The organism is Sphaerothrix gracilis Ecp01 (assembly GCF_030405905.1).
Taxonomy (GTDB): Bacteria; Cyanobacteriota; Cyanobacteriia; order Phormidesmidales; family Phormidesmidaceae; genus Sphaerothrix; species Sphaerothrix gracilis.
The window spans coordinates 165289-280631 of record NZ_JASATW010000004.1; the positions used below are offsets into that span (position 1 = coordinate 165289).

Sequence of the window (115343 nt, forward strand, 5' to 3'; positions counted from 1 at the left end):
ACCAATCTGGGCCTCGGCGTTACGCATGTCGGTGAGGCGATCGCTTTCGAGCTGAGCGCGGGTAGCGGTGGCGCTATTGAGTTCTTCCTGCAGCCGATCTACCTCTGTTTGCTTTTGGTCGAGTTCTTGCCGGGCGATCGCCCCGCGCTGGTAGAGCTGCCGGAAACGGCTCAAGTCGGTGCGGGCTAAGGCCAAATCCGCTTCTAAACTTTTAATTTTGGCCGCCTGTGCCGCCACGGCATAGGTCTGGGGCTGATCAAGCTGCTGATAGCGAGTCTGGGCTTCCTGAATTTGGCTCTGGCCGGCATTGGTTTCGGCAGCGAGCAATGCTTGGGCTTCCGCCAGTTCGCTAGCGGCTAGATCGCGCTGAGCTAAACGCACCTCATACAGATCTAAATAGGCCAGCACCTGCTCTGCTCCTACCGTGTCACCTTCGGCTACCAGGACGCGGCTGATCCGCCCCCCTTCAGAAGCAGCTATATCCACCACCCGGCCCTGAGGTTCAATCCGCCCCAGCGCCGCCACCTTAACCTGCTGGGGCGGGGTCACCACTTCCTCTTCTAAAGCGGCCTGCCGCGATGTAATTAGCGATCGCGCTGTCCAAAACGTCACGCCGCCGACAAAAATTAGAGCGCCGATGAGCAGCCAAACCAGATTGTTTTTGAAGGGACCTTGCGACTGATTTACGTCCATACTGCCTGTATCAGTCAGTTATGTTGATAGCTAGTTACTACAGGGCTGGCGCTCTGTCACAGTTCATCTTAGATCAGTAAGCCTCAGGGCGATCTCACCAACTGCATTAGCGTCACCTCCCACACCAAACGCGGCTGCACAAAGCCCCGCAGGTGTCGTCGGGCCTGTTCTAGCTGCTGCAGCCAGGGAATAGCCTCAGCCGCGATCGCCCGCCAGTACTGATGCTGCAGATAGTCTATAAGCCAGAGCTGCGACTCTACATCTAGGGTTTTGGCAATCTGACGGCCTAACTCTAGCGCCTGTCGCAGGGTGGCCGGAGGCCGCTGCAAAGTCTGCAGCAGTTCTCTGGGAATTGTCTGCATTTGCTGCCAGCAGGCGATCGCCTGTCCGGGACTGCCCTGGGCGATCGCTAAAATCTCCGGTTGGGCCAGCACCTCGGTCTGATTTACCTGAGCCAGCACCTGCTGCATCTGACTGCTGCTGAGACGGTGGAAGGGAATTTGCTGACAGCGGGAGACTAAGGTTGGCAGCAACGTACTGCTATCTGGCGCTAGCAGAATTAGGGTTGCCCGCCCTGGCTCCTCTAGGGTTTTGAGTAAACCATTAGCGGCAGACTCTGCCATCGTCTCAGCCTGTTCAATCACCACGACCGCTCGCTCTGCCTCCAGCGGCGGTCGGCTCAAATAACGGGCAATCTCCCGGACTTGCTCTAAGCGAATCTGAGGCGGACTTTTGCGTTTCAGCCCCAGCGTCTCAGCTTCAGTCGCCGTTACCCGCTTGCCCTGATGCAGATAGGTTGGCTCCACCCACAGCAAATCAGGATGGCTGCGCTGCTGAATGCGGTGACGCACCGGCGCTCCGTTTCTAGGGGAAACCAGAAGCTGCTCGGCTAGAGCCGTCGCGGCCAAGCTGCGACCAACCCCTTCCGGCCCGGCAAACAAGTAGGCAGGGGCGATCTGCTGCTGGGCAATGGCCCGCTCTAGGAGTTCAACCGCTTGGGACTGGCCGATGAGGGCCGCGAAGGCAGAGGATACCACTGGCTCAGCTTCTCTTGCAAAATGGACTGAATCTGCTGGGCGATCGCCGCTGCTTCTCTATCGGCAGCAATGACCGCTGTGAGCGCATCCCTTTGAGCCAGTACCTCAAAGCCCTGCTGTACTCGGCGATGAAAGCTCAAATCAGCTTGCTCTATTCTATCGGCTAGCCCCCGCCGCTGGGTACGCGCCAAACCAACTTCCGCCTCTAGCTGTAGCCACAGCGTTAAATCACTGCTAATACCGCCAGTTGCGATCTGATTGAGCTGTTTCACTAGGGCCAGATCAAGGCCCCGGCCATATCCTTGATAGGCCAGAGTTGAACCGGTAAAGCGATCGCACAGGACTAAATAGCCTGCCTGGAGCCAAGGACGGATCTGTTCATCTACGTGCTGAGCGCGATCGGCAGCATAGAGCAATAATTCTGTCGTCGGCTGAATTTGGGCTTCATCCTGAGGCTGTAGCAAAATTTGCCGTAGCTGCAGTCCCAGCGCCGTTCCCCCCGGCTGCCGAGTTTTGACGACGCCCGCCACCAAGTTGGCTGCTTTTAGCGCCTGTAGCTCCGGGCTGTTCTGCAGCCAGTCAAATAAAAGATTGAGCTGCGTTGTTTTACCACAGCCTTCAATGCCTTCAAAAACAATTAATTTCCCCAAGATTTCTGCCCCAAAAGCTTTAAGCACGCTAGGATTCAACCGCTACTGGCAGTGAAAACAGTAAAATCATGAAGATTGCAATACCGTTAAAGGTCAGTAACTTTACAGGCAAAAGCGCTCCAGCCGCTTAGTTTAGCCTAAAATCAGTTTCAGAATTTCCTGAGGCGGTATCGTTTTTTGGAAAAATATGGGTAGATACAGGTTTGTTGTATCCAGTAATAAAGCGTTAGTGTTGAAGACGTAGAGTGGAGCATATTATCTCCTCTGCTGTCCGTCAAGCCCTCAAGGCTAGGTGACAGCCTGTTTCCTGAGTTAGATGATTTTGTTGATATTCCAGATTCTTATGGCTCGCTATACCAACCTGTTTACATCAGCCGGGTCTGTGCCGACGCTGCGGCAGTCTTTAGCCGAGACGCTCCGCGCCTGCAACCTCAACCTGATTTATGAAACTGCAGACTACTTGGTCGCTAAAGAAAAGCCTGGTCACGTCTCCTTTTCTAAGCTGACCACCGTTGAAGTTTTGATCAATCCACCTTTAGCCGGTCAGGATGAAGCCCGGGTCAACCTCGTTGTCAAGAACGAAGAACTGCCTTTACAGACCGATAATCACTGCCAGCAGGTTTTTGAAGCTATCAACCAGGCGATTGTACTGGCTCAAGTCTCTTAAAAATTTTAGGCGGCCCGGATAGTGAGGGCAGCTACAAGAGGAGCAAACTTTTACTTGCTGGCAGTTTCACCCCCTTCCTCGGACTCTTCAATCATGCCGGGGCTGATCAGCGTGATATCAAATTCATCTGGTGGCAAAGTAGAGCCAGAATCGCGTCTTAGCTGGTAGTAAATTGCGCGCGCCTGTGGCCCAAACACAATCTCGTCTTCATTTTTGAGATCGTGGGCCTGTATTTTACGGCCATTAATCATCATACCGTTGGCGCTGGGCTTACCTTTGAGGTTGCCGTCTACAATACGGTAATAAAACGTTTCGTCGTCTCTGGGTAACTGAACCAAAGTCGCATGGTGACGTGAGACAAACTGCGACGATAAGCGAATGTCACATTTTGGATCACGGCCAATCGAATAGACGGACCCATCCAAAATAATTTCACGCCGCCCTTTACTATCTTCAACAATCAAAATGCTGCTGAACTGAGATTCTGAAGCCATTACCCAATCCTTGATTCAGTCAGAGGAACGCAGTTACTAGACTAGCCTGCATAGTTGTAAATTGCTTAAGGAAATTACTATGCAGTTTCCAATTGTCTCTTACCCTAGCCAGCAAATGCAATCCCCGAAATTCTGTGCTAATAATACTCAAAAAAATTAGGGGAACTGATATTGACCTACAGGATAGTAACAGCTTACTGACACGGGGGCTAAGTTTCAATCTCACCGTCACGTAAACGCCTGAGCAGCCAGTCGAAACGAATGGCGGCTAGAGCCATATCGGCTGCCATATCTAAGTCGAGGGTTTCCCTAGAAAGATCGAGCGGCTGCCAGTGGTCAGCCTCGTGGATTTTTTGCACGGTACCTCTGAGCCGCGTTGACAACAGAATAGCCAATGCTCGGTAGAACCTAGCGGCAAACCAAACATCTTGGTTCAGCTTATCTACTAGATGATGTTTGGGAATTGTCAGCAACAGGCTGGGTTCGGCAGCCGTCACGGTGGCTGAAGGCAAGCGGGTATCGACAAAGGACATTTCGCCTACCACCTCGCCGCTAGAAAGCTGAGCAATGACCTGCTCTTTAAGCGCAGCTACCTGAACGATAAGTGTGCCATCCAATAGAAAGTAGATAGCATCAATAGGCTGTCCTTCGTGAATGAGAATGGTGCCCTGGGCAATTTCCTGACGCTTACCGATTGAAATTAACCAATCAATATCATCGTCATCCAACACACCGAGAATAAATAGAACTCTTTTCATCCGCGTTACCTAATGGGCCGTGCTGAATTCATTTACATTAGCTTAGTAGGGTCAATCCCTTTTTCCTGACGGTGTGACTAATTCTGCATGCAGATTTCCCGATTTTTTGAAATAGATACGCTTCAGGCTCGTGCCCTATTTTTAGGTCAAAGTATTGATTTAGAGCGGTTCAGCAGCATCAATTCCTTGGCTATGACGCCGCTGATGGTGGAAGCTGGTGACCAGGGGTGTGCGGTGCTGTTTGATTATGGAGCAGTAATCGTCATTGGCCTTTCTCCTTTAGAAGAGGTTAAGTTTCTAAGCGATCTGGAGGCTTTGGTAGCAGAGCCTTTCACAGAGCCTGAGACAGAAGAAATTACAGTTCATCTAGATACGGCTAAGTCTGGCAAAGCCGAAAACGATACGCTGTGGCTAGCGGAATTTGATATTCCCAGCCTGCAGATTGTGGCAGATGTTTTAGCTAAGAGCGTGGTGCTGGCTCACTACGAGAAGGGAGCGGCAGCGGTTTTTGATCGGATTGAGCCGTTTGCGGCTAGCCTGCAGCGGCTGAAAAATGATGGTAAGCAGGCCAATGAGCTGCTGCGACAGATTGGCAACACCCTGATGATTCAGCACAAAATGGTGGGCCGAGTCGAAATTATTGATAAACCGGAGCTGCTGTGGGAGTTTCCTGAACTGGATCGCCTCTATTTGCGCTTGGAAGATGAGTACGAAATTCGTGAGCGTCACTTGGCTCTAGAGCGCAAGCTAGATCTGGTGACACGAACGGCGGAGACGGCTTTAGAACTGCAGCATCAGAATACGGGACTCCGTTTGGAGTGGTACGTCGTGATCCTGATTGTGATAGAGGTGCTGCTGTCGCTCTATGACCTATTCTCAGAAAAGTTGCCGTTTTAGAGCTGAGCGCAGTGGCGATCGCCCCCATGTGTACATTTTCCCTCACTGATTACGGATTATTCATAGCCGTCGCGGTGTTGCTGCTGTCGCTCTATGGCATGACGGTATTTTTCCGTCGTCAGAATCGATCGCTAGATCGAGCCCCATCGCTGTCGCCAATTGGAGCAATGCCGCCACAGCTACCCCCCATTAGCGTTATCATTCCGGCCTATAACGAAGCGGTCAATATTCAAGCCTGCGTTGAGGCCGTGCTGAACAGCGAGCTGCCTCAAACCTGTCAGTTGCAGGTGATTGTGGCAGATGACGAGTCGAGTGACCAAACTTTAGCGATCGCCCAGTCTCTTGCCAGCACGCACGCAGCCGTACAGGTGGTCGCCGTGCCGCCTCGCCCGACTGCTGAAACCTGGCGCGGCAAAAACTGGGCCTGTGCTAACGCCGTGCAGCAGGCCACGGGGGATTACTGGCTGTTTATTGACGCCGATGTGCGCCTGGAGCCCAAGGCGATCGCCACGACGGTGCAAAAAGCTGAGCAGGAAAAAATTGATCTCCTGAGCTGTGCCCCAAATATCGTCTGTGGCTGTCTAGCAGAGTGGCTAGTGCAGCCCGTGATGATGAGCGTTTTAGCCATTGGTTTTAGCTTCGAGGGCGTCAATGATCCTGACCAGCCAGCGGAAGCGTTTGCGGCAGGGCCGTTCATGCTGTTTCGCCGTTCCGTTTACCAAGCTATTGGCGGCCACCGGGCCGTGGCTGATGACCTGGTAGAAGATGTTGCCCTGGCGCGTTTGATTAAAGCCAAAGGCCACAAGCTGCACTACACCCTGGCGCTGAAACTGCTAAAGGTGCGGATGTATCAAGACTTTGCGGGTCTTTGGGAAGGCTGGACTAAAAACTACTACGTCGGTATTGGTCGCGACTTATTTGCGACGCTGTACTCTGCCCTTGCTATCACGGTCGTGTTTGTCTTTCCCTGGTTGGGGCTGGCGATCGCGCTAGCCTGTAGCCTGACGGCTTGGACAAAGCCGACTGCTGTTGCTACCCCCTGGCTGATGGTAGGGTCACTGACTTTAGCGGCGATCGCCCTTGTCCGCCAGTACACCTATCGCCGCCAAACAGCCCAACGCTTCGGCCAGCCCCTGCGCTACGGCTGGCTGAGCTGGCTCAGCGGCCTGCTGGTGGCGGCGATCGCCCTCGGCTCTGCGATTAAAACTGAAACGGGCTGGGGCTGGACTTGGCGCGGGCGATCGCTAGCGGTCAAGGAATAGGCTTCAATGCAGCTTCAAACCATTCAGCTCGACACCTATCAGGCAGCTTATTGGGAGCAGGGACAGGGCACAGCGCTAATCTTTCTTCACGGCTTTCTGGGCAGTAGCGCCAACTGGCAGCGACTTATCCAGCAGCTTGCCCCTCACTATCGCTGCATAGCGCTAGATTTGCTCGGCTTCGGTCAGTCTGCTCAACCTGTGCTGCGCTACACCATTTGGCATCAAATCGCCTTTCTGCAGCAGTTCGCTGCTGCCCTTAACCTACAAAACTTTCACCTCATCGGCCATTCCTACGGCGGCTGGACGGCCACTGCCTACGCGATCGCCGCCGCTGGCTATACCTGGACGCCTGACTATAGCCGCTGGCTACCCCCTTCCTCTCCTGCAGTTTCACGCCTAGCTCAGCCTGGGGCTCAGGCAAAATCCAAAACTCAAAGCGCTGCTTTCCCGCCGCCGCAATCCCTCACCCTGATTGCCCCAGCCGGTATCCGCGATGACAGCTTTGTCGGTCGCTACAGTTACCTCAGACCCCTCCTTTGGGAAACACCTATAGTGGACTGGGTTTTGAACGCGATCGCTCCCCTAGCTGCTTGGCTGGGCCAGCAGGCCGCTTTTGAGCAAGTCTACCGCGCCCGCACTGAGCTGCTAAAACAGCCTGTCGCCAAATCTTTTCTAGTGGATCGCCTCACTCCGGCAGACGCCATCGACACCGTTGAGAAATATCTAGATATTCTCACTCTGCCAACGCAGGTGATTGCGGCTGAACTCGATAGCACAATTCCCCTCTGGCACTGTCAAACCTATGTCGAAGGAATCGCCAACGCTCAGCTCACCGTCTTGCCTGAGGCCGAACATGACTTAATTCAAACTCACTGCGAGGCGATCGCCCGGATTATCCGGCAGCGTATCTAAAGAGCCTCTGCGCCTTGTCCGAATTTTGATGTCTTTGCGTCTCCGCTTCTCCCGCTCCCCGCCCCTAACACTAAGCACTTATGAGGAAAGCCTCTCGGCCACCTGCTTTAGCCGCTGAAGCTGGGCCTGCATGTCTTGCTGTGTCCATTTAGCGGCAAATGTGTTGAAGCCAAAGGCAATGAGCGGATTTGGCACTTTGAACTCGAAGCGGTTTAGTAACTCAGTGCCCTGGTCTTTAGGCAAGCACTCCCAGCGATCGCGTCCTTGGAAAAACCCTTCAAACTGCCAAACCACCAGCCCTGGCCTGCGTTCGACGACTGTGCTTTTCAGCGTTGGCTGTAGCAGCGGCACCTGAATGATAAAGCGGCTTTGGCTACCTTCTGCAGAAGACCAGTCGCCCACTGGCTCACAGCGCAGGGCCGGATTCAGCCAGCGGTGCATTAGCTCTCGCTCGACAATGCAGCGCTCGACCGTCGTCGCAGCGGCCCGAATCCAGATGGATTGCTCAAACACTTGAGTGTCAGACATTTTTGACAAAATCAGGTCTATCGAAGGCTAGATGCTGGAAAAAACCAAAGAAATTACGCTTCTTTTCAGTAAAATTGCTTAATTTCTCTAAGTTGCTTGACGGCAGCCCCTAAAATTCCCACTATTAGTGTGAATTCTCAGTAAATTAAGAGCGATTCTTTTTGGGCATCTCCCTTAAGCCTAATCGATCACAGAAGTTTATCGGGGACTGGTGAAAATCGTCGTTTCACGTCAGTATTCTTTCGGAGGCACAACTTTCATATTTTGCTGAACCCTGCTTTCTTCGAGATGACTATAGAACAAAATTCATGATGATGACTCTTCAGACTGCAGCAGAGATATATTCTGCCTTGCCGATTCCGCCTATTCTGGCTCAGGAGGGTGACACCAACGTTTTTGTCACTCAGCTTGGCAATCGCTTTGGCAGCTTCATTCCTAATCTAGTAGCCGCTATTCTAATTTTGCTGGCAGGCTGGCTGATTGCAACGGTTGTTGCTTCAGTAACACGCGGCTTGCTCAATCGCACTAATCTAGACGATCGCATCGCCAACATGGTGATGGGACGCGATCGCGATCAGGATGTTCCGGTCGAAAACTGGATCGCAACAGCGGTGTACTGGATCATTTTGATCTTTACGCTGGTTGCTTTCCTCAAGGCTCTAAATCTGACCGAAGTGTCAGAGCCGCTTAACAATCTCCTACAGCAGATTTTCCTATATTTGCCCCGTATTGGCGGTGCAGCGCTGCTGTTGGGTCTGGCCTGGCTTATTGCCACCCTGGTCAAGCTTTTGGTGACGCGGGGCCTCTCTCGCTTCAACCTGGATGACCGCCTAGCTGAGCAAACCGGAGAAGGGGGCAGTCCTTTTCTGGTGAATGAAACCATTGGAGACGTGCTCTACTGGTTCATTTTTCTGCTGTTTTTACCCTTAATTCTAGATGCGCTGGACTTACAAGGTCTGCTAGAGCCGGTTCAAGATCTAATCGATCAGTTCCTCTCTGCCGTGCCGCAAATTCTGACAGCGCTGCTGGTTTTGGGCATTGGCTGGCTAGTAGCTCGCATTGTTCGCGGCATTGTCACCAACTTCCTGATGGCAACAGGCATCGACCGGCTGGGTGCCCGTTTTGGTCTAGCTGAAACTACTCGCGAAGGCGTAGCCTTATCCAATCTAATTGGCACCATCGTTTACGTGCTGATTTTGATCCCAGTCGCCATTGTGGCGCTGAACGAACTGGATTTAGAGGCTGTTTCGGCACCTGCTATCGTCATGCTGGAGCGTGCTTTAGCCGCAGTGCCTCAAATTTTGACGGCAGGCGTAATTATCATCCTCTCCTACGTGGTGGGTCGCTTTATTGCCGACTTGGTCACAAGCATTCTCGTCAGCGTTGGCTTCGATCGCATCTTTGGCGTTTTAGGACTGCCTGAGCTATCTGGCCCTACGGCTAGCCAGCCTCGCACCGTTCCCAATGCTGAAGGTCAGCCAGAGACAACCGTACAAACTCCGGGCAGTACGCCTTCTGAGATTGTCGGCATCATTGTTCTCGTCGGTATTGTTCTATTCGGCGTTATCACCGCTACTGAAACCCTCGGCTTTGACCAGCTTACAGACATCGTACGGGCGATCATGCGGGTTTCAGCTCGTGTCCTCAGCGGTGTCATTGTTTTTGCCATTGGCCTCTACTTTGCCAATCTGGCCTTTAGAGCCATCAACAGCATCAACAATCCCCAAGCGCGGACTCTAGCCCAGGCGGCTCGCATCATCACCATTGCCTTCGTCGGCGCGATGGCGCTGCAGCAGGCAGGGGTGGCCACAGATATTGTGAATCTGGCCTTTGGTTTACTGCTGGGGGCAGTGGCCGTGGCGATCGCGATCGCTTTTGGTCTAGGTGGACGCGATATTGCGGCTGAGCAAATGCGTGAATGGCTCAACAGCTTCAAGAACAACAACCGCCCCTACTAAAAGCTGCCTCAGAGTCAGGACTGACGCACTCAACAGGGTGCCAACGAATCATGAGATCCTCCCGGCTGTTGCCACCTCCCCTCATTTGAGGGGGGCGGGGGGATCCTTCGCACTCTCATTAGTGTCTCGAACTTTGAACTGCATCACTGCTAAACCCGCTAGGGTGGCATAGACGTGCGCCCCCTAAGCTCAGTTCTGAGCCAAGTTTTTTAAGGCCGTTCCCGTGACCCGGCAGAGTTGCCATTCGGGCTTGATTTCAGCTCCCATGCGCTGATAGAAGTCTATTGCTGGGGTGTTCCAGTCTAAAACGCTCCAGTCTAGCCGACCGCAGCTCCGCTCCACTGCCAACTGGGCTAAGTGGGTCAAGAAGGCTTTACCGATTCCCTGCCGCCGATAGGTAGGCAGTACGAACAAATCTTCTAGATAAATTCCCGGCTGCATCAGAAAGGTCGAGAAATTGTGAAAAAACAGGGCAAATCCAGCTGGATGGTTATCAACCCTGGCAATCAAGGCTTCGGCATAGGGGCGATCGCCAAAAAGATGCGCCTGCAAATCGGCGGCAGTGCCCGTCACTTCATGAGCTAGCTTTTCATACTCGGCCAGTGCCTTGACTAGGTCAAATAAAATCGGCACGTCTTCCGGGGTGGCGGCCTGAATAGTGAGGCTGGCGGCGTCAGGCAGAGCATTGCTTCTCATAGCGTTTTCTTGTCCTTAGCGAAAGATTTACCTACTGCAAAGACGGTTCAGCCTAGCGCATCCTAAAAAAATCGGCAAACCACTTTGCCCAAAATCAGAGCAGCGGGCACCGTGCCAAAAGCGCGGCTATCTTCGCTGGCAACGGTATTGTCTCCCTGGAGAAAACAGGCTCCCTCAGGACTAGCGGCAACGACCCGCTTGATGAGGCGCAAGTCAGGTCGTTGGGGATGCCTTGCCACCACAATGTCTCCAACCTGCGGCGGAGAGTGGCAATACGCCTGGGGATCTAGCAAGACTTCGTCCCCCGGCTGCAGCAGTGGCTGCATAGAATAATTCACCACGCGAAACCGCTGGCGTTTTCTTAAACACCAAAGCAGCAGATCTTGCCATCTGCTGCTCGGTAAGTCTGTTGCCATTGTGCTAACAGAATTGGCTGAACGGGCCGTCAATATTGCTGTCGCCAGCAGTAAGGGGGCATTCGCGAATGCCCCCTTACCGAATCGAGATATGTCTAGCTGGCGGTGTACCAGGAAACGTCACGATCTTTGGTGGCCCAGAACATGTTGTGGATCTTTTGCACAGCTTCCATCAGTTCCTGGGAATGCTGCAGGCTCACTTCTACCTTGCAGGCAGAGCAGAGCTTGGTGGCTTTCCAAAAGGTATCGTGCAGATCAGGATACTTATCGAGGTGAACCGGCTTGAAGTAGTCAGTCCAAAGAATCAAGATTTCATCTTTGGCTTTCTGAGCCTGCTCTTCCTTAATCGCAATGTAGCGAGACAGGGTGTTTTCGTAAGCTGTCCAGGCTGCTTTGTCACTGGTCGCCGGAATCTCTAGATCCATGATTTTCTTAGTCATGGAGAGAACCGCTTCAGCGTTGATCCGAGCCGCAGAGGGGTCGTAAACGCCACAAGGTCCGTCGCAATGAGCATGAACTGCGGGTGCGGGGAACCAGTCTTTTAGCGTAGAAATTGCTTTATTTAGCATAGTGAATTAAAATTCGCTCGCTTTAGGAGAATTTGGTATCAACAAACTGAGGGAAATGGGAACCGGGTGATTTGGCTAGCAAAGCCAGCTATCCCTAACCAGATCGGTAGGTCAGATCTGCGAGAAATCTTGGCGATCGCATCCCCCCCTTCCCCATTTTTATGGCAACTGGCCGATCGCGACAAGTCTCTAAGGGCACTAAACCCGATCTTGCGGTCTGTTTTCTATCAAAAGTAGTAGAGTCATCCCAGTGACTTAGTTAAAACGCAATGCCTCAATTTTCGCTGCCCTATCTCATCGGCGCTGTGCTGGTGTCCCACCTACTAGCAGGATGCAGTGGACTAGACGCACTGCTAACTGACACCTCAGCGTCAGAGGTTTTGCCTCCCTGCGTCCAGGACGAGTGCAACTGTGGTGACTTTCGCGATCAGGCTTTGGCGCAGCGGGTACTGGACGCTTTTGTCGGTGATCCCTACGGCTTGGACAAAGATAACAACGGGCGGGCCTGTGAGAGCTTACCGGCAATCAGCTCAGAGATGGACGCCATTGCCCCCAGCAGCCGCAATATTCATCTGGTTTTGGGCAACCCTAGCAACGCCAGCGATCGCAATCTCAACAACTATCTAATTGAGCGGCCCCAGTATGCGCTGTCTTACAACCGCGATCGCGGCACAGCCAACTGGGTGAGCTGGCAGCTTTCAGCCGACTGGCTCGGCGGCGTTGATCGGCAAAATGATTTTCGCCAAGATGGCGGCCTGCCCCAGGATGTTTATCAGGTAACACCGGATGACTATCGCGGCAGCGGTTTTGATCGCGGTCACTTAGTCCCTTCGGGCGATCGCACCGCCACCCGCGACGACAATTCCGCCACGTTTTTGATGACCAACATTGTGCCCCAGTCGCCGGCCAACAACCGTGGCCCTTGGCGAGAGCTAGAAGAATATTCTAGGGACTGGGTATATCAGCAAGACAAAGTGCTGTGGATTATCAGCGGTGTCTATGGTAGCCGGGAAGTTTTAGCCCAGGAGGTTGTGGTGCCCTCGCGCATTTGGAAAGTGATTGTGGTGCTAGATCCCTCTCAGGTCAGTAGTTCTGCGATCGAGGTGGATGAGGAGACGCCGGTAATTGCCGTAGATTTGCCCAATCGCAACGGGCTAACCGGAGACTGGCGGGCCTATCAGACCTCGGTAGACAGCATTGAAGCGGCAACGGGGTATGACTTGTTGGCTGAATTGCCCGATGATGTGGAAGCGGTACTCGAAGCTCAGGAGTAGCATGTGACCCAGTTTGTGCCGGAGCTGACGGCAGATGGCTCTTACACTTTCTACTCGGCAGCCTTTGGCGAGCATTTTCACAGCCGCGACGGTGCCTTTCAAGAAGCCCAGCAAACCTACATAACGGCGACTCAGCTAGCGCCAAAGGCGCAGCGGCAGCAGCTTTACCTGCTAGATATTTGTTACGGCTTGGGCTACAACACAGCGGCGGCACTAGAAACGATTTGGCGCGTCAATCCCCGCTGTCAGGTAACCTGGTTCGGCTTAGAACTAGACGTGACGGTGCCCCAAGCCGCGATCGCCCAGGGACTCACAAAATCCTGGAGCAAATCGGTTCAAGCCGTACTAGCGGCTTTGGCACAGCAGCAGGTGTTCAGCAGCGATCGCCTCCAGGCCCAGTTACGACTAGGCGACGCGCGACAGCAAATCTTATCGCTGGCATCAAGCGGATTCCAGGCCGACGCGATTTTTCTCGATCCGTTTTCGCCGCCCCGTTGCCCTCAGCTTTGGAGCCTGGAGTTTTTGCAGCAGGTTGCCAACTGCTTGCGGCCTGATGGCCGTTTAGCCACTTACTCAGCCGCCGCTGCCGTCAGAAAAGCCCTCCTGGCCGCTGGCTTGCATTTAGGAGAAAATCCGGTTGCGGGGCGTCGCTGGCCGGGGACGTTGGCCAGCTTTCAGCAAAGCGGCTTACAGCCCCTGTCACTTCAGGCTCAAGAACATTTGCAGACCCGCGCCGCTGTCCCCTACCGCGACCCGCAGCTAAGAGATGCCCCAGAGCAAATTCAGCAGCGCCGCCAGCTTGAACAGGTTCAGTCCGCTCTAGAACCCACAACCCGCTGGCGGCAAAGATGGTATTACTAAAATAAAAATGCGCACAAATCATCCGCACTATGGCTTAATTTTTATATTGACTTTGAGCAACTTCGCCGAAAAAACATTTCGATCCCTAGAGGGTCTTGGCACTATGTGAAAAAGAATCGCAGGGAACCATTCGCTATATTCCCCTAGCTTTTTGTCCTGACTCCCAGGTTTAAAAGCTGTTAATAGTAACTATGCAGACCAACTCTGTCATCTCTTCGTGAACTACTCTGACACACAGGCCGCTAAAGTTTTAGTCGTAGACGATCATGCAGCTAGCCGCCTGACGGCTGTTGCTCTACTGTCAGTAGAAGGCTATGAGGTCGTAGAGGCTGCCAGCGGGCCATCAGCCCTACAGTCGGTTACGGACTGTCTGCCAGATCTGCTCCTGTTAGACGTGATGATGCCGGGCATGGATGGATTTGAGGTCTGTCGTCACCTCAAGCAAAATGATCAGACGCGGCTAATTCCAATTGTGTTCGTGACGGCCTTAGATAATCGACAGGCCCGCCTCAGAGGAATCGAGGCCGGGGGGGATGACTTTTTAACCAAGCCTTTTGATCAGCTAGAACTCTCAGCCAGAGTGAAGTCTCTGATCCATCAAAAGCGCTTAAATGAAGATTTAGATCACGCCGAGCAGGTGTTGTTTTCCTTGGCGCGGACGATTGAAAGTCGAGATCCAAACACAGGGGATCACTGTGAGCGCTTGGCTCAGCTAGGGCAGGCTTTTGGAGAATTTCTGCAGCTCTCGCGATCGCAAATCCGTGACCTGATGTGGGGTGGTTACTTGCATGATATTGGCAAAGTGGGCATTCCCGATGCGGTGCTGCTGAAGACCAGCGGCTTCACCCAGGCTGAGCACAAAATCATGCGGGAACACGTCATTATCGGTGAGCGCATTTGCCAGCCCCTACGCACCCTGCGCGGCGTTTTGCCCATCATTCGCCATCATCACGAACGCTGGAACGGCTCTGGCTACCCCGATGGACTCGTTGGCAACGACATTCCCCTGCTGGCCCAGGTTTTTCAGATTTTAGACATCTACGATGCCCTGACCAGCGATCGCCCTTACAAGTCAGCCTATCCGCCAGAAAAGGCGCTGCAAATGCTCTGGCGGGAAGTCGGTCGCGGCTGGCGCAATCCTGAGCTGATGGCTCTGTTTGATACGTTTGTACGGCAGCAGATGTATCAGCGGCAACTGCCCGCTACAGCCCCGCTAGCTGAAGTGAACTGACTGCGAATCTCTCCGAGGCGTTTTTGCTCTAGGAAAGAAGCACGGTATACTCCGGGATGGCTAGCTTAAAGGAAAATTACAAACGATGTTAGCGGTAGCAGTTTTGGCCGCCGGACGCGGCACCCGGATGAAGGGAACTTTACCCAAGGTGCTGCACTCGCTGGGGGGGAAATCTTTAGTAGAGCGCGTTTTAGATAGCCTCAAAACGGCGGATCCCGCTCGCCGCTTTGTCATAGTGGGCTATGGCAGCCAGCAGGTGGAGCAAGCGCTGAGTCATCTCAGCGATTTAGAATTCGTGGAGCAGGCTCAGCAGCTAGGTACCGGCCACGCTGTCCAGCAGGTAATTCCTCACCTCGCAGATTTTCAAGGTGACCTGCTAGTGCTCAACGGCGACGTGCCCCTCCTGCGACCAGAAACGCTACAGAATCTAATTCAGCAGCACCAGACCCACCGAAACGCGGCTACTATCCTCACGGCCCAGATGGCCGATCCCAGCGGCTATGGCCGGGTCTTCTGCAATGAGCAGCACATCGTCACCGAAATCATAGAAGACCGGGACTGCAGCGCCACACAAAAGCAAAATCGCCGCATCAATGCCGGTGTCTACTGCTTTAACTGGCCGCAGCTAGCCCAAGCTCTGCCCCAGCTCAAGACCGACAACGACCAGCAGGAATATTACCTCACCGACGTGGTGAAGCTGCTCTCGCCGGTGATGGCGGTTGACGTGGCAGATGCGGCAGAGATTCAGGGCATCAACAACCGCAAACAGCTAGCCGCCGCCGCCACGCTGCTGCAGGAGCGGATTAAAGATTACTGGCTGGCGGCTGGGGTAACGCTGATTGATCCCGCCAGTATCACCATTGATGAAACCGTAGAGCTGGCTCCAGACGTAGTAATTGAGCCGCAAACCCATCTAAGAGGCCAGACCCGAATTGCGACTGGCAGCCGCATTGGCCCTGGCAGCCTGATTGAGAACAGCCAGCTTGCCGAAAACGTGACCGTTCTCTATTCAGTTGTCAGCGACAGCACCGTGGCTGCCCAAACCCGCATTGGCCCTTATGCTCATCTACGGGGACAGGCCGCCGTAGGGGCAGGATGCCGGGTGGGTAACTTCGTGGAGCTAAAGAAAGCTGAAGTGGGCGATCGCACTAATATTGCTCACCTCTCCTATATTGGCGATGCGACGCTGGGCAATCAGGTCAACGTTGGCGCTGGTACCATCACCGCCAATTACGACGGCTATCAAAAGCATCGCACCGTGATAGGCGATCGCACCAAAACCGGCTCTAACAGCGTCTTTGTAGCCCCTATCAACATTGGCGAATCCGTCACTGTGGGAGCCGGATCTGTCGTCACTAAAGACGTGCCCGATGATGCTCTGGTCGTCGCCCGCGCCAAGCAAACCGTCATTCCCGACTGGAAACCTAAGCATTTACGCAAAGAGTAATTATGCTGCAGGCCATTTTGTTTGATCTCGATGGCACCTTGGCCGATACCGACCCGATTCACTTTCGTATCTGGCAAGAGCTTCTGCGATCGCACCAGGTAGAAATCGATCATGCTGACTACCAGCAGCAAATCAGCGGTCGCCTCAACGCCGATATCATGGCAGACCTCTTACCCCAGCTTTCGGCAGCGGAAAGAGAACAGTTTGCCAGCGATAAAGAAGCCCGCTTCCGAGAACTGGCCGTCCATGAGCTGCAGCCTCTAGCCGGATTGCTCCCCCTCTTAGCCTGGATTGACCAAACCGGACTCAAAACGGCAGTCGTCACCAATGCCCCCCGCCAAAATGCCCACTTCATGCTCAAAACCCTGAATCTAGCCCAGCGCTTTGCCACCGTCATTCTGGCGGGTGAGTTGCCAAAGGGTAAGCCCGACCCGATGCCCTATCAGGAAGCGATGCGGCAGCTTCAAGTGCAGCCAGAGCAGACTTTAGCCTTTGAAGATTCCCCTTCCGGCTTGCGCTCAGCCGTGGCTGCCCAGGTGACAACCGTAGGCATGGCCACCACTCACACGGCTGACTCGCTCTACGAGCTAGGCGCTAATTTAGTGGTCGCTGACTTTACCGACGAGCGCCTGAAGCAGTTGGGCCTCTTGAGCTGAGGCAATAGAAAACCACCAACAAAAACTGCCTAGGGCATTGCACCCTAGGCAGCGCTCGATTTTAGCGAACGGCTTCAGTGAGAGAAGGTTGCATCAAGTACCTGACGCCAAGATGACGCTCAGGATGGCTTAAGCAGTCCGCTGACGACGACGGAGTCCTAAAAAGCCGCCTAGACCCACCAGGGCGATCGCTGCTGTTGCCCCCGGCTCTGGCGTAGAAGCCATATCGTCTACCGCCACAATTTCGCCTGCCGAAGCTGGCAGAACGGCAATATAGCCGCCTGTACCATCCACTTCGCCATCAGTGCCCGCGCCCACGCCCGCATCTACTGACAGGCCGTGATAAACAATCTCACGGAAGTCCAGCGGAAACAGATCAGCCGCCTCAAACGAATCGTCTGGATCTGGTGTCAAGATATTGCTGCCAAAAATACTGCTGTCAGTCAGGTCATAGGTCATTGTGTAGCTGGCATTGCCATCAGGCGTATTGATGGTTTCGATTGGCAGCACAATCGGGCCGTAAACGGTCGCACCTTCTAGCAGTTCAACAAAGCCATCACCATCTGTATCCTGGGCCAGCGTCGGTGTTTCAGAGTCAGCGGCATCGCCGCCGCTAAAGAGGCCATGAATGTGACCGACGTGAGGCTGATCCGGCTCGAAGCCTGTAGCCTCTAAGGTGACAGTCAGCGTCTCCATATCGTCAGATACATCCAGCAAGACAGTGCCTGTCACGCCGGAATTATTTAGGGCGCTCAGGTCTGCTGTAAAGCTGGCAGCTTGGGCAGATGCAGCAGAAACCCCCATGAGAGAAACACTGAGGAGGGCTATTTTTGCTAATTTCATAAACTCACAGTTACTTACACCACGGCCAACAGTTACTTAGACTCCGGCCCGGAAATCGTTGTCCAACGATGGTCTATCTCTAATACGAGAGAAGTATTCGTTTGGATGCCATTGAAGTAGATATTGCAATAGAAAATCTGCTTAGGCCGTCTATCGGTGGGAATAGCTCCGTATGTCTTTTGCGTAAAGTGTAAGTGAAGCTACTGTGAGGTTGCTGACTGCTGCAATCTTGGCGGCAAAGCTACTGAAACAGAAAGCCCGAAATTATGAGCGGTATCAGCAAGGTTAAAAAGACAATAAAAACGAGCGTCCCTGCATCGACTGTGATCAAATTGGGATCTGCCGAGTCCTTGTCAGGGGGACGCTTAGGTTGAGTTGATTCAGGATCTTCTGGCATGAGTTGGCGTTTGGCTAGCAGCTTGCGGTTTTAGTGCCCTTACCCATCTCTAGCGCATCTCCTATCTGATGTCCATTATGGTAAGCAGTCAGCAGGACTTCGCTGGTTTTGCCCCAGGCAATGCGGCCTGAGCGATCGATGCCAATTGCGCCAAACTCGCGCTGATTGCGATCGGCCTCAGCAAAAGATTTATCAAACGCCTGAGACAGGGCCATACCGTCGGTGACGCGCACGACAATGCGGGCCGCTAAGCACTCATCTATAATGTCTTCCCCAATACCCGTACAGCTAATTCCAGCATCGGCTGTCGCATAGTTACCCGCAGGCATAGCTGAATCGCTGACCCGGCCAATGCGCTCTAGCCCCTTGCCGCCCGTAGAGGTGCCAGCGGCAATCTGGCCCTGCGCGTCTAGCGCCACGACGCCGATGGTGCCGCGACGAGCACTGCTATTAGCCAAAGCGCTCTCCGCCACGACGCCAGCCATCTCGTGCTTGAATCCTTCCGATCGCTCCCGCATCCATTCCTGTAAACGCAGCTCGGTGAGCGGATCGTACAGAGGCGTTCCTAGTTCGCGCATCAAATCGGCAGAGCCATAGTCAGACAAGACGCGATCGCTAAAGTTTTGTAAATGCTCAGCCAGGTCAATAGGATGCTGCAGCCGCGAAGCGTTGATGACGCCGCTGAAGCGCTGGGCCGCGCCGTCCATTAGAGCTGCGCTCATGCGAATCTGGCCGTCGGACTGTAGAACTGAGCCAGTGCCGGCATTGAAGCGGGGGTTATCTTCTAGCAAACGACATCCTAGAACCACTGCCGATTTGGCCTCTGCCCCAGCGACCAGCTTTTGATAAACCGTTTCGACAATTTGATGCAGCTCATGTCTAACGGCTATCAGACTCTCCTTTGACTTAATTTCGCTACCGGCCCCACCGTGAATGATCAGCTTTGGTTCGATCCCGCCTGTCATGTAAATCGCTCCTTGGAATACCCTATGTTTGTTGCACAATCTTTACATTCTAGAGCAGATAAGTAAGGAGCCTGATTTTTTATAGGAGTGCGATCGCACTGGCGGATGTATCGAGCCGTCTGTCCCTTGCCGTCTGCGTCAGCCTGTTATGGCAACATGGCTGGGCCATGTACTTAAAAGCAGTTTGCTTATTCTTAAAAGTCAAGCTTAAAAAATGATTATGCAGTGCAACTTTACAGAGATTCGGCGGCTTCATCGGTAGTCAATGCTTCAATTAGCAAATCTACCTGCTGTTGCTGTTGCTGCAGAAAGCGTTTGCACTGCTGTAGCTGTTCTGCCGCCTGGGTAAACTGCTCGATGGTTTCCCCTAGGGGAAGTTCTCCGGCTTCAATTTGCTCAATGGTGGCCTCAATGTCGGCTATGGTCTGCTCGTACTGCCAGGTATCGGGTAGAGCATGGGACGGGCGCTTTTTTTTCACGGCGGAGTCTCCTAAAAGTCTGAAGCGTTTAGCTGGGTAATCTGGGCGGTAGCGGTTCCCTGGGCCAGCCGAATGTCAATCGTATCGCCCAAAGTCAAGTCGGTTGCGGTGCGGACAATTTGCCCTGAAGACTGGCGAATCAAAGCGTAGCCTCGCTGCAGTACCCGCTCCGGGTCAAGGGTAGAAAGCTTTTGCTCTAGCAGGTCGCTCTTACTGCTGGCCTGCTGTAGTCGCTGAGCGATCGCGGCTTTTAACCGCTGCTGCTGCCACTGTTGCTGCTGCATCTGCTGCCGCATTTGCTGACCTAGCTGGAGACGCCGTAGCTGATTGAGACTGGCGGCATAGTCATCCCAGGCAAGTGCTAGCTTGCTCTGCAGCGCCTGGGTCAGGGCCAAAGTGCGATCGCGGTGCGCAGCTAGCAGATCACTCAGACTGGGGACAGCCGCGGCGGCGGCGGCGGTAGGCGTGTGGGCGGCCCAGTCCGCCACTAGATCTGCTAAAGACTCATCTCGCTCGTGGCCGATGCCCGTTATCACCGGAACCGGACAGGTGGCGATCGCCCGCACGACTCGCTCGTCATTGAAGCAGGCCAGATCCTCGGCAGAACCGCCCCCTCGCGCCAAGATAATCACTTCTGCCCGGCCGTCCACCGATAGCTTTGCTAAAGCGCGGGCGATCGCTGTGGGGGCTGCTGTCCCCTGCACCAGAGTCGGTGAGAGCAGCACACGGAGGCCCGGATAGCGCTGGCGCAGCGTGCGCTGAATATCTCCCCAAGCCGCCGCCTGAGCTGACGTGACTACGCCAATCGTTTGGGGATGAGCCGGTAGGGGCCGCTTCCGCTCGGCGTCAAACAGGCCCTCTAGCTGCAGGCGATCGCGTAGCTGGCGGTAGCGTAGAGCATTGAGTCCCTCCCCCACCGGAATGCTCTGCCAGACCACAAGCTGATAGCTACCCCGCTGGGGATAGAGCCGGATTTGGCCCAGCAGCGTCATCAGCGTGCCCTCAGCGGGCAGTGCCGCCAGACGCGGTAGCTGCGATCGCCAGATGACACAGCGAATCGTCGCGGCAGCTTGAGGATCCTGCAGCGTCAAAAACAGGCCGCTAGCGTGATGACGCAGATTGGTGACTTCTCCCACTACCCAAATTTGCCGGAGCTGGTAGTCTTGCTCTAGCAGCGTCTGGATGTAGTCTGTCAGCCCAGCGACGCTGATAGCCGTCAATTCATTCTGAGAGTTGGCAGAGAAGGGCATAGGCTGTGGCTACTGCAGAGGCAACAAGGTCGCTTTGTCTAAGTTAGTACATTTGTATGTTCTTTTAGGCCATACTCTTACAATAGATAAGAGTTTCTAGCCGCGAAAGTGGATGAAAAGCAGCAATCGTCCGTTATCCTCTTCTAAGATTTTCTGAGCCGCTAGATATAGAAACTTCCGAGATGGGTGAAACAGCAATCTAGACTAACCCTTTACAATAACTCCTGATATTTTCTCTGACATTTCTACTTAACTGAGGCGAGCATGGCTAAATCAGCGGACAATTCCTCCGATAAGCAAAAAGCACTGGGTATGGTGCTCAACCAGATTGAGCGTAATTTCGGTAAAGGCACCATTATGCGGCTAGGTGATGCCAGCCGGATGCGGGTAGAGACTATTCCTACAGGGGCTCTGACCCTGGATTTGGCCCTAGGCGGCGGCTTGCCGAAAGGCCGCGTCATCGAAATCTATGGGCCGGAGAGTTCAGGTAAAACCACGCTGGCTCTGCACGCGATCGCTGAGGTGCAAAAAACTGGGGGGATTGCCGCCTTCGTAGACGCTGAACATGCCCTTGATCCTTATTATGCTTCGGTGTTGGGCGTAGACATTGAAAATCTGCTTGTCTCGCAGCCGGATACGGGCGAGGCCGCTTTAGAAATTGTCGATCAGCTCGTGCGGTCTTCAGCCATCGACTTAGTTGTAATTGACTCCGTCGCGGCTTTGGTCCCCCGCGCCGAAATCGAAGGAGAAATGGGAGATTCGCACATGGGCCTGCAGGCGCGGCTGATGAGCCAAGCCCTGCGCAAGATTACCGGCAATATCGGCAAATCCCAGTGTACGGTGATTTTCCTCAATCAGCTGCGGCAGAAAATTGGCGTAGTCTACGGCAACCCCGAAACCACCACTGGCGGTAATGCCCTTAAGTTTTATGCTTCCGTCCGCTTGGATATTCGCCGCATTCAAACCCTGAAAAAAGGCAGTGAAGAGTATGGCATTCGTGCCAAGGTCAAAGTCGCTAAAAATAAAGTGGCTCCGCCTTTTCGGATTGCCGAGTTTGATGTAATTTTCGGTCAGGGCATTTCTCGACTGGGCTGTCTGATTGACCTAGCTGAGCAAAACGATCTGATTGTTCGCAAGGGGGCCTGGTATAGCTACGAAGGCAATAATATCGGTCAGGGCAGAGACAACGCTATTCAATACCTAGCCGAAAATCCTGACGTTATCGATACGGTCGAGCAAAAGCTGCGGCAGTTGCTGAGTCCGCCTAAAGGCGAAGCGGTTGAAGCAGATACAGAAAAGACAGCCGAAAAAGAAGTTGCCGAGGCTTAGAAATATTCAGTATGTGAGCCTAATAAACACCAGCTCAGGTTAGCAGGCAGAACGTCTAAGACGGGCTTTGAGTTCAGCAGATATCACAGCGGCACTTGAACCCTCTCGCTTCTTCCCTGGCATCAGCGATTAGACTATCAGAAGGAATATCTATTCTGTAAGAGACCCTGTATGCTTGTAGGGAAGATCGGCATCTGGTAGGATTCACATTAGTACATAGTATTAATACTTAACTGATTCGCGCCATCCCCTTTAGGTTAAGGTGCTCATTCCTCATAGTCTGTAGCTGAGGAGAAAATGCTTAACCTGAAAGCTGAAACAACCGTATTTTTGCGGCGATGCAGCCTTAACAGAGAGTTCACCAGAAATTGCGGCTTAGCTTAGGTGACTGTCAGGTTTAGAGGCAGGGGTTTTGGTTTAAGCTAACACTGATTTGAAAACAAGCTGTCCTATTTGCAACATTTTTAGTTAGAGGGAACCTATGACCAGTAAGCCAGACCGCGTGGTTTTAATCGGCGTTGCCGGAGATTCTGGATGTGGCAAGTCCACCTTTTTGCGACGGCTTGCCGATCTGTTCGGCGATGAGTTCATGACTGTCATTTGCCTAGATGACTATCACAGCCTAGACCGCAAACAGCGTAAGGCAGCGGGCGTTACAGCTCTGAATCCGAAAGCCAATAACTTTGATCTGATGTATGAGCAGATCAAGGCCATCAAAGAAGGCAACCCGATTGATAAGCCGATTTATAACCACGAAACTGGTGAGCTTGATCCACCTGAGCGCGTAGAGCCTAACCGGGTCGTCGTCATTGAGGGACTGCACCCGATGTACGACGAGCGCGTTCGAGGACTGCTAGACTTCAGTGTTTATCTTGACATCAGCGACGAAGTCAAAATTTCCTGGAAGATTCAGCGCGATATGGCTGAGCGGGGACACCGCTATGAGGACGTCCTGGCTTCGATTAAGGCTCGCAAACCTGACTTCGACGCCTATATTGACGTGCAGAAGCAGTATGCCGACGTGGTGATTCAGGTTCTGCCTACCAATCTGATTCCCGATGACGAGGAGCGCAAGGTACTGCGGGTGCGGCTGATTCAGCGCGAGGGAATCGAAGGCTTTGAGCCGGTCTACCTGTTTGACGAAGGTTCCACTATTGACTGGATTCCCTGTGGCCGGAAGCTGACCTGCTCCTATCCCGGTATCCGGATGCACTATGGCCCCGATGCTTACTTTGGCAACGAGGTGTCGGTTTTAGAGGTAGACGGTCAGTTCGATCGCTTAGAAGAGATGATCTATCTCGAAAGTCACCTCAGTAAAACCTCAACCAAGCATTACGGTGAAATGACGGAGCTGTTGCTGAAGCACCGGGAGTATCCGGGGTCTAACAACGGCACGGGCCTATTCCAAGTGCTAGTAGGCTTGAAGATGCGCGCTGCTTACGAGCGCCTCACTGGGGAAGTTGCAGCGGCAACGGCTCAGGTTGGCTAGAAATCTTTAACCTCACGGCGATCGCTAGGTTAAATACCTGAAGATAGCGGGAGAGCGGCTGGCCGTCCTCCCGCTATTTGCCGTCAGTGGGGTTAACCGAACTGCTCAATACGCGCGATCGCCTCTTGCACTTAGCCGTAGATCTTTCAAAATAGGGGATTAGAGAACGCAACGCTAGAGGCAAAAACCGCAATGTCCACTGTTTTAGAGCAGGGAAATATCAGTATTCATACTGAAAATATTTTCCCGATTATTAAAAAATGGCTGTATTCCGACCATGAGATTTTTCTGCGAGAACTGGTTTCTAATGCCGTAGACGCCATTCAAAAGCTTTCAATGGTGGCTCGCTCTGGTGAATTCAGCGGTGACACGGGCAATCCTGAAATCAAAATCACGATTGACAAAGATGCTAAAACTCTGAGCATTTCAGATGACGGCATCGGCATGACCGCTGATGAAGTGAAAAAATACATCAACCAGGTCGCCTTTTCTAGCGCTGAAGAGTTTGTCAGCAAATACAAGGACAGCGCCGACCAGCAAATCATTGGTCACTTTGGTCTAGGTTTCTACTCTTCCTTTATGGTGGCTTCTAAAGTAGAAATCAATACGCTCTCCTACAAAGAGGGGGCACAGGCCGTTCACTGGTCTTGTGACGGATCGACTAGTTTTGAGCTAACCGAGTCTGAGCGCGACAGTCACGGAACCACCGTGACGCTGACGCTGATGGATGAGGAGCAGGAGTATTTAGAGGCGGCTCGCATCCAGCAGCTGATCAAAAAGTACTGCGACTTCATGCCTGTGCCCATCAAGCTAGAAGATGAGGCCGTTAACAAGCATGAGGCACTGTGGAAGAAATCCCCCAGCAGCATCACCGACGAAGAGTACTTAGAGTTTTACCGCTATCTCTATCCGTTCCAGGAAGATCCCCTGCTTTGGGTACATCTCAACACTGACTATCCCTTTGTGGTCAACGGCATTCTCTATTTCCCCAAGCTGCGCCCTGACGTTGATGTCACCCAAAGTCAGATCAAGCTGTTCTGCAATCAGGTCTTTGTCAGCGACAACTGCGAGGAAGTCATTCCCCGCTTCTTGCTGCCGCTGCGAGGCGTCATCGACAGCAGCGATATTCCGCTGAATGTGTCTCGCAGCTTCCTGCAGGCCGATCGCACCGTACGCCGCATTGCGGACTATATTGCTAAAAAAGTGGGCGATCGCCTGAAAGAGCTATACAGAAGCGATCGCGCTGAATATATCCGCTGCTGGCAAGACTTGGGCACCTTTGTCAAATTTGGCTCGCTCAACGACGACAAGTTCAAGAAACAGGTCGAGGATATCCTGGTTTTCCGCACAACGGCGAAGCTAGCCGAAACCGAGGGTGCCGCCGCCAAGGTGGAAGTCCAGTCGGGTGAAGGAGATGCCTGGGCAGAAGTGAGTGATGACGGTGCTAAGACTCCCACCGACGAGAAAGGCTACTTTTACACCACGCTCAAAGAATATCTAGAGCGCAACCAAGAACGGCACGAAAACCGCGTTTTCTATGCCACAGACGAAGTCGCTCAGGCCACCTACATTGAGCTGCACAAGAGTCAGGGCTTAGAAGTCCTCTACATGGACTCTTTCATTGATACTCATTTCATTAGCTTCCTAGAGCGGGAATATTCCGACATCAAGTTTTCCCGCGTCGATGCCGAAATGGATGAGACTCTGCTCAAAGACGATCAGGCCAGCGAGATTGTCGATCCCACTACCAACAAAACCCGGGGCGAGCAGATTAAGGAGCTGTTTGAAAAGTCTCTCAATCGGCCCAAGCTGACGATTCAAACCAAGTCTCTCAAGTCAGACGATCCGCAGGGGGCACCCCCGGCAATGGTGCTTTTGCCTGAGTCTCTGCGTCGTCTGCAGGAAATGACGGCACTGATGCAGCAGTCAGCAGCAGAGTTTCCCGAAGAGCACATTCTGATGGTGAATATCAATCACCCGCTGATTCAGAACTTGGCTTCTATGTCTCAGGGCACAATTGTCTCTGCTGGCGGCTCTGCCTCTCCCACTGAGCAAATGACCAACCTGATATGTCAGCAAGTCTATGACCTTGCCCTCATGGCCCAAAAAGGCTTTGACGCTGACGGCATGAAGTCGTTTGTCGATCGCTCGAACGTGCTGTTGACTCGCCTAACTGAAAAGTAGGCATAGCGTCATCAACGCTTGAGTAAAGGCTTTTGGAGGCTCTCTGAAAGCCTTTGCTTTAGGGCTGATGCAGCCGCTAAGTAGGCGGAGCTAATTACTTGTGGCATAGGTCAGCGACAGCGTAAATAGGTCAGCGACAGCGTAACCCAACACCCACATGCTTAACCGCGTCTGCCTACTTATTTGTAAGATTGCTGGAACCGCAAAGTAGTTCAATGGCAAAGAAATGCTGTTCAGCAGCAATGCCACCAAACCGCCAAACGCCTGAATTAACCATAGTCAAGACCGCTGGTAGAGTCTCAATATGCAAGACTCTACCAGCGGTATGCCAATACTGGGTTTCTACTGCTCTAATATCGGCAGTCAGTCCTGAGGAAGCAGGGCTAATAGACCATAGCGCCTAGTCCCATCACGGCTCTGGAAAGGAACTGCAGAGCAAAAATGGCCAAAATAGGCGAAAAATCGATCCCTCCCAGGGGCGGGATGATGGAGCGGAAAATGTTGAGGTAGGGGTCAGTTAACTGGCTCAAAATGGAGAAAGGTGGATTAAACCAGTCTACGTTGGGAAACCAGGTTAAAAGAATCCGCACAATTAGCAGAACAAAGTAAATTTGTAAAAACGTAGAGAGCGTGTCTGTTAGCAGGCCCAGTAAGGAAGAACTCATAGACAATTAAATTCCTAAAAACCGACGGCTACAATGGCGCAAGTTCGCTTTTCAGTGTAACCGATAACTTTTGCTCAGCGGTGCGGCCTGCACGATTCCTTAATGTCGCGATCGCCGTACCCAAGTTTAGTCACGACAGATATTTAGCCTCAGAATAGCGGTATAAAGGCTCTCCCTCAAAAGGCTCTCCTTTAAAATGTAGGAGGCCAAATTGCCGTCGCTGTTTTGCTAAACTCAGCTCCCAAGCCAAAGAACATCGCTTTTGATAACTTTGAAGGCAGTGCTTAAAACCTCCTATGCGAATACTGCTTGTTGACGATGACCAACCCCTGATGCAGACGCTCGCAGAAAGCCTAATTCAGCAGCGTTATGCCGTAGATATTGCCAATAATCGGGAAACAGCAGAGGAGTTTTTAGCCCTCTTCAGCTACGATTTGCTAGTTTTAGATGTCATCTTGCCGGATGGTGACGGCATTTCGTTCTGTCAGCGCTTACGCCAGCAGGACTTTGAGCAGCCTGTTTTAATGCTGACAGCCCGTGATGACAGCGGCAATAAAATCAACGCGCTTGATGCTGGGGCTGATGACTACGTAGTCAAGCCGTTTGATTTTGAGGAGCTTTGCGCTCGCATCCGGGCGCTGCTGCGGCGAGAAATCCACACGCTCCCCCCGGTGCTTCGCTGGCAAGCGCTGCAGCTCAATCCCAATACCTATGAAGTCACCTATGCCGATCAGCCTCTACCCTTAACCCCCAAAGAATATGCCCTGTTAGAGCTTTTTCTGCGCAATCCGAGCCGCGTATTCAGCCTCAACGCGATTATTGAAAGTCTCTGGTCTTTTGAAGATCCCCCCGGTGAAGACGCGGTTCGGACTCACATCAAGGGGGTACGCCAAAAGCTTAAGGCGACGGGCGCACCCAAAGACCTAATCGAAACAGTCTATGGTCTGGGCTATCGTCTCAAACCCTTGAACGCACCAGCACAATCGCCCACCCCGCTGCGTCCAACTGCCGCAGCAGCGGCTATGCCCAAGCAAGAAACACTCGCTGCCGTCATTAAGGCCTGGGAGCAGCATCGCTCAGTTATGCAAGAGCGCTTAGACTGTATTGAAGCAGCAGCGATCGCCCTCAAGCAGGGGCAGCTCACCCAAGAACTTCAGCAGGCAGGCTACTCAGATGCGCATAAGCTGGTAGGCTCTCTGGGCAGTTTTGGCTTTCCGGAAGGGTCGCGCCTAGCGAGGGAACTGGAACAGCTCTTGCTCAAGCAGCTCAGCGCTCAGGAAGCATTGCGCGTTTCTGCCTTGGTGCAGGATCTGCGCCAGGAAATGAAAAAGCCGTCAAAGTATCAGATGAAATCAGCGGCTATGGCTGCCTCGCCGCTGTTGCTGATTGTCAGCCACGAGCCTGAGTCGGTTCAGGACTGGCAGGTTGAAGCCTTAAAGCTGGGTATGCAAGCGGTTGTAGTGCCTGCCCTGACTCAGACCTGTCTCAGTTCGCTGCAGCGCTCCCCTGATCTAATCTTGCTCAATTTGATCGATCACCGAGCGGCTTTAGCGGCAGATGACTGGGATCAGCTAGCAGCGGCGCAGCCGTCTAACGTGCCCATACTGGTGCGGATGAATAGCGAAACATTTAGCGATCGCCTCAAGCTAGTGCAGCAGGGCGTTCAGAGCATTTTGCCGCAGACTGCCACCGCTTCTGAGATTATGGCTGCCGCCAGGCAGGCTCTCAAAGAGGCAAGCGGCAGCGCCAAAATCCTGATTGTTGATGACGATTCTCAGCAGCTTGACTGGTTGCAGACGACTCTCGCTCGCTGGGGATTTGAGATTTCCACCCTAGACGATCCCGATCGGCTTTTACAGACTCTAGCGGCGGACGGACCGGATTTGCTGGTGCTAGATGTCGAGATGCCGGAAATTAATGGCTTAGATTTATGCCAGGTGTTGCGGGCTGATGTGCGTTGGCAAACCCTACCAATCCTGTTTTTGACTGTACACGAAGATGCCCAAACCCAGGGACGCGCCTTTAGCGTAGGGGCTGACGATTTTGTTACCAAGCCGGTAATTGCCGCAGAACTGGCTAACCGCATCTTAAATCGTCTCAGGCGTTCCCACACCCACTAAACTGCCTGGCTAAACCAGATTCTGGGGGCAGTACCCCAAGCCGTCAATAAAGCGGCGGCGAAAGACTTCTAATTCTTCTGGTTGAGGAATCCCGTGCGAGACAATGACTAAGTGGTAGCGGTTCATCACCTCGGTCAAAGATCTGCCAGCGTCTAAGTGCGCCAAAGCTCTAGATTCGTGCAGGCTAGGCTGATAGGGCAGTCCGTTCTCGCTCAGAAAGGCTTTAAAGTCAAGGCAGGTTTTCGGCTCTAAAGGCGCTTCTAGCTGGATTCGCATCACCCAGCAGTCCACCAGATAAATCACGGTGACACAGGTAGTGTGAATGCCGGGCTGATTAAATAGATAGTGAATCATGCGCAGCGTCAAGCTGGCATTGGCAAAGCAGTAGAAATATTGCATCATTCCAGTCCATCTCTAATTCCTTAGCCTAGAGAAGAAATCTGAGGGACTTGTGAAGATTAGCAATAAATAGTTTGGTCTGAGATAGCGAAATCGATAGGATCAGGTTTTGCTGATTGCTTCGGTGCCACTGTCCTGGTTTTTCTTACGTTCAATATGTCGCCTTTTCATCAGACAGCGCTCTTAAGTCCAGCTCAGCTGATGAATCGTCAGCCGCTGATTGTCTCCCCTACAGAATCGGTAGCGGCTGTCATTGAACAGATGGCCTATGTGAGGGGTGTCAGCTGCGCGCTGACGGCAGAAAGGGAGCAGGCAGTTGATTTAGCGGCGATCGCGGCTGAAATTGATGTGGGCTATGCCCTCGTGATGACGGCAGGAGAGCTGACCGGCATCTTTACCGAGCGCGATTTGGTTGCGCTAGTGGCTCAAGAAGTGGATCTCAATCGGTTAGCGATCGCCGCTGTGATGTCGCAGCCCGTCATCACCATCAACCAAAGTGAGATCAAAAGCATTTTTTCAGTCACAGCCGCTTTTCAGCAGCATCAGGTGCGCCACCTGCCAGTTTTAGATGAGGCAGAGAAACTCCTAGGCGTCATCACCCTGACAACGCTGCGGCAGGCTCTACAGCCGCTTAATTTTCTAAAGCTGCGCCAGATCAGCGATGTCATGCTGACCCAGGTGATTCAGGCTGCGCCAACGACCTCAGTTTTGACCTTGGCGAATCTGATGTCAGCTCACCGGATTAGCTGCGTCGTGATTACGGAAGCCCGGTTTCACCTGGGCAGAACGGTTGCCATGCCAGTGGGCATTGTCACCGAGCGCGATATCATCCAGCTCAAAACTTTAGGACTCAATGCCAGTCGCCTGCAGGCGGCTCAGGTGATGAGTACGCCCCTCTTTTGCCTGTACCCCCATGATTCTCTGTGGCAGGCCCACCAGCAAATGCAGCAGCGCCGGATTCGTCGCTTAGGAGTACAGAACGAAGCCGGGGAACTGGTGGGCATTGTCACCCAAACCAGTCTGCTACAGGTCTTAGATCCCACAGAGCTATTGGGAGAGATTGAGCAGCTTCAGCAGCTCCTTCAAGATCGCAGCGATCGCTTAGAGCAAACTAACCATCAGCTCCGCCAAGAGGTTGATCAGCGCCAACGGCTAGAGTCGCAGCTACAGATAGCCAACGCGGCGCTAGAGAAACGGGTTTCGCTGCAGACCGCGCAGCTCATCCAGACCAACCAACAGCTCCGGCAGGAAGTTGCTGAGCGGCAGCAGTCAGAACAGGCTCTAGATCGAGTCTTTTCAATCACGCCTAGCATGTTGTGTACGGCAGGGTTAGACGGCTACTTTAAGCGACTAAACCCCTCTTTTAGCCAAACTTTAGGCTATAGCAACGAGGAGCTACAGGCGCATCCCCTGGTTAACTTCGTCCATCCCAGCGATCGCAGTGCCACCTTAGCAGAGCTGCAAAGGCTTGCTGCTGGCAAGCGCACCATTGCTTTTGAAAATCGCTATCGCTGCCGGGACGGCTCCTATCGCTGGCTGCTTTGGAACGCAGTCACCCATCCCGATGAACAGCTCATCTATGCTTCAGCTCGCGATATCACAGAGCGCAAGCAGGCAGAAGCGCTGCTGGAACAAGAGCGGGACTTTATTGCCGCGGTGCTAGATACGGTGGGCGCGCTGATTGTGGTACTCGATCGGCAGGGCCAAATTCTGCGCTTCAATCGCACCTGCGAGGCCATCACGGGCTACCAGACAGTCGAAGTCCGTGGCCGCTGTCCCTGGGACTTTTTGCTGCTGCCGGCTGAGCGGGCTGCGGTCAAGGCGGTTTTTCAGCAGCTTGTGCGCGGCCAGGCACCTAGCCAGTACGAAAACTACTGGGTCAGCAAAGACGACAGCAAGCATTTGATTAGCTGGTCTAACACGGTAATCACCAACGAGCAAGGACAGGTTGAATATGTCATTGCTACAGGGCTAGATGTGACCGAGCGCCGTAAGGCAGAGCGCCGCCTAGAGCGCCAGAGCCGACAAAATCAGCTCCTCACAGAGGTCACGCGCAAAATTTCTCATTCGCTGCGCTTAGAAGAGATTTTGCACACCATTGTGACAGAAGTGCAGGGGCTGCTCGCCTGCGATCGCGTTTTGGTAGTACAGCAGCAGGCCGATGGCAGCAGCCAGCTCGTAGACGAAGCAGTTCTGGCTCCCTGGCCTGCCATGCTAGCCCAGCCTGAGGCTATGACGCAGCTGCTGATGCAGTCGTTACGGCTGCAGGAAGCTTCTCAACAGGGACAGCGGGTGGCGATCGCCGATTCGGCCCATGCTTTGACGGCCGATGCTCAGGTACTGCTAGAGCGCTTTGCCGTTCAGTCTGAGCTGGTGGTGCCTGTGTTCTATCAGGCAGTGCTGTGGGGTTTTCTGCTAATCCACCAGTGCGATCGCCCGCGTCAGTGGGATCAGGCCGAAATTAGCCTGGTGCAGCAGCTAGCCGATCAGCTAGGACTAGCCGTGACCCAGGCGCAACTGCTCGATACCTTAGAAGAGCGTGTCAGCCAGCGTACCGCCGAACTGACCCAAATTAATCATCAGCTACAGCAGGAAATCCGCGATCGCCAACAAACTGAGGCCGCGCTGCGAGAAAGCCAGCAGAAACTAGCCGGGATTTTGGACACGGCTGATGAGGGCGTAATCTCCGTTGATGAGGTTCAAATTATCCAGTTATTCAATCAGGGGGCTGAGCGTATTTTTGGCTATCCCGCTGCTGAGGTTTTAGGCCAGCCGCTCAGTATCTTACTGCCAGGTCTGTTTCAGACCAGCGATCGCCGCTCCATGCAGGCGCTAGCCGAAACAGAGGTCAGCGCTCAGCCTATGGCCGAGCGCAGCCGTGGCGTTGTCGGTCGGCGGCGAAACGGCCAGGAATTTCCGGCAGAAGCCTCTATCTCCAAGCTGCAAACGGAGCAGGGCTTAGTCTTCACTATTATCCTCAAAGATGTCACTGAACGCCGTCAGGCCGAGGCAGCTCTGCGTCGCAGTGAAGAAAAGCTGCGCCTGACCACCGACGCGCTGCCGGTGTTGATTGCTTATGTCGATCGCCAGCAGTGCTATCAGTTTAATAATCTTGCTTATGAAAGCTGGTTTGGCCTATCGCGCGAAGCCATTCGCGGCTGCCGGGTGCGTGATGTCATTGGGGAAGCGGCTTATCGGCAAATTCAGGACTATCTAGCCCAGGGACTGGCGGGTGAAACAGTTAGTTATGAAATAGAAATGCCTTATCTAACGGGCGATCGCTGGATTAGCGCCAGCTATATTCCCGATGTACAGCAGGATGAGGTGAGGGGCTTATTCACGCTGGTCAGCGACATTAGCGATCGCAAAGCGACCGAGCGCCTCAGGGATGAATTTGTCTCTGTCGTTAGCCACGAACTGAGAACTCCTTTGACCTCAGTGCATGGCTCTCTCAAGCTATTAGCCACCGGACAGCTTGGAACCCTCTCAGTTCATGAGCAGGCCCTGATTGAGATTTCTTTAAAGAACACCGAGCGGCTGACGCGCTTAATCAACGATGTCTTGGACTTAGAACGGATTGAATCGGGTCAGATCAGCATGGTAATGCAGGTCTGCAATGCCGGCGATTTACTGTTGCAGGCCATTGCAACCATGCAGTCAATGGCGCATGAGGCTCAGATCGAGCTAACAGCGACTGCCAGCTCCGTTGAGATCTGGGCTGACCCTGACCATATTTTGCAAACACTGACCAATTTGCTCAGCAACGCCATCAAGTTTTCTCCCCCGCAGACAACGGTTCAGCTAGCTGTAACCGAGCAGGCCAGCACTGTGCTGTTCGCTGTCCAGGATCAAGGGCGCGGCATTCCTCCTGATAAGTTGGAAACTATTTTTGAGCGGTTTCAGCAGGTAGATGCCTCTGATTCGCGCAAGCGCGGCGGGACTGGCCTTGGGCTGGCTATCTGTCGTAATATCGTGCAGCAGCATCATGGACATATTTGGGCCGAAAACCGTCCTGAAGCAGGCAGCACCTTTTACTTCACTTTGCCAAAGCCGGTCTCTAAGCAGCCACTATGATTTCAAAGAGAATTTTGCTCATTGATGATGAACCTGATATTCACAAAATTGCTGAAATTGGTCTGATGCTGGAGTCAGGCTGGCAAATGTTTACTGCGACCTCTGGCAAAGCTGGCATCACACTGGCCGCAACCCAGCAGCCCGATGCCATTCTGTTGGACGTAATGATGCCCGACATGGATGGTTTAGCCACCCTTGAATCACTCCAGCATAATCGTCAGACCCAGGCTATCCCCGTTATTTTTTTGACAGCTAAAGCCCAATCCGCCGACCGCCGCCGTCTTTACAGTGCCGGCGCTAAAGGCGTCATCACCAAACCCTTCGACCCAACTACCCTAGCGAGCCAAATTGCTGGTTACTTAGGCTGGCCCCTGTAGCTGATTATTTCTATCCTCATAGGATCTCCATAATTGCTCTGTAGGCTACTTACATATCTCTTCCAATAGCCAACCTGTAGGCAAGCGGGCAATTACTATGAGTTCGTCAGTTTCTCGGCTAAGTTGTCAACCGCTGGACTTTTCTGCTAGTGCAGCCGCAGCCAAGCGCATTCTGCTGATTGATCGGGCAGAAGATTCTCGAACCATTATTCGGTTCAGTTTGGAGATGATTGCTGACTGGCAGGTTTTGACTGCAGCCTCTATTGGTGACGGTGTAATCCTAGCTGTAGAACATCTGCCTGACTTGATCCTGCTAGACACGGAAACTGCCGGATCGGTTTTAACCGAGCATTTGTGTCTTTATTCTGAGCTGCAGCATGTTCCTATCGTCCTGATAGTGCCTCGGATTCGGCTGGGCGATCGCCTCAGCAGCGAACAACAAGGAATTGCCGCGATTATCTCTAAGCCCTTCGATCCGGTGGCTTTAGTCCAGTGTTTGGTTGATCTGTTTGCGCAGAAACCTGTGGCTACAGCTCTCGGTTGAAACTTTTGTACTTATCTGAGCGAGTATTGACCGTCCTGAGCTTGAACTTGGGACTCATCAGCAGATAGAGAATGATTGTCGGTATGCAAAATAGGTAAAACGGATAGGCAAACAGCGCGATTGAAAACTGTTCAATGGCAAACAGATTTAGCAAGCTCGCCAGCCAGAAGAGGAACCAGGGCAGCACATCTTCGCTATCCGGGCGCAGATAGGTTTTGCGAATGGTCGGCAGCGCCCCCGAAAAGTCAATAGCCAAGTTAGTAAACAGGGCGATTAAGGGGGCATCAAAAGCCCACCAGAGAATCAGACTCAGGCCAGCAGCGGCTAGGCAAGCGCGATCGAAACGATTCCACCCCCCTTCGCCGTATTTGATGGAAGCCAAAGCAATGATGAGGTGGCAGACAGCCGCTGCCGCTGGCACCCACAGTGAACTAATAGAATCCGAGGAAGAGGATTCGTAGCTGAAAACCAGAATCAGCCCCACCACTGACCAAATCCACCAGCTTGCCCGATTCGGACGGGTTTTGCCTTGATAAATTGTGATTAGATAGGGGACAAATCCCAAAAAGTAGATACAGCCTGCTACCAGACCTAGCCCTAGCCGCCAGTCAGTCATTTGCTTGTTTATTCCTCATGTTTAGAGTGAAATCAACTGTCATACTCAGTTGCTAAGTCTCAGATCGCTATCAATACGATGACTAATAGAGCGTAATAAAAGAAACATCAACCGCTCCATAAAACTGGTTAAAGCTGTGTCTGTTCTCCCCTTTAGCGACATCTCCTTGTCCCAGTAGTAAGCGCTTGACGCGAAATTGGTGGTAGTTTACCAGTTGGTCAGTCAGCGAAATATAGTTAAACATATCGCTGGTCGCTAGCGCCCGGTCTACCTGGGGCAGATCGTGCCAGGGACAGGTCATATCGGCATGGTGGGCGCTGTGATAGCCGAAGTTTAGCAGCAGCAGGTTGAGCCAGGCATAGCGGTGAGAAATCAGGTTGGAAAAAGTGTGGGCTTGCTCATAGCTAGCTGCCCGGTAAGGCAGGACCGAGCCGACTGGAAATCCTTCATAGGTATGTTGGAAAGCATCTGCCCAGCGCAGCACCGTAATCATGCTGCTATAGGCCACAAAGTAGAGCAGCAGTGCTTTTAAAGATAGGTAGCCTAGGCCGATAAAAAAGAGCAGTCTCAAACCCAGCACGACAGCAATTCGCTGCCGGGCTTTGGCGTAGGGCGCATTTCGCCATAGCAGGTAAATACTGCGCCAGCGCGCCCAAAAAGCCACCACTGGCAAATAGCACCATTCCAGCAGCAAAACGGTGTGTTTGAGCAAAGGCGGGAGCTGTCTGACCGCTGCCGGAATATCAAAGCGATAAAAATCAGCTTGGTCGGTATGGTGTTGAATATGCTGAACTGTGAGGGCTTTGAAACCGAAATAGCAAGCTCCATTGAGCCAGCCCATCAGCCGTCCGCAGCGAGCATTACGACGGCGCGATCGAAAGATGTTGCCGTGCATAAATTCGTGGGTTAAATAGGCTGAGTAAATCAGACTGTGGGTGAGTAATAGCACGCCGAGTCCGTTCAGCCAGCCATTAGCGAGAAATAGTAGGGCAATGCCGATGACGTAGCCGCTGAGCGTATAAGCGATCGCAGCCGTGTTTAACAGAACATGAGGTGAATGCCGAACGACTCTGGCGGTGGTAAGCGTTGTGGCCATAATCTTAGCTGGGACAATAGCGATAGAAGCTCTGACTCTAAACTGAAACTACCGTCTTTGCTTCGCGCTGTTGGCGTAGTTCAAGACATTCCCGGTAAATTTCTTGAAACAGCTTTTGCTGGAGATTGGCAAATTCGCTAAAGCCCTGAGCGGCCCAATCCCAAATCTGCTCTTGAGATTCAGGGCGGTACTGCGTTGCTAGCTCTAAAGCCGTCAACGCGTAGTCAGCATGTTCCACCTCGATGCCTTCGCCTTCATGACGGCTGTGAATCACAATCCAGCACCAGGGATGAAACTGATGCTCGCCAATTTTGCCATTGCTGGCCTGCTGCTTCAGGAACTGATCGAAGCGAACATCGGCGTAGTCATGGCGAATCACTTTATCAATCAGAGCATATTCGCGATCGCCCAAAATTTCGGAAGCAATGTGCAAGCCAATCCCTCGGATCAAAGACTCAATGTTGCCGGGAATACCCTGATAGCTAGTAATTAGATCTTGAACGAGTCTTTCTAACCAAATCGGGGCTGCAAATTGATTACGCTGCGCTGCGGAAAGATTGGCGTAGTTGCCCACCGTTTTCAACGTTAGCTGAGCTAAAGCGCGATGAGAAGGATTTTCATAAGTCCCTTCATCTGCCGCCGCTGTTAGAATTTTGGCCGCAATTTCCATCCCGCGATCGGCTTCTTCGGTGACGGCTGCTTCAGGATGAACAAAGAGATAGCGTGACAGACCAATTGAGCTAGCTAACCGCGCAATCATGGCTGAGGCGTAGCCATTGAAGTAGGTATAGCGATGAAAGAAAAGATAGAGAAAATAAGGATCTTGAGCAGCTAAATCAACGGATGCGTGAACGGTTTGATCCAAAGCATCAAGATCAAATTTTTGCTCGAACAAATCTATAGAAAAAGAAGCCATAGTGAATTGAGTCGATGACCTGAAGTGTATGTATACCCTGACGCTAAAGTAATCGCCGCAAGCAGGTTCTCCAAGGCGTATAAATACGGAACTTTATACGTGCTTTATGAACCTCTTCATCAACTTTTCGCTTTGAGCCGCATCAATTGCTGCTCGTCTCTATCAAAACCAAGTAAACTTACGGAAGCATGGCATATACCAAGGCTTTAGACGCGACAGCCGCTGCGGCGATCGCGGCTTAAACAATCAGCTACGTCAAGTCTGTGCTTATTCTGACTTGAAGCGCTGTGCAGGAATTTACTGAGCTGAACCAAAATTTTTTGACTGCGCCATTTTGTTACAGTGCGTCAGCCGTCGGGGTCACGTAGCTAATTGAACATGAGGTATGAGGAGAGGTTCGGTTGGCTACATTTCTCGTTTCACACTGAGCGTGTTCTTAACGTTAGTCAGCCAATGTCTGCCTTTGGAAGCTTGTCAATGACTCCCTAGATTCTGATAGGGTTCGAGATAGCGATCGCGTAATTGAAATGGCTCAGCAATCTTCAGGCCAGTGGAATTTACCTCAGTTTCTAGAAACCCTTAACTTCTTTGGCGAGGTTCCTTTTCTCGGCAGTATTCGATGGTTACAGCAGATGTTTGATAGCTCCGTTGAGGTTTCAGCCCAGGCCGTGCCTGCTCCGATTCAGCAGGCAACCTTTGGGATCGTTGGCACCGATACACCGCGCAGACAGGCGCTAGCGGAAGTGCTGCGCTCTCGCCGCCTCAATTTAAGATTTTTGACGATTGAGGACGCTCACATTCAGTCCGAGGTCGAGCTTTCACCAGCGGCACTGGCGGGAGTCGCGGGAATTTTTGTCTGCGATCGCCCCAGCTCTATCAACTGGCCGCAGTGGTCCCAGCAGCTAGCTAGGCTGGACAAAACGCCTGAAATTAGCCATCGCCTGTTTGATTTTTCCCAGCCTGCTGACGATATCAAGCGGATTTGGGGGGCACTAGATGACGTGGTGATGGGCGGAGTTAGCTCCGGCGGATTTTATCAGGGGCAAGGCGCGGCTACTTTTGCAGGCACCGTCTCAACCGCGAACTCTGGTGGCTTTAGCTCAGTGCGAACGCGAGATTTTGAACCACCGTTTGATTTACAAGGCTGGCAGGGCATTCGCCTGTACGTTAAAGGAGACGGTCAGCGCTACAAGTTCATTCTGCGCGATCGCCAAGGCTGGGATAGCTTATCTTACTGTCAGTCCTTTGATACAACAGCGGGGCAGGAAACCGTGATTCACATTCCCTTTGCCACGCTGCGACCTACGTTTAGAGCAAAGACGGTGGAGGAGGCTGCCCCGTTCAACCCTGCTAGCATCTATTCATTTCAGGTAATGCTGAGCAAATTTGAGTATGACAAAGCTCTAAATCCTCATTTTGAACCTGGCCCCTTCCAGCTAAACATTCAAAGTATCGATGTCTATGCCCAATTGCCCCAGTTAAACATCTTTTGCCTGGAAGCTCAGGCTGATGATTTAGCCTCAGTCCGATCTGAACTGGCAGAAGCCACGGCGATCGCTCTGCATCCAGTTGACGCGACCCAGCGCCCGCTAACCTCAGCCGTTAGCGACTGTCTGCAACAAATTGAAAATAGTCTTGAAGCAAGAAAGGGATAGACTCTTAGTAATTTCAGAGAATTTGCCAAGCGCTAAACCGCCAGTTTCTGAATATAGGCTTGATGTGCTGGCGTTCCTAGAGTAGTTTGTAACTGCGCTAAGACTGTAGCAAGATCTCGCTGCTGCATAGATTCCACATCCAGCGAAAGCCCTGGAAATATTTGGCTTTCAGTCAGACCAGATGGGTTTGGCATTATTGACTGATACCGATCGTCTAATAGCTGATACCAAAGAATCTGGTTCTCATACATTTGCCAGACTACGTATTCCTGAACACCGTTACGACGGTAAACATTGAGCTTGGTATTCATATCGTATGAGGCACTGCTGGCGGCAATCTCGACAATTAGCTCAGGAGATCCCTCAATATAGTCATCTTCTGTAATTCGAGAACGTCCGCCTGCCGCAGGCTCGATCCGCAATAGTGCATCGGGCTGGGGCGCATTGTCTCTGTCAAGTCGCACCGTTGTATTATCGGCCAAGTATGTGCCCGGTGTGGCGGCATGGTAGACTCCCAGCCAAGCCATCATCAGCGCATGCGGGTTACCATGACTATTGGCCCGGAGCGCTGCAGCCATAAAGACGATACCTTCTATCAGTTCAGCCTTCTTCAGCTCCGGCATTTCAGCGTAGCGGTGCTCAAACTCAGTCCGCGTTAGATGATCGCCATTCTCCAGCGGTGGCGTTGCTGATTGGGTGGCAAAAACCATAGGAGTACCCTATTTGAGATTGTCTCAAAGTAGTGAGGCTAGCAGACAACGGGTGCGGTCTAGACTCGTCTAGCACCACAGCATTCATCTAAGAGCGCAATTGATTTAATATGCTTCGCGCGTACCGCGATCGCCTCTGGCTCTCTCTTTGGCGCGGGCCGCACTTTTCTTCAGCGCGTCTAACCGCTTAATATAGCGATCGCGCTGGCGCTTGCGGGGGGTTTGCTCAATCAGCGTTTTGAGGGCACTGCCTAAGCTCTTGTAGGCGTTGGGCAGGCTATAGCCGAAACGCGTGGCAATGGCGATCGCCTTTTCATCGGCTTTAATCGCTTCCTCTAAAGTCTTTTGACCATTGTTCCGACGATAGAGCCGATAGCCGGAGATGCCGCACAGGGCCAGCGCCAAAATTAGCAGCAGCCCGTCCTGGACCCACAGCTCACCGACAGCGCCGCCTAGACCAATTGCTAGCGCCGCCATCTCCCAGCCATCCCGGGGAATCGTATCGTTCTGAATCCGGGCCACCTCATGCCAAAACAGCAGATTGCGCTGATCTAGCGCCAACTGTTCCCACTTTGCCAGATCGATTTGCACCTCAACCTGATCTTTACCCAATTCTTCGCAGGTGATGAGCGGTGGGGCTACGTCCGTGGCAGGTTCTACTGTAACCCAGCTCTGCAGTTCGGGTGGCAAAAGCCCTCTGAGACGGCGAAGTTCGCCCATATCAACCCTGGCAGTGGAGGTGGCGTATGATGTCATAGGTCGTCAGCTTGTTCACAAACTCAATAATACTGGAAAGCCGATGGCTGTTTGGAGTATATCAGCCTTGTCTTAATCGTTAAGCCAGCCGTAGGGATACCAGCTTGGGTGCTAGCTTTAGTGTAGCTAAAATCTTCAACTTGCCTCAGACCGATGCCGCCTCAATTTGTCGAGTAACTGTTAGCGCCGAGTAGCTGACGCCAGCCGTCCCTTCTCCGGGATGGGTGCCATCTCCTACCAGCCACAGTCCTGTTACGGGAGTGCGATTGGCAAAACCGAATGGGCCAAAGGTCGCCACCCGCTGACCAATGCCGCCGACGCTGCCCTGCTCGCGTCCGGTAAAGTTCTGAAACGTGCGCGGGGTTGCCGCTTCAATATGAATTAGATTTGCCTGGCGGAGATCAAAAAACAAACTCAGACGGGCGATCGCCGTTTCGGTATACTGCTGTTTCAAGGCTTCATAGTCCGGCGATCGCCACCAAAGGTTTACGTCCGTAAAGGAAGAGGCAATTACAGTTGCTTTACCTGCCGGGGCGCGACCGTCTCCGGGCCGGCTGACTGAGACAAAGAGCGAATTATTTTCGGCAATCGGTCCTTCATAGTCGTAGAGAAACTGCAGGTGAGGCGGACAGTTCTCTGGCAGCGCGGCTTGGTCAACGCCTAGATAAACGACGAATGCGCCTGAGGCCGGCGGCAGCTTCTCAACTCGATGTTTATAGCCTTGGGGGGCCGAGGTGCCCAGCAGTTTGACTAAATTTTGCGGCGTCACGTTGGCGACTACCTGATCGGCAGTTTCAGTCCAGACTTCCCCCGTTTTTTGATTGCGTATGGTGACGGCAGCAGCCTTATCCGCCTGAACCTGAATGTTTTTTACGGCATGGCGCATCCATAGCTGACCGCCAAACTTTTCTAAGGCCATGACCAGGCGATCGCTGAGTACCTGCATACTGCCTTTGAGGTGATACAGCCCTTGGGGAGCCTGAGAAACCCCCAGCGCCGTCGCCGCGTACAGCAGCGCCGTTTCATCAGCATCGACTTGGGAATACAGCTTGAGCTGCAGGTCAAGAAATGTCTTTAGACGGCGATCGCCTGCCAATCCATAGCCCCGCAGCAGCTGGCCCACTGTGGAAAACGTATAGGGCAGCGTCATCAGCGTGTCAGGTCGGACTGCTTTTAAAAGCTGCGTCATATCCCAGAGATTGCGCGGCGGCAAAACGGGCTGCCGTGACTGAAACCGCCAGCTATAGTCAAACAGGGCTGATAGTAATCGCCAAAAAGGTTCACTGCCGGGAAACTGCCGCTGCCGCTCCTGTTGCCAACGTTGAGAATCGCGCCAAACCCTAATCGGCTCGGTTTCACCCGGCAGATAGACGGCACAGGCGGGATCGCAGATTGTAGCCTCAGGCAGTTCTAGGCCCAGTTCTGCAAAAATCTGATGGTGAATTCCTCCCGGTTCTAGCCCTGCTACCTGAGTTGCCCCCACATCAAAGGTAAAACCGCGCCGCTTGAAGGTAGAGGCGCATCCTCCGGGCACAATTGCCTGGTCAAAAACGCGCACTTGATAACCCCGTTTAGCCAGCAGCGCTGCCGCTGTCAGCCCGCCAATTCCGGCTCCGATGACGATGACTGATTGACCTGCCTGGCTGACCATGAGTTTGTTACAATTCTTAACTCTATTCTCAGTGTAACTTAAAGAACAGATCTATGAGGCCAAGCCAATCTCCTGTAAGCGCTGCTGCAGATAAGTTCCTGCTGTCAGCGACGGATATCTAGCCTGCCCCCCGGTCCGAGCAACACACTCTGGCAGCGGCGTCAAGTCCACGGCTGCGCGCGGATGGACAAAGAAAGGCATGGAGAAGCGGCGATCGCGCTGATTGTCTGGATTAACGACGCGATGGGTCGTGCTTTTGAATAAGCCGTTGCTGAGGTGCTGCAACATATCGCCCGTGTCCACCACGATTTGTCCGGGCGGGGCCTGAACCGGCAACCACTGGCCGTCTGCCTGCAAGAGTTCTAGGCCGGGGGCGGTGGCCTCGCACAAAAGCGTAATTAGATTAATGTCTTCGTGGGGAGCGGCTCGTAGGCTAGCTGCTGGAGCCGTTGCCGGAACAGGCGGATAGTGGATCACCCGCAGCAGCGTATCTCCCTGCTGAATCAAGTCTCTTAAATAGGTACGTGGCTGCCCTAGGTATAAAGCGCAGGCTTCTAGTAAAACGGCGGCGCAGGCTTCTAGCTGCTGAAACAAGGCTGTCATAGCGGGCTGGAACTGGGGCACTTCTTGGGGCCAGAGATTAGCTAGCCCGTCAGCGGGCGATCGCCCAATGTGCCAAAACTCTTTGAGGTCAGGGTGAGGCGAATCTTTGGCATGTTCTCGCCCAAAACCGACAAAACCGCGCTGCCCTTTCAGTTCTGGTCGTTCGTACTGGTTTTTGATATCAGCGGGGAGCGTAAAAACTAATGCGGCAGCGGCATAAGCCTGCTGAATTAGCTCAGAGTCTACCGAATGCTGCTCAATGGCAAAAAAGCCAATGTCTTCGAGGGCTTGCCCTAGGTTATTAACAAAGTCTTGCTGCTCCGCCTGAGTGCCCTGGGTAAATTGCTGCAAATTAAGCAGCGGGATGGTGCGATCGCCCTCAGTGTTGCTCATCTGCCAGTGACCTTAGCTGTATTGCACTCTACTTTATTACAGCTAGTGAAAGTGCTCAGGCAAGCTGAACTGTAAGTCGTGAAGATTGGCTATGAGTCGCGTTTTACCGCTTTACCCAACGGCAATTTTTGCCGATATTTTAACCAAGATAGCGACGGCTATGGCTTAACTGCCTGAGGTATCGGGTCAAGGGCGATCGCGTTAGCTAGTCAGAATTAGCGCTGAGAGTATGCCTGGCTCAACCGATAGGCCATGACCCAGCAGGTGCAGGTGCAGACAAAGATGCTGCTGGCTGAGATTAGCAGAGAGAAGGAATGCTGATTCAGAAAAGATGAAACCACTGTGGCCTCCTAAAAGATCTTGGCTGAGGGTCATTTCCAAAGTGCCCTGAATTTTGGTGAGTTGCCATCCCCTTTCTCTAAAGAAGTCATACAGTTTACGCAAAGTTTAGTTGAGAAAAGACAATACAAGTTCACCTTTCTCAGAGAGCAAACTGTCAGCTCTTTCTCACCCAGTGATCCCCATGCTTTCAGCGCTAGCAGCAATTAATTTTTTCTCATAAAAAAATCTCGCTCCTGACCTGAAAATAAGTCTCAGAGGCAGCGGAGCGAGATATTTAGGCGTCAATTGCGCCGGATGGCAACAGCGCTATTCCTGCAGATCACCCACATTGAAGAGGAAAGGAACGCTCGACTTGGAGTCGCCTCCCATCACGAGTACGCGCGGCATCTGGGCACCACCCTTACGCCAAGCTTCGATCGCCTCTTTTTGCAGCACCAAATCACCCCCCTGCGCTTTCAGGGTTTCTGCCAGCAGCCGCTGAGCTTCGGCTCGTCCCTTGGCGCGGTTGATCTCGGCTTGCGCTTCCTGTTCAGCCTCTTGGGCAATGTAAACCGCTCGTCTAGCTCGCTGCTCGGCAATTTGCTTTTCTTCAACGGCGCGAGCAAACTCCGGTGAGAAGTTGAGATCGACGACGCTGGTATCTAGAACAATAATGCCGTATTTTTCTAAGCGGCTATTGAGGGCAATGTCAAAGTCCTCCTTGAGTTCAGAGCGCTTAGTAATGGCTTCTTCCACTGTCCGCCGTGCCGCTGCAATCTTGAAAGATTCCTGGGTTTGGGGCGCAATAATTTTAGAAACCACGTTCTGCAAAGTTCCCTGAGTCCGGCGAATGTTGACCACCTGGATTGGGTCTAGCCGAAAGTTAATCGCAAAGCTCGCAGAGAGGTTTTGCAGGTCTTTAGTTGAGCTTTGGGCTGGTACCTCAAACTTCTGCACCGTGACATCGTAAATATCAACCCGCGATACAAATGGCGGCTTCAGGTGAATTCCTTCCAGCAAAGCGCCATCTTGAGCTTTCCCTAAGATGCTCAGCACCCCGGTTTGCCCTGGATTGATAATGACAAAGCTACTGGAAGCTACAATGCCCACGATGACCGCCACGATAGAGATAAAAATTGGCTGCCAGCTTTGAGCTTGGTTCTTCAAGGTTTTCTTCCTAATAAATGGACAGCAACATAGATCGAGTTCGGACTCAATCACCTTTACTACTATGACATCCACTTTCCGGCTTCACCGCTGGCTTGCCTGGATATCTGCTCTCCAAGGATTTACGCAGATGGGGGCAGCAAGCGGCTGAAGGAGATTACGCCGATTTTTAAATCAATCTGTCTTTATCGCCTAATTAGTCCTCAAGCTGCGGCAGGCCCAGTACTTCCCCAGAGCCTTCAACCACCTGCCCAATCTGATAAGCGGCAACGCCTGCCTGCTCAAACCCCTGAATGGCTGCTTGGGCCTGAGACGGAGCGACTAAAACCACAAAGCCAATACCCATATTAAAGGTGTTGAACATCGCTGCTGGGGAAATATCACCCGCGATCGCCAGCCAGTCAAAAATCGGTGGTACGGGCCAGCTGCCTAACGATAGCTGCACTGACTGGTGCGGCCCCAAGCAGCGGGGCAGGTTTTCGGGAAGTCCCCCCCCGGTAATGTGGGCCATGCTGTGAATAGGCAGTCCCTGCTGCCGAACCTGCAGCACGGGTTTGACATAGAGGCGGGTAGGAGCCAGCAGCACTTCGCCTAGAGACTTGCCCTGCAGCTGTTGGGGGCGATCGCTCCAGGCATAGCCTGGTTCAGTTTGTCCCGGCGGGATTCCTTCGCTCATCACTTTACGGACTAGGCTATAGCCGTTACTGTGAACCCCCTGGCTGGCTAAGCCAATGGCAATATCGCCAATCTCAACGCGATCGCCTGACAAAATCGCCTGCTTTTCGACCACGCCGACGCAAAATCCAGCTAGGTCATATTCGCCGGGCTGATAAAACCCCGGCATCTCCGCCGTTTCTCCCCCCAGCAAAGCGCAGCCCGCCTGCTGACAGCCCGCCGCTACCCCGGCAACAACCTGAGTGAGCTGAGCGGGTTCTAGCTTCCCAGTTGCCAAGTAGTCTAGAAAAAATAGGGGTTCTGCGCCGCAGGTCAGCACATCATTGACGCACATGGCGACTAAATCTACACCGATGGTGTCGTGCTGATTAAGGGCCTGAGCAATTTTAAGCTTCGTGCCTACCCCATCTGTCCCTGACACCAATACTGGCTCTTTGTAGTTAGTAGCGAGCTGAAACAAGCCGCTAAAGCCACCCAACCCTCCTAGCACCTCAGGCCGATGTGTGCTTTCCACCATCTGGCGAATTTGCCTGACAAAGTTTTGACCCGCTTCAACATCGACGCCCGCAGCACGATAATCCATCAGTCCTGTCCGTTAATAAGTAGATGAGTAAATTGCATGGGTGGCTTTAGCGTAGCTAATACGTCAGAGATGCCTTAGCTACTGCTATTGACTCCAAAGTCAGCATTAGATTATGCATAAAAGTGAATATTCCATGCCAGCTTTTGGCCTAAAATCGGCAGAAAACGAAATTTAATTAATTTGTTTTCTCTAAGCAGTTGCCTCAAAGATATAAAAGTTTGTAAACGTTTCCATCTCTCTGGAAACCTGAAAATAACCCTGAAAAGCTTGTCAGTAGACCATCCGCTAAGAAATGTAAAGTTTCCGTGAATTTTCGGAGTCAGGCATTCTCCTCAAAAACACCCTGATCCCGAATACCTATTCTTCGTGCTAACGTACATTTCGGTCAACAGCAGAGGGTGAAATCGCAATGGTTATGAGTTAGAGACAGCTACGCGAAGCTGTCTTCGCACTGAATTGACACAGCCGTCTCTCAGCCGTAATCGCTTTTCAAGACATTTGTTGATGGACTTATGAAACAAAAATTTTTGGGTAGCCTTACCGCAGCGCTGGTCATGTCTACGATTGGCGCTACGCTATCGGCTAATGCCCAGCAAACGGATGACCTAGGTCAAAATCTTTCGGATAGTGCGGTCTATGCTTCAAATTCAGCAGCCGACGATGAATCTCAAACAGCTAGTTCAGTCCAGATTTCTGCTAGCGAATCTAATCTCGATCAGGACTTTGTGCGTGTATTGGGACATCCACTCGATACTCGTCAGGCTGCTACGCTCTACATCCACGACATCCCTGTCCTGACATTCCTGGGAACGACGCTCGATACTACCGCAGATAAGGAAGTTGCTTCGGCAGGCAGTTCCACCTCTAGAGACGCAGGCGATCGGCCAAATGTTCCCTCAGCTTCAGCCGCTCGAGATTTTAGCCACGACCCAGTTCTACGAGCCACAGCGGTCGCCTCTCGCATCAATCAGCTCACCCGCAATAACCTAGATGCCAACGAAATCACGGCCCATTGGGATGCGGCTGCAGAAGTTTACGTGATCAAAGTGGGCGACGACACCCTCGTCAGCTTCAACCAAGATCTAATGCTGCCCGATACGACCCAGGATCCGGCAGAAGATGCTTTGCAGGCAACTAATCGCCTGCGACGGCTGCTAGGCGATGAATCCCCTCTGACTGAGATTGAGGGACGGCCCCAACCTGTGACACCGCCGCCGACTACCCGTGTTGCTTTTGCGGATAGCGGCATGGCTTCCTGGTACGGCCCCGGTTTTCACGGTCGCCGTAGCGCCAGCGGTGAAGTATTCAACCAGAATGCTCTAACCGCCGCGCATCGAACCTTGCCCTTCGGTACGCAAGTCAGAGTGACGAATCTGTCCACTAATCAGCAGGTTGTTGTTCGCATCAACGATCGCGGCCCTTATAGCCGGGGACGTATCATTGATCTCTCAGCTGCTGCAGCCCGACAGATTGGACTGGCGCGGGCAGGGGTAGGACGAGTCCGGATTGAAGTGTTGCAGTAAGTTAGGCGGTGAGTGGTCACTTTCCTGAATTCTGTCTAGTTTAAGAGTAGAAGTGGTTCAAAGGCCCTTTGCTAGCTGTGTCAGCGAGGGGCTTTTGAAGTTAGGGGGAGCAAACTGGCTCACTTATTAAAGAGTTATTTGAAGTGGCTGATAAAGCTTGTTTGCCTCAGTGAAGCTGATAGACACTCTAAGTGAGGCCCGATTCTCAGAGGTCACTTGTGCAGATACTTAAAACAATTGACGGGCTGCGCTGTAGCCTCGCTCGGCTGGGAAAAACTCAGTCAGGTGCTGACAAGTCCGTGGCGCTTGTGCCCACGATGGGAGCGCTGCACGCGGGCCATCAAAGCTTGATTGAGCGGGCTAGGCAAGAATGCGATGTGGTGGTGGTCAGCATTTTTGTCAATCCGCTGCAGTTTGGCCCTCAGGAAGATTTGGCTCAATATCCCCGCGATTTAGCAACAGATCGGCAGATTTGTGAGGCTGCTGGGGTAGATATTATTTTTGCCCCGACAGCTACCGTCCTATACGGGGATGACTCATTAGAGACAGCAGCTTTAACACAGGTAATGCCGCCAGCAAATATGATGGCGGCGCTGTGCGGGCCGTTTCGTCCCGGTCACTTTCCGGGGGTAGCGACGGTTGTGACTAAGCTGCTCAATATTGTCCAGCCCGATCGGGCCTATTTTGGCCGTAAAGATGCTCAGCAGCTCGCGATTTTGCAGCGGCTTGTCCCAGACTTAAATCTGACTAGTCAGATTGTGCCCTGTGCGATCGCCCGCGAGCCAGACGGTTTGGCCTACAGCTCTCGCAATCGCTACCTCTCTGATGCGGAGCGATCGCAGGCGACTGCTCTCTACCGCAGTCTCAAGGCCGCCGAGGCCGTATTTCAAACCGACGTTCGAGATGCCGCAACTCTCGTTCAGGCAGCTCAGGCCGAGCTAGCTACCGTGCCAGCTCTGCAAATCGAATACGTTGAACTGGTGCACCCTGAGACGTTGACTCCTTTAGAGACAATTGAGACATCCGGCCTGCTGGCGATCGCTGCCTATCTGGGTAAAACGCGCCTGATTGACAACATCATTTTGCGATCGCGCCAGCCAATTGTGGCGATTGATGGGCCAGCGGGAGCAGGCAAGTCTACGGTAGCGCGGCGGGTCGCGCGGCAGCTAGGACTGCTGTACTTAGACACCGGGGCTATGTACCGGGCCGTCACCTGGCTGGCTCTGCAGCGCGGCATTGATCTACAAGATCCAGTTGCTGTGGCTGAGCTAATGCCGGAATGTAAAATTCAGCTCGCTAACGTGACGGATAGCGACGAGCCAGACAGTCCCTTTGCCACCAAAGTCTGGGTTAATCAGCAGGAAGTCACCCAGGCTATCCGCTCCGAGGCAGTGACCAAGCAGGTTTCAGCGATCGCAGCGCAGCCAATTGTGCGAGAAGTCCTGCTAGAGCAGCAGCAGGCGTATGGCGAAAAAGGCGGCGTGGTGATGGAGGGGCGCGATATTGGCACCCATGTCTTTCCTCAGGCTGAGCTGAAGGTATTCCTCACGGCCTCAGTGCACGAGCGGGCACGGCGGCGACAGCTCGATTTCAAAGCGCAAAATCAGCCGGTTCCGGAGCTGGAGTCATTAGAGCAGGCTATTTATGAACGCGATCGCAAAGACAGCAATCGTCAGGTGGCGCCGCTGAGAAAGGCCGCAGACGCCATCGAAGTTCAAACTGATGGGCTTTCGATTGCAGAAGTGGTTGAGAAAATTGTCAGCCTCTACCAGGAGCGCCTAGGCGCTTGAATTCACGGCAAAACGCTGAACCAAAGCCCAATATGCACCGTTTTAGCCAGCGATAAGTCACTGTAAAAAACGCGATCGCCCAGGCGAGCCAGCATGCCAGTTCCTCTCACCCAACCCGTTTGCAAATCGCAAAGGAGCTGAATTTGGCTATACTCTGGTGCTGAGCAGTTGGCGGTCAGGCCGGTTCTCGTCAGGTGAATTTCAATGGGGAAGGGCACCGAAGTTTGGGGTGTTAGCAGCACCGGACTAGACTGCCAGCTTGTGTGGCAGTCATTGGGGGTGCAGGCCAGAATGACGACGCCAGCCGCTAGGTGATTGATGCTAACTTGCAGCCTATATTCGGCTGGTTCAGTCAGAGGCTGATGATCGCAATCGAGCGTCGCAATCTGATGTACCCGCAGGCTGACCTGGTGCAAAGCCGCAATTGAAGTCAATGCGGGAATATCTTCGAGTGAACTGAGCGGAAAAGGCCAATTTTCGGCGGACATTTGGCTTGCTCCTCAAAACTTAGGCATTTGTGCTACCACCGCAGAATTTGCAGACAGCCATGAAGCTAGACTATGCCTCGTCATCGTCGGGAACCTAATTGAACAATGACATCAGCTTAGACAGGCAGGGGGAAGAAGCCGAGTAAATTTATACGAGCTGTGCTAGCGGCTGAGCCAGGCGATCGCTTCTCGAATCCAGTCTTCCGTATCGGTACTCTTGTTCAGGGACGTATTTTGCCCGACAGCCTGTAGCGCTTGCACGATTTCACCTGTGGTATAGCCTAGCGCCAGCAGCGTTATCTCAACTTCTTCTTGAATAGTGGCTACTGGGCCGCTCCCAGGTGTCTGGGCCAGTCCAGTCTGCTGCCGCCACTCCGCCAGCTTCGTTTTCAGCTCTAGCACAATTCGCTCGGCTGTTTTAGCTCCGACTCCCGGCGTCCGTGACAGGACGCGAATATTAGCCGCTACGACTGACTGCACTAGCTCCTGCAGTCCCAGCGTATCCAGCATTGCCATTGCCATTTGAGGGCCAATGCCGCTGACGCCAACCAGCTGGCGAAACAGATCCCGTTCGGGCCGAGAACCAAAACCAAAAAGCACCATTTGGTCTTCCCGCACCTGCAGATGGGTATGAACCTGTATCGGCTCGCCAATGGGGGGTAGGGAAGCTAAGAGGCGAGAGGTAACCTGCAAATCGTAGCCAATTTGGTTGACCTCTAATGTGAGAATAACGCGATGATTGCCCAGCTTTTGGATGTCGCTGAGAATGCCCTTTAAATAGCTAATCATATAGAAAACAATGGCTGAGGCATTTGTGATGTTGCCCCGGTGTCTATCTCACCTGCAAAGCTAAGGTTGAATCCGCTTGGAGCCATGCGCTTCGCGCGATCGCCCGCTTCGATTGCCGGGGCGATCGCTGTTGGCTGCATTAGCTGCGGGGGGGTGAAGCTGCTGCCGCCCATTCCGGACGACCCGCAGCATATCGGTAAACTGACGCTCCATCTGCTGCAGCACATGATCAGCGTAAGCGTCGGCATCTTGCTGAATTCCCTGAGCCTCACTGAAAGCCTGCTGGCGCATTTGCTCCCACTCTTGCTTGGCCTGCTGGCGAACCTGATCAATTTCGGCTAGGGTTTGGGCCTGTAAAGCTTCGCATTCTTGATTGACCTGCTGGCGCAGCCGCTGGGCCTCTTGTTCAGCCTGGCGAATAATTCCCATCTCATCAATGATCTGAGCGGCCCGCTGCTCAGCCGCCACCACAATTTCTTCTGCAATCTGCTCTGCCTCTAAAAGCAGCTCTTCGCGGCGCTGCACGACCTGTTTGGCATCCCGAAAAGCCGTCGGCAGATTTAGCCGCACCATGTCTAGCTGATCGAGCAGCAGTTCTTCATCAATTAGCGTCCGGCGGCTAAAGGGAATACGCGGACTGTCTAAAACAATTTCTTCAATGCGGTTGAGGGCTTGCTGTAAATCTATGTTGCCCGTTCCTGAAACGACGAGTTCGGGGGGTGCTGGCTCACCGGAGTTGGAATTGCTGGGCTGAGAGCCGATGCGAGGGGGTTCTGGGCGTAGCATTGGTGAATATCAAGAGCAACGTGTTTAGGAACGAGATGATCAACAGGGCCTCCAAATTTGGCAATTTCCTTAACTAGGCTGCTGCTAAGAAAACCGTACTCGGTGGAGGTGGCCAAAAAAACCGTTTCTATTTCGTCAGAAAGCGTTTTATTGGTGTGAGCCATTTGCAGTTCTTTCTCAAAATCTGAAAGAACTCTTAGCCCGCGTAAAAGTACCTGTGCCTTTCGCATTCTCGCATAGGTTACGGTTAAACCGTCATAGCTATCAATCTCAACGTTGGTCAGATGCTGAGTTGACTGACCAATTTGATCAATTCGCTTAGTCACCGAAAACAGCGGCGATTTGCCCGGATTATGGGAAACAACCACCACCACCCGTTCAAATAGGCGACAGGCGCGAGTAATAATGTCTAAATGCCCAAAGGTAATAGGATCAAAGCTTCCAGGATAGATAGCAAGCACGTCGTCTCAACCAGACTCAATGAAGGGATTATAGCGAACTTAGGAAACGCCAACGGGCTTGACGTACACTAAATCGCATCGACAGGTAGCAACACCTGCAGCCTTCTGGTAGCCGCTCTTTTCGTATAGGCTCACGGCCTGCTGCAGCACGCTAGCGGTTTCAATCCAAATTTGCTGAAACTGTCTGGCTGCGATCGCTTTTTCTAGCTGCTCCAGCAGAAATTTGCCTAGGCCCAGACCCCGCGCTGAGACCAGCAGATACATTTTGCGAATTTCGGCTGCCTGCTGTCCTCGCTCAATTGGGTAGTATCCGGCGGTGCCGACGATTTTGCCTTGCCGCTCCACAACCCAGAATTCTCCTCCTGCTTGCCAATAGCAGACTTCTACGTCAATAGCGTCCCGGTCAGTTTGCTCCGGTTCCCAGCCTAAACCGTATTCAGCCAGGACGGTTTTGATCACAGCGGCAGCAACCTGGCGATCGCTGGGCTGCCAGTCCCGAATTAGAAAATCTTGATACTGAGCTTGCATAGCCGCTAGCTGTGAATGCGAGGTTCGGGATGCAGCGTCGCTAGGATATCACTTTCCACCTGGGCTAGCTCCATCAGGCGCGTCTCAACTTGCGATCGCTCAAAATAGGTCGTCGCCAGCGTCCAGTAAATACCGTAGTGACGGGCTTCAGATGCCATCAAGCTGTGATAAAACTGGGCCAGTTCTGGTTCCGGGCAGTGTTGAGCTAGCAGCCCTAGCCGCTCATGGCTACGGGCCTCGATTAGAGCTGAAACCAGCAGCATGTCTAACATCCGCTGAGGCTCATTATGACGCATTTGCGCTTTGAGCGTGGCCCCGTAGGGCGGTGGCGGCAGCGGCCCCAAAGGAATTTGTCGTCGCTCTAGCCACTGGTTTACCAGCTCAAAGTGGCTGAGTTCTTCCTGGGCAATTGTCGTCAGTGCCCTGACCAGTTCGCGGCTGGAGGGATAGCGAAACATGAAGTTGAGCGCAGCGCTGGCAGCTTTGCGCTCACAGTGGGAGTGATCGAGCAAAACAGTATCGATATTACCCAGTGCTTGCTGCAGCCAGGCGTCTGAGGTAGGTTCTACTAAAAATTTGATTTTGGTAGGAGGAGCCGACATGAGCAGTGGAATAAAGACCGCTCTAATTCTACTGCGATCCGGTGGTTACCTATTGAGCGACAGTTTGGGCTTGCAAATAGCGCACTAAAGCCTGGAGGCCCAGCAGATAGCTCTCTGAACCAAAACCACAAATCTGCCCCACCGCCACCGGAGCGATATAGGAATGCTGTCGAAAAGCCTCTCGCCGATGAATGTTGCTGAGATGAACCTCGACAGTGGGTAAGGCTACCGCCGCGATCGCATCGCGAATTGCGATGCTGGTATGGGTATAGGCTCCGGGATTAATTACGATGCCATGATGGCGATCGAGAGCTGTCTGAATCGCATCGATCAGCTCTCCTTCAGAGTTAGACTGAAAAAACTCAAGCTTGGCCTCTAATAGCTCTGCTGCTTGAACTAAATTCTGATTGATATCCGCTAGAGTCTGCTCACCATAAACTTCTGGCTCACGCTGCCCTAGCATATTCAAATTTGGGCCGTGAACGATCAGGATGCTAAACAACTGACAGCCTCAACAGATAGCTGCAAATCTTAGTATCCACGTCGCGGACGATCTTCCACAGGAACAGGAATCGGCTCTTGCTCAGGCTGCGGCTGTGGGCCAAACAGGGCGTCCATCAGCTTGTCTACCCATTCTTTCAGCTTTTCGAGAGCCTTTTCAATGTAGTCCATCCGTTGGAAAGCTCCTTATCCCTATCTGTTATTAGCTTTCTATATCCTTCGAGTTCCCAGCTACTCAAAAGTCAGATGCATGTAGCGATCTGTCGCAGAGGGCATATATGTATCCATAATAACGAATCGTCGGAAATGATCAAGCATATCAGCGGATGGATTTCATCCGATCAGTTTCAGAACTTACAAAAGCTGTCGCCGCAGCAGGTCTAAGGCCGTACAAACACTGACGTGGCGCACCCAGTCTCGCCCGCGATCGCCACCGAAGCGATAGCAAAAGCTCTGTACATTGTTATCGGGATCGGCTAGGCCAATGTAGACCAGTCCCACCGGTTTATCGGGGCTGCCACCGCCAGGGCCAGCAACGCCGGTAATGCCGATGCCCCAGTCAGTCTGGAGCTGAGCTTTGACCCCGGCGGCCATCTGCTGGGCTACCGGATCGCTGACGGCTCCCTGCGTCTCTAGGGCGCCTGCTTTAACCTGCAATAGCTTTTGCTTGACGGCATTGTCATAGGCAATAATGCCACCCCAAAAGTAATCAGAACTGCCTGAAACGGCTGTCAGCGCCTGCCCCAATCCGCCGCCAGTGCAAGATTCAGCCACGGCTAGGGTTTGCGATCGCGCCCGTAGCTGTTGCCCTACAACCGAGGCCAGCGTATCCTCATCGGCCCCAAAACAGTCAGCCCCTGCCATTTCTCGAATAGCGGCTTCTACGGGCTGAATTATCTCCTGGGCGATCGCTGCTGAAGCGGCCTTGGCCGAAATGCGCAGCCTGACTTCGCCTCGACTGGCGTAGGGAGCCACGGTTGGACTTTCCCGCTCGAAAAAAGGAGCCACCTTCTCCGCTAGCGCCGACTCGCTCACGCCCCAAAACCGCAGCGTGCGGCTGTGAATTGTTGAACCCACCCAGCCCTGCTGTCTGAGATAGCCGACAGCCGTTGTCTGCCACATGGCTTTCATCTCGCTGGGCACCCCCGGAAACGTCATCACCCATAGCTGCGATCGCGGTTGCCAAATCATGCCAGGGGCACTGCCTACCGGATTAGGCAATACGTCAGCCCCTTCTGGTAGCAGCGCCTGCTTGCGATTATTGGCGCTCATCACCCGGCCTCGCTGAGCAAACTTCTGCTGAATATCGGCAATCACTTCCGGGCGCTCAGTCAGCGGCGTTTTGAAGAAGTCAGCTAGAGTCTCAGTGGTCAAGTCATCGGGGGTTGGCCCCAAGCCGCCGGTAAAGAGAAGTAGCTGCGATCGCTGACAGGCAATTTCTATCGTCTGCTGCAGCCGCGCGACATTATCGCCAACCACCGTCTGATAATAATGCGGGATGCCAAGCTGAGCCAGTTGCTGAGCCAGATACTGGGCATTGCTGTTAAGAATTTCCCCCAGCAGCAGCTCAGTGCCTACACAGATAATCTCAGCGCTTCCCTTCATCACTGTTTCGCCCAAGTTTTTCCCTGTCAAGATATCATTTTGTCCGATGGCATAGCGGTATTGCGCCGCGAATAAACCGTTTTCTCTGCTGTACTATGCCTCTATGAAGGCTTTTCATGGGCAAAAACCAGGCCAATTGACGGCAAATTTGGCCTATTTACTGCTGGGCGGCTTACTCTTTCGCGGGGTCTGCGCCTATCTGCTATTTCCGGGCTTTGATGAAGCTTACTACTACGTTTATAGCCGTCACCTGAGCTGGAGCTACTTTGATCATCCTTTACTGGTAGCACTGACAACGCGGCTGGGCTGGCAGCTTACAGGCATTATTTCTCCCTTCACAATTCGCTGCGGGGCGCTGCTGCTGTATACGGTCAGCCTTGGTTTGCTCTACCTCACGGCTAAGCGGCTTTTTAATCCGCGCGTAGGACTGCTGAGCCTGGCGATCGCCACGGTGACGCCTCTATTTACCATCGGCTTTGGCATGCTCACCTCGCCAGAAAATCCGCTGATTTTTTTTTGGACAGCGACCCTCTCCCTGGCGGCAGCAGAATTTTTCCCGACAGTGGGCGATCGCGCGGTTGCTTACCGCCCTAGCTGGCGCATTGCCGCTGTGGGCGTTTTGCTGGGACTGACCTGCTTGGGCAAATATCATGGCTTTGTGCTGGGGCTAGGACTCGTTGGCTTTTGTCTGTGTCATGGGTCTTACCGCAAAGCCCTGCTGTCCCCTTGGCTAATAGTGGCTTTAGCCCTGTTTGCTGCTACCCTCTTTCCCCTCTGGTTTTGGAACTGGCAGCACGACTGGATTTCGTTTCGGTTCCAGCTAGGAATGCGATTTGAGAATTCCAGCTCCGGCAGCTATTCTCTGCTGGCTTTGCTAGGCGTCTGGCTGATGGAAGTTGGCTATTTGTTCCCAACTGTAGGGCTGCCGCTGTGGTGGGTGGCTGGGCGATCGCTGTGGCAGCAGCGCCAGCAGTTTTGGCAAAATCCTGCAATTGAGCGATCGCTGCTAGATAAGAGAGCCTTCGTCCTCTGGGTTTCTCTGCCGATTATTTTAGGCTTTACCCTACTGGGCGGAGCGCAGCCAATTTTACCGGGCTGGCCGGCACCGGGATTTTGGGGCATGACAATTTTGCTGGCGGAATGGGCCAGTCACTGGCAGTCAAAAACACGGTGGCGCTGGCTAGCGGGCACTGGCCTCGTTGCAGCTAGCCTGCTGCTGATTATTTTGCTGCATGTCGCCTTCGGCCTTTTACAGAAACCGGGCCAGTACGCCCTATTTGGCGGTCTAATTGAACCGCAGCAGGATCCGACCACGGCGATGATTGACACGCGATCGCTGAGTCAGGCTTTTCAAGCGTCTTCAGCCCTGGCGCTCGCCTTAGAGGAGACAGACTTTATTTTTACCAACGACTTTTTTCTGGCAGGCTATATCGATATGGCAATTCGGCCCTTGACCGCCGTTCCTGTAACCGTATTTTCTCAAGATCCGCGCGGCTATGCTTTTTGGTATGACTCAGCCGAGTGGCTAGGTAAGACTGCCCTATTTATCACCAGCGATACGTTTTATCAGCCGTCAGAAACCCTCGCTCGCTATCGCCCTTATTTTGGCACGATAGCAGAAGTTGATTCTCTCTCGATTCGGCGCGGCGGCGCGGTGACAGCCACCTTTCGCATCTTTAGCGCTCAGCCGCTAACTCAGCCCTATGCCTATCCCTACTGACGCGAGAGCCGTCTTACTTTCCAGCCCGTATAGCTGAGCAAAACCGTGGCTCCAATGGCATAGGCCCCGCCGCTGGGCATGCCTGAAAAAGCCAAGGCCAAACTGCCAACCCACAGCGTCAGCACATAAATGAACAATACGGTCAGGCGATGAGACAGCCCCGCGTTTAGTAGCCGGTGATGCAGGTGGCGCTTGTCAGCCACGAAGGGAGAACTGCCGCTCAGCACCCGGTTAAAAATTACCGCTGACATATCTAAAATAGGTACGGCCAAAATCAAATAGGGCAGAAAGACGGCTGCTGTCGTCACGCTCTTAACTAAGCCAATCACCCCTACGCCAGCTAGGGTAAAGCCCATAAAATAGGCTCCCCCATCTCCCATAAATATCTGGGCCGGATTGAAGTTGTAGCGCAAAAAGCCCAAAGCGCCACCGGCGACAGCGGCAGCGATCAGCGCTGCCGCTGGCTGATTCATAAATAAGCTGACAATCAGCATGATCACGGCTGCAATGCCCGAAACCCCCGCCGCTAAACCATCTAAACCGTCAATCCAGTTGATGGCGTTCGCCATGCCCACCAGCCAAACAATCGTGACGGGCAGGCTGACCCAAACGGGCAGAGATACTAATCCCATTGAGGGCACTGTCAGAAAATCAATACTGACTCCCACATGCCAAGCTAAAGTAGCCACCACAGCCTGCATCAAAAGGCGGCTCAAGGCAGAAAGCCCAAACAGGTCATCCATTAGCCCAATCAGGAAAAAGGCCAGTCCGCCGATTGTGACGCCCCATATTTCGTACTCGTGGGTAGGGCTGAGGGGCTGTCCGACAGAATCAATAAATCCTCCCGTACCCCAAACAGTCAGTAGCGCCACCAGGGTGCCTACAAAAATAGAAATCCCCCCCAGACGAACCATTGGCTGACTGTGAACCTTTCGACCTCCAGGTAAATCAACTCGTCCACTTTTCAGGCCAATTCGCTTGACGATAGGCGTTACAAGCAAAACGACAATAGCAGAGATTACAAAGGCTAAGAGATGATACAGCTGGGAGTGCATCTGACGGCTTTTTAAGAGAAGGGCTTATGCAGCTTACAGGAGTCAGCCAGAGTGTACAGGAATGCGATCGCTTAACTCAACCGTTATCTACCAAAAAATCCATGCAAACGTATGACAGATTGTAAACCGTGAAAACGGGACTGACATAGGTTATTTGCATGGATTCTATTAAAGAACCGTGGATTTGCAAGTTCTGGGCTGCTGAAAATTAGGTCAGTGCCGGAACCCGCCCGGTTAAGTGGGGATAGAGGGGAAAGCGATCGCAAAGCTGAGCTACCCGCTGCCGGCAGTCCTGAGTGACTGATTCATCCTCGGGGGCAAGCAGACGATTGGCAATAATGTCAGCAATCTCTGTAAACTCAACTGCCTTGAGGCCCCGCGTGGTCATCGCCGGGGAGCCAAGACGCAGACCGCTGGTAACGAAGGGAGATTCTGGGTCAAACGGCACCGTATTTTTGTTGGCCGTAATATTGACTTCGCTAACGAGCTGATCGGCCCGCTTACCCGTCATGCCCACTGAGCGCAGATCAACGAGGGCCAGATGGTTGTCCGTGCCGCCAGAGACAATTTTGCAACCGCGCTGCTGTAGCTGAGCCGCCATTGCCTGAGCATTTTCAATTACCTGGGCCGAATACGCCTTGAAGTCTGAGCGCAGCGCTTCGCCGAAGGCCACTGCTTTAGCCGCAATTACGTGCTCTAAGGGGCCGCCCTGGCTGCCGGGAAAAACTGCCTTGTCAAACTTTTTGCCCAAGTCAGCATCGCGGGTCAAAATCAGGCCGCCGCGCGGGCCGCGCAGGGTTTTGTGGGTTGTGGTAGTGACCACATCACAGTGAGGAATAGGGTTGGGATGATGCCCTGTCGCAACTAAGCCCGCAATATGGGCAATATCAGCCAGCAGGTAGGCACCCACCTCATCCGCGATCGCCCGAAACTTATCAAAGTGAATAGTGCGGGGATAGGCTGAGTAGCCGCAGATGATCAGCTTGGGCTTATGCTGCAGCGCCAGTGCTCGAATCTGGTCATAGTCAAGCTGCTCGGTGTCAGGGCTGACGCCATAGTGCTGCACCTCAAACCACTTGCCCGACACGTTCACAGGAGAACCGTGGGTTAGGTGTCCTCCGTGGGATAAATCCATGCCCATGATGGTATCGCCCGGCTTGAGCAGCGCTAAAAAGACGGCAAAGTTGGCCTGAGCCCCTGAGTGGGGCTGAACGTTGACATGGGCCGCACCAAACAGCTCCTTAGCCCGATCGATCGCTAAGGTTTCCGCCTCATCAATGAACTGACAGCCGCCGTAATAGCGCTTACCGGGCAGGCCCTCGGCGTACTTGTTGGTCAGCACTGAGCCTTGGGCGGCCATCACTGCCGCAGACGTAAAGTTTTCGCTGGCGATCAGCTCTAAGTGAGCCTGCTGACGCTGCAGCTCGCGCTGCACAATTTGAGCGATCGCCGGATCTGACTGAACCAAAAAGTCAAAGTTAGTTTGTTGCACGAACTAATCCCCTATTCCAACCGTTATCAAGCTTGCTTGGCAGTGGCCACTGCATCTGCGGCCCTTGTTTTCTAACCGCTAACTGGCTGCTGCGCCTACTCAGAGCCAACTGACATCCTCATTATTTCTAGCGATTTTGCAGAGCTTCCTATGATATCTCTATCCTAGCCGCTTGACGAGGGCCAGCAGAGGTCTTTTGAGTCAGTACGCTAGCGAAATGTAACGCTTTGCAACATAATAAGAGGATATGTATGAAGTCAAAGTGAAGCCGCAGAAGGGGTTAAGCAGTTCATGCGCGTTGCGATCGCTGGAGCAGGTCTTGCAGGTCTTGCCTGTGCAAAATACCTAGTAGATGCTGGACATACGCCTGTTTTACTAGAGAGCCGAGATGTTTTAGGAGGGTTAGTTGCCGCTTGGCAAGATGAAGATGGGGACTGGTATGAAACCGGCCTTCACGCCTTTTTTGGGGCTTATCCCAATATGCTGCAGTTCTTGAAGGAGCTAGGCATTGAAGATCGGCTGCAGTGGAAAGAACACACGCTAATCTTCAATCAGCCCAATAAGCCAGGAGTACTCTCACGCTTCGACGTGCCAGATATTCCTGCGCCGATCAATGTCATCACGTCAATTCTGCGAAACAATGACATGCTGACGTGGAATCAAAAGCTGCGTTTTGCCGTAGGGCTGCTGCCTGCGATTATTCGCGGCCAAAAATATGTTGAGGACATGGATCAGTACTCTCTGCTGGAGTGGCTGCGGCGGCAGGGCGTAGACGAGCAGGTCAATACCGACATCTTTATTGCTGCTTCAAAAGCCCTTACCTTCATCAATCCCGACGAAGTTTCGGCCACCATTCCGCTGACGGCGCTCAACCGCTTTTTGCAGGAGCGCTATGGATCCAAAATTGCTTTCCTTGATGGTTCGCCGCCGGAAAGACTGTGTCAGCCCATTGTGGACTATGTGACCGAGCGCGGCGGTGAAGTGCATTTGCAGAAGCCGCTGAAGCAGATTTTACTCAATGAAGACAATACGGTGAAAGGCTTTGCCATTCGGGGGCTGAATGGCGCTAGCGATGAAATCATCACTGCCGACATCTATGTTGGGGCCGTTTCGGTAGACGTGATGAAGGTGCTGCTGCCCGCCGAGTGGAAACCGATGCCCTTTTTCCAAAAGCTAGAGGGGCTAGAGGGCGTTCCTGTGATCAACCTGCATCTGTGGTTCGATCGCAAACTGACTGACATCGATCAGCTCTTGTTCTCCCGCTCTGACCTGCTCAGCGTCTATGCCGACATGAGCAATACCTGCCGCGAGTACGCCAACCCCGATCGCTCAATGTTAGAACTGGTGCTGGCTCCAGCCCAGGACTGGATCGAGCGCAGCGATGCCGAAATTGTTGAAGCCACGCTGAAAGAGCTACAGAATCTTTTCCCCCAGCATTTTGGCGACGAGAATCCGGCTAAACTATTGAAGTATCAGGTGGTGAAAACCCCCCGATCGGTCTACAAAGCAATCCCTGGGCGACAGGCCCATCGGCCTTCTCAAGAGACTCCCATTGCCAATTTTTACTTGGCAGGCAGCTATACCATGCAGCGTTATCTAGGCAGCATGGAGGGTGCTGTGCTTTCGGGTAAGCTTGCGGCACAGGCGATCGCCCAAAACCAGCAAGCCGCTCCTGGAGAGGGCGTCAAACCAGAACTGCAGCCTCTAGGCAGCTAATGACGGCAGCACTTGCGCTCATGCTGATACCTCATCCGTGTTGACAGTTGCGCCAGATTCCTTGATTTTGTTAGCTATTGCCAGTGCTGGTAGCTGATTGCAACACTGTCCATTCTCCTGCTTGGGATATTGATGCTGCAACTTTCTGAATCTCCCTCTCGGCGATCGCTCACTTCCCTTGCGGAAGCCTATGAGCTTTGCCGTCAAATTACCGCTGAATACTCAAAGACCTTTTACTTAGGGACGCTGCTAATGCAGGCAGCCAAGCGAAAGGCAATCTGGGCGATTTACGTTTGGTGCCGTCGTACCGATGAGCTGGTGGACGGGCCGCAAGCACGCTTTACCACTGAAGAAACCCTAGACCGCTGGGAAGCCCAGCTAGAATCTATTTTTGCGGGTCATCCCGTTGAAGATGCCGATGTGGCACTGGTAGACACGCTGACCAAGTTTCCTCAAGACATTCAGCCCTACCGGGATATGATTGCCGGCCAGCGCATGGATCTCTATCGCTCCCGCTACGAAACCTTTGAGGAACTGCACCTCTACTGCTACCGGGTTGCTGGAACGGTCGGGCTGATGTCTACTGCCGTTATGGGGGTCGATCCTAGCTATCACTCTGCGCCCTGGGCCGCCAACCAGCAGGCTGCTCCCTATCCCGCCGATGAGGCTGTCGCTTTGGGCATTGCCAATCAGCTCACCAATATTCTGCGTGACATTGGTGAAGATGCGCGGCGGGGCCGGATTTATCTGCCCTTAGAAGATTTGCAGCTATTTGACTACACTGAAGAAGATTTATTCAACGGCGTGATTGACGATCGCTGGCGATCGCTGATGCAGTTTCAAATTCGCCGCGCTCGTAAGTATTACGCTGAAGCCGAAAAGGGGATCAGCGTCCTCAGTCCAGATGGTCGCTGGCCCGTTTGGGCGGCTCTGATGCTGTACCGCGAAATCTTAGACGTGATTGAAGAGAATCAGTACGATGTCTTCAACCAGCGAGCCTATGTGCCAACCCTGAGAAAAATGCGCTGTCTGCCCACGGCTTTGCTCCGGGCCAGAGTGCTTTAGAGATTAAATCAACTGCTGTCGATCACAACTGCAACCCCATGCCGCTGATTAAAGTTCAAACCTCTGTCGACACCCCCAATCAGCCTGAACTAGAAGCCATGCTGAAAGAGCTTTCGGCTAGTCTAGCCCAGCATATCGGCAAGCCAGAGTCCTACATCATGACTGCTTTTGAGGGCAACGTGCCCATGACGTTTGGCGGCACTACCGATCCGGTGTGCTACGTCGAGATCAAAAGCGTCGGGACGATGGGGGCTGCCAAAACCTCCGCTATGAGCCAGGCTTTCTGCGAGAAGGTAGAGCAGTCGCTAGGTGTCCCCAAAAATCGCACTTATATCGAGTTCGCCGATGCTCAGGGGGCGATGTGGGGCTGGAACGGGACGACATTTGGCTAAAAGGGCACTTCTCGATCTGAGCCTGATGGAGACTGGGCCGTTTTGCCGTTATTTCTGCTGCTGTCTGTTATTTCAGCACTGTCTAGGCTAACGACCTGACCATTGAAAAACTGGGCAAAACTTTTAACCGCCCGATCGAGATCGCTCTCAGGCTGCCAGCTCGCCGGGGCAGGCGCTAGGGGAATGGTGCTGTCGGGTGAACCATTTTGAACCGGATCGGTAGGCAGCTGGGCTTTGACGGCGGTTTCTGGCGGCGCGAGATCGGCGGGCGCAATGACTTCCGGCGCAGTTTTCATGGGCTGAGCCGCAGCAGTGGGGGCCGATGGCGCTACCTTGGCCGCTGTGTGAGCGGAGGGAGCGATCGCTGTTCGTCCGGCTTGCTGTGACTGCTGCTGAAACGCTTTAATCGCCTCTGCGGAAACAGCGGTCAATTTGACGATTACGGCTCTCCCCTGAACTTTGGCAAAAGCCTGCTCTAGCATAGACTGGCGCTCCTCTTTCGTACGCTTCAGCCAGCGCTCAGCAATACCGATTTCGGCCTGATCGACTCCAACCTTAAGCAAGCAGCCCCACTGCTTCAGCAGTATCTTCGTCGCGTTTGACTCAACCGCCTCGATGACGGCCTGCCAGGTAGCAGTCAGATTGGCATTGGTGGCGGCGACCGGTTCGGGAGCTTGAGCAGCGGCGGGTTCCCTCGCTGCAGGTTCGGCGGTAGGCGCAGGCGCGGCAGCAGGCGTTTTGACAGGTGTGGGAGTTGCCGTTGGCGCCTGAGCGGCGGCTGGGGGCGGCGCTGCTGGCGGCTGGGCTGATGCGGGGCGGGCAGGAGGCTTCGCGGGCGCGATCGCCGCGGCAGGTATTTGCTGAGCCGAGGGCAGCAACCCCAGCAGCGTCACCTCCAACCACAGTCGTGGCTGAGTGGTGTTGCGTACCTGTAGCTCGGCCTGCCTCAGGTGCTGCTGTCCGGTTAATAGCAGGGGTAAATCAACCGCTGCCACAAAAGACTGCATCTCAGCCCAGGTGGAGGCGGTCACGGCGACTAAATCTGAGCGATCGCCTGCCGTCTTTGCAATCAGCAGGTCACGGTAGAACCCAGCTAGACTTTGCAGCACAATGGTGGGTTCTCGGCCCCGATCCATCAGATGTCTTGCCTGTTCTAAAACGGCAGCGGCTTCATCGGCGGCGATCGCCTGCACCAGCCCTAGCAAGTCCCGCTCAGGCACTGCCCCCACCAAATCCCAAACCCGCTCAACCGTCACCTGTCCGGCCAGCAAGCTAAGCTGATCTAGCAGACTCTCTGCATCTCGCAGTCCCCCCTGGGAAATTTGAGCCACCAGGCGGATTGCTTCCTCAGCAATATCGATATTTTCCTCACGGGCGATCGCCCCCAAATGGGTGATCATGGCCTCTAGGGGGATCCGGCGAAAGTCAAATCGCTGACAGCGCGAAATAATCGTTGGCAGCACCCGCTGCGGATCGGTAGTTGCCAGCACAAACACCACATGCGCAGGCGGCTCCTCCAGCGTCTTCAGCAAGGCATTAAACGCTGCCGTGCTGAGCATATGGCAGTTGTGAACTAACAAGCCGTTGGCTACAAAGTTGTGATTTCCCTCAACCTCAATGTCATATACCCGTTCACTCCCAACGTGGCGAACAGATACGACCTCCTCCAAACTTGTAGTCCATTGAGGAAATTGAGTATTTTTGTAAGTCCGAGAGCCATTTTCTAGCTGCTTTAGCTCCCAAGGCAAGATAGCAGTATTTCTTGCAGCTTCTGGCTCTTCTGTAAGAGCGAAGCTTTGCTGCATAGCCCATATCTGTAAGCCACTCAACCATGAGCTGATTTTCTGCGTCAGAATATCCCTCAGTGTGAAACTGAATTTGAGGGCTTCCTTCTGGACTAAGGCTGAGAGAACCGTCATCCATGTACCACCAGGCCAGTCCTTCTGGAGAGACTTGTGAGAGCCATTTCTTAGAAACTTTCTTTTGTCCTCTAGCAGGTCTGACTGTGGTGTAGACCTCTGAAAGCTTTGGATGACAGACTGTTCGGCAACAGATTGACATGCTGCCATATCCACGATTGGGACTAATTGAAAGCTTGGGCTGTAAAACACCCAGTCGGGAGGCTTTATACTCCAGCCATGACTGCTGCTTTTGTCCGTGAGTCCATGCCAGTCGCGGAAATCTGCTGTGCTTATTGGGATAGGTAATCGAACCATCTCCCAAAAGCGTCCCATAGATAAGGCCCAGCTCTTCAGTCGATAGGCAGCCTGTTTGAGCGACAAGTTTCTGAGTTCGAAGCTCCCAAGTTCCGTGTCCTCGTTTATAGGGGTGTCTGTTCCAATAGGATTGAATGCTTTGAAGACCTTTGCCTTTTTGCTGTAAGAACTGAGGAATGTCCAGTTTTCTACCGCATCCACACTGACAAAAGGGACGCAACAACTCTGCTTGTTCCAAAATGAGCTTAGGGTCGTACTGCTTTCTGCCGTAGGAGTTGCCTTTAAGCTGATGTCCTTTGGCAAAACGGCGGAGGCGGCCATCGGTTCCCCACTTGTAAATAGAGGTACCGCATCCGCAGGCGCAGGAGATAGTATCTTGGTTTTTTCTTTTACGTCTCTGGCTGCTATCCATCCGCTCGCAGTCCGAATCAAATGATTTTCAGTACATCTGATCTTACGCTGCGTTGTCTCGATTTCCAAAATAGGACGCACACCCTGATCAAGCCATCGCAGGATGGGCTTATACTGCCACTGAGCTGAGGTTTCGTTATAGCTGAGGGCCTGTTTACCCTGCAAAGATGGATCATCAATTCTCAACAATCCCTCGTCGGTCATTACCAGAGCATCACCGGTGATGCACTCATCAATCACGTAAACTTTGTGACGACATTGAACGGGGGCGAACTGGGCGCGTTCGATAATTTCACGAATATTATCAACCCCGGTGTTGCTAGCCGCATCAATTTCGATAATGTCAAGGGCTGAGCCGTTGGCGATCGCCCGGCAGACCTCACAGGTGCCGCAGGGTTCTGGTGTCGGCTGCTCGGTGCTTGAGCAGTTTAGAGACTTAGCTAAAATGCGGGCACTCGACGTTTTACCCGTTCCTCTAGGGCCGCTAAATAAATAGGCAGGGGCAATCCGGTTTTGCTGCAGCGCATTGCTCAATGTCGTGGCGATCGCCTCCTGTCCCACAAGCTGAGCAAACGTCTGTGGCCGATATTTATGGTGGAGCGGTTCGTAAGGCATAACTCTACGATAGCTTGTCTATCCGCCGTCAGCCCCCACTGCCTGAGGCAGCGCCATCGCGGGCCGTCGCTGCGCTTCGTTCGTCAGTGAGCCAATGCCTTCAATCTCAATCCGAACGCGATCGCCCGTTTGAATCGGCCCTGTCCCGGCCGGTGTACCAGTGAGAATCACATCCCCCGGCAGCAGCGTCATAATCTGGCTGATGTAAGCGACCAGCACCTCCGGCGAGAACACCATATCGCCCAGCGAAGCCGACTGGACTGGTTCAGCATCCTCGTTGAGAAAAGTCTGGATCCTAGCGCCAGGACTCAGCTCCCGCACAATCCAAGGCCCCAAAGGACAAAAGGTGTCAAAGCTCTTAGCCCGAGTCCACTGCCCGTCTCGCCGCTGCAAATCGCGAGCCGTGACATCGTTAGCAATCGTATAGCCCCAAATCTTAGACTGGGCCATTTCAGGGGTGCAATCTAGGCAGCGATCGCCAATCACCAAAGCTAGCTCACCCTCGTAGTCTATCTGCTGCGAACAGCTCGGCATCAAGATAGCCGAACCCGCCGCAATAATTGCCGTTGAAGGTTTGATGAATAAAAGCGGTTCTTTCGGTACATCGCCGCCCATTTCGGCTGCATGTTCAGCATAGTTTTTGCCTACCGCCACAATTTTAGAAGGCGCACAGGGAGCCAAAACAACATAGTTCTCAGCCGCAAGCTGTAAGTCAGTTAACTGTCCGGTCAGCCAAGGTGGTGCATCTAACACCTGAACGCTCTGATCAGGCTGCAGCAGGCCATAGTGTAGCTGTCCCCCCTGGGATTGCACTCGAACGTAACGTTGCGCCATGTTATTTGGTGAGTTCTTGCTATGATTGTAAAGCCTTGCCTTTCACACCAAGGTTTAGAGACAGCGGCGATCGCCGCTTTTTTTAGCTCTGTCAATCCTTGTCACATGAAAAGGCCATTTTTGTCCATAAGGAGCTTTAGCGATGAGCTATATGTATGAAACCATGTATATCCTGCGTCCTGACCTCAATGACGAGGCCATCGATCAGGAAATTCACAAATATCAGTCAATTGCCCAAGAGCAAGGAGCTGAAATTTTAGAAACCCAGCATCGCGGCAAGCGACGGCTGGCCTATGAAATTCAAGATCATCGTGAAGGCATTTACATTCAGATGAACTACCAGGGGCCTGGCAACATCATTGCTCCCCTAGAGCGGGCTATGCGTCTGAGCGAAGAAGTGATTCGCTATCTCACCGTAAAGCAGGACATTCCGGTGGATGAGGAAGAACTAGCCGAAGCGGTCGAAGAGTAACGGCGCATTCGTCGCCAGCCGCTCAGCGGCGAGTGCGGCTGGCGGCTAGCCAAAGAATAAGTTTTCTAAAGTACCATTTCTATAATCTCAGCTAGCCATTACATATAGAAGCCAGGTCATGAATAACTAGCCTTTAGTGGGGCTAGGATAGCGACTTAAGTAATAAAGTTGGCTAATTGATAAAGTTGCCTTTATGATAGTTCCAAAAAATGGAGTTGCCCTGTGACTCAGTTTGCTCATCTCAATCTCTCCGAGAACCAGCAAGAAATTGCCCAGCTGCAGGCTGAGCTGCAAATGCGCGATCAGCTTGTTCAACAGCTCTCTCAAGAACTATTTCGGCTGGTTAAAGGCAATGCTAACTTCATGCCCAGTGCTGAAATGTCAGAGCAGCACCAGGCAGAAGTACGGGCATTGCGGGAACAGCTTCAGGGTGTAGAGCAGCAGGTTGCTTTTTATCAAGGTCAAATCGAAGATCGCGATAGCGAAATCTACCAGCTTCGGCAAACCGTGCAGGAACTAACCGATCGCTCACGGATGCTGGAGCAGGTCGTGCAAGAGCTGCCTAAGGTTTACCGCCAAAAGTTTGCCGATCGGATGCAGTTGGTTAAAGAAAAAGTCGCCAAAGTGCAGCAGGAAAATCGCCAGCTCCAGGCAGAGCTGCAAAGCGTCAGCTATCGGCTAGCGGTGCGTACCCGCCGCAGCCAGCGCTTGGATTTGCCCAGTTTTGATGTTTCTCAGTCGGCTTCGATGCCTTCTTTCGGCAGCGTTTAGTCAGACAGGCGTGCTTATCCGGCAGGCATCTAACTTAGTTCATATGTGAGGCCAGAATAGACACAGCCATTGGTCTATCCTGGCCTCTTTGGCTATTGGCGCTTGTGATGCTGCCGCATCGCCTTGTTTATCTGTTTCCAGCGGGCTTTGGAGTTGTGCTGAATCTGCTGATCTTGTCGTCGAGCCAGGTAGGCTTGTTCACGCTGCAGCTTTTGGTAGCTGGCTAAGCGATGAGCGCTCAGATCTCCGGTCGTTAGAGCCTGCTGTACAGCACAGCCTGGTTCTTGCTGGTGTTGGCAGTCGCGAAAGTGACAGTTAGCGGCGATCGCTTCAATGTCAGCAAAGGTTTCCTGGACGCTATCTTCTGAAGCCCAAAGCTGAATTTCTCGCAGGCCAGGGGTATCAATCAGCAGTGCCCCCGTCGGTAGCTGCCAAAGTTGGCGGTGGCTAGTGGTATGACGACCGCGACTGTCACCGACCCGGACGGCCTGAGTGGGTTGAGCCGCATGGCCTAAAAGCTGATTGGTCAAGGTAGATTTGCCGACACCGGAGGAGCCAATCAGCGCCACGGTTTTGCCGGGTTGCAAAAAGGGATTCAGGGAATCTATCCCCTGATTTTTCAGGGCACTCAGATAAATGACGGGTACGCCAAAGGCGATCGCCTCGACTGCCGCTAGCTTTTTGTCCAGGCGATCGCAGACATCAGCTTTGTTGAGCAGAATCACTGGACTGGTGCCGCTCTCCCAGGTGAGCGTGAGGTAGCGTTCAATCCGGCGCAAGTTAAAGTCATCGTCTAGGCCAGAGACGATAAATACGGTATCAATATTGGCAGCAACGACCTGAGCTTCAGTTTTGCTGCCTGCCACTTTGCGCACAACCTGACTCTGACGGGGCAGGAGGTTGTGGATAATGGCGGGTGTCGTGTCAGGCTGAATCACGACCCAGTCACCTACGGCAGGAAAATCCTGGAGCTGAGCCGCCTGATGACGAAATTTACCGCTCACGACAGCGGCGATTTCACCCTGAAGAGTGACGAGCTGGTAACGCTGTCGCTGCTCAACTAGAACTCTGCCAGCAGCAAAGCCTGGAGGGGCGATCGCGCTAAATACCTGCGCTAAGCGATCGCACCAACCAAATTGTTGCAATGTCATTGGAAAATTTTCCTCAGTTAAACCTTATGTGGAGCAAGGTTTACAGAGGGGTCTAGCTAAAAGCTGGAGAGACGCCGCGCTCTGACCTTGCCCGGAGGGTGGAGTTGATGGAAATCTTTACCGACTCAGCCATAAAACGTCACCTCCCGGGTTGAAGTAAAAGCTTATTGTCCCCAGTCTAGCTTTTGTTTTTAGAATTGCTTATTTTCACTACTAAAGTTCACGTTGCTGGAAACAGGAAGCATCCGAAGAGTGATGGATAAGTCTGGGAGCACTTCCTAAAAGCTCCCAACTGCTTAGTGGTGAAGTTGTGCGGCAGTAGATGACTTACCCTAAGCAAAGTCTCCAGACTGCCTGTACAGTTTGGGGATGAGGTGTCTGTGGGTGCTGAGAACACCTACAGGCACCGCCAAGGTTTTCGAGTTCTGCGAGAGTGGGCTGCCATGTACGACAGCTTAATGAAAGAGCATAGGTGGTAAAAGCTCTGGGGTCAACCGTGACCCGTGCTGCTGTAGCATTTTGCTAGATTTCGTTGTGAGCCGCCATGCTGCTAGTACAAAAAGAAACGGTGTCGATGACCACCCGCGATCGCATTCGCTTAGATGCCGATGTTTATAGACCTGCCACAGAGGGCGAGTTTCCCGTCTTGCTGATGCGACAGCCCTACGGACGGGCGATCGCCTCTACCGTGGTCTATGCCCATCCCATCTGGTACGCCGCTCAGGGTTACATTGTGGTGATTCAGGACGTGCGCGGACGCGGCACTTCAGAGGGCGAGTTTCGCCTGTTTGCGACTGAAGTGGCTGATGGGGAAGACACGGTAAACTGGGCAGCGCAGCTTCCCGGCAGCACCGGACAGGTGGGTATGTATGGCTTTTCCTACCAGGGCATGACCCAGCTCTACGCGGCTGCGGCCAAGCCGCCTGCACTCAAAGCGATCGCCCCGGCAATGGTAGGCTACGACCTCTATGCCGACTGGGCCTATGAAAATGGGGCACTGTGCTTACAAGCAGGGTTAGGCTGGGCGCTGCAGCTAGCGGCAGAAACGGCGCGGCTGCGCGGTGAAGCAGCAGCTTACCAAAAGCTGTATGCCGCCGCTCGCAACTTACCCCTGAACGAGACGCTGCCTGCCCGACCGCAAATCCTCTCAGAGCTGGCCCCAGACTCCTTTTTCCACGACTGGCTAGATCACCCCCAGCCTGATGCCTACTGGGCAGGACTGAAGCCCCAGCTTGCAGCGGTTAAACTGCCTATGCTGCACGTAGGCGGCTGGTTTGACCCCTATTTGCGGGGAGATGTGCGTCTGTTTCAGGCGATGCAGGACAGAGCGCCTCAGCACTTTTGGGTTGGTCCTTGGGGACATATTCCCTGGGGACGCATCGCGGGCGATCGCGACTTTGGCCCCGCTGCCGCTAGTCCCATCGATCGTCTGCAAATTCGCTGGTTTAATCACTTTTTAAAGGGTGAAGAGACTGGGCTGCTGGCGGAAGCACCCGTTTGTCTATTTGAAATGGGAACAAATCGGTGGCGTCAGTTTGCCGCTTGGCCTGGAGGTAAGGAAGCGACTTTTTACCTCAGCAGCAGCGGTCTGGCCGGAATGCGTGAGGATGATGGGCAGCTAGTTGAGGGTAATAGCCTGACTGAGTCAGTCACAGACGTCATTGTGCATGATCCTTGGCGTCCGGTGCCTTCTCTGGGCGGTCATGCTGGCATTCCGGCTGGCTCTTTTGAGCGATCGCTGATAGATAACCGCAGCGATGTTCTGACTTACACCACGCCGACTCTAAATTCAGACCTGCACGTTGTTGGCGAGGTCGTAGCCGAGATTCACTGCGCCGTGGATGCTCCCAGCTTTGATCTTTGCGCCATTTTGTCTGAGGTAGATGCTTTAGGACAGGTTTATAACCTGACTCAGGGCTATGGCCGCTTTGAGTCGGCTGAGACGAACTTGACCCTGCCGCAAACATGCAGGCTAGTTCTTCAGCCCACCTGCTTTTGTATTCCTGCCGGAAATGCTTTGCGCCTGAGCCTGAGCGCTGCCTGCTTCCCTGCCTATGCCGTCAATCCAGGTACTGGGGCCACAGCAGGCGCAAGCCGTCTGATTGAGTCGCAGATGATAACGCTAGCGATCGCCTCTGGCGGTGAGCGCGATTCCAAGATTCAGCTAGCAAGTTTTGAAGTCTAGCCCAAGTCAGGCAATCTTGACTTAATCTTTTATTGCAAAAACGCTTCACAATATCTTTAGCCAGCGTTCACTTTAGCTTCACAAAAAATGGTGCAGCTATATGGTTTATGACCCTCTGAAGCCTGCAATATCAAGGCTTTAGCTGTATTAGAGAACACAGATTAAAAAAAATATTAAGCAAGCAAGATTATCCGATTATGGAAGCTTATACTTATCCATACGGTAATCACTGAGATACTTACAGACTTCAGGAATTGATCGTCGCAGTATCAAACACCTTTTCAGGAATCGCAATCAGCTCTCCTTAGAGCTTTTCAGATTCAACCGTATTCGGATAGGATTAAATCCGACTTGGAAAAACAACAAGACTTGGAGGTTTTTAGCAAACTGCTTGAAATTAGTCACTTCAAAATGAAGCAGTTTCAGATATTGAAAGGGCTTAGCAAGTTTGGGGAAACCTGCTAAGCCTCTACAAAGTCAAATCTGAAAGCTTCAGCCTTTGAATTTGTAGCTCACACATTTATGGGCTGAGTTGGTTGGCTTTTGGGGAAAAGCCTGCCAAACATCCTTCTTCGACTGAACCTTCTGCTAGCTCAACTGTCGTTAAGATGCTGCCTCATATTGAGTCAGTAACTCAATCTCATGCCTAATTATATTCTCGTAGCGTCAGCGGGCATCCCTCTAGCGATAGGGATCTTATGGGCGACTACTCCTTCTAGACGCTTCTTTCAAAAATTAGTTCCCAAATTGGGGGGACTGGGAACACCCTCGTTTGTAGCCTTTAAGAATTTGCTAAGGCGACGGTTTCGGATTCAGCGAACTCTGTCTGTCGCAATGCTTATTATTGCTGTAATTGCTGCTGGGCAAGCGGCTTCAGCCCAGATAGAAACCGATTCTCTACAGCCACTTAGTCACGCAGTTGTTCCTAAACCCAGTAACCTCAGGAATTTTGTGAAGAACGAAGAGGCCCTAGTGAGGCTAGGAAAAGCCTTATTCTGGGATATCCAAATTGGTTCAGATGGCAAAACTTCCTGCGCTAGCTGCCACTTTCATGCCGGAGCTGACAACCGTTCCCGTAATCAGCTCAGTCCAGGACTGCTCCAGGTGGCTCGTACAGATGAAACTAGGGAAGACGGGGAATTTGTTGAAAATCCTGATACGACAGTTCAGCTCGGCGGGCTGAACTATCAGCTCAAGCCCCGTGACTTTCCTTTCCACAAGCTATCTAATCCTAATCGACGCGGTTCTACAGTCCTAGCAGATACCAATGATGTCGCCTCTTCGCAAGGGGTACACAACAGCATCTTTGATCAGCAGACGGGAGAGTCTACCCCCGAACCGGATGAGGTGTTTAACATTCATGGCATCAATGTGCGCAAGGTTGAACCGCGCAATACGCCGAGCGTGATTAATGCAGTTTTCAATTTCCGTAACTTTTGGGATGGCCGCGCTCAAGAGAATTTCAACGGCGTAAATCCCTTTGGTAAGCGCGATTCTAGTGCAGTCGTGCTGAAGCGATCGCGTGAAGGAGAGCTGGAACCAACTCAGATTAGCCTCAACAATTCTTCCTTGGCTTCTCAGGCCGTTGGTCCGCCAATCAGCGCTTTTGAAATGTCTGCCGAAGGCCGCACCTTTTCTGATATTGGCCGCCGTGCTCGTAAGCGCCGCGCCAAAGCCGCCACTCGAATGCTCAGTCTGCGACCTCTGGCGAAGCAAGCTGTAGCCTCTGATGATAGCGTGCTGGGGCCTATCAGCAGGGAGCTTAAAAATGGCCTAAACGTCAACTATCGCCGCCTCATCCGGGATGCTTTCCGTAACAAGTGGTGGAACAGTGACACATTAGTGGCCTTGAATGATGAAGGCGATATCACTTTCGTAGACGGTAAGCCGCTCAATCAGGCCGCCCCCAATGAATTCTCTCAAATGGAGTTCAACTTCTCACTCTTCTTTGGCTTGGCCGTACAAGCCTATGAAGCGACGCTGATTTCAGATGACACCCCTGTCGATCGCTATCTTGCCGGCGACAGCAGCGCCCTCACCCGCAGCGAGATTCGCGGTATGGAAGTGTTTGAAACCAAGGGTAAGTGCATTAGCTGCCATGCCGGACCAGAACTGACTAAAGCCTCTGTCGCCAATGTCAAGAACCAGCCTTTAGAACGGATGGTGATGGCTAACGATCGCGTTGCGGTCTATGACAACGGTTTCTACAACATCGGGGTGCGTCCGACGACGGAAGACCTAGGGGTGGGGGGCAAAGATCCCTTTGGTAATCCTTTGTCAATGACTAAGCTAGAACAGCAGCAAGGACGGCCTTTCCCGGTTGTACCAGGTGAAGATCCAGCTCCCACTAGGCGGCTGCGGCCCAATGAGCGCACCGCTGTCAATGGTGCTTTCAAAACGCCGGGTCTGCGTAACATTGCTCTTACCGCCCCTTACTTCCATAATGGCGGGCAGCTCACTCTAGAGCAGGTAGTTGATTTCTACAACCGCGGCGGTGACTTCAGAAACAACCGCGATCGCGATCCTGACATTGAGCGCTTAGGGCTTACCAATCGCGAGAAGAAGGATCTGGTGGCCTTCATGGAAGCTCTCACAGACGAACGGGTGATATACGATCGCGCCCCCTTTGATCACCCAGAACTGCCCTTGCCTAATGGTCAGCGGGGGAATGAAAGTGCCGTCAAAGATAACGATGGCGACGGTCAGGCTGAAGATCGCAAGGTCGTGCTGCCAGCAGTGGGCAAGAACGGTTGGACAGGCAGTCCCAACTTCCTCAATCAGCCCATTCCGGTGCGGACATCAGCCACTATTGAACCAACGGTAGATCCTTCGCCGCTAGGCGGCGGCATCAGTCCGCAAGATGCCAACTGCCCAGCCGGCACTACCTACGTTGCGCTACCCGGTGGCTATATCTGTCAGTAGCGCTGAGTCAAAAAGCTATAGAGTTCTGTTGCTTGAACCCAAGTGGGAATTGATCTCGGAACCTATCGGAGATCAATTCCCCACCGCTAGCTTTCAAACTTTTACTCCAGAGTCTTGAACGGTAACGCTTCACGTTTCAATTGAGGAAACACAATGAACATCATCAAAACAGCTTGGCGTTGCATAATTAAAAGATGAATTAGAGGGAATCTGCGATGCAATGTCCAGAGTGCGGAGCCACTCACATCCGTAAGAACGGTAAGAGAAAAGGTAAGCAAAATCACATCTGCGTCGCCTGCGGTCGTCAGTTCATCGACACCTACGAACCTCACCGAGGCTACTCAGATGACGTCAGAGGCGAATGTCTCAAGATGTATCTCAACGGTTCTGGCTTCAGGGCCATCGAGCGAGTCAAAGGAGTTCATCATACGACCGTGATTACCTGGGTCAAGCAAGTAGGCCAACGCCTTCCAGAGGCTTACGACCCTCAAACAACCCCAGAGGTCGGCGAACTCGACGAATTGGAAACCTTTGTAGGCTCAAAAAAACAAAATTTGGCTGTGGACGGCTGTTGACCATTTCAAAAAGGGGATTTTAGGGTGGGTCCTGGGTGACCATAGTGCTGAAACCTTTGCTCCACTCTGGCAAATCGTGGCTGGCTGGAACTGCTATTTCTACGTCACTGATGGCTGGTCAGTCTATCCAACCTTCATTCCTGATGGCGATCAGATTGTCTGCAAGACCTACATGACTCGAGTGGAAGGCGAAAACACCCGATTGCGGCACTATCTGGCTCGGCTGCATCGCAAAACGCTTTGTTACTCGAAGTCCGTAGACATGCTGGCTCACTCTGTCCGATTGTTACTTCACTACCTCAAGTTTGACGATGTTCCAGTGCCTCCAAGATTCATCTCTTGATTCAGCAACGCCAACAGCTTTAGGGACTGCTCTAATCTCTGCTGTTACAGTAGGACTGATCCCTGCTTCAGCTCAGGTAGAGCCTGTAATCAGTGAAATAGAAGGCCCTTTGCAGAATGTGCGAGTCAATCAGCGAGAACTGAGGGTGATGAATATCACGATTAAGGTTCCTGAAGGAACTCCCATTAATTCGCCTACGGCAGAGCTATCTTTTGAAGATCTCAACGCTTTACCGAGACTGCCCGGTCGCAACCGAGATGGGTTTGAAGGCGGTACTGCCATCGTGATCGGTACACCTGATCCCAATGATCCAAACGCCATTATTGCTGACGATGTTTTCGTAGAACCGGCAGAAAACGTCGTCCTCGGCACGGTTGGCCCAGGATTGTCAACCATTCTAGATGTGCCTGTGGTGTTCTTAACCGATTCCCGCATTCCTAGCACAGCAATTAATTCATTCGGCTTTGAGATCGATCCGGCTGATGTCCAAGGTGGTGAGTTTGGTGGTGTTGAGGGTTACTTTGCTGGCGGTACGTTGTATGTTCACACCGCTGAGGTTGACGGTCCCATTCCGCCAGCTAGCAATCCCGATCAGCCTCAGGTTTCTGTACTGCGAGTGCGCTGCGATCCCGGTGGTCGTATTGAAGTACGTGGCGGCGCTTATGTGCCTAGCGGCAATGCCAATAATACGATTGTGGTGCGCAATCTCGACACCCGCACCAACTTTGGCAGTACCCAAGCTGAACCTGATGAAGAAGGATCACCTCAGTTTGGTGAATATCGTTTCCGCGAAGATGTAGAAACTTGTCCCAACCGCATCCGGGTAATTATGCGCGTGCCAGGACAGCGAAATCCGCGAGTAAACGTCAACCTCTAATCGGTCATAGACAGTACGTGGAGGAAGTCTGAGAGATCGTTCTTCCACGTACAACCGCGATCGCCCTGTAGCTTACAAAAATTTGCCACTAGTCAAGTTCAACAGAGCTATGCAGCTTATCCCATATCGCCCCCCGGTCATTGCGCTCTGCCTCTACGTGGTTGGAGCCGCGATCGCTATTGGCATCCGCGCTCTGCCCGTAAGCGCCCGCCCTTCCCCAGAAGAGTTTCTCAATCCTGGTGCTGTCGCGCCAGATTATCGCTGGCAAATTCAGCAGGCAGTTTGTTTACAGAACTGGGAAGCTGCTATTCAAACAGCATCGGCTTTGCTGTTAACGGCGGATCTTTCGGCGCTAGAGCGATCGCAGCTTTTACGCGATCGCCAGCAGTGGATTTACCATCATCGTCTCCAGATGCGCTCAGCCCTGGCCGAAGGCTGTGAGCAGGTGCTGGCTACTCCCTCGTTGCCCCCAACAGAGTCGGCAGTCAGTAATTTTTCGACAACCTCTAATGGGTTTGACTGGAATCGAGAAATTCAGGGGCTGCAATCTCAGATTCAGCAACAAAACGTTACGGCATCGGCTGCTCCCCCGGTGGCTAGCATCACGCTGCCTCGACGGGGGAATTTGCTCTCTGGCGATCGCCGCCAAGGCTCTCGCCGCTGTCAGAGTCGCCTTTCCCTTTGTGAACGGTGAGTCTGACAAAAAAAGCCTCAGCTCCAGAGTAGGGCTGAGGCACAGTTACATCATCATCTTGAGATATAACGAATTTGAGACGAAAACCGCAAATGACGCTTTGTAAAAGTTAACTAACTTTTATGTACTTATGAGTTGTGGTTAAAAAAAATTAGGCTTAGTAATGAAAAACCGTCTGAGATTAAGTTTCAGACGGTTTCTTTCAAGTTAAGTATTAGCAATTTGTCAGCGCTGCGGCTAATGCAAAAAAGACGCGGCGTTAAACTGCGGTCTAATCTCCGTAAAGTTGGCGATCGAACTCTTGCATCGCGCCGTAGTCATACACATTAGGTGGCTCTGGGTAACTAACGGCCTGCGCATAAGCTTCGCCATTGGGGCCAGTGTAGGTAGGATAAGTTTGCCCTAAACCTGTCGTTGCTGGCTGCTGCGGTCTACTAGCAGGATCAACGGGGGTAAGACCGCTTCCAGATTCTTCACAGAACTCACTAAGATCGATAATCTCGCCGCTTTCTGTTTCTAAATAACAGAGTGAATCGCTGGTGGACTGAGCCATTGCTGGTAGCGCAAAAGCTAGCTCAGCTATCAGAAAGGCTATTAGGCAAGGCAGCATCAGCGCCTTCAGAAAATGTTTAATCATGGGTTGGTAACCGTGAGAGAACTGTATTGCATTAAATACGCTGGGCTACAAGCCCTCATGCTTTGACTTAGATTGAGAGACTGTTTCAGCTTGACGAGCAGGCGCAAATAATTTCGGCTCAAAAGCTTAGCTTAGATTGGCGGCTAAAGCCTCCGCTTTGTCCGCTAAAGCCTGGTACTGCTGCAAAAGCTGCTGCGATTGCGTTGTCTCTCCCTGATCGGCTTGTGAATCTGCCTCTTCCTTCAGTAGCTCAGCGGCTGTGCGGTAATCCGCGATCGCCCCTTGCAGGTTATCGACTGCTTGACGAACTTCGCCGCGCCCGACATAGGCATCGACGTAAATGTCGCTGATTCGAATGGCATCCCGCAGATCAAAAATTGCCTGGGGATAGTTTTTCAAGTCAGCATAGGCTTTACCCCGGTTGTAGTACCCCACCGGATCTTCGGGATAAACCTCCATCGCTTTGCTGAAGTCATCGATCGCCTCTTCGTATTGTCCCAAAGTCATCAGCACTTCGCCGCGACTGTTATAGAGTCGGGCAAAGAATGGATTGTACTCTAGCGCGTGACTGTAAGCATCTAGGGCCAGAGATAGCTGATCGGTTTCCCGGTAGATGTCTCCCAGATAGCGGTAGGCCATCTCATAGGTAGAATCGGTGGCGATCGCCTGGGTTAAACCTGCGATCGCCCCTTCCCGATCCCCCTGATAAGCCTTTTCTAAACCCTCATTGAGATAGGTTTCAGCTTCCGTTCGTTCAGGCGAAATGTAGTAGGGATACTCAAACGATGGAATACGCTTGCCATGACTGTTCATGTAGGGAGCGTCGGCGTAGGCTGGCAAAATCGTCAGCGCGATCGCTAGCAAACAGCCGCTAATTATCGTTCTAACTAACCAACTGGCTTGGCCTAAAAAACTCATAGCGAAAACCTCAGAAGTAATAGGAACATCTCTCAAACTCCGGAGATTTCTTAGAGAGGAGGTACAGAGCTAGGATCGTAAGGCTGCGCCGGTGTGGTTGTAACGGGGTCAGGTCCGCCTTGGCCTACCTCAAGAGCCCGCATCATGTCGTGGTCTTCATGCACGACGTTGTGGCAGTGGAACATGTACTTGCCTACGTGAGGGCCGAATTTGGTAAGAACGTTAATTTCTTGGTTTTCGCCTAAATAGATAACGTCTTTGAAGCCGCGCTCATAGTTGTTCAGCCTGCCGTTCTTGCGATTCATCATCAAGAAGTCAATCAGGTGGATGTGAACCGGGTGATTCCAGCCACCGCCTTTGTTGACGATCTTCCAAATTTCCACGTCCCCTAAGCCAGGATTAGCCTCAACACCGCCGTCAGCCCAAAAACGTCCGTTAATAGCCCACATGCCGTTGTGGCGCTCGAAGACAATCTCTCGACGACGCTTCACCTGAGACTTGAGGCGATTAACTTCTTCCTGATAGTTGAAGCCGTCATTGCGTAACTTGTTGGGCAAGGGTGGATTGTAAGAAACCGGCCCGCCAACAACGTCGAAACGCATAATTTTGTTGGTACGGGGCAAACGTTCATGGTTCTTTAGCTCACCGTTGCGTAACTCAATCTGAGTCCCAGCCGGATACTTAGCAAAGTCAATGACAACTTCGTAGCGTTCGGCAACGCCTACAACCAAGTTGCGAGTTTCAACCGGAGACTCCAACAGGCCGCCATCAGAAGCAATTACTGTTAAGGGATCGCGGTTGCTCAGCTTCAGTTTATAAGCACGAGAAATGCCTGAGTTGAGAATGCGGAAGCGATACTTGCGGCGCTTCACCTGCATTACCGGCCAGGGCACCCCATTGACCAGTACGATGTCACCTTCGAGGTCTTTCTGACCGTTATCGGCGTAAACAAGCTGACCGTCGCGGTCCATAAGCTTATCAGCTATGAGCAGTGGCACATCGTATTCGCCTTTAGGAATATCCTCTTTCTCATTGGGATCTTCCTCAATGTATAGCGCTGCCAACCCCATGTAGTCGTTGATAGCAGTACGGTGTACGCCGTGATCGTGATACCAGATAGTAGCAGCTCGATTATTGGGGTAAATGTAATCCTTGAACTGTCCGGGGAAAGAAACATCGTCCGCCCACCCATCGTATTGAGGCAGAGATGCCATGCCGTGTAGGTGTACAGAAGTGTAGATTTCGTCTCCGTTGCCATCCTTGCCAAAAAGATTGTTGATTTGGCGCACGACGGATTGACGACCGACTACCTGCTTGATGGTCGGCCCCGGTGCGCTGCCCCCTACAGAGCAGTAGGGATAGATGTTGCGATACTCTGGGCGGCAAGTGGGGCCATAAGCCCAAATTTCAGTCTGCGTTCCTGGCAAAATCTCCTTGAAGGTCTTCTCCATAGTGATGTCGTAGTAGTCAGTCCCGCTAAAATCTTGGGGACCATTTGAGCCACTGCGATCGTCACTTCTAACTGGGGGAAGAACCAGGGGAATTTCAAAATCCCGTCTGTAGAGAGGTGGGCGGCGGGGGCTACGGTAGCCTTCCTCATCGGAAATAATCTGAGAGCGGGCAACGCGCTGCATTGTGGCAGGCACAATCATAGCTCCGCCTGCGGCTAAGGCAAGCTGAAGCGCCTTGCGACGATTAATTTTAGACATGATGATGATGTAACTGTGAACTCTACTCTGAAGGTTGCTATTCTTGCGTTTAGCAGTCAGAAAAGCCAAAAACGGGAAATAAGCTTCCATCAGCTAATGGAGAAAGTTAAGCCAAAAAGCTTATTGACCACTAGGCCCTTTGGGAAATTTGAAAAACTCTCAGCTAGCAAACTTGCAATAGAATTTTGCAGGTCTGAACCCGAAGGCAGAACTTATCATGTCGAGGAACCAGCGATCGCACGGGGAAAATTGTGATGGTGGTACCTGATTAATAAGTGAATTAGCTCAGGGCAGATTGGCAAAAGATCGTTTTGAAGCCAGTGGAACAAGTCGACCTGCAGTCTGGAAGCAACAACATTAGCCGCTACGACAAGGTAGAAGTAATGTATAAAACCAACTGCACTACAGGGAATTACGGAAAAATCAGCAATTGCACCTCGGCAAGTCCAATCAAGCCTTCATAGTTAATTTAACTGCTTTAATAAATTCTGCCAAGGGAAAAAGGGATGTTAATCGGCTAGATATGCCTGGGGTAGGGCAATACGCGGCCAGCAAAGACATATCCTGAAGCTGCATTTGGTCCAGCCGATTCCGTTTAGCTTCATTTAAGTCAGAAAATTTGATTTCAGTGAAAGTAACTAGAAAACTTTTACATAACTTTTATAGCTCGCTGCCTAATTAAAGTTTTCATGAAGAACTTGTCGTCTTTGTTCTAAGAACTTTATGTCGGTCTGGGGTTGACTTTAGCGAAGATTAAGTTTCGCCGACGCAAATGAACCCTGTTTATGGATTTGCGAAGGTCCTTAAAAAATGCCAACAAAAAAGCACCCCCAAGAGAGGTGCTATAGATGGAGTTGTAATTTAGCCTGTGAAAGTTGAAACTAGCGCTTAATGCACTGTAGCGCCACGATACTTTAGTCCCTCAGCTTGGGGCTGAACCGGGACGTGCTTGGCTACATGACGGCGCACAACAGCGCCCCGATAGCGACCAATGACCTCACCTTCAGCGATCACAACATCAGGCTGGGTCGGTTCGTATTCAACACCGCGATAATGTAAGCTCATGGATTTTTCGCCTCTTTAACGAATAAACAACGTGGAGAATTTAAGGAGGCGCGTTCCTTCGGGAGTTTCCCTACTTCCGTTCCCTTGAAGGGGTTTCAGGGGAATGAACGATTTATTTCTGTATCTATTGTTACTATTTCTGGATCGTTCGTCAAGTGTTTTGTCTGCGATAAATGGCGTAATTGCCGAACGGTGATGGCGGATTCGAAAACTGGCAGGCGGAGCTGAAATGGCTCTATTTCAAGCGCTTCCGGTATATTGAGGAGTGGTATAGAAGGCTGACGGTTTTGATAAAGCTTGGGGATGCCGCCGAGTTTACGTTAGGCTGAATAACTATTCTTATGGCGCTCAGAATGCATCATCCGATTCCCGCCGATCGCTATTTTCCCTACCTCACCTGGCAAGATATTAAAACGATGCCGCAGAAAGAATCTGTTGTTATCTTGCAGCCAATTGGCGCGATTGAGCAGCACGGCCCCCACCTGCCGCTAGCGGTAGATGCGGCGATCGCCACCACCGTCGTCGGTCGCGCTCTAGAGCAGCTAGAAGCCGATATTCCCGCCTATGCCCTGCCGCCGCTTTACTACGGCAAGTCCAATGAGCACTGGCACTTCCCCGGCACCATCACCCTATCAGCGCAGACGTTGCTGGCGGTTTTGACCGACGTCGCTGAAAGCGTCTATCGGGCCGGATTCCGCAAGCTGGCTTTTGTCAACGCCCACGGCGGTCAGCCGCAGATTTTGGAAATTGCGGCGCGAGATCTGCACCAGCGCTATGCCGACTTTATGGTATTTCCCCTGTTTGTGTGGCGGGCACCCCACTGTGCGGGCGAACTGCTCAGCGATCGCGAAAAAGAGTTAGGCATTCACGCCGGCGATGCTGAAACTAGCGTCATGCTGTCGATTTTGCCCGATCAGGTGCGCTTTGAGAAAGCTGTGAAAGCCTATCCGCCAGAACTACCCGAAAACAGCCTGCTGAGTATGGAAGGGGCACTGCCTTTTGCCTGGGCTACTCGCGATCTCAGCGCCAGCGGCGTTCTCGGCGATGCTACGGTGGCGAGCCGAGAAAAGGGCGATCGCATTATGGACTCAGTGACTCAGGGATGGGTTGAAGTGATCCGAGATATCTATCACTTTCAGCAACCTCAGGTTAGTGAAGACGGAGCTTAGACAGCCAGAATTTTTCCATATCTATAATGAGGAGCCATTAAAACATGACTCAGGATCCCGCCAAAGCAAAGACCAATGCTAAAGCCGCTAAATCGGCTGCTAAATCTAAAACAGCAAAATCCACATCCACCAGAACTAAGAAAGCTGCTAGTCGCCGCAAGTCATCCTCGCAGGCAAAAGCAGATGTGAAACCAGTGGCGACTAAAACTCTGGCTGTGGACATTGGCGGCAGCGGCATCAAAGCGCTGGTATTAGACAGTCAAGGCCAACCCGTTACCGATCGCCTGCGGATTGATACGCCCCATCCCGCTACGCCAGAGGCGGTAGTGGCAACCGTTTCTCACTTAGCGGCAGAGCAGGGCGACTTTGACCGCGTAGCGGTGGGATTTCCTGGCGTTATCCGCAGTGGCCTGACGCTGACTGCCGTTAATTTAGACGGGGCTTGGCAGGGCTACAACCTACAGACGGCACTAGAGCAGGTGACGAAGCGGCCTGTGCGGATTGCCAATGATGCTGATATTCAGGGTTGGGGAGCTACCCAAGGGCAAGGAGTAGAGCTGGTACTCACGCTGGGCACAGGCTTTGGCTCGGCCCTATTTGTGGACGGTCGGCTTGTCCCCAATCTGGAACTGGCCCATCATCCCTTCCGCAAAGGCAAAACCTACGAAGAGCAGCTAGGGCGGGCGGCTTTAGAGAAAGCGGGACAGAAGAAATGGAACAAGCGTCTGAAAAAGGCGATCGCTCAGATCCAGCATTTATTTAACTACGACCACCTTTATATTGGCGGCGGCGAAACAGATAAGATCAGCTTTGAGCTGCCGGAAAACGTCACCATCGTTTCTAATCAGCTAGGGCTGCTTGGCGGCATCAAGCTCTGGCAGTGAAGCTGAGGCGGTACTGCACCACCGGCCTAATATCGACGCGGTGAGCGTCTGAGTTAGGCTGCTGATCTAACCCACCAATAGCCCATCAAATTCTCTGACTGTAGACAACTCAGCAACTGGAACAGCAAAAAGCCCTGTTTTGTGAGGGTCAAAACTCTTTAGTTGGAGTTAAATAGTGGTCTTCAAGTCCTTTCCCTTCAATGCTTTGAGTGAATATCAGCAAATATAGCCACTGTAACAAGTGGCATAAACATGTCAACAGGGCACTATTGCAGCGCTAAAACAGTATGTAAGAGAAACAAAAACAAGTGTTTCTTAGAAGCCAGACAAAAGGAAGAGGTTAAAGTCAGTAGCAAAGATAAACGTAAATCAGTTCTCTCAAACTTTCTAGAACTGCTTGGCCTTACGTTTATTGTCCGAATGAATTCCTTCAGGCTCCGGCCTGTTCGGGCCTGCCAGCTTTTCCTCACTGCTTAGCTAAAGACAAAAACTGCATAGTCAAAAACTTTGTAGAAAAATTGCTTGCAGTTTACAAATCAGTCCTTTTCGACGGCTCAACTTCCTATCTCTATGACCTCTTAGGAGAGAAATCATGAAACTGTCTCTGCGCTCTTTACTAACCGCTGGCGTTACTTTAGCTGCGATCGCAGTGGTCCCCTTTGCCGCTAACGCCCAAACCGCTCCCACTGACTACAACTACATCGGTGCGGGTGCTGCTATTGGCGACTTAGGTGATTCCGATGTCGGCCTGGGAATCAACGGTAAGCTCACCCTAGGTGAACAGTTCTCAGTTCGTCCCGCTGTCCACAGCGACCTCGACTTCGATGATGACGGCACAACCCGCTTCATGCTGCCTGTGACCTATGACTTCAACGCGCCTGATTCTGAAGGCAATCTCTTCCCCTACATAGGCGGTGGCGTTGCTTTCACCACGGAAGATGATGAGTTCGGCGGTTTAGTCACCGCAGGGGCTGACTATCGTCTCACCGAGCGCGTAGTGGCTAACGGCTCTGTCAACTGGACCATCAATGACGACAGCGAAGTTAGCGGCTTTGTCGGTCTAGGCTATACGTTCTAGCCAACTCAAAGCTAGAGGCGTTCCGGTAACGTCTCTAGCCTCTTTAGCTCCAGTCTTAATCCCTCATGCAGTGCCTCCTTTCCAGTCCGGGAAGGAGGTTTTTTTGCCGTGATGAGACGATTTGCACAGCTGAGTGACCTTCCGATCTCCGGCAGTCATAATAGACAGCACGGGGCAGTGCTTACTCTATATAGAGTCCAACCAAAATGACTAGGAGCCAAAATGGCACTAGCGCTAACACCCACTAGCCAGCCTTTTCCGGGAGAACATCTTGTAGCAGCGGCGCTAGCTCATCTTTGAGCTGACCGGCGCGAATAAACTCGGCATAGGTATCAGATTCGATTGCCAGCAGCTCTTCTCGGAGCTGTTCCGCCGCATATTCCTGCAGCTCTGGCTTGTTTTGCTGTAGCTGATCTAAACTTTCCTGCACCTCCTCTAGCTGACCTTCCACCAGCGCCATCTGATAGCGGCCAAACTCTGGCTCAATTTCCTGGCGGGTTTCTAAAGTACGCAGGCGATCGAGGACTCGATTAAGGGCTACCCGTCGTGCCACGAGCTGGGTATATTCCTGTCGTAGGGGCTGATCGCCCAGTAACCCTAGCCGCACTAGCAAAAATTTAGTCGTGAGTCCCTGGACGAGCAGGGTAAACAGCATAACCCCAAAGACGATGGCAATCACCTCGTCGCGTTCATTCGCTAGAACAACCGGCACGCTCAGCGCCAGCGCCACGGAAACCGATCCCCTGAGTCCGCCCCACCACAGAACGATCTGATTGCCGAGCGAAATGTCTTTGTCAATCATTCGATTGCTGATGAAGCCAAGCCCGAAAATACTGATGGCGCGCGTCACCGTGAGCAAAATAATCGCCGTGACGATAGAGTCTAAGTGCTCAATCAGGCCCTCAAAGCGTACCTGATCGCCAATTAGCAGGAAGACAATAGAGTTGACAAAAAAGGCCAGGAACTCCCAAAACTCTGAAACGACTAGCCGGGTGCGCGGATTCATGCCAATTCGCGAGCCAAAGTTGCCCAAAATCAGGCCGGTGGTGACTACGGCAATGACTCCAGAACCGCCCAGTTCTTCTGCGACCAGATACGTGCCATAGGCCGACACTAGGGTCAGTGACTGCTCCACTAAAGGCAAATCGAAGCGCTGGGTCAAGAAAGAAATGCCAAAGCCAATTAAAGCGCCAATACTGACCCCCACGCCGACAAAAACAAAAAACTGGGCCAGCGTCACCGAAATATCGAACTGCTCGATCCCTAAAGCAATGCCAATCAGCAGGTTGTAGGCCACTACAGCAACGCCGTCATTGAACAGGCTTTCCCCTTCCATTAGGGTTGTTAGCCGTTTGTCTACCCCCAGTTCACGAAACAGGGCCACTACGGAAACCGGATCGGTGGCCGACAGGCTAGCCCCGACAATGAGAGCGATCGCTAAAGAATCACCGGCAAACTGCCTCAGCCCCAGAACAATCCCGGCAATGCTGATAACGACGCCCAAAATGGCGTACAGCCCAATGGGTACAAAATCTCGCCTCAAATTAGCCCACTTGATATTCCAAGCTGCCTCGAACAGCAGCGGCGGCAAAAAGATGAAGAGGATTAGCTCCGGGGAAAGATTGACCAGCCGTACGTCTAAAATTGCGAGTCCTAAACCTACAACCAACAGCAACAGCGTATAGGGAATGTTGCGCAGCCAGCTAAACACCCGCGATAAGGTAGCGACCCCCAGAGACACTGACAGCACCAGCAAAAATTGCCGCAGGTTTTGTTCAATCGCCGCGTTTTCCAGCGTGGCTTCAACGGCTGCAAGAATAAGCATCGTTTTTCCCAGTTATTTTGAGGAGATTGCTAGCTAACAAAATACCTGTAAGCGTAGGTTTTGCCTACATCTAGTCGCTCTAAGCCGGAACCTGCTGCTGTTGGCGTAGCTTATCTGCCTGCGAAAGTAAGGACTCGGCAAAGGCGATCGCTTCCTGATGGGTCTGCCCGCCCGCCAGCTGGGCCAGCTCCTCCCGCCGTTCATCCAGGCTCAGGGGAGCTACCCGAACGACGGTGCGTTCCTGAGCTGCCTCGTCCGTTGCTTTGCTCTTACGAGATTTGCGCCGCTTCGTGTCTTTGTCCTCAGCAGAGTCAATCACCTGCTTGCCTACGCGAAAATGAGCGTCGGCCATCGCTGCCACAATCGGCTGGTGGGTGACGCAAAGGACTTGGTGGCTATGGCTGAGGTGATGCAGCTTCTCGGCGATCGCCTGGGCAACGCGCCCGGACACGCCCACATCGATTTCGTCAAACACCATCGTACTGACGCCATCAATTTCAGAAATGCAAACCTTCAGCGCCAGCAAAAAGCGGCTCATCTCGCCGCCAGAAGCAATTTCTGTCAGCGGCTGCAGCGGCTCACCAGGATTAGGGCTAAACAAGAACTGAATCTGATCGGCCCCCGTAGCTGACGGGGTGGCTGGGGCAATTTCCACCTGAAACTTGACTCGCTCCATAGCCAATGGCTTCAGCGTTTCTACCAGCCGCTTTTCTAAAAGCTTAGCGGCCTGCTGGCGGAGCTGAGTGAGCTGAGCACAGTCCGCCTCTAGCTGCTGCTGCCGCGCCTGATAGGTTTGCTCTAGCGCTTCAATGGACTGACCATCCCCATTGAGCAGCTCCAAGGAAGCCTGAATCTCCTGATAGTATTCCAGCAGTTCCGGTAAATCCCGCCCATATTTGCGGCAAAGCTGCTTGAGCTGGCTAATACGCTGATCAATAGCCTGCAAGCGCTCTGGATCGGTTTCAACCCCCTCGCCGTAGCTGTTGATCTGCCGACCCGCTTCTTCTACCTGGGTCATGGCATCACTGACAAGATCAATAATCGGCTCTACCTCTGGGTCAAACCGCAGCATGTCCGCCAGAATTGAGCTGGCCTTTCCAAGCAAATCGGCACAGGCTTCAACGCCGCCATCATTCTCATAGAGAATTTGATAGACCTGATAGCTCTGCTGCTGTAGCTCTACAGCATGGCTCAGCCGCTGGTGTTCCTGCTGTAGGTTGACCAGCTCATCTGCCTCCTCTAAGTTGGCAGCCCCCAGTTCCTGCCCCTGAAACTCAAACAGGTCAAGCTGCTGCTGCCGCTGCTGCTCGGCCTTGCGACGGCGATCGAGGGTCTGAAATGCGGCTGTTGCGGCTTGGTAGGACTGGCTAACGCGATCGCGCTGGGTGAGCAGTTTAGCGCCGCCAAAGCCGTCTAGCCAGTTTTGCTGTAGGTTAGTCGCCCCTAGCTGCATGGTTTGGCCCTGGGCCGTGATCTCTACCAGGCTAGGCTTCAAGACTTCTAGCTGCGGTTTGTTCACCACGACCCCGTTCAGCCGAGAGCGACTGCGAACAGCCCCACGGCTGGCCGTCAGCTCTCGACTACAAATCAAATACCCTTCTTCCGTCAGCGGAATTTCTTGCTGGGTCAGCCAATCTTGTAGCTCACCTGGAGGTCTAAAAGTGGCTTCTAAAAGCGCTTTCTTTTCGCCACTGCGAATCAGACGGCTAGAAGCCCGTCCGCCTAAGACTGCTTCAATCGCATCTAAAATGATTGACTTACCAGCGCCAGTTTCCCCTGTAAGCACGTTCAGACCGGGCTGGAGCGGCAGCGTTAGCTGGTCAATCAGCGCAAAGTTTTCAATTTTCAGGGAAACCAACATACTGAGCCTATTGCAAGTCGGGCGTGAGCGTTTTCTAGCAGCCACACTCTATGGTAAGCGGTTTACCTGTCAAATGTTGTCACGCTTCTCTATCGGTTAGCACATGAGGTTTCGACGGAAAAAGGATATTGTTACAATAGTTAACGGCATCTTATTTTTGATGCCTTCTCACTACGGCTAAGCGACTCTATGCGACCTGAGGCTATGAAATCAATGCCTACTTCCGACTTTGAAGTGACCACTGTGCCTGTTTCAGCAACAGATAGCACGCTTCAAGACAGTCTTTCTGAACCCGTTGCCGCTGTCGGTTCAGTCCCCTCTAAGCAGCCCCCGCGCTCAGCCCAGGTCGAACCCGTTGATTTACTGACGTACGATCCAGCCGCCATCGAGCAGCATTATGGGCGTCGTCCCTTCAAAGTTTTGAGGCGTCTAATAGGTATTCTCTGGCCTCTGCTGAGCTTCTACACCCAGGTTTGGCTCGATCAGCGCACGGGCAAGTCTCGACTCAATGAGCTGAAGCGAGCCGTTCAGCTACGAGAGTTACTGACCCGTTTAGGGCCTGCCTATATCAAAATTGGTCAGGCACTTTCAACTCGCCCCGATCTGGTACCGCCTACCTATTTAGATGAGTTTGCCAAGCTGCAAGACCAACTGCCGCCTTTTCCCAACGCGATCGCTTTTCACTTTATTGAGGAAGCTCTAGGGGCACCGCCAGAGGAGCTATACGCCGAAATTTCGCCTCAGCCCGTAGCGGCGGCTTCCTTAGGGCAAGTCTACAAGGGGCGTTTGAAGACGGGAGAAGCCGTAGCTATTAAGGTGCAGCGGCCCGGACTGGCCCAGCAGATTGCTGTCGATCTCTACATTCTGCGACAGATCTCCAAGCTGGCCGACAAGTATGTTTCTCGCGTGCGCAGCGATCTGACGGGCATTATGGACGAATTCGGCACGCGCATCTTTGAGGAGATGGACTATACCCATGAAGGTCGTAATGCCGAGCGTTTTGCCAAGCTGTACGGTCATCTGCGCGATATTTATGTGCCCGGTATTCACTGGGACTACACAGGCCGCCGGGTGTTGACAATGGAGTGGATTGAAGGCACGAAGCTAACCAATTTGGAGAAGCTGAGCGCTCAAGGAATTGATGCCAGCTACCTAATTGAGGTGGGAGTGCAGTGTTCGCTGCGACAGCTCTTAGAGCACGGCTTTTTCCACGCTGATCCCCACCCTGGCAACCTGCTGGCGACGGCAGACGGTCAGCTTGCCTACTTAGACTTCGGCATGATGAGCGAGGTCAAGCCCTATCAGCGCTATGGCCTCATTGAGGCCGTTGTTCACATGGTTAATCGGGACTTTGAGGGACTGGCTAATGACTATGTCAAGCTAGAGTTTCTCACACCCGATACAGACTTGACTCCTATCATTCCGGCCTTAGCCAGGGTCTTTAATAATGCTTTGGGAGCTAGCGTAGCTGAGCTGAACTTTAAGAGCATCACCGATGAGTTTTCGGCGCTGATGTATGAGTATCCTTTCCGAGTTCCGGCCTACTACGCCCTGATTATTCGCTCCCTGGTGACTTTGGAAGGTATTGCTATCAACGTTGATCCTGAATTTAAGGTGTTGAGCAAAGCCTATCCCTACATTTCTAAGCGGCTGCTGACCGATCCCGCCCCTGAACTGCGAGCGTCTCTCAATGATTTACTCTTTCGTGACGGCAACTTCCGCTGGAATCGGCTAGAAAACCTGCTGCGCAATGCTCGTAACAGTGACGACTATGACCTGAACAAGGCTCTCAATCAAACTCTGGAATTCCTCTTCTCAGAAAGGGGAGAATTTTTCCGCGATCGCATTGCCGATGAAGTCGTCCACCAGCTTGATCGCCTCGGCCAGGATCTGCTCCACAGCGTCAACTACGCCATCAAGAAAAACTTAGGGATCGCGACGGTTCCCGCGCCCGCTCCGGCCCCCTCCCAGTCGCAGAGCTTTGAGCACATTACCAACATTCTCGGCATCTTACGAGACACGCGCGGATTTGATGCCTCAATCTTGACCTCTGTGCTACCTCAGGTTTTGCTGAAGCCAGAAACCCGCGAAATGGGACAGCGCATTGTAGGCGGCTTAGCTCAGCGAGCCGCAGCTCGCCTAATTCGTGGCGTCCTGCTGACAGAGCCAGAGCCTGTGGCGGAGTCTAACGGCCATCGGCCCCCGCAGCTCTCCTTGCCCCCCGCGCAGACAGAGCGGTAGTCTATTCGGCTTTACCCCAACTAATCTGACTGAAGCCGGAGCTTCAGGGCTTGAATTTCGCTCTGGAGTGCCTGAATCTCATGGCGCTGAGTGACCATTTCTAGTTCTCGCGCCTTGAGTTCTGCAGCCGTTTGTTCTAGCTCTTCGCGATCTAGCTTCAGCTTCTTTTCCAGCTCTTGAATTTCGTCTCGACGGGCCAGCGTTTCCAACGCCCGACGGCTGACCTCTTGGTTCTGTAAGGTCAGGGACTGTCGCCACTGCTCTGCGCGCTCAACTTCCTGGTTGAGCGCATCTGGAGAGAGTCCTTTAGTCAAATACTGGCTAATCATCTCCAGCACCCACTCCGTGGCGTCTCTGACCTCCTCGATCTCTTTATGATCAGCTACCCACGATAGCTTCACAAGAATCAGGGCGCCTTCGTTAAAGGCGATTATCTTATCGGTTTTTAAAGGGCTGGCTGCTGGCATCAGTTCCCAGGTATGTTCTGAAATCTGACGGGCCAGTATCTCCAGTTCAGCCCCCCCGATAAAGGCTTTTTTCAAAACTCTGGCGAGGTGTTGCATGGCGCAGCTAATGCATAGCTATACAGCTAGGGTACACGCTCAGCCTGACTTTCATGCAGTTTGTCTCAAAGGGGGCTTCTCCGCAGAATCACCAATGTGCCAAAAAAATGACAGGCACAGTCATTGGCCTATGGGTTTGGCGATCGCCTTATAAAAAGCTTAAGAACGCTTTGCGTTACTTACTGAGATGACCCAAGTGAACACTCGGTGACGAGTCTCACCATTTCAGGGTGACATACCCGAAAAGCACAATCAGTTGAATAAAGGAATTATGAGTCTTACTTACACAACGACTTATTCCCCTGATACTTCTCTCCCTACGCCTGTTCAGTTGCCTCCTGAGCAGCTTTCCAACCTCGATCTTGTGCTTCGGTGTCAGTGCAGTCGTCGCCCTGATAAGGTCGCCTTTGCAGAGCTGCTAAAGCGCTATCAGTCACATGTAGAGCGACTCCTTTACCATCTCGCCCCCGATTGGTCAGACCGCGCTGACCTGGCCCAAGAAGTTTGGATTCGAGTCTATCGAAATATTCGTCGTCTTAATGAACCTGTCAAGTTCAAAGGCTGGCTGGGTCGCATCACCACCAACCTGTTTTATGACGAGCTGCGTAAGCGTAAGCGCGTCCGCACCATGCTTTCGCTTGACGCCCCCCGCACCCTGGAAGACGGTGAAGTTGATTGGGAACTACCAGCCGACTTACCCAGCCCGGTAGATGACATGCTGAGCCGGGAATTCTACGACCAGCTTAAGCTAGCCATCGCTGAGCTACCTGAAGCCTTTCGTACCACTATTGTGCTGCGAGAAATTCAGGGACTGGCTTACGAAGAGATTGCTGATATCACTGGCGTTTCGCTGGGAACAGTAAAATCTCGGATTGCCCGTGCCCGCCAGCGGCTGCAAGGGGAACTTCAGCCCTATCTGGAGGGTCAGACATTTAAATAACTCATTGAACTGGGTCGGTTAGGTGCAGAAATCTCTATCATCCGAGGGGGTATCTTATCTAGATAATTCCTCTTATGATTACGAATAGACTATCTGAGGAATCTGGCTTATCCAATTCCTCAATATTTTTTTTGCATTGGTTTCTGCATTTTGCTCAGTCTGATATTTTTTCGATATCCGCTCTGAGATGACTTTGAACATCAATCAGCCCGTCTCCATGCAATCTCCTGTGTCTCACCCCCTTTCCTTCGCCCCCAAGCGCCGTCAGGCTTTCGGTGATTTAGACGCTGTTAAACGCGATCGCTTTGAGCTATTGAGTGCCTACCTCGACGGTGAAGTGACGCCGGATGAGCGTCGGCAGATCAATCGCTGGCTGGCAGATGATCCAGGGGCACAGTGCCTCTACAATCGTTTGCTGAAGCTCCGGCAGGGAATTCAAACTTTGCCGGTACCCACTGCCGAAGTCTCTGTCGAGCAAACCCTGTCCTGCGTGCTGCAGCGGGTGGGGCAGCGAATTCGCCTGCTGGCTTTAGCGGGTGCCGGAACCGCAGCCGTTTTGGTGTTAGGCGGTATTTCTGGTGTATTAGAGGGGCGTCCAGGCTTGTTTAAGCTGGCCCAACTGGCTTCGCCTGCTGCCGAAGACGCCGTACTAGAGGTGGCTTTAGACGAACCCATTATTGAAATTCCCAAGTCGGCAGTAGCGCCCGCCACTTTCTCCGAATAGGGTGGTTGCAGCCATGTTTCATCAGAGATTGGGTGACTTTTTGGATTAAAGTTACCCAATTTTTGCTATGGGGGCGGCTGCACTCCGACAATCATTGATAATAATAGCTACTGTTGATGCAGGGATGAGTAAGGCATGATGCAGCATTTTCGGGTAGGGTTGCGGCAGCTAGCTAGAGTTGGTCTAGCTGCCTGTCTGGTGGGGTTGACGCTGTGCTTAAGCAGTTTTCCCGCTTGGGCTCAAGACAATATGGTGGACTATACCCTCACCGATCTGAGTTATCGAGATTTTTCTAGTAAAAATTTGGAAGGGACTTCTTTCGCGGGGGCAGAAGTACGTCGGGCTGACTTTAAAGGGGCCAATCTAAAGGGCACAATCTTGACTAAAGCCTCTTTTCTAGAAACTGACCTAAGTGGGGCCAACTTGTCTGGAGCGTTTGCCGATCGCGTTGTGTTTGACGGTGCCAACTTCACTGACGCTCTCTTCACCGACGCGATCGCCACTAGCAGCACCTTCACTGACGCTGTGATTCAGGGGGCTGACTTTTCTAACACTATTCTGGATCGCTACCAGATTGCTCAAATGTGTGACTACGCTGACGGCATCAATTCGGTGACAGGGATTGCCACCCGTGATAGCTTAGGTTGCCGCTAGACTTCCCCAATATGCACAACTCCGTGTGGCGACAGATTACATTTGATAGCTTTGCCCTGCACCAATGGCGCGAAGTCAGCTATCTCCATCGCCTGCTCAATCCGTTTCGGCAGTGGCGGCAGGCTAGCTGGCTCCTGCAGCGGGCAGATGAAATTGGTCTGGTGCTAGCGGCTTTGATTTTTGCCTTAGCGCCTTATGTCTCTACAACTCTGATTGGGGTACTTTTAATCGCCTGCGCTAGCTTTTGGCTGCTGCTGACAATCTCGGATGAGGCGGGTAAAGGACTGACCCCCGTCCATCTAGCAGTCATTCTGTATTGGGGTGTGATGGTGCTGGCGACGGCTCTCTCCCCGGTCAAGGTGGCAGCAATCAAAGGACTGATCAAGCTCAGCTTGAATCTGCTGCTGTTTTTGCTGATGGCGCGAACGGTGCGGCGACCCCGGTTGCGAACCGGGCTGATTGCCGTTTATTTGCTCTCAGCGCTGATCGTTTCGGTCTATGGTCTTAGACAGTGGTTTTTTGGCGCAGAAGCGCTGGCGACCTGGGTTGATCCCACTTCGTCGCTGGCGGGTACCACCCGCGTCTATAGCTATTTGGGCAATCCCAATTTGCTGGCAGCTTACTTAATTCCGGCGGTGATGCTAAGCGCGGCGGCGGTATTTGCTTGGCCGCGCTGGGTGCCAAAGCTGCTGGCAGGCGTCATGGTGGGGGTCAACACGGTCTGCCTGATGCTGACGTTTAGCCGGGGCGGCTGGATTGGCTTTGTGGCGGCAGGCTTTGTCTTGTTGGTGCTGTTTGTCTACTGGTGGAGCATAGGATTTAATTCGTTTTGGCGGCGCTGGGCTTTACCCGCTTTTATTGGGGGGGCGGCTGCCTTTGTCGTCGTCGCGGTGCTGGCGCTGGAGCCGCTGCGATCGCGCGTGGCCAGCATCTTTGTTGGTCGTCAAGACAGCAGCAATAACTTCCGCCTCAATGTCTGGGCGGCGGTGATTGACATGATCCGCGATCGCCCCATTCTGGGGATTGGTCCCGGCAACGACGCTTTCAACCAGGTTTATCCTCTCTATCAGCGGCCTCGTTACACGGCATTAAGCGCCTATTCTGTATTTCTAGAAACTGCTGTAGAGGCCGGACTGATTGGCTTCTGCGCTTTCCTGTGGCTGCTGGTGGTCGCTGTGACTCAGGGACTGATGCAGCTGCGCAGGCTACGGCAGGTCGCCGACGTTCAGGGCTACTGGCTGATGGCGGCGATCGCTGCGCAGACAGGACTTTTGACCCACGGCCTCGTAGATACGGTTTGGTATCGACCGCAGGTTAGCACGCTCTGGTGGCTGACGATGGCTATTATAGCTAGCTACTATGTCGCCGGTTCCCCTAAAGCCTGGAAGCTGAAAGCTGAGTGACCCTATTTGGGCCGCGATCGCCAACCGCGTTTGCCCAGCCAAAACAGCAAACTAACGCCAGAAATGATTCCCAGCCAGCGGAAGCTGCTGGCTACAGTGGTAACTGGCAAATGCATGGCTAAATAGCGCTGATCGGCCGCCAGATACGCTTCTGTCATGCGGGCAATATCAGCAGTTTCAACAGCTGCGATCGCCTCAGAATAATCTGGAATAGAACTGCTCTTTGATGTGGGATTGACCCAGTTAGCTAGCCAGGCGGCGCGTCTAAAGTTGTCTTCGAGTCTGAGAGCTAATTTTCCCTGGAGGGCGGCTTTAGCATCGTCCAGTCGGAGATCGTCTAGATCGCCAGCTTGAAGCTGATCGAGCTGATGATGAATAATGTCTGCAATCTTGGGCCAGTGACGGCGTTGCGATCGCGCCTCGATAGAAAAATATCCCGTATCTATGAAAGGAAAATTATAGACTTGAACGCTGTAGATCAGTCCGTGCCTTGAGCGAATCTCTTCCATCAAAACCTGACGCAGCAGCTCGCTGAGGACTTCAAAGCTCCAGTAATCCTCATGGTGATATCCCACCGTGGGGGCAACGACTCGCAGCTTGACCTGATTGGTAATTTCTGGCCCTCGAACCACAATGCGGCGATCGCTGTCTGCCACTGGAGAGGCAGGCGCTTCGAGCAGTTTTGGGGTTGCATCTGCCTGCCAGTGGGAAAAATGCCGCTGCACTTGGGCAATCATCTGCTCTGATTCAACGTTGCCAACGGCAATCAAAGTGACATTACTAGGGACATAGTGAGCTTGGTGATAGTCAACTAGCTGTGCCCGGTCAATGGCATCCAGAGACTGATCCTCTCCAATAATCTGTAAGTTCAGAGAGGAGTCTGGAAACAGGGTTCTCCGAATATGCCAGTTTAGGTTATAGCCTAGCCCTAGATGATTTAGCTGATTCACAAGCCAGCCATAGCGCCCCCACTTCTCCTGAAAGATAACGGCTCGCTCGCGGTCAACTTTGTCTTTGGGGAAGGTGGGATGAGTCAAAATTTGCCCTAGCCACTCTAAAGCAATGCCGAGATCCTGAGCGGCCAAATGCGCGTAGTAGACAGTTTGCTCATAGCTAGTCCAGGCGTTCCACTGCCCCCCCCGGCGCGTAATCATGCGCTTGATGGCTTGCTCTGACAAATCTTCCGTTCCCGTAAACACCATGTGTTCTACGAAATGGGAAATACCGTTATTTTCTGCAGACTCATATCGAGAGCCCACATTAACAACGGCTAGAACGGCTACGGATTGGCTGCCAGGGCGTGGTTCATGCCAAATTTCTAAACCATTTTTAAGGCGATATCGGTCTACCCCAGAGCTTTCTTTGTCTGCGATATTGGCGACTTCAGCGACAGAAGGCATGGCGATTAGAAAGGACGTGAGCGGCACAAAAATGGACACTGGTAGGCGAAATCCCAACGATGAGTCCTCCAAGCTAGGTGTTAAATCCTTATGATGACTATAGTTCTGGCGATCGCGCTCTGCCTTTCATTTTTCCTTAGACTTGATGCTGCCCCCTGAAATCAAAAATCTGACTGAGCCGACATCCGTTGCCCTAGCCCAGCGGATGCAAACGGCTGAGATTGAGACGCCCTTGGCCCAACAACCGATTCCTACTGCCTATGCCTGTCAGGGAACCGGGGAACCGCCAATTTTACTGCTGTCTGGATTTGACAGTTCGCTGCTAGAGTTTCGGCGGTTGCTGCCGCTGCTGGCAAGGGAGCATCAGACCTGGGCCGTAGATATGCTGGGCTTTGGCTTTAGCGATCGCACCCTCAGTCCTACCTTCAGCCCCGGCGCGATCAAACTGCATCTCTACAGCACTTGGCAGCAACTGATTCAGCGTCCCGTGATCCTGGTAGGCGCTTCTATGGGCGGAGCCGCCGCGATTGATTTTGCCCTCACCTATCCCGACTGTGTTGAAAAGCTGGTGCTGCTGGACAGCGCTGGCTTTGCCGCTGGTCCGGCAATGGGCCAGCTGATGTTCCCGCCCCTCGATCGCTGGGCCACAGCTTTTCTCAAAAACCCGGCAGTGCGACGGCAGATTAGCCGACAGGCTTACTGCGATCGCAGCTTTGTGACGCCTGATGCTGAGCTGTGTGCTGCCTTACATACCCAAGTGCCGCAGTGGCGTGAGGCTTTGATCGCCTTCACTAAGAGCGGCGGCTATAACTTTCTCGGCCAAAAGATTAGTCAGATTGCGCTCCCTACCCTCATCGTGTGGGGTGAGCAGGATCGAATTTTGGGGACAAAAGATGCCGCTCGCTTTCAGCAGGCGATCGCTCAGAGTCAGCTCGTTTGGATCCCTAAATGTGGTCATGTTCCCCATTTAGAAAAACCTGACTTGACGGCTGAGGCTATCCTCGCCTTCACGGCTGTGCCCTCAACCTGATAGATCGCAGATTTTTCCTTCCAGAAATAGAAGGATAGACGCTAACATCTGACGGTATAACCCGGTGTTAAGCCACCGACCTCCTGAAAAGTAATCACTGGACGAGGTAAGTCAAGGAAATGGGCATTTCGATTGATGTTGACAGCCAAAATTTTGAGACTGAAGTGCTGGTGCAGTCCCACGACCAGCCTGTTGTCGTTGATTTCTATGCCACCTGGTGCGGCCCCTGCCAGATGCTCAAGCCAATGCTGGAGAAGCTGGTAGCAGAATACGATTTTGTACTCGCCAAGGTAGATATTGATCAAAATGCAGACTTAGCCAACACCTATGGTGTTGAGGGTGTACCTGACGTCAAGATTTTGGTTGAAGGACAAGTGGTGGACGGCTTTGTGGGAGTCTTGCCGGAGGCTCAGATTCGAGAGCATTTGGCCAAACTGGGGTTGGAGTCTGAGCTAGAGCGGGGGTTAAACACAATCGTGACGGCCCAGACTGCTGGGGACACGGAAACCGCAAAGCGTCAGTTTGCCGCATTGATGGAGCGCTACCCCGAAGATCAACGGCTGATTCTAGCCGGAGTCCGCTTTTTGATGGAGCAGGGCAGCTATGATTCCGCCACTAAGCTGCTAAGCGCGATCCAGCCCGCCGATCCTGAGTACCGCGAAGCGGTAGGACTGCAGGGCATGATTCAGCTACAGCAGGCGATCGCTGAGGTCAAGCCTGAGACTGAACTAGATCAGATCTATATCCAGGGTGCCCAAGCCGCGATCGCCCAAGAGTACGAAACGGCGCTGGGTCATTTTCTAGAAGTTGTAGAAAGCGATCGCCGCTACCGCGAGGATGGGGGGCGTAAGGCTATGATTACGCTGTTTAGCTTGCTAGGAGATCAAGATCCGCTTACAAAAAACTATCGACAGCGACTGATGCAGGCTCTCTATTGAGCCAGATATTCAACAGAACATCAAAGCAAAATTATTTATCAGGGTACATTGGTAGAGAGCTGAAATTGATATTTTGAAATTCGAGCGGCTGGCTGAAGCAGCATTTTTGCTAACTGTTTAGCTTATGCGATCGCTGCTTCGATTGTAGATTCAGGGCCGATCATAAGCATTTTCAAGCTGGTTTTAATTCTTCGTTGAGCATCGACTCCTATGGCATCCTCCAACTCTAGTAGCATGCTGGCGGCGCTTTCCCAGGTTAACCACCAGGCAACTCTGACGAATAAAGTTCGAGACTTGCCAACCCATCAGTTCGTAGATCTGCTGGATCAAATTACTGAGGAATTTGAGCATTTTCTCAGGGCGATCGACATGATCAACAACGAAGCCCTAGAAACCATGCTAGAGCAGATCTTGGAAGCCTTTACCCTCAAAATTGGTCAAATACTCGCTGCTGAGCGCACCACCATCTTTATGGTGGACAACGGTAAGCAGGAGCTATGGTCCAAAATTGCTTCCGGGGACAGCGACCAAAAGCTAGAAATCCGGGTGTCGATGCATAAGGGCATTGCCGGACATGTTGCCAGTACGGGCGAATACCTCAACATTCCAGACGCCTACGAAGATGACCGCTTCGACTCCAGCATCGATCGCAAGACGGGCTATCGTACGCGCAATATTCTCTGTATGCCTGTGTTCAGCAGCCGCAACAACGTGGTGGCCGTTGTGCAACTGCTCAATAAGCTAGGGCAGCAGCCTTTTGATGCTCAAGACGAACAGAACTTCCGCGAATTTGCTTCTTCAATCGGCGTCATCTTAGAAAGCTGCAATTCCTTTTATATTGCCGCGCGGAACCAAAAGGGGGTATCTGCGCTGCTGAAGGCAATTTCTTCCCTAGAGCAAAGCCTGGATCTAGAAAAGACGCTGCAGTCAGTCATGGCAGAAGCCAGAGGTCTGATGCAGGCCGATCGCAGTACCCTCTGGATTGTAGACGATGAAAAGCATGAGCTGTGGTCTAAGGTCAAAACAGGGGACAACCGGGGCATGATGGAGCTGCGCCAGCAGGCTGACAAAGGTATTGTCGGCTATGTGGCTTCAACCGGGACGCAGCTCAATATTCCAGATGCTTACGAAGATCCTCGTTTTGATCCCACTGCTGACCAAAAAACAGGCTACAAAACCCGCAATATCCTCTGTATGCCCGTTTTCGACTCGTCCGGGCAGCTAATTGGCGTCACTCAGTTGATCAACAAGCACAAAGGCAACTTTACCAGCCTAGACGAAGAGTTCATGCGGGCTTTCAACATTCAGGCGGGTATTGCGCTAGAAAACGCCAAGCTGTTTGAAAGTGTCCTGGTAGAAAAACAGTATCAGAAAGACATTCTGCAAAGCCTCTCTGATGCCGTGATTTCCACTGATTTAGAAGGACGTATTGTCACTATCAACGAGGCCGCCCTAGAACTGCTCGGCTGTCCAACCGACGAGGCGATCGCCAAAAACTGTAAGCTCTTTTGGGAGGAGAAGCTGCGGCGGCGGGCTGTTTGGGAGGTGATTCCCTTAGAAAACCTCAAGTTTCGTCTAGAAGACAGCTTGAAAAACGGGGCCAAGCACTACGTCCCAGAGCAGAGCCTTGGCTTAGCTCTTTACAATCATGGAGACCTGCCGACTCAGCTCGCCATTCCCACGTCAGAAAAAGAACATGATTTTCTACTGTGGGGAGTGCCTGATTCTGTATCCATAGCTCGTGACCAAGTGAAGCCCATAGAGCGCAGCCTCAACCTGACGGTCAATCCCCTCACCAATCCTGAAGGCAAAGTTTTGGGTGGACTGCTGGTGCTAGAAGATATTAGTCAGGAAAAGCGGATGAAAACGACGCTTTACCGCTACATGACGCCGGGCGTCGCCGAGCGAGTGATGCAGCTAGGTGAAGACTCGCTGATGGTGGGCGAGCGGCGCGAGGTGACGGTGCTGTTCTCCGATATTCGCGGCTATACGACGCTGACGGAAAACCTAGAAGCCTCTCAAGTGGTCTCCCTGCTCAACGACTACTTTGAAACTATGGTCGAGGCGGTGTTTGCCTATGAGGGCACGCTGGATAAGTTTATCGGTGATGCCTTGATGGCAGTGTTTGGGGCGCCGTTGCCGCTGGAAAATCATGCTTGGGGCGCTATTCAGTCAGCTTTGGATATGCGGCGACGACTGGAACGCTTTAACCACGATCGCATCAGCAAGCAGCTACCGGATATTCGCATTGGTATTGGCATTAGCTCTGGGGAAGTGGTTTCCGGCAATATTGGCTCTCAGAAAAAAATGGAGTACACGGTGATTGGCGACGGGGTCAATCTCAGCTCCCGGCTGGAGGGCATTACCAAGCAGTATGGCTGCGATATTGTCATTAGCGAGCACACCTACGAGCTGTGCAAAGCCCAGATTTGGGTGCGCGAACTCGATCGCATCCGGGTCAAGGGCAAAAACGAGCCTGTGCGCATCTACGAGCTAATTGATCATCGCCAAAACGATCTTTCGGCCAAACGTCAGGAGCTGCTGGATATTTACCAAGAAGCTCGCTATCACTATATCAACCGCGAGTTTGAGCAGGCACAGCAACGCTTTCAGCAGGCCCAAGACATTGCTCCTCATGACGGAGCCGTTACGGAGCACCTCCGCCGCATTCGCGAATACATGAGCGATCCCAGTAAGCGACCTGAAGCCGGGTGGGACGGAGTTTACACCATGACAACTAAGTAAATTGCTTCAGCCGAATTGAAGCTTGGGGCTAGAGACTGAGCTTCTCATGGCATCATTGCCGCTTCAATCGTCAGACTTGACTGGCTTTTGCGGTAGCCAACTGAAGATTTGTGCTGCGGTGAGAATTAAATTTATTTCAGGCAGCACGGGCATAGTATCAGTTCCGGTCAGAAGCGCTAGCGGGCGATCGCGCCAAAAGGCCATTGCTATTCTTTCTTCAGCGTCTAGCAGCCAGCCCAACTGACTACCTGCTCGTAAGCAGGCTTGAATTTTAGCAATTACTTTAGTTGCACTTTGATCGGGAGATAGAATCTCAATCATCCAGTCGGGAGCGCCCTCAATAGCAGAATTAGTCATCGGTATCCGGCTGTGATGAATAACGGTAATATCCGGTACAACTGAATTCTGACCCAGAAGGCATCGCAATTCGGGAAAGGCTTTATAAGCACTACTGGCCTGATCGATCGCAGCCACCAGTCGCTTTTGTAAGCGGCTGTGATAAAAGGCTGGCACTGGTTTTTGGTGAGGCACTCCATCTATTAGTTCCCAAGCAGGCGCAGCCTCAATTTCTGGAAGCTGTAGAAAGTCGGAGAGCGTCAGCGATCGCCCTGCAAGTGTCATAGCAAGTCTCTTCAGCTTTAGGAGTCCAGTATAGCCAGCGTTTGCAGTGTTTGATGCGTAGCTGAAACTGAGAGAATTGGCATTCTCTAGAGACTTAGGTTAACTAAAGTCCGGGATGCGGGGGTGATATCCTGAGGTCTTGTCACGCCATTAGAATAATGAGATTGACTAAAATCCCCCCTGCGTTATGAAAACGACCCAAAAGCTCTACGAGGGCAAAGCCAAAATCCTCTATGCCACGGAGGATGATCAGGTGCTAATCTCCCATTTCAAAGATGATGCCACCGCCTTTAATGCCCAAAAGCGAGGCACCATTGCCGACAAAGGCCGGATGAACTGCGCTATTTCAACCCATCTGTTTCGGCTGCTAGAAGCCAACGGCATTGCTACCCACTGGATTGATACCCCCAGCGATCGCGACATGCGGGTCAAGGCCGTCAAAATTCTGCCGCTGGAAGTGGTCGTTCGCAACATCGCCGCAGGGAGTCTTTGCCGCGAAACAGGCTTAGCGCTGGGTACTGCCCTCGAACCGCCGCTGGTCGAGTTTTACTACAAGAATGATGACTTAGGCGATCCGCTGCTGACCCGCGATCGCCTGCGACTGCTCAACCTAGCCACGCCAGAACAGATCGACCAGCTCATGCGGCTAGCCCTGCAGATCAATCGCATCCTGCAGGACTTCTTTCAGCAGTGTGAGATTATCCTGGTGGACTTCAAGCTGGAGTTTGGCTTAGACCCGCAGCAAGCTTTACTCCTAGCTGATGAGATTAGTCCCGATACCTGCCGTCTGTGGAACCAGGCTGAAGCAGATACCCGCCGCCGAATCATGGATAAAGATCGCTTTCGCCAAGATTTAGGTGACGTGGAAACAGCCTATCAAACAGTGCTAGCCAGAGTAGTGGCACAGTCATCTAAGTTTTAGCTTCAGGGAGTGCGGTAGAATTTGTCCGATTGCTGAGAACTTTATAGTTAAGTCAATATTGGTGTGCTCTCCTAAATTCAGGAGAGCTGCGGTGTGTGGAGTTTTTTAAGTCGAGTAACTGAAATGCGTTTATCTCCAGCCCTTCTAGCGGTTTTTACGGTTTCAACAGCAGTGGGCTTGAGCGATCGCGCTCAAGCTCAAGTGCTGCACCAGCCCAAAGATAAGCTTGCTGCAGCGGAGCTTGTCGCCTCTGATTTTGCCTCCCCTGGAGTCTTACAGCCTGAGAGTGTAGACGAACCGACAGTTATTCCTCGCTTTAGCGCGGCGCAGCCGGCGATCGCTCAGGTAACTGACGAATTACCGGCTGACGAAGCCCCCGCCGAGATTGAAGATCTCTCTGTGCCAGAAACCGATCCGTCCAGCGAGCCTGAGATAGATCTGCCGGAAACTGAGACAGAAATCGATAACAACACGATTGAGTCGTCGCCTACAGCACCAGACGTAGAAGATCTGCCGACCCCCGAAGAAACCCAATTTCCTACGATCGAGGATGAGGCAGATGATGAGCCAACTATTCCAGCTCAGCCCGCTTCCCCCGATCTCCCCGAAATTGAAGCCGAAGAAGACGCTGACGATGACTTACCAGCGGATGTAGACGAACTGCCTATTCCGCCGGAAACGACCGAACCCGTATCGCCGCCGCCTGCTGAAGAGCAAGCTGCCCCCGAACCCAGAGTGCTGGTGGCTGAAGTCGCCGTTGAAGGTCAAGATCCGCGCGGTACCCTCATCTCTCTAGACGAGCCTCTGACCGATGGGGAAACCTTGGAAGACAAGGTGTATGCGGCAGTGGAAACCCGCGCCGGCCAAACCACAACCCGGACGCAGCTGCAGCGCGACATCAACGACATTTTTGCCACGGGTTATTTCGCTGATGTCCAGGCCATTCCTGAAGATACGCCTTTAGGCGTTCGCGTGACCTTTCTGGTGCAGCCTAACCCAATATTGCAGGACGTACAGGTACGCAATAATCAGGTCTTACCGGAAGAGGTAGTCGATGAAATTTTCTCAGACCAGTATGGCCGCATCATTAACCTGCTGGAATTTCAAAATAGCATCCTCGATCTGAACGAGTGGTATCAGGAAAACGGCTATGTGCTGGCCCAGGTGACGGCTGCGCCGCAGGTTTCGCCGGACGGCGTCGTGACCCTGATTGTAGCCGAAGGCGTGATTGAAGATATCGAAGTTCGCTTTCTGACCTCCGAGGGAGAGTCCGTTGATGAAGACGGCAATCCGATTGATGGCTATACCCGTGACTTCATCATCACCCGTGAATTTCAGGCTGAATCGGGCGAAGTGTTCCAGCAGCAGGAAATTCAGCGTGACTTAGAGCGAGTCTTTAGACTGGGTATTTTTGAAGATGTACGGCTGTCGCTGGAGCCGGGTGACGAAGATCCACGCCAGGTAGACGTAGTGGTCAACGTGACGGAGCGCAGCACCGGCTCGATCGCAGCGGGTCTAGGCTTCAACTTTACGGGCGATCTTTTTGGTACCGTCAGCTATCGTCAGGACAACTTTGGCGGCAACAACCAGAAGCTAGCCGCCGAAGCTCAGCTCAGCTTCCGCGATTTGCTGTTTGATATCAGCTTTACCGATCCCTGGATTGCGGGCGATCCCTTCCGCACTTCCTATACGGTCAATGCCTTTGCCCGTCGGGCCACTTCCCTGGTCTTTGACAATGGTCAAACTGACGTAGATCTGCCCAATGGCGACAATGTTCGGGTGGGTCGCCTAGGCGGCGGCATCAGCTTCAGTCGCCCTCTCAGCAATGGCTGGCGGGCTTCCTTGGGCACTCAAATTCAGAGAGTGACTACTCAGGATGCAGATGGAGACACCCAAGCCTTTGATGCTTTGGGAAATCCGCTGACCATCAGTGACGATGGTTCGGACGATCTGTGGACAGTTCAGTTTGGCGTTGTGCGCGATCGCCGCAACGATCCCTTTAATCCGACTGGGGGTAGTCTGCTGCGGTTGGGAACGGAGCAGTCGATTCCGCTGGGTTCAGGCAGCATTTTCTTAAATCGTCTGCGCGGTAGCTACAGTCAGTATATTCCGGTCAATTTCCTCCGCATTGGAGAAGGCCCGCAGGCGTTAGCGTTTAATATTCAGGGCGGTCATGTTTTAGGTGATTTGCCACCTTATGAAGCTTTTGCTTTGGGCGGCACTAACTCAGTGCGCGGCTATGATGAAGGAGAGGTCGCCAGTGGTCGTAGCTATATCCAGGCAACTGCTGAATACCGCTTTCCGCTCTTTTCTTTCCTGGGAGGGGCCGTCTTCTTAGACTATGCCACCGATTTAGGCAGCGGTGACGCCGTACCCGGGGCGCCCGGCCCGGTGCGCGATAAGCCCGGCGATGGCTTTGGCTATGGCGCAGGGGTGCGAATTCAAACGCCTTTTGGCCCCATTCGCATAGACTACGGCTTCAACGATCAGGGGGATGGCCGCCTGCACTTCGGCATTGGAGAACGTTTCTAATGAGTCAGTCCACGAGTCCGCTCAAGCCTGCCGCAGCGACACAAAGCCGACATCAGCAGACTTTAGCGGCGGGGTTTGAGCAATCGGGGGTAGGACTCCATTCTGGGCAGATAGCTCAGGTACGGGTCCTGCCCGCTCCGCCTCAGACGGGCCGATATTTTGTTCGCACAGATTTATCGGACGCCCAGATTCCGGCAGCCGTCGCGGCCGTCTGTCAGACTACGCTGTCTACCGAACTGGCCCAGGGAAATGCCACTGTACGGACTGTAGAGCATTTGCTGGCAGCGCTGGCAGCCATGGGCGTTGACAATGCCCGGATTGAGATCGATGGCCCAGAACTGCCCTTGTTGGACGGTTCAGCGCGGGTTTGGGCAGAGGCGATCGCGGCAGCAGGTGTCGTCTCCCAAGCAGAACCTTGCTTGACGCGATCGCTGTCAGCCCCAGTACATGTCCAAAAAGCAGATGCCTTTGTCAGCGCCCTGCCCGCCCCGGTGCCCCGCTTTACCTATGGCATTGACTTCGAGTCCAGCGTCATCGGCAATCAGTGGCATAGCTGGTCGCCTTTCACAGGAGACTTTACTACCGAGATTGCGCCCGCTCGCACCTTTGGCCTCGCTCACCAAATTGACTATTTGCGCGGTCAGGGGCTGATTAAAGGTGGCAGCTTAGAAAATGCTCTGGTCTGCGATCGCTCAGGCTGGCTAAATCCACCGCTGCGGTTTGAAAATGAGCCTGCCCGTCATAAGCTGCTTGATCTGCTAGGCGATTTAAGCCTGCTGGGCTGCTGGCCCAATGCCCACATCGTGGCTTACAAAGCCAGTCATCAGCTTCACGTACAGCTAGCGGCTAAACTTTCCTCTCAATGGGTGACTAGCAAGGATGACGCTCAAATGGGAGAATCTTAAAAGTTCTTAGGGAACTTTGTCCCCATATTTTGCTCTGTTGAAGTCAACCAATGTCTATCTTGACTAACGCAAACGCTACGAATCATGCGACCTCAACTGAAGTGTCAGACACGCTGGAAGAGGCCGCTGTTCAGACGACTTTCACACTGGAGGAGATTCAGCAGCTACTCCCCCATCGCTATCCTTTTGCCTTAGTCGATCGCATTATTGACTATATTCCAGGTAAACAGGCTGTCGGCATTAAAAATGTCACTTTCAATGAACCGCACTTTCAGGGCCATTTTCCCGGTCGGCCAATTATGCCTGGCGTTCTGATTGTGGAGGCGATGGCCCAGGTGGGCGGCATCGTCTTGACCCAAATGCCCGGCGTTACTGGACTTTGCATGTTTGCGGGTATTGATAAAGTGCGCTTTCGTCGTCCGGTTGTGCCGGGTGATCAGCTAGTGATGACGGTTGAACTGCTCTCAGTCAAGCGAATGCGCTTTGGTAAAATGCAGGCCAAAGCTGAGGTAGACGGACAGCTAGTTGCAGGCGGAGAACTGATGTTTTCCGTGGTGGATTAGTGACATGTTTGACCGTTATGAATCGATCGCCCACGGGCATCTGATGCGCTGGCTGCCGGAGGCATTTCTTTGAATACGCTGATTCATCCTACTGCCGTTGTTCACCCTCACGCTGAGCTTCACCCCAGCGTTAAGGTTGGTCCCTATGCCGTCATCGGCGAGAAGGTTTCGGTGGGACCAGAAACCGTAATTGGTTCCCACGTTATTTTGGAAGGGCATACGGAAATTGGGGCGCACAATCAGATTTTTCCGGGGGCCGCTATTGGTTTAGAGCCGCAGGATCTTAAATATGACGGTTCGCTAAGCCTGGTCAAAATTGGGGATAACAACTCAATTCGAGAATACGTTACCATCAATCGCCCCACTCGCTTTGGTGAAGAAACGCGCATCGGTAACAATAATCTGCTCATGGCTTATGCCCATGTGGCTCACAACTGCCTGATTGCCGACCAGGTGATTATTGCTAATTCGGTAGCCCTAGCCGGACATATTTATATTGAGTCAAATGCCCGGCTGAGCGGCCTGGTGGGTGTCCATCAGTTTGTTCATATCGGCCAGCATTCAATGATTGGCGGCATGAGCCGCATCGATCGCGATGTCCCTCCCTACATGATTGTCGAGGGCAATCCGTCGCGGGTACGTGCCCTCAACCAAATTGGGCTGCAGCGGGCAGGACTGGCTGAGATTGACCAGGGCCAGCGATACCGGGAACTGAAGCAGGCTTTTCGCCTAATTTATCGCTCTAAACTGCCACTCAACGAAGCTTTGTCTCGGCTAGAGGCGCTGAACCACAACAGTTACGTACAGCATCTACAGCAGTTCTTGCAGGCTTCTCAGCAGCCTGGACGGCGCGGCCCTATCCCCGGGAATAAGTAAGACGACTGCCGTTTGTTATCAGCATGAGTGAGGTGTGTCGGGTGAATACGTCAACCCAGTCGCCGTCGATTTTACCGCCTAGGCTAAAGCTGAAAATTTTTATCAGCACGGGAGAAGTTTCGGGTGATTTGCAGGGGGCGCTGCTGATTGCAGCCCTCAAGCGGCAGGCGGCTAATCGCGGTTGGGCGCTAGAGGTTGTTGCCACTGGGGGCGATCGCATGGCCGCAGCCGGGGCTACTTTGCTAGGCAACACCAGCGCTATTGGTGCCGTCGGCATTTTTGAATCCTGGCCTTACCTAATTCCCACGTTGCGGCTGCAGGGACGGGTGAAGCAGTATCTGCGCAATCATCCGCCTGACTTAGCCATCCTCATTGACTACATGGGGCCAAACCTGGCCATTGGCAGCTATCTGCGTGAAAGCTTACCCAAGCTGCCGATTGTTTACTACATTGCGCCGCAGCAGTGGGTTTGGGGTGCTTTTCTAGAGCGAGATACCCGTCGTATTCTCGCGGTGTGCGATCGCCTGCTGGCAATTTTTCCCGCCGAGGCTAAGTTCTATCAGCGCTATGGCGGCGATGTTACCTGGGTGGGTCATCCCCTGATCGATCGCATGGCTCAGGCACCCGATCGCCAGCAGGCGAGAGCTACGCTACAGCTCAACGCAGAAGATACTGTGATTACGCTGCTGCCCGCCTCTAGGAAGCAGGAACTGCGATATTTGCTGCCCGTCATGTTAGAAGCGGCCCAGCAAATTCAGGCAAAGCTCCCCGCTGTGAAATTTCTAATTCCGGCCTCGCTGCCGCAGTTTCAGCAAATGATTCGACAGGCGATCGCGCCGTACCTGATATCCAACATCAGAATCACCGCCGAGAGTCAAACCGCGATCGCCGCCTCGGATTTAGCCATCACCAAGTCTGGCACCGTCAATTTAGAGATTGCCCTGATGAACGTGCCACAGGTGGTGCTATACCGTCTTAACCCAGTCACCGCCTGGATTGCCCAGCATTTGCTGAAATTTTCCGCTCCCTTTATCTCGCCGGTCAACCTGGTTGAAATGCGCTCGGTGGTGCCCGAACTGTTGCAGCAGCAGGCAACACCTGAGGCAGTCGTGGCGGCGGCTCTGCCGCTGCTGCGAGAGGAAGCTAGGCGATCGCAAATGCTGGCAGACTATCAGAGCGTACGTCAGAGTCTAGGGGAACCGGGCGTCTGCGATCGCGCTGCCAGCGTCATGCTGGATATGTTAGCGGCAGGATAGGGGCGATCGTCCTGAGCAGAACAATACGAGATACTATGAATTCGCACGCTTTTAGTAGGGCGATGCGGTGTCTGACGTAGGACAGATAGATTAAGTGATGTCATCTATGCCTATACTGAGGCGATACGGTGTTAGGAGGCCCTTGTGAATATAGCTGAGATTTTTGCGCAGGGCGGCATTGCCATGTGGCCGCTGCTGTTTCTGTCAATTCTGGCTCTAGGCACAATTATTGAGCGAATTTGGTTTTGGTCTAAGATTTTGACCCGGGAGCGGGAGGTGGCAGGCCGCGTTTTAGAAGCGGCTCGCCGCGAATGGACTGCCGCAACTCACATCGCTCAGCGAGCCGGTAATTTACCGATGGGGCGTTTTCTCTACGCCGCCCTGAAGCTGTTAAATCCCGATCCAGAAGTGTTCCGCCTAGCCCTAGAAACCTCAGCCAACGAAGAATTAGCCACAATGCGCCGTGGTGAAAAAGTTCTAGAAGCTGTGATTGCCCTAGCACCGCTGTTAGGTTTGTTGGGCACGGTTGTAGGTTTGATTAACTCTTTAGGCTCAATTCGTCTGAGTGACTTGGGCGGAGACGCAACAGCGGAGACAGCTTTAGGCATTGGTGAAGCCCTGATCAGCACGGCTGCGGGCTTGGTAATTGCTATTGTCAGCTTGGCTTTTTTCCGGCTGTTTCAGGGCTTCGTGCTGGGTCAGGCTAAAGTCTTTCGCCAGTCAGGCAGTGAGCTAGAACTACTTTATCGCCAAGCTTATGCCGCCACAGACGGCAAGCCTAGCAGCTTGAGTGCGCCGTTGAATGCTGAAATGCCGCCACCGCCGCCACCAACCCCGCTCAAACCAGAACCCAAGACAGAAAAGCGCCCGCCCGCTGATAACTTCTAAGGATTCAACGCCCAACGCCTATCTCCCATAGTCATTTATGAAGCTCGACATTGACTCTGCTCCCAACGAAGAAGTTCGCATTGAGATTATTCCGCTGATTGATGTCATTTTCTGTATTCTGACATTCTTCATTTTGGCGGCAGTGGGGCTAACCCGGCAGCAAGCAATCAGCCTAGATTTACCTGCGGCCCAAACAGGCAGCCCTTTACCAGCCCAGGGACTTGACGCGGCAGACTTCGATCGCCTCTATGTCAGCGTTGACGGTAACGGCCAGGTTTATGTCGATCAGCAGCCCGTCAGCCTCAATTTGCTCTACGACATTTTGGTACAGCAGCAGGAAGCTGCGCCGCAGGGACTAATTGTGCTGTACGCGGCCCGCAATGCTCGTTACGCCGACGTGATTCAAGTACTCGACCTGCTGCGCTCGGTAGGCGGCGATCGCGTGGCGCTAGCTACCCTGCCCGCAGGGTTAGATCAGCTCCAGCCAGAAAGTCAGGACTTAGACAACCTTGATGACTTGCTCAATAACGGCAATCTAGACGACTTGCTCAACAACGGCACGCCGCAGGCACCGTTAGAATCGTTGCCCGCTCCAGGGTTTGAAACTCCCTCGCAGGTTCCGACAACGCCTCTACCCACTGACCCACTGCCGCAAACGCCTGATGAGGGGGAAGAAGCTCCTTAACGGCATTTAGGCAAAAAACAGGAGGCACATAAGTTATGCGCCTCCTGAGATCCAAAAATTGTTATTTCAAAAATTTGTTAGCGGTGCTGGGCTGAAACCTCTTAGCTGAAGGCAGCATGACTCCGGTCATAAGCTTGCTGAGCGGCGGCGCTAGGCTTGCCCTGAATAGCTGTCCAGTGCTCGGCGGCTTCGGCTGGCATCCCAATTTCGCTGCTAATGCGACCTAGCATCGACTGTTGACGCTGCTTGATCTGGTGATGGTGGCGATTCATTAAGGCGCGAGCTTGTTCTTGAGCAGACATTGATTTGCCCTCCTAAGTGCTGAGGCGATTTAAGTAGACTGAAACGATTTCTTTATTCATTATACAAAATTTTTCTGTAACAAGTTATACAAAAATTGCTTTTAATATTTATTCATTTACTGCCCCAGTGGCTCAGATCTTGCCCAATGAGTTCAGCCAGTTGTGATACCTCTGGTTCAAATTCCTGCCTCAGACGGTGCTCAAGATGAGCATTTAGAGCCGGACGGGGCTTTTGTTCGGTATTCAAGCGCTTCAGTCGTGCTTTGGCACCCTCAAGCAGCCAGCGTCGCCAGGATTGAGGTAGGGGCAGCAGATACTTCCCTAACTTCAGCACCTTAGCCGGAGGATACTTGATTAGGGTCTGCAGCCAGGAACTGCGTACCTTTTTATTGGAATTTACGGGTGAAAAGCTGGTTTGAAAGTCGGGGTCAGCGCCAATAAACACAAGGCTTTCTCGAAAAACTCTATCTGTATCCTGGATGAAATCTTCGAATAGAATAATCTTGACCTGGTCTTGCCCAAAGACGGTCAAATACCTTTTCACCTGTTTGGTAAAGCTAGCAAAGTCTCTGTAGAACAGAATTTTAGGTTCGGTGCATCTCTGCGGTATTTTTCTCCCAGCCCGTCGCTCTGGTTCCAAGGCTAGAGCCTGCTCGAAGTCCTGAACTGTTTCACTGGAGCCGTTATATAGATGCTGGCTGTGGAAGGCATACATCATGGCCACAGGGTCACGCAGCATGATGATAATTTTTGCTTCAGGTGCAAAGCGGTATATTTCTTCAGCCGCCGTTTGCGAATAGAGATAGGTGGGACTCCCTTCGCCGCAGATTTTACCTTCACCTGCTGCAAAGAGGGCTAAATATTCTGATAAGGAGCCGGCTTTTTTCTTTGTCTTTAAATCTGTATCAAAATAGTGCAGTTCTTTAAGCTTGGGAATAAAGACATTGGGATGGCGAACGAGATATTTGCACAGTGCTGTGGTACCGCACTTGGGTGCTCCCACGATAAAGAAGCTTGGCTTTGGCATGTGTAGATCGAAACTGGCTCAACTGAAATAGGGCGCCACTGGCAAAAGTAATTATCACTAATTCAGTTTGCCCAGCAGCTTTACATTAAAAAACGGCTGGCCGATAATCGGCCAGCCGTTGCTTATTTCTCTTTTGTCAAACTGGGGGCAAACCCTGATTAATTCGCAGGTTGAAACGATGCAAATACGTTCAAAGTTCCTGAAATGCTAAAAGAGCAATAAGTTACAAGCTGATAGTCAGTCTAGGTGCCGACTGTCCAGGAATTGATGTAAATTTCCTGTTCTGGTGTCAGGCTATCTACCTGAATACCCATTGCCTGCAGTTTGAGGCGAGCGATTTCTTTGTCAACCGCTTCTGGAATCGAGTGTAAACCTGGTTCCAAGCTGCCCTTATTTTTAACCAAATACTCACAGGCCAGTGCCTGGTTGGCAAAGCTCATATCCATTACGGCGCTGGGATGACCTTCAGCGGCAGCTAGGTTGACCAAGCGCCCTTCTCCCAGTACGATCACCGACTTGCCATTGTCCAAGAAATACTGCTGGGTAAAGTTGCGTACCTGCTTCACTTCACCTGACATTTCCTTCAACGACTTCAGATCAATTTCAATGTCGAAGTGACCAGAGTTGCAGACAATCGCCCCGTCTCTCATCGCCTCGAAATGCTCGCGCCGAATCACATGCTTGTTACCCGTCACGGTGATAAACAGATCACCTTGAGGCGCAGCCTCAGCCATCGGCATTACGCGAAAACCATCCATGACAGCTTCGATCGCCCGTACCGGATCAATCTCGGTAACGATCACGTTGGCCCCCATCCCTCTGGCTCGCAAAGCAGCCCCTTTGCCACACCAGCCATAGCCAGCAATGACGATGTTTTTGCCTGCTAGCAGAATATTCGTGGCGCGGATGATGCCGTCTAAAGTAGACTGGCCGGTGCCGTAGCGATTGTCGAAAAAGTGCTTGGTATCGGCATCGTTGACGTTCATCGCTGGGAACGAAAGTACGCCATCTTTAAACATGGCCCGCAGGCGGACAATGCCCGTAGTGGTTTCTTCAGTAGTGCCAATGATGTCGGCTAGCTGAGACTGGCGTTCTTTAACCAGGGTTGCGACAACGTCGCTGCCGTCATCAATAATGATGTTAGGGCGGTGGTTGAGAGCGGTTTCAACGTGTTGATGATAGGTATCGTTGTCTTCGCCTTTGATGGCGAAAACCGGAATGCCATAGTCAGCTACTAGACTGGCGGCTACGTCATCCTGGGTGGAAAGGGGATTGCTAGCAATCAGCAATGCATCTGCCCCACCATTTCGGAGCGCGATCGCCAAATGGGCTGTTTCAGTGGTGACGTGACAGCAAGCGGCAATGCGAATGCCCGCTAACGGTTTTTCATCAGCAAAACGGTCTTGAATTTGCTTGAGCACTGGCATTTCGCGGCCTGCCCATTCAATCCGCTGCTTTCCCTGAGAAGCGAGCGAGATGTCTTTAATGTCATATTTTTGCTGTACGGGTGTTGCAGTCATGAGCCTTCCAGATATTGATGAGTCTAAACCATCAGTCAGCTTCACTAGCTTAACGAAAAGTCCTGCTTAGAGAAACTAAAGAGCGTGCACCAAAGCCCCCCTTGGCGCACGCATTCCTGTTTTAGGCCGCAATCGAGAAAAAGCCGAGAAAAAACTTTAGCTATTGGGTTCAGCCCTAACGGCATCGGCCCCATCTACCTTCATGGCAACTTCCTTCGCCTTGGCTAGCACGGGTTCCGCATCGGGGTTGTATTTGAGGACAACGGTGCTGCCTTGCTGTGCCACCCAAAGCCCCACGTTGTCAGAAATATCGGCATCATCGAAGGCTTTAGCTACCCGCTTAGCCAAACCGCTTTCATCAAATTTGCCATCTAACCCTACTTTTTCGGCAGGAATAGAATTGTCTTTGGCCGCTTTTTTGACTTCGACCTTGGGAGTAGCCTTCGCCTTTTCCTCTTCTTTTTTGCCAAATAGTTTGCCTAAGAAACCCATAGCTTTTCTCCTGTAGAGTTGACAGATTAGACGTTGTGCAAAAACACCGTCAGGCTGATAGTCTGCCAAAAACTAAGGGAAGGTATCTATCGCTAGGCAGGAAATTGGCGATCGCGCACCTCTTGGCAAAACTGCTGCGCGGCGGCAGTTGCCTGTTCCCGTAAGTGGGCATAGGACTTAGCAAAGGGAGGCTGCCAGTCGGAAAGCCCTAGCACATCTGCGGTTACTAAAACCTGCCCGTCACAATGTGCTCCGGCCCCAATGCCAATGGTGGGAATTGTCAGGGTTTGAGAAATTTTTGCCGCCAGTTCAGCCGGAATATGTTCTAGCACCAGACTGAAAGCACCCGCCTGCTCAACGGCGATCGCCTCTTGCAAAATTCGCTCTGCCGCTTCAGGTGACTTGCCCTGCTGACGAAAGCCGCCAAACTGGTTAATTGACTGAGGCGTCAACCCGACATGTCCCATAACGGGAATGCCCACCTTGACCAGCGCCTGAATGGTTTGCGCCATTGCCTCGTGACCGCCTTCCAGCTTGACGGCCTGGGCACCGCCTTCTTTCAGCGCTCGTCCGGCAGACTCAATGGCTTGGGGAATGCTGACCTGATAGCTGAGAAAAGGTAAGTCGGCGACGACTAAAGATCGGGCTGCTCCCCGGCGGACAGCTTTAGTATGGTGCAGCATTTCTTCTAGGGTCAGGGGTAGCGTCGTCTCATAGCCTAAAACCGTCATGGCAAGAGAGTCGCCCACCAGAATGATGTCTACCCCGGCCTGCTCGATAATTCCAGCCGAAACGTAGTCCCAGGCGGTCAGCATTGCGATCGCCCGCCCTTCTTGCTTCCAGCGAATAAACTGATGAACGTTAACAGCCATGATCTGCAGAGCCTGCTTATGGTTGTCAGGATAGCAGATGGCCGAGGGAGATTGGGAGATGGCGCAGACGGGGAAGCTAGCGGGAGAACACGGGGGAAAATAACTAGAATTTTCGCGGGTTGAAGACATGCGGGACGCGCCTCTCAGGATATACAATTAGGCGTTGGCTATTGATGTAGTTTGCTGTCTCGGAAGTCACTCCATGATTCGTGAAATTTTTATGCCCGCACTCAGCTCAACGATGACTGAAGGCAAGATTGTTTCCTGGGAGAAGCAGGAAGGGGACAAGGTTGAGAAGGGCGAAACCGTTGTTGTGGTTGAGTCAGATAAGGCTGACATGGATGTGGAGTCCTTCTATGAGGGGTATTTGGCGACGATTGTGGTAGCAGCAGGGGACGTGGCTCCGGTAGGCGAGGCGATCGCGCTGCTGGCTGAATCTGAGGATGAGATTGAAGCCGCCAAGCAGCAGGGAGCAGCTCAGTCATCGTCAGCCGCTACCGCCTCTAGTGCAGCCCCTGAAGCCGCAAGTGCGACTGAAACGGCTCCGGCAGCACCCGTAGCCTCTCAAAATGGGGCTAGCTCTGAGGCACCGCCGAAAAAACGCGATCGTTTAGTGGTGTCCCCCCGTGCGCGCAAGCTGGCCAAAGAGCTTAAAGTCGATCTCAGTAGCTTAGACGGTTCCGGCCCGCATGGCCGAATAGTCGCTGAAGATGTGGAAGCAGCGGCGGGCAAAACCTCGGCCCCAGTGTCAGCCCCTTCAGCCCCACCAACGACTCCCACAACCCCGGCACCTACACCCCACATTGCCGCTCCAACCGCTGCGGCGCCAGCTCCCCAATCTATACCCCAGCCGGCGGTACCGGGACAGGCCGTCCCGTTAAACACCTTGCAGCAGGCGGTCGTCCGCAACATGATGGCGAGTTTGCAGGTACCCACCTATCGAGTTGGCTACACCATCACCACCGATGCCTTAGACCAGCTCTACAGGCAAATTAAGTCTAAGGGAGTGACGATGACGGGTCTCCTCTCTAAAGCGGTGGCCGTAACGCTGCAGAAGCACCCGCTGCTGAATGCTAGCTATGTAGATAATGCGATTCAATACCGCAGCAGCATTAATGTTGCCGTGGCCGTTGCCATGCCCGATGGCGGTTTGATTACGCCCGTGCTGCGGGGAGCCGATCAGATGGATATTTACTCCCTCTCTCGCACCTGGAAAGACTTAGTTAACCGCGCCCGTTCTAAGCAGCTACAGCCAGAAGAATATAATTCTGGTACTTTTACGCTGTCGAACCTGGGAATGTTCGGCGTCGATCGCTTTGATGCCATCTTGCCGCCAGGGCAAGGTTCTATTCTAGCGATTGGGGGAGCTAGCCCTCAAATTGTGGCGACGGATGAGGGGCTGTTTGGCGTCAAGCAGCAGATGCAGGTAAATATCACCTGCGATCACCGCATCATTTATGGCGCAGACGCGGCTGCCTTTTTGCGAGATTTAGCCCAGCTCATTGAAAACGATTCCCACTCCTTGACCCTATAAACTATTGACCTTAAATCTAACGGCAGGTTCATAAAATCGTGGCGCCCTAGCCAACAGGTTAGGGCGCTGCAGTGTGACTGAGTGCTAAGCCAGCCGCGATCTCGCAAAATATCGCTTATGTCTCTTTGTCAAAATTTAGAGCGGCAGAGTTCAGGCAATAGCGCAGTCCTGTCGGCTGGGGGCCATCTTTGAAGACGTGGCCCAAGTGTGCTTCGCAGGAAGCACAGAGGACTTCAGTACGAACCATAAAGTGGCTAAAGTCCATCTTGGTTTCGACATTTTCCTCTTTGACAGGGGCCCAAAAGCTCGGCCAGCCCGTACCTGAATCAAATTTTTCTTCTGAGCTAAACAGCGGGGTACCGCAGCAAACGCATTTGTAAACGCCCGACTGCTTGTTGTCGTGATACTCCCCTGAAAAAGCTCGTTCCGTTCCTTTTTCGCGAGTAACCCGATACTGCTCTGGCGTTAACTGCTCTCGCCATTGACTGTCTTTTTTCTTGATTTTTTCAACCATGTTGTAACCTCTTGTCTACACAAATCACGTGGCTTTCAAGAACTTATTGATCAATTCCTGGTTTTAATAAAAAACAGCCTTAGCGTGAATTTAAACTTTTATCTTTGAAAAAAACGCACCGTTAGAACCGCTAATTCAAAGACAGCTTCTCCGATGAGGTGAGTTTTACCGATGAGAGAATTTTGATTGAAATTCCAAGACTCATACA

104 protein-coding genes, 1 pseudogene and 1 riboswitch are annotated in these 115343 nt (G+C 52.6%); of the genes and pseudogenes, 51 read left to right on the forward strand and 54 right to left on the reverse strand.

Going from position 1 to position 115343, the window contains the following annotated elements:
• From QJQ48_RS05795 to tmk, 3 genes and pseudogenes are all read right to left on the reverse strand, one after another.
• A pseudogene (locus tag QJQ48_RS05795) lies at nt 1-693 on the reverse strand (HlyD family secretion protein); the annotation flags it as partial.
• A gap of 83 nt (nt 694-776) precedes the next feature.
• Nucleotides 777-1730 carry a DNA polymerase III subunit delta' gene (locus QJQ48_RS05800; protein WP_346290256.1) on the reverse strand — a complete coding sequence of 318 codons (954 nt, stop codon included), beginning with the start codon at nt 1728-1730 and terminating at the stop codon, nt 777-779.
• Nucleotides 1673-2383 (reverse strand): dTMP kinase, encoded by a 711-nt coding sequence (gene tmk / locus QJQ48_RS05805; protein WP_346290377.1) that lies wholly within the window; start codon nt 2381-2383, stop codon nt 1673-1675. Before tmk ends, QJQ48_RS05800 begins: the two co-directional genes overlap by 58 nt.
• 340 nt (nt 2384-2723) lie before the next feature.
• Between tmk and QJQ48_RS05810 the strand changes: the two genes are divergently transcribed.
• The gene (locus QJQ48_RS05810; protein WP_346290257.1) at nt 2724-3047 is read left to right on the forward strand and encodes a hypothetical protein; all 324 of its coding nucleotides are present in this window, start codon (nt 2724-2726) and stop codon (nt 3045-3047) included.
• 50 nt (nt 3048-3097) lie between these two features.
• Here the strand turns inward: QJQ48_RS05810 and QJQ48_RS05815 are convergent, their stop codons facing one another.
• Nucleotides 3098-3541 carry an FHA domain-containing protein gene (locus QJQ48_RS05815; protein ID WP_346290258.1) on the reverse strand — a complete coding sequence of 148 codons (444 nt, stop codon included), beginning with the start codon at nt 3539-3541 and terminating at the stop codon, nt 3098-3100.
• 209 nt (nt 3542-3750) lie between these two features.
• Nucleotides 3751-4299: a cyclic nucleotide-binding domain-containing protein gene (locus tag QJQ48_RS05820; RefSeq protein ID WP_346290259.1), complete on the reverse strand. Its 549-nt coding sequence runs from the start codon at nt 4297-4299 to the stop codon at nt 3751-3753.
• A gap of 87 nt (nt 4300-4386) precedes the next feature.
• On the opposite strand from QJQ48_RS05820, the gene QJQ48_RS05825 reads away from it, so the two are divergent.
• The 3 genes from QJQ48_RS05825 to QJQ48_RS05835 are packed head-to-tail and all read left to right on the forward strand — an operon-like array spanning nt 4387 to nt 7370.
• On the forward strand, nt 4387-5196 hold the full coding sequence (locus QJQ48_RS05825) for an RMD1 family protein (protein ID WP_346290260.1): 810 nt from the start codon (nt 4387-4389) through the stop codon (nt 5194-5196).
• Between the two features lie 26 nt (nt 5197-5222).
• Nucleotides 5223-6458 carry a glycosyltransferase family 2 protein gene (locus tag QJQ48_RS05830; RefSeq protein WP_346290261.1) on the forward strand — a complete coding sequence of 412 codons (1236 nt, stop codon included), beginning with the start codon at nt 5223-5225 and terminating at the stop codon, nt 6456-6458.
• A 6-nt stretch (nt 6459-6464) separates the two neighbouring features.
• A complete protein-coding gene (locus tag QJQ48_RS05835) occupies nt 6465-7370 on the forward strand; it encodes an alpha/beta fold hydrolase (protein ID WP_346290262.1) in 906 nt (301 codons plus the stop codon).
• 78 nt (nt 7371-7448) lie between these two features.
• On the opposite strand, the gene QJQ48_RS05840 is transcribed toward QJQ48_RS05835, so the two are convergent.
• A complete protein-coding gene (locus QJQ48_RS05840) occupies nt 7449-7898 on the reverse strand; it encodes an SRPBCC family protein (protein WP_346290263.1) in 450 nt (149 codons plus the stop codon).
• A gap of 308 nt (nt 7899-8206) precedes the next feature.
• Here QJQ48_RS05840 and QJQ48_RS05845 point away from each other — a divergent pair, with 308 nt between their 5' ends.
• Nucleotides 8207-9856, forward strand: a complete 1650-nt coding sequence (locus QJQ48_RS05845) for a mechanosensitive ion channel (protein ID WP_346290264.1) — start codon at nt 8207-8209, stop codon at nt 9854-9856.
• A 189-nt stretch (nt 9857-10045) separates the two neighbouring features.
• Here the strand turns inward: QJQ48_RS05845 and QJQ48_RS05850 are convergent, their stop codons facing one another.
• The 3 genes from QJQ48_RS05850 to sodN all read right to left on the reverse strand — a co-directional run bounded on the left by QJQ48_RS05850 (nt 10046) and on the right by sodN (nt 11537).
• Complete coding sequence (locus QJQ48_RS05850; RefSeq protein WP_346290265.1) at nt 10046-10552, reverse strand: GNAT family N-acetyltransferase; 507 nt, start codon at nt 10550-10552, stop codon at nt 10046-10048.
• 62 nt (nt 10553-10614) lie between these two features.
• Nucleotides 10615-10968, reverse strand: coding sequence for a nickel-type superoxide dismutase maturation protease (gene sodX / locus QJQ48_RS05855; protein WP_346290266.1), 354 nt, complete (start codon nt 10966-10968; stop codon nt 10615-10617).
• Between the two features lie 95 nt (nt 10969-11063).
• Entirely contained in the window at nt 11064-11537 is a 474-nt protein-coding gene (gene sodN / locus QJQ48_RS05860) for a superoxide dismutase, Ni (RefSeq protein ID WP_346290267.1), read from the reverse strand.
• 269 nt (nt 11538-11806) lie between these two features.
• Here sodN and QJQ48_RS05865 point away from each other — a divergent pair, with 269 nt between their 5' ends.
• The 5 genes from QJQ48_RS05865 to QJQ48_RS05885 all read left to right on the forward strand — a co-directional run bounded on the left by QJQ48_RS05865 (nt 11807) and on the right by QJQ48_RS05885 (nt 17006).
• Nucleotides 11807-12811, forward strand: a complete 1005-nt coding sequence (locus tag QJQ48_RS05865; protein WP_346290268.1) for a DNA/RNA non-specific endonuclease — start codon at nt 11807-11809, stop codon at nt 12809-12811.
• 3 nt (nt 12812-12814) lie between these two features.
• Complete coding sequence (locus QJQ48_RS05870) at nt 12815-13672, forward strand: tRNA (5-methylaminomethyl-2-thiouridine)(34)-methyltransferase MnmD (RefSeq protein WP_346290269.1); 858 nt, start codon at nt 12815-12817, stop codon at nt 13670-13672.
• 217 nt (nt 13673-13889) lie between these two features.
• On the forward strand, nt 13890-14903 hold the full coding sequence (locus tag QJQ48_RS05875) for an HD domain-containing phosphohydrolase (protein ID WP_346290270.1): 1014 nt from the start codon (nt 13890-13892) through the stop codon (nt 14901-14903).
• A gap of 85 nt (nt 14904-14988) precedes the next feature.
• Entirely contained in the window at nt 14989-16350 is a 1362-nt protein-coding gene (glmU, locus tag QJQ48_RS05880; protein ID WP_346290271.1) for a bifunctional UDP-N-acetylglucosamine diphosphorylase/glucosamine-1-phosphate N-acetyltransferase GlmU, read from the forward strand.
• Nucleotides 16351-16352: 2 nt separating this feature from the next.
• Nucleotides 16353-17006, forward strand: a complete 654-nt coding sequence (locus QJQ48_RS05885; protein WP_346290272.1) for an HAD family hydrolase — start codon at nt 16353-16355, stop codon at nt 17004-17006.
• A gap of 129 nt (nt 17007-17135) precedes the next feature.
• Here the strand turns inward: QJQ48_RS05885 and QJQ48_RS05890 are convergent, their stop codons facing one another.
• The 4 genes from QJQ48_RS05890 to xseA all read right to left on the reverse strand — a co-directional run bounded on the left by QJQ48_RS05890 (nt 17136) and on the right by xseA (nt 20940).
• Nucleotides 17136-17810: a PEP-CTERM sorting domain-containing protein gene (locus tag QJQ48_RS05890; RefSeq protein WP_346290273.1), complete on the reverse strand. Its 675-nt coding sequence runs from the start codon at nt 17808-17810 to the stop codon at nt 17136-17138.
• A 450-nt stretch (nt 17811-18260) separates the two neighbouring features.
• Complete coding sequence (locus QJQ48_RS05895) at nt 18261-19211, reverse strand: isoaspartyl peptidase/L-asparaginase (RefSeq protein ID WP_346290274.1); 951 nt, start codon at nt 19209-19211, stop codon at nt 18261-18263.
• Between the two features lie 233 nt (nt 19212-19444).
• Nucleotides 19445-19690 (reverse strand): exodeoxyribonuclease VII small subunit, encoded by a 246-nt coding sequence (gene xseB, locus QJQ48_RS05900; protein ID WP_346290275.1) that lies wholly within the window; start codon nt 19688-19690, stop codon nt 19445-19447.
• Nucleotides 19691-19701: 11 nt separating this feature from the next.
• Nucleotides 19702-20940, reverse strand: coding sequence for an exodeoxyribonuclease VII large subunit (xseA, locus tag QJQ48_RS05905; RefSeq protein ID WP_346290276.1), 1239 nt, complete (start codon nt 20938-20940; stop codon nt 19702-19704).
• 264 nt (nt 20941-21204) lie between these two features.
• On the opposite strand from xseA, the gene recA reads away from it, so the two are divergent.
• The 3 genes from recA to htpG all read left to right on the forward strand — a co-directional run bounded on the left by recA (nt 21205) and on the right by htpG (nt 25942).
• Nucleotides 21205-22269, forward strand: a complete 1065-nt coding sequence (gene recA / locus QJQ48_RS05910) for a recombinase RecA (RefSeq protein ID WP_346290277.1) — start codon at nt 21205-21207, stop codon at nt 22267-22269.
• 481 nt (nt 22270-22750) lie between these two features.
• The gene (locus QJQ48_RS05915; RefSeq protein WP_346290278.1) at nt 22751-23758 is read left to right on the forward strand and encodes a phosphoribulokinase; all 1008 of its coding nucleotides are present in this window, start codon (nt 22751-22753) and stop codon (nt 23756-23758) included.
• 192 nt (nt 23759-23950) lie between these two features.
• Complete coding sequence (gene htpG / locus QJQ48_RS05920) at nt 23951-25942, forward strand: molecular chaperone HtpG (protein ID WP_346290279.1); 1992 nt, start codon at nt 23951-23953, stop codon at nt 25940-25942.
• Between the two features lie 383 nt (nt 25943-26325).
• Here htpG and QJQ48_RS05925 read toward each other — a convergent pair whose 3' ends face one another.
• Nucleotides 26326-26607: a YggT family protein gene (locus QJQ48_RS05925; protein ID WP_346290280.1), complete on the reverse strand. Its 282-nt coding sequence runs from the start codon at nt 26605-26607 to the stop codon at nt 26326-26328.
• 296 nt (nt 26608-26903) lie between these two features.
• Here QJQ48_RS05925 and QJQ48_RS05930 point away from each other — a divergent pair, with 296 nt between their 5' ends.
• Nucleotides 26904-28727 (forward strand): response regulator, encoded by a 1824-nt coding sequence (locus QJQ48_RS05930; protein WP_346290281.1) that lies wholly within the window; start codon nt 26904-26906, stop codon nt 28725-28727.
• A gap of 9 nt (nt 28728-28736) precedes the next feature.
• Here QJQ48_RS05930 and QJQ48_RS05935 read toward each other — a convergent pair whose 3' ends face one another.
• On the reverse strand, nt 28737-29129 hold the full coding sequence (locus QJQ48_RS05935) for a hypothetical protein (protein WP_346290282.1): 393 nt from the start codon (nt 29127-29129) through the stop codon (nt 28737-28739).
• Nucleotides 29130-29282: 153 nt separating this feature from the next.
• Between QJQ48_RS05935 and QJQ48_RS05940 the strand changes: the two genes are divergently transcribed.
• The 3 genes from QJQ48_RS05940 to QJQ48_RS05950 all read left to right on the forward strand — a co-directional run bounded on the left by QJQ48_RS05940 (nt 29283) and on the right by QJQ48_RS05950 (nt 34121).
• Entirely contained in the window at nt 29283-33200 is a 3918-nt protein-coding gene (locus tag QJQ48_RS05940; RefSeq protein WP_346290283.1) for a PAS domain S-box protein, read from the forward strand.
• The gene (locus tag QJQ48_RS05945) at nt 33197-33577 is read left to right on the forward strand and encodes a response regulator (protein ID WP_346290284.1); all 381 of its coding nucleotides are present in this window, start codon (nt 33197-33199) and stop codon (nt 33575-33577) included. Before QJQ48_RS05940 ends, QJQ48_RS05945 begins: the two co-directional genes overlap by 4 nt.
• 97 nt (nt 33578-33674) lie before the next feature.
• Nucleotides 33675-34121, forward strand: coding sequence for a response regulator (locus tag QJQ48_RS05950; protein WP_346290285.1), 447 nt, complete (start codon nt 33675-33677; stop codon nt 34119-34121).
• On the opposite strand, the gene QJQ48_RS05955 is transcribed toward QJQ48_RS05950, so the two are convergent.
• The 3 genes from QJQ48_RS05955 to QJQ48_RS05965 all read right to left on the reverse strand — a co-directional run bounded on the left by QJQ48_RS05955 (nt 34105) and on the right by QJQ48_RS05965 (nt 36749).
• Nucleotides 34105-34737 (reverse strand): hypothetical protein, encoded by a 633-nt coding sequence (locus QJQ48_RS05955; RefSeq protein ID WP_346290286.1) that lies wholly within the window; start codon nt 34735-34737, stop codon nt 34105-34107. The genes QJQ48_RS05950 and QJQ48_RS05955 overlap by 17 nt on opposite strands.
• Nucleotides 34738-34819: 82 nt before the next feature.
• On the reverse strand, nt 34820-35833 hold the full coding sequence (locus tag QJQ48_RS05960; RefSeq protein ID WP_346290287.1) for a fatty acid desaturase family protein: 1014 nt from the start codon (nt 35831-35833) through the stop codon (nt 34820-34822).
• A gap of 37 nt (nt 35834-35870) precedes the next feature.
• Nucleotides 35871-36749 carry a hypothetical protein gene (locus QJQ48_RS05965; RefSeq protein WP_346290288.1) on the reverse strand — a complete coding sequence of 293 codons (879 nt, stop codon included), beginning with the start codon at nt 36747-36749 and terminating at the stop codon, nt 35871-35873.
• A gap of 527 nt (nt 36750-37276) precedes the next feature.
• Here QJQ48_RS05965 and QJQ48_RS05970 point away from each other — a divergent pair.
• Nucleotides 37277-38404, forward strand: coding sequence for a CIA30 family protein (locus tag QJQ48_RS05970; protein WP_346290289.1), 1128 nt, complete (start codon nt 37277-37279; stop codon nt 38402-38404).
• 32 nt (nt 38405-38436) lie between these two features.
• On the opposite strand, the gene QJQ48_RS05975 is transcribed toward QJQ48_RS05970, so the two are convergent.
• From QJQ48_RS05975 to purM, 7 genes are all read right to left on the reverse strand, one after another.
• The gene (locus QJQ48_RS05975) at nt 38437-39114 is read right to left on the reverse strand and encodes a Uma2 family endonuclease (protein WP_346290290.1); all 678 of its coding nucleotides are present in this window, start codon (nt 39112-39114) and stop codon (nt 38437-38439) included.
• A 105-nt stretch (nt 39115-39219) separates the two neighbouring features.
• Nucleotides 39220-39870: a DUF3318 domain-containing protein gene (locus QJQ48_RS05980; RefSeq protein WP_346290291.1), complete on the reverse strand. Its 651-nt coding sequence runs from the start codon at nt 39868-39870 to the stop codon at nt 39220-39222.
• Nucleotides 39871-40015: 145 nt separating this feature from the next.
• Entirely contained in the window at nt 40016-41572 is a 1557-nt protein-coding gene (gene crtD / locus QJQ48_RS05985; protein ID WP_346290378.1) for a C-3',4' desaturase CrtD, read from the reverse strand.
• Entirely contained in the window at nt 41573-42517 is a 945-nt protein-coding gene (locus QJQ48_RS05990; RefSeq protein WP_346290292.1) for an isopenicillin N synthase family dioxygenase, read from the reverse strand.
• A gap of 201 nt (nt 42518-42718) precedes the next feature.
• Complete coding sequence (locus tag QJQ48_RS05995; RefSeq protein WP_346290293.1) at nt 42719-42961, reverse strand: hypothetical protein; 243 nt, start codon at nt 42959-42961, stop codon at nt 42719-42721.
• A 204-nt stretch (nt 42962-43165) separates the two neighbouring features.
• Nucleotides 43166-43975 (reverse strand): prohibitin family protein, encoded by an 810-nt coding sequence (locus tag QJQ48_RS06000; protein ID WP_428843029.1) that lies wholly within the window; start codon nt 43973-43975, stop codon nt 43166-43168.
• A gap of 226 nt (nt 43976-44201) precedes the next feature.
• Entirely contained in the window at nt 44202-45263 is a 1062-nt protein-coding gene (gene purM / locus QJQ48_RS06005; protein WP_346290295.1) for a phosphoribosylformylglycinamidine cyclo-ligase, read from the reverse strand.
• Nucleotides 45264-45775: 512 nt separating this feature from the next.
• On the opposite strand from purM, the gene QJQ48_RS06010 reads away from it, so the two are divergent.
• Nucleotides 45776-46786 (forward strand): septal ring lytic transglycosylase RlpA family protein, encoded by a 1011-nt coding sequence (locus tag QJQ48_RS06010; RefSeq protein WP_346290296.1) that lies wholly within the window; start codon nt 45776-45778, stop codon nt 46784-46786.
• A gap of 218 nt (nt 46787-47004) precedes the next feature.
• Complete coding sequence (locus QJQ48_RS06015) at nt 47005-48576, forward strand: bifunctional pantoate--beta-alanine ligase/(d)CMP kinase (protein WP_346290297.1); 1572 nt, start codon at nt 47005-47007, stop codon at nt 48574-48576.
• 2 nt (nt 48577-48578) lie between these two features.
• On the opposite strand, the gene QJQ48_RS06020 is transcribed toward QJQ48_RS06015, so the two are convergent.
• The 9 genes from QJQ48_RS06020 to QJQ48_RS06060 form a co-directional block, all read right to left on the reverse strand.
• Nucleotides 48579-49064, reverse strand: coding sequence for a hypothetical protein (locus QJQ48_RS06020; RefSeq protein ID WP_346290298.1), 486 nt, complete (start codon nt 49062-49064; stop codon nt 48579-48581).
• A 162-nt stretch (nt 49065-49226) separates the two neighbouring features.
• On the reverse strand, nt 49227-49853 hold the full coding sequence (gene ruvA / locus QJQ48_RS06025; RefSeq protein ID WP_346290299.1) for a Holliday junction branch migration protein RuvA: 627 nt from the start codon (nt 49851-49853) through the stop codon (nt 49227-49229).
• A gap of 60 nt (nt 49854-49913) precedes the next feature.
• Complete coding sequence (locus QJQ48_RS06030; protein WP_346290300.1) at nt 49914-50639, reverse strand: F0F1 ATP synthase subunit B; 726 nt, start codon at nt 50637-50639, stop codon at nt 49914-49916.
• Entirely contained in the window at nt 50537-51100 is a 564-nt protein-coding gene (coaD, locus tag QJQ48_RS06035) for a pantetheine-phosphate adenylyltransferase (protein ID WP_346290301.1), read from the reverse strand. The genes QJQ48_RS06030 and coaD overlap by 103 nt, the downstream gene beginning before the upstream one ends.
• A gap of 39 nt (nt 51101-51139) precedes the next feature.
• Entirely contained in the window at nt 51140-51628 is a 489-nt protein-coding gene (locus QJQ48_RS06040; RefSeq protein WP_346290302.1) for a GNAT family N-acetyltransferase, read from the reverse strand.
• Nucleotides 51629-51633: 5 nt separating this feature from the next.
• Nucleotides 51634-52230 (reverse strand): MiaE family protein, encoded by a 597-nt coding sequence (locus tag QJQ48_RS06045; protein WP_346290303.1) that lies wholly within the window; start codon nt 52228-52230, stop codon nt 51634-51636.
• A 49-nt stretch (nt 52231-52279) separates the two neighbouring features.
• Nucleotides 52280-52732 (reverse strand): type II 3-dehydroquinate dehydratase, encoded by a 453-nt coding sequence (gene aroQ, locus QJQ48_RS06050; protein WP_346290304.1) that lies wholly within the window; start codon nt 52730-52732, stop codon nt 52280-52282.
• A gap of 29 nt (nt 52733-52761) precedes the next feature.
• Complete coding sequence (locus tag QJQ48_RS06055; protein ID WP_346290305.1) at nt 52762-52902, reverse strand: hypothetical protein; 141 nt, start codon at nt 52900-52902, stop codon at nt 52762-52764.
• Between the two features lie 183 nt (nt 52903-53085).
• A complete protein-coding gene (locus QJQ48_RS06060; RefSeq protein ID WP_346290306.1) occupies nt 53086-54336 on the reverse strand; it encodes a competence/damage-inducible protein A in 1251 nt (416 codons plus the stop codon).
• A 103-nt stretch (nt 54337-54439) separates the two neighbouring features.
• On the opposite strand from QJQ48_RS06060, the gene QJQ48_RS06065 reads away from it, so the two are divergent.
• Nucleotides 54440-56056: an ArnT family glycosyltransferase gene (locus tag QJQ48_RS06065; RefSeq protein WP_346290307.1), complete on the forward strand. Its 1617-nt coding sequence runs from the start codon at nt 54440-54442 to the stop codon at nt 56054-56056.
• On the opposite strand, the gene QJQ48_RS06070 is transcribed toward QJQ48_RS06065, so the two are convergent.
• Together QJQ48_RS06070 and glyA are read right to left on the reverse strand one after the other, a co-directional pair.
• Nucleotides 56050-57111 (reverse strand): glycosyltransferase family 4 protein, encoded by a 1062-nt coding sequence (locus QJQ48_RS06070; RefSeq protein WP_346290308.1) that lies wholly within the window; start codon nt 57109-57111, stop codon nt 56050-56052. The two genes, QJQ48_RS06065 and QJQ48_RS06070, sit on opposite strands and share 7 nt — an antisense overlap.
• A 208-nt stretch (nt 57112-57319) precedes the next feature.
• Nucleotides 57320-58603: a serine hydroxymethyltransferase gene (gene glyA / locus QJQ48_RS06075; RefSeq protein WP_346290309.1), complete on the reverse strand. Its 1284-nt coding sequence runs from the start codon at nt 58601-58603 to the stop codon at nt 57320-57322.
• Nucleotides 58604-58894: 291 nt separating this feature from the next.
• Between glyA and pds the strand changes: the two genes are divergently transcribed.
• The 3 genes from pds to QJQ48_RS06090 all read left to right on the forward strand — a co-directional run bounded on the left by pds (nt 58895) and on the right by QJQ48_RS06090 (nt 61776).
• Nucleotides 58895-60319, forward strand: a complete 1425-nt coding sequence (gene pds / locus QJQ48_RS06080) for a 15-cis-phytoene desaturase (protein WP_346290310.1) — start codon at nt 58895-58897, stop codon at nt 60317-60319.
• A 132-nt stretch (nt 60320-60451) separates the two neighbouring features.
• Nucleotides 60452-61384: a 15-cis-phytoene synthase CrtB gene (gene crtB, locus QJQ48_RS06085; protein ID WP_346290311.1), complete on the forward strand. Its 933-nt coding sequence runs from the start codon at nt 60452-60454 to the stop codon at nt 61382-61384.
• 38 nt (nt 61385-61422) lie between these two features.
• Nucleotides 61423-61776, forward strand: coding sequence for a phenylpyruvate tautomerase MIF-related protein (locus QJQ48_RS06090; protein ID WP_346290312.1), 354 nt, complete (start codon nt 61423-61425; stop codon nt 61774-61776).
• Here the strand turns inward: QJQ48_RS06090 and dnaX are convergent.
• Together dnaX and QJQ48_RS06100 are read right to left on the reverse strand one after the other, a co-directional pair.
• Entirely contained in the window at nt 61773-65018 is a 3246-nt protein-coding gene (dnaX, locus tag QJQ48_RS06095; RefSeq protein ID WP_346290313.1) for a DNA polymerase III subunit gamma/tau, read from the reverse strand. The two genes, QJQ48_RS06090 and dnaX, sit on opposite strands and share 4 nt — an antisense overlap.
• Before the next feature lie 18 nt (nt 65019-65036).
• Nucleotides 65037-65852, reverse strand: a complete 816-nt coding sequence (locus tag QJQ48_RS06100; RefSeq protein WP_346290314.1) for a fumarylacetoacetate hydrolase family protein — start codon at nt 65850-65852, stop codon at nt 65037-65039.
• A gap of 142 nt (nt 65853-65994) precedes the next feature.
• Here QJQ48_RS06100 and rpsF point away from each other — a divergent pair, with 142 nt between their 5' ends.
• Complete coding sequence (gene rpsF, locus QJQ48_RS06105; protein WP_346290315.1) at nt 65995-66324, forward strand: 30S ribosomal protein S6; 330 nt, start codon at nt 65995-65997, stop codon at nt 66322-66324.
• 222 nt (nt 66325-66546) lie between these two features.
• Nucleotides 66547-67095 carry an Npun_F5560 family protein gene (locus QJQ48_RS06110; protein ID WP_346290316.1) on the forward strand — a complete coding sequence of 183 codons (549 nt, stop codon included), beginning with the start codon at nt 66547-66549 and terminating at the stop codon, nt 67093-67095.
• A gap of 92 nt (nt 67096-67187) precedes the next feature.
• Here QJQ48_RS06110 and rsgA read toward each other — a convergent pair whose 3' ends face one another.
• Complete coding sequence (gene rsgA / locus QJQ48_RS06115) at nt 67188-68246, reverse strand: ribosome small subunit-dependent GTPase A (RefSeq protein ID WP_346290317.1); 1059 nt, start codon at nt 68244-68246, stop codon at nt 67188-67190.
• Between the two features lie 544 nt (nt 68247-68790).
• Between rsgA and QJQ48_RS06120 the strand changes: the two genes are divergently transcribed.
• The 5 genes from QJQ48_RS06120 (at nt 68791) to QJQ48_RS06140 (ending at nt 75842) form a co-directional block, all read left to right on the forward strand.
• Complete coding sequence (locus QJQ48_RS06120; RefSeq protein ID WP_346290318.1) at nt 68791-70431, forward strand: CocE/NonD family hydrolase; 1641 nt, start codon at nt 68791-68793, stop codon at nt 70429-70431.
• 834 nt (nt 70432-71265) lie between these two features.
• The gene (locus tag QJQ48_RS06125; RefSeq protein ID WP_346290319.1) at nt 71266-73353 is read left to right on the forward strand and encodes a cytochrome-c peroxidase; all 2088 of its coding nucleotides are present in this window, start codon (nt 71266-71268) and stop codon (nt 73351-73353) included.
• A 215-nt stretch (nt 73354-73568) separates the two neighbouring features.
• Nucleotides 73569-74271, forward strand: a protein-coding gene (locus QJQ48_RS06130) for an IS1 family transposase (RefSeq protein ID WP_346290320.1) whose coding sequence is annotated in 2 segments (ribosomal slippage) — nt 73569-73900 and nt 73899-74271 — 705 coding nt in all. Because the reading frame shifts where the segments join, the coding sequence is not laid out codon by codon here.
• Nucleotides 74272-74380: 109 nt separating this feature from the next.
• Entirely contained in the window at nt 74381-75148 is a 768-nt protein-coding gene (locus QJQ48_RS06135) for a hypothetical protein (protein WP_346290321.1), read from the forward strand.
• 109 nt (nt 75149-75257) lie between these two features.
• Entirely contained in the window at nt 75258-75842 is a 585-nt protein-coding gene (locus QJQ48_RS06140; RefSeq protein WP_346290322.1) for a hypothetical protein, read from the forward strand.
• A 271-nt stretch (nt 75843-76113) separates the two neighbouring features.
• Here the strand turns inward: QJQ48_RS06140 and QJQ48_RS06145 are convergent, their stop codons facing one another.
• From QJQ48_RS06145 to QJQ48_RS06160, 4 genes are all read right to left on the reverse strand, one after another.
• Entirely contained in the window at nt 76114-76479 is a 366-nt protein-coding gene (locus tag QJQ48_RS06145; protein ID WP_346290323.1) for a hypothetical protein, read from the reverse strand.
• A 126-nt stretch (nt 76480-76605) separates the two neighbouring features.
• Nucleotides 76606-77397, reverse strand: a complete 792-nt coding sequence (locus tag QJQ48_RS06150; RefSeq protein ID WP_346290324.1) for a tetratricopeptide repeat protein — start codon at nt 77395-77397, stop codon at nt 76606-76608.
• 50 nt (nt 77398-77447) lie between these two features.
• Nucleotides 77448-79106, reverse strand: a complete 1659-nt coding sequence (locus QJQ48_RS06155) for a multicopper oxidase family protein (RefSeq protein ID WP_346290325.1) — start codon at nt 79104-79106, stop codon at nt 77448-77450.
• Between the two features lie 888 nt (nt 79107-79994).
• Nucleotides 79995-80171 (reverse strand): DUF4278 domain-containing protein, encoded by a 177-nt coding sequence (locus tag QJQ48_RS06160; RefSeq protein WP_346290326.1) that lies wholly within the window; start codon nt 80169-80171, stop codon nt 79995-79997.
• Between the two features lie 47 nt (nt 80172-80218).
• Nucleotides 80219-80283, reverse strand: a riboswitch (Glutamine riboswitch).
• Between the two features lie 241 nt (nt 80284-80524).
• Here QJQ48_RS06160 and QJQ48_RS06165 point away from each other — a divergent pair.
• From QJQ48_RS06165 to QJQ48_RS06175, 3 genes are all read left to right on the forward strand, one after another.
• Entirely contained in the window at nt 80525-81340 is an 816-nt protein-coding gene (locus tag QJQ48_RS06165; RefSeq protein ID WP_346290379.1) for a creatininase family protein, read from the forward strand.
• Nucleotides 81341-81384: 44 nt separating this feature from the next.
• The gene (locus QJQ48_RS06170) at nt 81385-82224 is read left to right on the forward strand and encodes an ROK family protein (protein ID WP_346290327.1); all 840 of its coding nucleotides are present in this window, start codon (nt 81385-81387) and stop codon (nt 82222-82224) included.
• A gap of 592 nt (nt 82225-82816) precedes the next feature.
• Nucleotides 82817-83302, forward strand: coding sequence for an outer membrane beta-barrel protein (locus QJQ48_RS06175; protein WP_346290328.1), 486 nt, complete (start codon nt 82817-82819; stop codon nt 83300-83302).
• A gap of 244 nt (nt 83303-83546) precedes the next feature.
• Here the strand turns inward: QJQ48_RS06175 and QJQ48_RS06180 are convergent, their stop codons facing one another.
• Nucleotides 83547-85127 (reverse strand): cation:proton antiporter, encoded by a 1581-nt coding sequence (locus tag QJQ48_RS06180; RefSeq protein ID WP_346290329.1) that lies wholly within the window; start codon nt 85125-85127, stop codon nt 83547-83549.
• Nucleotides 85128-85206: 79 nt separating this feature from the next.
• On the reverse strand, nt 85207-86988 hold the full coding sequence (recN, locus tag QJQ48_RS06185) for a DNA repair protein RecN (RefSeq protein WP_346290330.1): 1782 nt from the start codon (nt 86986-86988) through the stop codon (nt 85207-85209).
• 204 nt (nt 86989-87192) lie between these two features.
• On the opposite strand from recN, the gene QJQ48_RS06190 reads away from it, so the two are divergent.
• The gene (locus QJQ48_RS06190; RefSeq protein ID WP_428843028.1) at nt 87193-89229 is read left to right on the forward strand and encodes an ABC1 kinase family protein; all 2037 of its coding nucleotides are present in this window, start codon (nt 87193-87195) and stop codon (nt 89227-89229) included.
• A 20-nt stretch (nt 89230-89249) separates the two neighbouring features.
• Here QJQ48_RS06190 and QJQ48_RS06195 read toward each other — a convergent pair whose 3' ends face one another.
• Nucleotides 89250-89792, reverse strand: a complete 543-nt coding sequence (locus QJQ48_RS06195; RefSeq protein WP_346290332.1) for a hypothetical protein — start codon at nt 89790-89792, stop codon at nt 89250-89252.
• 271 nt (nt 89793-90063) lie between these two features.
• On the opposite strand from QJQ48_RS06195, the gene QJQ48_RS06200 reads away from it, so the two are divergent.
• From QJQ48_RS06200 to QJQ48_RS06215, 4 genes are all read left to right on the forward strand, one after another.
• A complete protein-coding gene (locus tag QJQ48_RS06200) occupies nt 90064-90732 on the forward strand; it encodes a sigma-70 family RNA polymerase sigma factor (protein WP_346290333.1) in 669 nt (222 codons plus the stop codon).
• A gap of 217 nt (nt 90733-90949) precedes the next feature.
• Entirely contained in the window at nt 90950-91456 is a 507-nt protein-coding gene (locus QJQ48_RS06205; protein WP_346290334.1) for an anti-sigma factor family protein, read from the forward strand.
• Nucleotides 91457-91591: 135 nt separating this feature from the next.
• Complete coding sequence (locus tag QJQ48_RS06210; protein WP_346290335.1) at nt 91592-92110, forward strand: pentapeptide repeat-containing protein; 519 nt, start codon at nt 91592-91594, stop codon at nt 92108-92110.
• 11 nt (nt 92111-92121) lie between these two features.
• The gene (locus tag QJQ48_RS06215; RefSeq protein WP_346290336.1) at nt 92122-93513 is read left to right on the forward strand and encodes an IctB family putative bicarbonate transporter; all 1392 of its coding nucleotides are present in this window, start codon (nt 92122-92124) and stop codon (nt 93511-93513) included.
• Between the two features lie 2 nt (nt 93514-93515).
• On the opposite strand, the gene QJQ48_RS06220 is transcribed toward QJQ48_RS06215, so the two are convergent.
• The gene (locus QJQ48_RS06220; protein WP_346290337.1) at nt 93516-94913 is read right to left on the reverse strand and encodes a M16 family metallopeptidase; all 1398 of its coding nucleotides are present in this window, start codon (nt 94911-94913) and stop codon (nt 93516-93518) included.
• A gap of 145 nt (nt 94914-95058) precedes the next feature.
• Between QJQ48_RS06220 and QJQ48_RS06225 the strand changes: the two genes are divergently transcribed.
• From QJQ48_RS06225 to QJQ48_RS06235, 3 genes are all read left to right on the forward strand, one after another.
• The gene (locus QJQ48_RS06225; protein WP_346290338.1) at nt 95059-95943 is read left to right on the forward strand and encodes an alpha/beta fold hydrolase; all 885 of its coding nucleotides are present in this window, start codon (nt 95059-95061) and stop codon (nt 95941-95943) included.
• A 119-nt stretch (nt 95944-96062) separates the two neighbouring features.
• Nucleotides 96063-96881 carry a tetratricopeptide repeat protein gene (locus tag QJQ48_RS06230; RefSeq protein ID WP_346290339.1) on the forward strand — a complete coding sequence of 273 codons (819 nt, stop codon included), beginning with the start codon at nt 96063-96065 and terminating at the stop codon, nt 96879-96881.
• A 210-nt stretch (nt 96882-97091) separates the two neighbouring features.
• The gene (locus tag QJQ48_RS06235; protein WP_346290340.1) at nt 97092-99626 is read left to right on the forward strand and encodes a GAF domain-containing protein; all 2535 of its coding nucleotides are present in this window, start codon (nt 97092-97094) and stop codon (nt 99624-99626) included.
• Between the two features lie 63 nt (nt 99627-99689).
• On the opposite strand, the gene QJQ48_RS06240 is transcribed toward QJQ48_RS06235, so the two are convergent.
• The gene (locus QJQ48_RS06240; RefSeq protein ID WP_346290341.1) at nt 99690-100247 is read right to left on the reverse strand and encodes a Uma2 family endonuclease; all 558 of its coding nucleotides are present in this window, start codon (nt 100245-100247) and stop codon (nt 99690-99692) included.
• Nucleotides 100248-100434: 187 nt separating this feature from the next.
• On the opposite strand from QJQ48_RS06240, the gene purC reads away from it, so the two are divergent.
• The 8 genes from purC to QJQ48_RS06280 all read left to right on the forward strand — a co-directional run bounded on the left by purC (nt 100435) and on the right by QJQ48_RS06280 (nt 108874).
• Entirely contained in the window at nt 100435-101169 is a 735-nt protein-coding gene (purC, locus tag QJQ48_RS06245) for a phosphoribosylaminoimidazolesuccinocarboxamide synthase (RefSeq protein WP_346290342.1), read from the forward strand.
• Between the two features lie 123 nt (nt 101170-101292).
• Entirely contained in the window at nt 101293-103701 is a 2409-nt protein-coding gene (locus QJQ48_RS06250; RefSeq protein WP_346290343.1) for a BamA/TamA family outer membrane protein, read from the forward strand.
• Nucleotides 103701-104606, forward strand: coding sequence for a UDP-3-O-acyl-N-acetylglucosamine deacetylase (gene lpxC / locus QJQ48_RS06255; protein ID WP_346290344.1), 906 nt, complete (start codon nt 103701-103703; stop codon nt 104604-104606). Before QJQ48_RS06250 ends, lpxC begins: the two co-directional genes overlap by 1 nt.
• Nucleotides 104607-104656: 50 nt before the next feature.
• Complete coding sequence (gene fabZ / locus QJQ48_RS06260) at nt 104657-105169, forward strand: 3-hydroxyacyl-ACP dehydratase FabZ (protein ID WP_346290345.1); 513 nt, start codon at nt 104657-104659, stop codon at nt 105167-105169.
• A gap of 69 nt (nt 105170-105238) precedes the next feature.
• Entirely contained in the window at nt 105239-106045 is an 807-nt protein-coding gene (gene lpxA, locus QJQ48_RS06265; protein ID WP_346290346.1) for an acyl-ACP--UDP-N-acetylglucosamine O-acyltransferase, read from the forward strand.
• A gap of 89 nt (nt 106046-106134) precedes the next feature.
• Nucleotides 106135-107301 (forward strand): lipid-A-disaccharide synthase, encoded by a 1167-nt coding sequence (lpxB, locus tag QJQ48_RS06270; protein WP_346290380.1) that lies wholly within the window; start codon nt 106135-106137, stop codon nt 107299-107301.
• A gap of 144 nt (nt 107302-107445) precedes the next feature.
• Nucleotides 107446-108189 carry a MotA/TolQ/ExbB proton channel family protein gene (locus QJQ48_RS06275; RefSeq protein ID WP_346290347.1) on the forward strand — a complete coding sequence of 248 codons (744 nt, stop codon included), beginning with the start codon at nt 107446-107448 and terminating at the stop codon, nt 108187-108189.
• A gap of 37 nt (nt 108190-108226) precedes the next feature.
• The gene (locus QJQ48_RS06280) at nt 108227-108874 is read left to right on the forward strand and encodes an ExbD/TolR family protein (protein WP_346290348.1); all 648 of its coding nucleotides are present in this window, start codon (nt 108227-108229) and stop codon (nt 108872-108874) included.
• A gap of 101 nt (nt 108875-108975) precedes the next feature.
• Here QJQ48_RS06280 and gifA read toward each other — a convergent pair whose 3' ends face one another.
• The 5 genes from gifA to panB form a co-directional block, all read right to left on the reverse strand.
• Nucleotides 108976-109176 carry a glutamine synthetase inactivation factor IF7A gene (gifA, locus tag QJQ48_RS06285; protein WP_346290349.1) on the reverse strand — a complete coding sequence of 67 codons (201 nt, stop codon included), beginning with the start codon at nt 109174-109176 and terminating at the stop codon, nt 108976-108978.
• A 112-nt stretch (nt 109177-109288) separates the two neighbouring features.
• Nucleotides 109289-110203 carry a sulfotransferase family protein gene (locus tag QJQ48_RS06290; RefSeq protein ID WP_346290350.1) on the reverse strand — a complete coding sequence of 305 codons (915 nt, stop codon included), beginning with the start codon at nt 110201-110203 and terminating at the stop codon, nt 109289-109291.
• 242 nt (nt 110204-110445) lie between these two features.
• Entirely contained in the window at nt 110446-111723 is a 1278-nt protein-coding gene (gene ahcY / locus QJQ48_RS06295; protein ID WP_346290351.1) for an adenosylhomocysteinase, read from the reverse strand.
• A 156-nt stretch (nt 111724-111879) separates the two neighbouring features.
• Entirely contained in the window at nt 111880-112215 is a 336-nt protein-coding gene (locus tag QJQ48_RS06300; protein WP_346290352.1) for a hypothetical protein, read from the reverse strand.
• A gap of 92 nt (nt 112216-112307) precedes the next feature.
• The gene (gene panB, locus QJQ48_RS06305) at nt 112308-113087 is read right to left on the reverse strand and encodes a 3-methyl-2-oxobutanoate hydroxymethyltransferase (protein ID WP_346290381.1); all 780 of its coding nucleotides are present in this window, start codon (nt 113085-113087) and stop codon (nt 112308-112310) included.
• A gap of 202 nt (nt 113088-113289) precedes the next feature.
• On the opposite strand from panB, the gene QJQ48_RS06310 reads away from it, so the two are divergent.
• A complete protein-coding gene (locus QJQ48_RS06310) occupies nt 113290-114621 on the forward strand; it encodes a dihydrolipoamide acetyltransferase family protein (protein ID WP_346290353.1) in 1332 nt (443 codons plus the stop codon).
• 115 nt (nt 114622-114736) lie between these two features.
• Here the strand turns inward: QJQ48_RS06310 and msrB are convergent, their stop codons facing one another.
• Nucleotides 114737-115135 carry a peptide-methionine (R)-S-oxide reductase MsrB gene (gene msrB / locus QJQ48_RS06315; RefSeq protein ID WP_346290354.1) on the reverse strand — a complete coding sequence of 133 codons (399 nt, stop codon included), beginning with the start codon at nt 115133-115135 and terminating at the stop codon, nt 114737-114739.
• Between the last annotated feature and the right edge of the window lie 208 nt (nt 115136-115343).

Coding starts and splice junctions, on each gene's coding strand:
- QJQ48_RS06060 (WP_346290306.1), bottom strand. CDS start 54,336: ATGAAGGGAAGCGCTGAGATTATCTGTGTAGGCACTGAGCTGCTGCTG.
- QJQ48_RS05960 (WP_346290287.1), bottom strand. CDS start 35,833: ATGGCCACAACGCTTACCACCGCCAGAGTCGTTCGGCATTCACCTCAT.
- xseA (WP_346290276.1), bottom strand. CDS start 20,940: ATGCCCTTCTCTGCCAACTCTCAGAATGAATTGACGGCTATCAGCGTC.
- QJQ48_RS06220 (WP_346290337.1), bottom strand. CDS start 94,913: ATGCCTTCTGTCGCTGAAGTCGCCAATATCGCAGACAAAGAAAGCTCT.
- fabZ (WP_346290345.1), top strand. CDS start 104,657: ATGTCTATCTTGACTAACGCAAACGCTACGAATCATGCGACCTCAACT.
- dnaX (WP_346290313.1), bottom strand. CDS start 65,018: ATGCCTTACGAACCGCTCCACCATAAATATCGGCCACAGACGTTTGCT.
- QJQ48_RS06240 (WP_346290341.1), bottom strand. CDS start 100,247: ATGACACTTGCAGGGCGATCGCTGACGCTCTCCGACTTTCTACAGCTT.
- QJQ48_RS05915 (WP_346290278.1), top strand. CDS start 22,751: ATGACCAGTAAGCCAGACCGCGTGGTTTTAATCGGCGTTGCCGGAGAT.
- QJQ48_RS06055 (WP_346290305.1), bottom strand. CDS start 52,902: ATGGACTACATTGAAAAGGCTCTCGAAAAGCTGAAAGAATGGGTAGAC.
- QJQ48_RS05825 (WP_346290260.1), top strand. CDS start 4,387: ATGCAGATTTCCCGATTTTTTGAAATAGATACGCTTCAGGCTCGTGCC.
- QJQ48_RS06235 (WP_346290340.1), top strand. CDS start 97,092: ATGGCATCCTCCAACTCTAGTAGCATGCTGGCGGCGCTTTCCCAGGTT.
- QJQ48_RS05945 (WP_346290284.1), top strand. CDS start 33,197: ATGATTTCAAAGAGAATTTTGCTCATTGATGATGAACCTGATATTCAC.
- QJQ48_RS06125 (WP_346290319.1), top strand. CDS start 71,266: ATGCTTATTATTGCTGTAATTGCTGCTGGGCAAGCGGCTTCAGCCCAG.
- QJQ48_RS05940 (WP_346290283.1), top strand. CDS start 29,283: ATGTCGCCTTTTCATCAGACAGCGCTCTTAAGTCCAGCTCAGCTGATG.
- panB (WP_346290381.1), bottom strand. CDS start 113,087: ATGGCTGTTAACGTTCATCAGTTTATTCGCTGGAAGCAAGAAGGGCGG.
- QJQ48_RS06200 (WP_346290333.1), top strand. CDS start 90,064: ATGAGTCTTACTTACACAACGACTTATTCCCCTGATACTTCTCTCCCT.
- QJQ48_RS05820 (WP_346290259.1), bottom strand. CDS start 4,299: ATGAAAAGAGTTCTATTTATTCTCGGTGTGTTGGATGACGATGATATT.
- QJQ48_RS06225 (WP_346290338.1), top strand. CDS start 95,059: ATGCTGCCCCCTGAAATCAAAAATCTGACTGAGCCGACATCCGTTGCC.
- purM (WP_346290295.1), bottom strand. CDS start 45,263: ATGGATTATCGTGCTGCGGGCGTCGATGTTGAAGCGGGTCAAAACTTT.
- QJQ48_RS06150 (WP_346290324.1), bottom strand. CDS start 77,397: ATGAGTTTTTTAGGCCAAGCCAGTTGGTTAGTTAGAACGATAATTAGC.
- QJQ48_RS05840 (WP_346290263.1), bottom strand. CDS start 7,898: ATGTCTGACACTCAAGTGTTTGAGCAATCCATCTGGATTCGGGCCGCT.
- QJQ48_RS05925 (WP_346290280.1), bottom strand. CDS start 26,607: ATGAGTTCTTCCTTACTGGGCCTGCTAACAGACACGCTCTCTACGTTT.
- crtB (WP_346290311.1), top strand. CDS start 60,452: ATGCTGCAACTTTCTGAATCTCCCTCTCGGCGATCGCTCACTTCCCTT.
- QJQ48_RS06160 (WP_346290326.1), bottom strand. CDS start 80,171: ATGAGCTTACATTATCGCGGTGTTGAATACGAACCGACCCAGCCTGAT.
- QJQ48_RS06280 (WP_346290348.1), top strand. CDS start 108,227: ATGAAGCTCGACATTGACTCTGCTCCCAACGAAGAAGTTCGCATTGAG.
- QJQ48_RS05980 (WP_346290291.1), bottom strand. CDS start 39,870: ATGACATCATACGCCACCTCCACTGCCAGGGTTGATATGGGCGAACTT.
- lpxC (WP_346290344.1), top strand. CDS start 103,701: ATGAGTCAGTCCACGAGTCCGCTCAAGCCTGCCGCAGCGACACAAAGC.
- QJQ48_RS06310 (WP_346290353.1), top strand. CDS start 113,290: ATGATTCGTGAAATTTTTATGCCCGCACTCAGCTCAACGATGACTGAA.
- glmU (WP_346290271.1), top strand. CDS start 14,989: ATGTTAGCGGTAGCAGTTTTGGCCGCCGGACGCGGCACCCGGATGAAG.
- msrB (WP_346290354.1), bottom strand. CDS start 115,135: ATGGTTGAAAAAATCAAGAAAAAAGACAGTCAATGGCGAGAGCAGTTA.
- QJQ48_RS06165 (WP_346290379.1), top strand. CDS start 80,525: ATGCATCATCCGATTCCCGCCGATCGCTATTTTCCCTACCTCACCTGG.
- QJQ48_RS05815 (WP_346290258.1), bottom strand. CDS start 3,541: ATGGCTTCAGAATCTCAGTTCAGCAGCATTTTGATTGTTGAAGATAGT.
- QJQ48_RS05890 (WP_346290273.1), bottom strand. CDS start 17,810: ATGGGGGTTTCTGCTGCATCTGCCCAAGCTGCCAGCTTTACAGCAGAC.
- QJQ48_RS05830 (WP_346290261.1), top strand. CDS start 5,223: ATGTGTACATTTTCCCTCACTGATTACGGATTATTCATAGCCGTCGCG.
- QJQ48_RS05955 (WP_346290286.1), bottom strand. CDS start 34,737: ATGACTGACTGGCGGCTAGGGCTAGGTCTGGTAGCAGGCTGTATCTAC.
- htpG (WP_346290279.1), top strand. CDS start 23,951: ATGTCCACTGTTTTAGAGCAGGGAAATATCAGTATTCATACTGAAAAT.
- QJQ48_RS06175 (WP_346290328.1), top strand. CDS start 82,817: ATGAAACTGTCTCTGCGCTCTTTACTAACCGCTGGCGTTACTTTAGCT.
- QJQ48_RS06145 (WP_346290323.1), bottom strand. CDS start 76,479: ATGATTAAACATTTTCTGAAGGCGCTGATGCTGCCTTGCCTAATAGCC.
- QJQ48_RS06065 (WP_346290307.1), top strand. CDS start 54,440: ATGAAGGCTTTTCATGGGCAAAAACCAGGCCAATTGACGGCAAATTTG.
- QJQ48_RS06070 (WP_346290308.1), bottom strand. CDS start 57,111: ATGCACTCCCAGCTGTATCATCTCTTAGCCTTTGTAATCTCTGCTATT.
- sodX (WP_346290266.1), bottom strand. CDS start 10,968: ATGGCAACAGACTTACCGAGCAGCAGATGGCAAGATCTGCTGCTTTGG.
- recN (WP_346290330.1), bottom strand. CDS start 86,988: ATGTTGGTTTCCCTGAAAATTGAAAACTTTGCGCTGATTGACCAGCTA.
- QJQ48_RS05975 (WP_346290290.1), bottom strand. CDS start 39,114: ATGGTTTTTGCCACCCAATCAGCAACGCCACCGCTGGAGAATGGCGAT.
- QJQ48_RS05850 (WP_346290265.1), bottom strand. CDS start 10,552: ATGAGAAGCAATGCTCTGCCTGACGCCGCCAGCCTCACTATTCAGGCC.
- QJQ48_RS05885 (WP_346290272.1), top strand. CDS start 16,353: ATGCTGCAGGCCATTTTGTTTGATCTCGATGGCACCTTGGCCGATACC.
- purC (WP_346290342.1), top strand. CDS start 100,435: ATGAAAACGACCCAAAAGCTCTACGAGGGCAAAGCCAAAATCCTCTAT.
- QJQ48_RS06120 (WP_346290318.1), top strand. CDS start 68,791: ATGCTGCTAGTACAAAAAGAAACGGTGTCGATGACCACCCGCGATCGC.
- QJQ48_RS05935 (WP_346290282.1), bottom strand. CDS start 29,129: ATGATGCAATATTTCTACTGCTTTGCCAATGCCAGCTTGACGCTGCGC.
- QJQ48_RS05895 (WP_346290274.1), bottom strand. CDS start 19,211: ATGACAGGCGGGATCGAACCAAAGCTGATCATTCACGGTGGGGCCGGT.
- rsgA (WP_346290317.1), bottom strand. CDS start 68,246: ATGACATTGCAACAATTTGGTTGGTGCGATCGCTTAGCGCAGGTATTT.
- sodN (WP_346290267.1), bottom strand. CDS start 11,537: ATGCTAAATAAAGCAATTTCTACGCTAAAAGACTGGTTCCCCGCACCC.
- QJQ48_RS06090 (WP_346290312.1), top strand. CDS start 61,423: ATGCCGCTGATTAAAGTTCAAACCTCTGTCGACACCCCCAATCAGCCT.
- QJQ48_RS05990 (WP_346290292.1), bottom strand. CDS start 42,517: ATGAGCAACACTGAGGGCGATCGCACCATCCCGCTGCTTAATTTGCAG.
- pds (WP_346290310.1), top strand. CDS start 58,895: ATGCGCGTTGCGATCGCTGGAGCAGGTCTTGCAGGTCTTGCCTGTGCA.
- QJQ48_RS06045 (WP_346290303.1), bottom strand. CDS start 52,230: ATGTCGGCTCCTCCTACCAAAATCAAATTTTTAGTAGAACCTACCTCA.
- QJQ48_RS06190 (WP_428843028.1), top strand. CDS start 87,193: ATGAAATCAATGCCTACTTCCGACTTTGAAGTGACCACTGTGCCTGTT.
- QJQ48_RS06210 (WP_346290335.1), top strand. CDS start 91,592: ATGATGCAGCATTTTCGGGTAGGGTTGCGGCAGCTAGCTAGAGTTGGT.
- QJQ48_RS06155 (WP_346290325.1), bottom strand. CDS start 79,106: ATGTCTAAAATTAATCGTCGCAAGGCGCTTCAGCTTGCCTTAGCCGCA.
- QJQ48_RS06300 (WP_346290352.1), bottom strand. CDS start 112,215: ATGGGTTTCTTAGGCAAACTATTTGGCAAAAAAGAAGAGGAAAAGGCG.
- recA (WP_346290277.1), top strand. CDS start 21,205: ATGGCTAAATCAGCGGACAATTCCTCCGATAAGCAAAAAGCACTGGGT.
- QJQ48_RS06030 (WP_346290300.1), bottom strand. CDS start 50,639: ATGCTACGCCCAGAACCCCCTCGCATCGGCTCTCAGCCCAGCAATTCC.
- QJQ48_RS06170 (WP_346290327.1), top strand. CDS start 81,385: ATGACTCAGGATCCCGCCAAAGCAAAGACCAATGCTAAAGCCGCTAAA.
- QJQ48_RS06180 (WP_346290329.1), bottom strand. CDS start 85,127: ATGCTTATTCTTGCAGCCGTTGAAGCCACGCTGGAAAACGCGGCGATT.
- QJQ48_RS06040 (WP_346290302.1), bottom strand. CDS start 51,628: ATGCAAGCTCAGTATCAAGATTTTCTAATTCGGGACTGGCAGCCCAGC.
- ruvA (WP_346290299.1), bottom strand. CDS start 49,853: ATGATTAGCTATTTAAAGGGCATTCTCAGCGACATCCAAAAGCTGGGC.
- gifA (WP_346290349.1), bottom strand. CDS start 109,176: ATGTCTGCTCAAGAACAAGCTCGCGCCTTAATGAATCGCCACCATCAC.
- QJQ48_RS05930 (WP_346290281.1), top strand. CDS start 26,904: ATGCGAATACTGCTTGTTGACGATGACCAACCCCTGATGCAGACGCTC.
- QJQ48_RS06020 (WP_346290298.1), bottom strand. CDS start 49,064: ATGTCCGCCGAAAATTGGCCTTTTCCGCTCAGTTCACTCGAAGATATT.
- QJQ48_RS05845 (WP_346290264.1), top strand. CDS start 8,207: ATGATGATGACTCTTCAGACTGCAGCAGAGATATATTCTGCCTTGCCG.
- QJQ48_RS06290 (WP_346290350.1), bottom strand. CDS start 110,203: ATGCCAAAGCCAAGCTTCTTTATCGTGGGAGCACCCAAGTGCGGTACC.
- QJQ48_RS06250 (WP_346290343.1), top strand. CDS start 101,293: ATGCGTTTATCTCCAGCCCTTCTAGCGGTTTTTACGGTTTCAACAGCA.
- QJQ48_RS06140 (WP_346290322.1), top strand. CDS start 75,258: ATGCAGCTTATCCCATATCGCCCCCCGGTCATTGCGCTCTGCCTCTAC.
- QJQ48_RS05965 (WP_346290288.1), bottom strand. CDS start 36,749: ATGGCTTCTTTTTCTATAGATTTGTTCGAGCAAAAATTTGATCTTGAT.
- rpsF (WP_346290315.1), top strand. CDS start 65,995: ATGAGCTATATGTATGAAACCATGTATATCCTGCGTCCTGACCTCAAT.
- QJQ48_RS05970 (WP_346290289.1), top strand. CDS start 37,277: ATGGCTCAGCAATCTTCAGGCCAGTGGAATTTACCTCAGTTTCTAGAA.
- QJQ48_RS05835 (WP_346290262.1), top strand. CDS start 6,465: ATGCAGCTTCAAACCATTCAGCTCGACACCTATCAGGCAGCTTATTGG.
- QJQ48_RS06230 (WP_346290339.1), top strand. CDS start 96,063: ATGGGCATTTCGATTGATGTTGACAGCCAAAATTTTGAGACTGAAGTG.
- QJQ48_RS05810 (WP_346290257.1), top strand. CDS start 2,724: ATGGCTCGCTATACCAACCTGTTTACATCAGCCGGGTCTGTGCCGACG.
- QJQ48_RS06215 (WP_346290336.1), top strand. CDS start 92,122: ATGCACAACTCCGTGTGGCGACAGATTACATTTGATAGCTTTGCCCTG.
- QJQ48_RS05950 (WP_346290285.1), top strand. CDS start 33,675: ATGAGTTCGTCAGTTTCTCGGCTAAGTTGTCAACCGCTGGACTTTTCT.
- QJQ48_RS06100 (WP_346290314.1), bottom strand. CDS start 65,852: ATGGCGCAACGTTACGTTCGAGTGCAATCCCAGGGGGGACAGCTACAC.
- QJQ48_RS06010 (WP_346290296.1), top strand. CDS start 45,776: ATGAAACAAAAATTTTTGGGTAGCCTTACCGCAGCGCTGGTCATGTCT.
- QJQ48_RS05865 (WP_346290268.1), top strand. CDS start 11,807: ATGCCTCAATTTTCGCTGCCCTATCTCATCGGCGCTGTGCTGGTGTCC.
- QJQ48_RS06195 (WP_346290332.1), bottom strand. CDS start 89,792: ATGCAACACCTCGCCAGAGTTTTGAAAAAAGCCTTTATCGGGGGGGCT.
- QJQ48_RS06205 (WP_346290334.1), top strand. CDS start 90,950: ATGCAATCTCCTGTGTCTCACCCCCTTTCCTTCGCCCCCAAGCGCCGT.
- ahcY (WP_346290351.1), bottom strand. CDS start 111,723: ATGACTGCAACACCCGTACAGCAAAAATATGACATTAAAGACATCTCG.